The following is a 98455-nucleotide window of genomic DNA, read 5'->3' on the forward strand; positions in this document are numbered from 1 at the left end:
AACCGGCTCCAACGCTGCGCAAGATGAAAGCTTCGCGTTTCCGCCGGTTGCTCACACCGCGCCACTTGGCGTATTCAAAACCCCCGAGGCTCCAATCGCAGCTGGATGAAAGTTCAGTGGCAGGTCATGAGTCATAGACGTCGGGCGTGTTGTTTGAGATCATCGCCATCATGTTCGAGCGGCAGATTTTCTCCAGCGCTACAAAACGCTTCTCGGGGTCAAATGGCAGAGTATCGTAGTCATCGTCAGAGATAAGATCGTAGTCCATGCTGTGCTGCGCGCTCCCGCCACACCGACTCAATTGTTGGGTACGACTTTACACCAGCGTGCAGTTGCAGAACAGCGAGGCCCCTACTTGCACCGTCTCCTCCCAAGTGGTACACACCGTGTCCACGGGTGGCACTCAATTATTTGTTTTCAAATGGTTTTTTTGGTCGCGTGGCGTATCCTGTCGGGTGCGCCATTCTTCTTAGGGTCCATTCTGGACACATAGTTACGGTTTATTCCTGAGACATAGGTGACAACCTCGTGCCGAACGGGTTGTCGATGGTTTGCAAGGTTCTCTGTTCCAAGTCGATATATCCGAGATCATAGTGCATGAAGCTGACCAGCCAAATGCCGTCATAGACTTCCTTGATCCCGAGTTTCTGTCCTGCCATGACGGTGGAGATATTGATCTTCTTGCGATGCATGCAGATGCGTCCGCAATTGGTGACCAGCACCTCGCGATCGTGGAACGGGTAATCGATCTCGGGCAGGCCCGTATAGAGACGGTTTGACGGCCGATAAATCTCTGCCGGACGCCGCATTTCCAGCGCCTCATGTGGGCGTTCCTCATTGAATTCGCGGATGAAGTCATCGAAACGTGCCTGCTGCTGAAGGAAGGCTCTGCCGGGCGGGCGGGTGGCCTCCTTCTTCAGTGTGTTACCCATGTCTCCGGTATTGAACTGTCACCCTTCTCTCGGGAAGGACAGACATCTCCCGGCCGGATCTGCAGATCATGCTCCGCCGCGCCGCTCTTCTGTTGCGCAACTCGGGATCGATCGCGATCGGGCGATATCGAGAACCGCTATTCAAACACTTTTTTAGATGCGGGCTGTTTTTTGATGCCGGCCGCGGCGATTAACCAGAACAGTCCACCGGCGGCAATTCCGAATACAGCTATTTCTGTGAGCAATTCGATTGCTTCCAGCAATCCCCACCACGTCATCATCCCGTTTTGGTAGGTCATGTGATCATTCGTGTAAGCCTCGTCCGGGCCGAAAAATATAGCTAGGCAAAACCACGGGAAGGTCGCAATGGAGGCACCGACCATCGCACAATTTGCAAGGGATGCCCGTATTCGTCCCTTGAAATAGAGTATCAATGGTATTCCCAATACAACAGTTGGCGGATACGCACCGAAGAACGCGACCACTGCAGTTGTTTGGACAACGCGCTCCATCATATCCGGCAGGCCCTGATAGGCGGGGCTGTAAACCGCATATGCCAAGGATGCCACCAAAGGCACCACAATTAGTGCAACTGCAATTCTCCACCAGGGTGGAGATGCGAATGTTGTTACCGCCATGTACACCTTGCCTAAACAGCCTACGCGACAGAATTGCACGCGGAGGTGCGTAATGACAACGGTCCGGCTCCCACCTCTTCCTCGGATTAACGACGTGTACGCTTTTGACGACAGGCAGTAGGTTAGCATATTCTGTAGGTGCCTTCGCCACTCTGATATGCTAATCGGCTCAGAAGGACCACAGGCGGCCGAGAAACCATGACCATGCACGATAGGCCCGCCCTCCTCGATGACGCCGCCGATCGCATCGCCGAGATTTCCCGGGCAGATCAGATTATGCTCGCCCTGTTGGTGCGGAATGCCGGGTCGCTCGTCATCGACGACGATATGGAAGAAGCCCTTCGCAATGTCTCGAGTGAGCTGGTGCTGACTCGGGAGGACGCCATCAGGTATATCGTCCGGGAGTGGATGGAGAAGAACACCTATCTGCCGGTGCATGACCTGGACAAAGACGGCGATGTGAAAGGGAATGCATGAATGCAGACCGGGTGATCCATCGATCAACGGGGACCGACGTCCAGTTCCGGGAACTTGTGATAGATGCAGTCATTCATCCTGAAAAATGCCATTCCTGCACCCATGTCAAAACGCGCAAGTTCCCATTCGAACGTGTCACGACCCTCGAAACCGTAGATTAGTGCCATCGCGGCCAACTTATCGAATGGCCCAGGAGGAAACGCGGTGCCGTATACTATCGCCTCCTTTTCAGCGAACCTTCCTTTGATGACTTTCTTGATCTCCAAATCCGCTCTAACCAGCTGGCCCGGGAAATCTTTGTCAGCCGCTATCAAACCAGAAGGGCCGATAGATAGTGATTTGACCCGAGCCTCCACCACGACCTCCGCCTTCGCAAGCAGTTCCTTTTGGCCGGGGCATGGCGCCATTGCAGCAGCCTGCCGCAGACCATTAACTGACAGAACCAAAACTGCTGCGCAAAACAATCGCGCGGGCGCGTTAAGCAACGCTTTCAGCATACTATTCCTCACACCGGTGTAGGCGTCTTCGATCAGACGAGGATAAACGCAAATCCTCATTTTACCGTATACACCGCTGCGTTATCTTGCTCTTCGCGTAGCCCCTTAAACGACGCATGGCGCAGCTTGCCGTCATGCGTCCAGGCCCGATATTCGGTCTCAGCGACAAGCTTCGGATCGACGAAGACTGCGTTCCGCTTCCTTCCGGTATCGACCGCGGGCTTGCCGATGGTCAGCTTGTCCATCTGCGTCCGGAGCTCATTCGCGGAACGTTCGTTAAAGCCGGTTCCCACTCCCCCGACATAGACGGGCCCGTTCCTTTGCGCGCTGCGAGCAGAAGCCGGCCGATGCCCCCGAATGCCGCGCTGGACTTCTCATACCCAAAGATCACGAAGCCACCGCACGCTGACGGCGGTCGACGGCGACACGGTCAAACGCGACGGGCAGAATATGCGACTGCTGAGGGAAGGTGTTCCGTTCGTCTCGGGCATCGATACGCCGGAGATCGGATCGCACGCGAAGTGCATCAAGGAACGGAAGCTGGCGCTGATCGCCAAAGGCAGGCTGAAAGAGCTTTGGCTGAAAAGGCATTGCGGGTGATGTTCAGCGGCGCGGTGGACAAGATACAAACGCACCGGCCGCTGCCCCTCCCGCGCTAGCCTTTCGGGTTTTGCGGACGGTATTCTTCCTGTGGTCTGGGAAACGGCGCTTCGGGGACCTGTGGCGGTGCTTGGCCGCTCATCTCCTTCACCGCCAAGTCCCAAATCTCGATGTCTTTCCCGTTGGGACAACCTTGGCGTTCCCAAATGGCATAGGCGCGACGGCGCAGTTGCTCTTCATTACTAAGTTGCACGTTTGATTACTCCACGGATCGGGGCTACTGGCCGAGGAGCCAGTTCCTATAAATGCGGCGGGCGTCGGCTGGTTAGGCGCCGATGAACATGTGAACTACGATCGCTATCGACACCGCCATTCCCACCAATACGGCTATCTTGATCACCCAGGATTTGAGAGGGTATTCGGAGACGGAGCGAATGAAGTGTGCCGGATAAAAGCGACGACGTAAGTAGACGACATGACGTCCTCCTGTTGTCAGGCGGCAATTAGTCGTTTGCGACGCCTGACTTGCGGCTGCAAGGCCAAAGGCACTGCGCGCTTTATCTTGGAGAATGTCAAACTAACAGGAAAAAAATACTTCAAAGAATCTACGGAACATTATCGGAGAAGCGAGTTTGCTTGCCGATGTAAAGAGGCTTATTCACCCCCTGAAGTCCATTGCTAGAAATTTGCCCAGTTAATACGGGTTTTTTCGGTTGAGGCAAAGCAGCGAGTCGAGTGGCGAGAGTTCAGTTGATCGTCAGCTGATGCCGCAGCCACGCCACAGCGCCATCGCTCGCATAGGCCATGATACCGCCCACTGTGAGACCGGCGAATAACGACCAGCCCTGATATGCCGTAGCCGATGACGATGCCTGGTGTGGCCGGTCACCCTTATGGATAGATATTCGCCGTGCTCTAACGCGGTTACAATCTTCGCTTTGGAAGAAGGGAGTGAACGATGAAAGCGATCACGGTTTCTGGCCTCATTATGCTAGCCTTCGCATCTGGTGCATATGCCGCATCCATGACGGCGGAGCAGTTGAAAAGCGAGTTGGTGGGCCACCCAATTCACTGGAAGTCAAAGACGCAATCGGGCGTCACAACTTACAAACCAGACGGAACGATTGAAGCGACTGTCGACGGGGACAAGGCCACCTACAATGGCACATGGAGCATCAAAGACAACAAGATGTGCGAGAAGTTCGATAAGGAAAAATGTGCAACGATCAAGTCGCTTGGAGGTAAGAAATACTCCAAAGGGGCCGGAACATTTACGGTGGAATAGCGCCTGTTTTGGTTTTCGTCACCAGGCGGCGCGTAAGCCGCCTCGCTTCTCAGTTTGGCCGCCGGCATTCTGAGCGTCCTCGTATTTGCCGCTTTGCTTCTTCGCCTCGGACCTGACCTCGTGATCCTGGCCTGCCGCCACGCGAGCACGATCCTGTGGGCAGCCCCGTCTCCGCAGTCATCCTTCGCAAGTCATGTCCGCACTCGGAGCGCACGCTCCGATCTGTCAGCGATCTGGGTGACGACATAGGCGATTACCATGTAGATCACGACGGCGACGAGAAAGGCTTCGAGGTAGTAGAAGTTCAGCGCGGCGGTCAATTGAGACTGAGCGAAGATATCCACGACCTCGATCGCGAACCCAAGCGACAGCGCTTTCATGATCACCATGAACGAGTTCGCCAGATCCGGGATTGCCGCCACGATCACCTGAGGAAGCATCACCCGCCTGAAGAGCTGGCTCTTCTTGTAGCCGAGCGAATACGCGGCCTCGGCCTGCCCGGTGTCGAACGAGTTCAAGGCGCCCTTGACGACTTCTGCCTGGAATGCCGCGACGCAAGCCGTCAGGGCAACGATCAGCGTCACCCAGTTCGGCATCGAATGACCGTTGTACTCGACACCGACAAGCGAGGTGAGGAATTGAAGCGTCGACGGGAGACCGTAATAGGCGAGGAAGATGACGACGACCATCGGGACGCCCTTGAAGGCGATCTTGTAGGCGACGACGAGCTGGCGGAGTACCGGGATCCGGCGATATTCGACCATCGCGAACAGGCTGCCGATGATCGTCGAGAAGGCGAAGATCACCAGCGCCATCGCAAGGGTCAGTGGAACCGCTCCCAGGATGTCCCAGAGATCGGGAAGAAGAACTTCGATATCGAACATTTTGCGGTCTCCCCTTCGATCAGACGCTCGCCATCAGCGGCGCTTTGACGGGCGTGCCGCTTGGCGCGAACGTCGCCGAACGAAGTTCGAAGAAGCGGACGACGAGCCATGCGGCCAGGCACAGAACGGAGTAGAGCACCGCCAGAACCAGATAGGTTTCGAACTGGTACTGATTGTAGTCCCGCTCCATGACGAGGTGGGCGGTCGCCATCACGTCTGCCGCGCCGATGTACATGACGAGGGCAACGTTGTGGATGAGGTAGATGATGGAGTTGCCGTAGCCGGGCAGCGCGATGTGAACCGCCTGCGGCGCAACGACGCGCGCCAGCTTCTGGCGGAACGTATATCCCAGGCTGTCGGCGGCGTCGTGCTGACCGCGCTCGACGGCGAGATATGCCGGCCGCATGACTTCGGACAAGTAACCGCCGTGGTAAAGGCTGAGGCCAAGCATGGCGGCGATCGTCGGAGAGACGAAATCCTCGATGCCGAATACGCCGACGAGCACCGGAAGTCCGTAGAAGGCGACGAACAACTGGAGCACGACGGGGACGCTCCGCGCGTAGGACACGTATAGATCGGCCAGCTGGCTGATCACCGGGATCCTGCGCACCCGGAACGTCGTCGCAATCAACGCCAGCACGAAGCCGGCGACCATGGCCGTGAACGTGATCGCGAGCGTCAGCGGCAACGCCGAGAGCAGCTCGGGGATCAGTATGGATAGGTCCACTTGGGAACACTCCTTCTTTCAGTCCTGGGCATGGTCGCCGGCATCGAAGCCGGCGTCACTTCATGTAGGTGGTGATGTCTTCGCCGAACCACTTCTGTGACAGCTTGGCGAGCGTGCCGTCGGCCTTGAGCTCCTTCAGGGCCTTGTCGATGCCATCGGCGAGCGCCTTGTTCTCCTCTGAACGATGGATGAGGACGAAAGTGTTGTTGATCGCGACCGGCTCGCTCGCCTGGACGTTCAGCTTCTGCTGGTCGATCACCGTCTGCTCGCCGAGATTGGATGGCAGGACCAGTGCGTCGTACTTGCCGTTCTCGACTTCCTTCAGGCGGTCCGGATACGGGATGCCTGCGCTGGAAGCCGTGATTTCGATCTTGGAGTCGGGATTCTGCTCCTGCCACGCGGTGGCGAACTTGTAGATGCCGCCGCCTGCCGTGACCGGGACGATCTTCTTGCCGACGAGGTCCTTCATCTCCTTGATGCCGCTGTCCTTGCGGCTGTAGATCTTGATCAGGCTGGCGCCGATTGGAGCTTCCGGAATGAGGAACTGCTTTTCGCGTGCGGGCGCTCGGTAATAGCCGCCGGTCGCGATGTCGTACTTGCCGGTCGCAAGACCCGTCTCCTGCGCGATGTCGGCAGCACCTTCCATCACGAACTTGTACTGAGGCAGCTTGGCGTCGATTGCCTTCAGGACATCCGGCTCGTAGCCCTGCGGCTCCACGCCGATGGCGCCCCAAGAGAGCGGTTTCGATTCCGCCGCGGTGGCGATCTTGATCGTCCGGACGGCGTCCTCGGCGAAGGATGCGCCTGCGCTCGCGAGTGCAATGGAAACGCCGGCAAGGGCGGCGGCGAAGCTGCGGCGGGAAAGTGAACTCGAAGACGTCATTTCTGGTATCCTTTCTCTATTGGATTGCACGTTCAGAATTGAGGAACTGGGCAAGTCGTGGGTTGGAAGGCGTGTCGAAAATCTCGGCCGGACTGCCGTCGGCTGCGACGACGCCGCGATCCATGAAGACGATGCGGTTCGAGATGTTCTTCGCGAACTGCATCTCGTGGGTGACGAGCAGCGAGGTGATCCCCGATGACGTGACGTCCTTGATCACCTTCAGAACCTCGTTCACGAGCTCGGGATCGAGCGACGACGTCGGCTCGTCGAAGAGCATCACGTCCGGCTTGACCGCCAGCGCACGCGCGATGCCCGTTCTCTGGAGCTGGCCGCCGGAGAGCTGGGACGGATAGTTGTCAAGCTTGTCTGAAAGGCCCACCTTTTCGAGTTCCTGCAGGGCGATGCTGCGGGCCTCGTCCTTCGACTTGCCCTGCACGACGACGAGCGGATCCATGACGTTCTGGATCACCGTCATGTTCTTGAAGACGTTGAACTGCTGGAACACCATCGCGGTGCGCAGGCGGATTGCCTGGACTGCAGCCTTGTCCGGGCGCGCGAAATCCATCCTGATATCGTCGAAGGCGATCGTTCCGGATGCCGGCTTCACCAGATGGTTGATGCACTTCAACAGCGTCGTCTTTCCTGTCCCGCTCGGGCCGATGATGGACACCACGTCGCCTCGCTTCACCGAGAGGTCGACGCCGTTCAGGATCCGGGTGCTTCCGTACGACAGCTTCAGGTTCTTGATCTCAAGCATTTTCGGGTCTCAGGTCCTTTCGGTGGAAAGTGCAGGCAGCGCTTCGGTCTCGGGGTCGGCCCACTCGTCGCCGAGAAGTTCGGGCGTGTCGAAGGCCTGGAGGTTTGCGAAGTGCGTCTCGCGGTCTTCGACGAAGAGCGATCTGACAATGCCGCGCGCCAGGCGGTCTGCCCCTTCGCTGATTGCCGGGATATCGCCCGTGAGCTTGCCGTGACTGAGCGTCGCCGGGAAATTGAAGCAATGAATCTTCGAGAGCGTCGGGCACGAGCCCGGCGCCCTTTCGAGGAACTCGAACGCGTTGCCGAGATCCGGCGATCCCTCGAGTTCACCGTTCGCCATTCCGGGGGGCGTCGGGAAGCGGTCGCGCCAGAGACGGATGTGCGGTTCGAAGGCGGCGAGTTCCGGCCGATTGGCAAGATCGATCCTGAAACCCGTACCGAAGATCAGGAAGTCGACCGGATAGCTGCGGCGCGGTGTGGCCACGACGACATGGTCGCCGTCCTGCCGCAGGATGTTGATCGGGCTCTCCAGATGAAGGTGAGCGTGCTCGAACGAGCTGACGCGCAGGACGCTCGGCCGCGGTGGCGGGGTCTGCTGGCCCATCGCATAGTTCAGGAAGCGCCATTTCCATTCGTCGGGCAGCCCAGCAAAGCCATGGACGACGCCCTGGCTGCCGATGCCGGTGAACTTGTTGATCCGAGGCAATTCCTTGCGGCGGACGAACAGGTCAAGCCTTGCGACGCCTGCTTCGAGAGCGGTTGCCGCATTGTCCATCGCCGACGCGCCCGCACCGATCACTCCGACTCGCTTGCCGCGCAACGCCGAAAAGTCGATCTCGTCGGAGGTGTGCGCCCAGAACCTGCGGTCAATGCTGCTCGCAATATCAGGAACGAAAGGACCGCCGAGACCATCGCGTCCGGTTGCCAACACCACATGGCGGGCGACGATAGTTTCCTTGGAGCCACCCTGCGTACACACCAGATCGAGCATACCGTCTTCTCGCGGGAGCAGCGCGTCGACGGAGATGCCGTTGCGAACGGGAAGCTCGAGTACCTTCCGATACCAGACGAGGTACTCCATCCAGGTCTGGCGGGGCGCGCGGTCGAGCGCCGCCCATTCCTCGCGGCCGAAGCGCGCCTCATAATAGGCCCGGAAGGTGAGTGCCGGAAGACCCATGGCCGGGCCTGTGAGCTGCTTTGGAGAACGAAGGGTGCGCATCCGGGCGAAAGTGACCCATGGTCCTTCCCGTCCCGCAGGGGCCTTGTCGAGCACGATATGGTTGGAGACCCCGAGGCGCTTGAGCATCCCGGAGGCGACAAGACCCGCCATGCCGCCACCGATAATGACGACGTCCACGACAGGCTGGCCATCGACAACACGTAGCGGAACCCACGATTTGGCGGGCAGCTCCAGCCACGCAAGATCCTGACGCAGGCGGACTTCGAGGGCGTCGAGACCATCCGGGAAGGTGGAAAGGCCGCTCATGCGGACGCCCCCTCGGAAATGACGACTTGCCCGTAGACGCTGTCTGCCAGCGCGTCCGTCCCATTTGCCTCGAGAAGGCGGCAGCCCGGAATAGCCAAGGCCTCCGTGCGTGCCGCCTCGATTACGGCCGAGACTGTCGGCGTAAGGGGCAGCGCGGCAGCAGAGATGGCGCCAAACAGGAAGGGAATTGCCTGGTCGACGCTGCGCATCACAATGCCATCCAATGGAACACCATAGACAGTGGCGGGTTCGACGATGGCGACGCCCAACCCGGCGCGGACCAGCGAGAGAGCCGTTAGCGAAGCATTCACATCGATGATCCACTGAGGAGCAACGCCTTCCCGCTCCAGAGCCTCGTTGATCCGATGGCGGAGACGATATGGATTGGCGAGCGTGATGATGCGTCGGCCGGCGAGCTCGGTCAGGCGCACAACTTCGCTTGCCGCCAGAGGATCGTCAGCGGCAATAGCGACAACGCAGGGCGCTTCCGCGATCCAATGAATTTCGAGGCCGGGATGTTCGAGTGGAAGGCTCGATATTCCGAGATCCGCCGAACGGGCGACCACCGCCTGCACCACATTCTCCGCCGCGAGCGCCTGGATGTGGAGATGACGGGGAATGAGATCCCCCGGGATGGCCGCCAATGCCTGCGGCAGTATCCCTGCAGCAAGGGACGGCGTCGCGGCAACTGTCAGCGTCGCCGGCTCTTCACGACCGATCGCCTCCGCCCGCTCGCGAATATGGAGGAGGCTGGCGAGGTGACGTTCGACCTCGGCATGGAAGCGCAGACCGCGCGAGGTCGGCTGGATGCGTCCGCTGCTTCGATGAAGAAGCGCGTAACCCAGTTCTGCCTCCAGGTCCTGTATCAGCCGGGTGACCGCGGGTTGCGACCGTCCGAGCAGGCGGGCCGCTCCGGTTACGCTCCCTGCGGACATCACCGCCGCGAAGGCTTCAAGCTGTCGAATGTCGATCGAATTGCTATGCATATATGACATCAACCATTGTCCTTCATGTTATTAAAGCATGAGTTTTCTATAAAATCACTGGAGAATAGATAATTATTTCGCATGAATTCGGCGACCCCATGCTAATTTAACATAGATTACCACGAGACCTACCTGGTGCTCTCCAGCGAAATGCAAAGGAGCTTCTCTTGACACTCATCGAAACTCTTGCCGCCGTGAAGCCGGGCTCGGCGCTCGCCGAAGCCATGGAGAAGCGTGCGGAGATCCTGCGCCTGAGCGAGGCCGCGCACGACGCTGTGCTCCTTCCCCGTGATCCGGGCGGCCTGTCGCATGGCCTGCGAGCAGCTCTCGCCGCGCGCATGGCGCGACACAACGGCAACGAAGCGCTGGCTGGCCACTACGACGGACTGGTGCTACGCGCCGCGGAAAATGCGACGGCATTGCTCGCTCAACCCGGCACGAACGTGGACGACGAGCGTACCGCAGAGATCGTTCGTCACGCCGATCGACTGACGGTGTCCCCGCGCGAGTCTACCCGTGGCCATATCGAAGCATTGCGAAGCGTCGGTGCCACCGATGCCGACATCGTCCGGCTCTCGGAGCTTGCGGCCTTCGTGAACTATCAGGTGCGTGTCATCGCAGGTTTGGCACTGATCGGAGCAAGACAATGAGCGAAGTCGTCCACAGCTTCACCACCACCGTTCCGCGCTGGCAGCCTTACGTCGTTCCGGTCGACCTTGAGACCGCGACCGAGGAACAGCGCGAAGCGATGCAGGTCACGCCGTCCAACAAGGGCATATCGACATACGTCCTGACGCTCGCACACGACCCGGAATCGCTTGCGGTCCGCTCTCCCCTGTTCAACCTGATCATGTACGGGAAGGACGGGCTTTCATTGGGCGAACGCGAACTGGGCGCCACAGCGGCATCGGTCGTCAACCGCTGCGTCTACTGTGCTGCCGTTCATGCGTCCCGGTTTATCAACTATACAAAGAGGACTGACGTCATCGACGCGATCTTCGCCGATGGGCTCGACGCGGAACTCGACGAGCACCTGCAGGCGATCTTTGACTTCTCCGCACATCTGTCAACGACGCCTCCGCAAGCAACCCGGGCGGATGCCCGGGATCTGGCCGACGTCGGTCTTTCCGAGCTTGAATCCCTGGATCTTGTTCTGTCTTCCGCAATCTTCGGCTGGGCCAACCGCCTGATGCATACGCTCGGCGAACCCGTCAAGGACTGAAGCCCGACGGGCAAGGCTTCGCATACCGTGCAGTCGTCATCGACCACATCTTCAACTCACGGAGCTGCCGCATCCGCTCGTTAGCAATTTGTTGACCATAAGCTGGCCTTACTGAGCGCGATGGATGCGGAGGTACCGCCCGTCGTCGAGTGTTTGTGTGGGCGGGATTGTTCGTGTTGAAGTATTCACTGCAAGGTCTGTCGGCCGGAGCCTTGGGCGGAATTGCCACTCTCCTCTCACGTGCGGAACGCTTCGCAGCGCAGACCATTCTGCCGGCTCTGTTTGCGCTGCCGGCACTTGTCGGTTCTGCATCATTTGCCTCGGCGGAAGATCGGGCGCTCAAGCTGTTCTTTACCCATACGGGCGAGAAGGCGACGATTACCTACAAGCGGGATGGAAAGTTCGATCCAAAGGGCCTTGCCCAGATCAATCGGTTTCTGCGCGACTGGCGACGGAACGAGCCGACCCGGATGGATCCCCGGCTGCTCGACCTAGTCTGGGAGGTGTACAAGAAGAGCGGCGGCAAGGACTATATCCACATCGTCTCCGCCTATCGCTCCCCAACGACCAACAACATGCTCCGCAACCGCTCGCGCAGCACGGGTGTCGCCAAGAAGAGCCAGCATATGCTGGGCAAGGCGATGGATTTCTACGTGCCCGGCGTGAAGCTTTCGACGCTGCGTGCGCTTGCCATGCAGATGCAGGTCGGCGGCGTCGGATATTACCCGACCTCGGGATCGCCCTTCGTGCATCTCGACGTCGGCAATGTCAGGGCCTGGCCACGCATGTCCCGGCAGGAACTCGCGCGAATATTCCCGAATGGGCAGACGATGCATCTACCGGCCGATGGCAGGCCGCTGCCGGGATACAATCAGGCGGTTGCGAACTACAAGAAACGCGGCGGCCCCACCTCGATCCAGATTGCCAGCACCGCTGGAGAAGACGAAGACGCGGGAGCGCCGACCGCGCCTGGCGGCGATACCACAGACGGCAAACTCGTGACGGCGCTTCTGCCGACGCCGAAAAGCCGAGCGTTGAATGCGCTCGCGCTGCAGACCGGCGCGGCCGGGCGGGATGACAAAGGCTCCGCTGGGGATGTTTCATCCTTGCCGATTCCGATACCGGCGATGCGCCCGCCCGCCTTTGCGCACGACGCCGGCGCGGACGACAAACTGGAGACTGCATCGATCGGCCCGATTGCCGCCCTTCCGGAGAGACAGACGCCAGCATTGCCGGCCCACGCCCGCTTCCATCCCCTCGTTGTTGCACGGGAGACCTCCAGGCAGGGCGCTGATATGATCGCCTCTCTGCCGATGACCGCCTCCTGGGAAGAGGCAGATTTCCTCGGATCGACCTCCGAAGCGGCGCTGATGAAATGGGCGCTGCATTCTCCCGGCGAGGCGATGGGATTGAGCGCGCCTCGTCTTTCCCCCCGCACGGTTCATCGTGAGGCTGGTGTCAGGGCATCCGATGAGGATGTCATCCCGGTCGCCGCCAGAGGCCCGTTCGAGGCCAGCCGGTTTGCGTCTCCCCCGGAGGGTTGACCTCGATCATCAAGGCTTGATTCCGACGGCAATCGCGGCCGAGATCCGCAATGCAATCCTCTGCTTCCTTTTCAGTCATAGCGTGTCTGGTGGCGGATAGATGGCGCGCTGGACGACGTCATCTTCGTCACCGTCCACCCCGCCAGGGAGCGAGGTGAAATCAATGACAAGTGATAAGGGGCCGAATACCGGACGGGAGCCGAGGCCGAAGCGTGCGAAGGTGCGAAAACCGGTTCAGCGATGACTATCCCGAGGTTTCCAGCCGGCTATCGCCGCGCAGAAGGCTCAGCCAGGCTCGCGACACTTTCTCCGCGCCTGTGCCCCCGATATGGCAATCGTCGTAGCGGTCATCCCCATCGAGTAATGCGTCAGAATTTACGCCTTCTCGGATACCGTGGCCGCTTTTTGACAGGGCCAGTTGCGCCCGTACGATCGCATTGTCTGGAATATGCTCCTTGAAGCCGCCGTTGCTCGGTTCGAGGCATTTCGATGCGATCGAAATGTAAACCGGTGCTTCGACGCCGTGCTGACGCAATGTGTCAACCATCGACATGAAATGATCCCGATAGGCCTCCGCGGTGGTGCCGATAACGAGGTCCTTCTCTCCCTGGACCCAGAGGACGCCCGTTATCCGATAACCGGAATCCTGAAGCTGTTTCATTGTATCGACCAGCACAGGATTGAGGTCACCGCCGGTCGCCCAGCGCGCGACCTCAGATCCGGAATATGCGAGAGGCGCGAGGATGACGCTGTCATACTGTCCCGATGCAATCAAATAATTGCCAAGCAGCGTCCAGTACTCTCCCTTGGTATCGGTCGATCCAAGAAGTGGCGACGCCGCGATGAAGCACCGTTTGTCAAAGGCGTTGACAACGCGAGCGCCATAATTTGACCGGTGCCGTTGTCCTCCGTCGTTGGCCGCGTTCGATTGGCCAAGAATGAGTAAGACAGCCGTTCGAGCAGTTTGAGTCGGGCAGGTCACAGGCGATTTCGATTCATCCCCGATGAGTCGTTCCTTGTCGTCGAAACTATATCGGCTTGGGGCCGCTGCCTTCTCGCCGCCAACCATTTTTCTCAGCGCGGAAAGTTGTGGCCAAGGAAAGATCTCATGTCTCGCGCTCATGCCGCCGAGAAAGTACATGGCAATCAAGACGGCCCCGCCGACTGCTAGCGTTTTACGCATGGCGTCACCTTTAATCATCACCCGATGACATGGCCTATTGGACCAATCGAGGCTGCTGCAGCCACGAAGGTTCCTTTACACCAGCCACATCGGCTTGCTCGGGCATGATCTTTAGAAAGAGTTCGTCGTGAAGATCGAGCCCTGTCGCTGGTCTCAACTATAGACCGGACCGGTGATTACAATCATCCGGTTGGGTGAGAGATCGTGCCTGCTCGTAATCCCGTTGCTCGTCCACGGAAGGATATCCCAGATTCGGCCGGCGAGGACGACGTGGGAGCGGAGCACGGGCTCCTCCTTTTCGCTGACCGGATCATTTGGATCGACGGGCGCAGGATCTCTGTGTTAGGGAGCCCAAAAGCGCCGCTCTTGCGCGCGACAACGTTACGCTCTCGATATCGAAGGCAGGCGCATTGAAGGCTTATAGACCAGAGATCGATGGCTTGAGGGCCATCTCGGTGATAGCCGTTATTCTCTATCACGCCGAGTTCACGGTTGCCGGCCACACGCTGCTTCAGGGCGGATACATTGGCGTCGACGTATTTTTTGTGATCAGCGGCTTTCTGATTTCCCAAATCTTGTTGACGGAAATCGAAGCAACGGGGCGTATTGATTTCCTTAGATTCTACGCCCGGCGCGCGCGAAGAATTCTGCCTGCGTTGTTCACAGTCATTTTCGCGACAATACCCGTAGCCTATTATCTTTTATTGCCAGCTGAACTCATAGACTACGCGAACTCCCTAGGGTCTTCGCTGCTCTTTGGATCGAATATCTATTTCTATTTCACCGCGGCTCAGTATGGGGAGCCGAATGCCCTTCTCAAGCCTTTTCTGCACACTTGGTCGTTGAGCGTCGAAGAGCAATTTTATATCGGGTTTCCGCTCCTATTGCTGATCGTGCGCCGGTACTTGAAATCCAAGTTTTTGCCATGCGTGCTGCTCGTGGCATCCCTCAGCTTTATCTGGTGTGTGATAACCGTACGGCATGATCAGCAACAGGCCTTCTACTCGCCGCTCACCCGGGCCTGGGAACTGCTGGCCGGAACATTTCTCGCCTATTACGAGGTGCGGCGTGGACGGCCTCGCCCCCAGCCGTTCCTTGCGGCGGCCGGGCTTGTCCTCGTTCTTGGTTCACTGATCCTGTTTAAAAAGAACACGGTTCATCCTGGCCTGCTCACTATGATCCCTGTCATTGGGACCTGCCTGGTGCTCGCATTCGCCAGCCGTGAGAACGCAATCGGGCGCCTGTTGGCTTCGCGGCCTGCGGCGCTCACCGGATTGGTATCCTACTCTTTATATTTGTGGCACTATCCGGTCTTCGCCTTCTGGCGGTCGACAAGCCTGAATTTCGACAACAGCGACAAGTTTCTCGCCATCGCTGCGACGGTCCTGGTCGCCGTCGCCAGCTTTGTCGTCATCGAAAAGCCCCTTCGCCACACCAGGAGAAGCCGCGCTCTCTGGATCACCCTCAGCTCATCCGTTGTCACCATCACGGCTGCTGTCCTTTCAGCAATCACTATGGCCGGTTTTCCTCACAGATTGGATGAAGTCTATCCACCTCTCGCGCAGGCGAACGAGGCGCAGCTCGAAAGCACTTTTCTAGGCTTGAACGACAACATTCAAGCTGGGAAACCGATTATCTTCATCATTGGGGATTCGCACGCCAGAAACTGGTCAATCGCGCTCAAAAATTACATCGATACCGACCGATATCAAGTCGTGGCGCTCAGCTACTTGAACTGCATGGTGGAGATCAAGAACGATAGTGTGAAGGCCCCCTCTCGCGCCAGCATTTACGATAAATACTGCATTCCCTTTGAAAAATATATCAACGACAAATCATTGCTCAGCCGAACGAAAGCGATCTTCCTCACGAGCCTTCGGCCTTTTGAGTACTCCGTCAACCCCTTCCGGTTCGAACTTCTTTCCTGGATGAAAAGCCACTCGGATGACGCGCGCATTTTCGTTTTCGGGAATTATTTCCAGCTCGACGAATTGCACTCGTGCCTAGGGCTGATGTTTCAGAGAAAATCCGATGCCTCCATATGCCTGCGGGAAGCGGCCTATCCGCCGGCCAACCAGCCTTTAGCGCAACTGCCATTTTTCCCATCCGATCTTGCGTTCACCTACGTCGATATCGTCAAGCTTCACTGCGATTACGACAAGGAGAAATGCCTCACGAGCAGCAGGGGTGTTCCGTTCATCACAGACTGGAACCATATGACAGCAGAATTTCTGACGACCTTGATCGGTGACATTCTGGAAAAGCGAACCGCCGATCTACGGAGCGACGGTCTCCTCGATTTCCTGGTACCGCCGCACGCCACGCAAGCCGAACGAACGGCAAGTTCTCAGCCGAACGCTGGTCCCACGCCTTCCGCTTCTCCATCAAATTAAGCGGCCAGACGCCGGGGACGGTGAACCTGGGGTTCAGGTCCGGACTTTCGTCATCACGCATCGCAAAAGTTCCAGCGCAACCATATTATCGAACGGCTTGATCCACCTGCGCCACCGCTGCCAGAGCATTTCCGTTTTCTCCGCCTGGCAGCGTACGGGGCAACATCATCTCGTTGCCGCTGGAGCCGCGTTAGCACCATGTTAGCGCGCACCATCTACTGTGGTGACAACAAGGGAAACCCGGCTATCCATTGCAACCGGGACAAGTCGAGTAGCACGAGCCCTGAGACGCCGACGGCTGACGGAGGATACATGAAACTGGTTCTAGGCAGCTCGATAGTGTCGTGTGCCATCCTGCTATCCAGCGTATCGGGATTCGCCGCCTCCGGCGGATGGCAGTCGGATGGCCAAGGCACGAGATACTGGCACATCACTCCACGGCCCGGACAATGCAACGTAAGCCAGGCAAAAAACCTGGCGCTCCGGGCCGGCATCTATCGCAGCGAGATTGTACAGCAGGATGACAATGTCATCGTGCTCAGAGGTCTGGATCAATCGGGCGACCGGCGGGTGATCGGCTTCGGCAACATCAGGGGATGCCCTGAGTTGGATGGCTATGAGGATGCGCATCCCTGAGGGCATGGTCAGCGCGTCCAGCGCCACCTTCAGACGCCTCATTCAGAACTGCTGCGTATGGATTTCGGCCATGGCGCGCCTGAGGTCGTCGATCGGGTTGCCGATCGACGTCTGCGTCCCTTCAAGCTCCTTTGGCATCTTCCAGCCGGGATCAATTCCCTGCATGTTGGGCAACTCGTGCGCAATGCCCTTATGGCAGTCGATGCAGGTCGCCTTCCCGGGGATCAGATATTGCGTGTGGATCGCCGCGGCTCTCGGCGTCTGTTTCTGCAGGTCCATTGCGACTGCCGAATGGCAATTGCGGCATTCGAGGCTGTCATTGGCCTTCATCCGGGCCCACTCGTTCTGCGCCAGGCCGAGACGGTGCTCAAGAAACTCCGGCCGGGTGTCGATGGTGCCGAAGATTTTGCCCCACACTTCCTTCGAAGCCTGCATCTTGCGAGCAATCTTGTCCGTCCAGTCATGAGGAACATGGCAATCCGGACAACTGGCGCGCACGCCCGAGCGGTTGGAAAAATGGATTGTCCGGGTCAGCTCCTCATACGGATTGTCGCGCATCTCGTGGCACGACACGCAGAAATTCTCGGTGTTCGTCAGTTCCAGGGCGGTGTTGAATGCACCCCAGAACATGACGCCGCCAATAAAGCCGCCGAGCGTCAGCACGCCCAATCCGATCGTCGCGGCTGGCGTCGTCAATACTGACCATGCCCACAAAATGATGCGCTTCGCCCTAGCGATCATCGTCGTCACTCGCTTCCCGCGGGCTTGAAACCAAGTTCGCTCATATCTTTGAACGTGCTTGGCACCAGTGGTTTGATATCAGCCTGTGGAACGTGGCAAGCCGTGCAGAAATAGCGCCGGGGCGCGACGTCCGCGATCATCTGGCCGTCCCGCGTCATGTAGTGGGTCACGCTGATCATCGGAGCGCCGGAGTCCTGAGTGAACTCCCGCTTGTGACAGGAGAGGCAGCGGTTCGCGTTGACCGAAAGCTCATAGCCTTCGATCGAATGCGGGATGACAGGGGGCTGGTCGGGATAGGCGCGCATCTGGCGGCGGTCATCGACCACCCATCTCGGGAGGACGGCGGCGGGCTCGGACTGCATTGCATCAGACGGCCCCTGAAGCTGGGGGACATTCTGGGTGACGACCTGGGCGATTGATGCCGTCGTGACGAACACCAGCAAACCCGCTGCAATGGCTGTCCATTCGGGTCGTCTCAACCGACGACGGGGAGAATCTTGACCGCGCATTTCTTGAAATCCGTCTGTTTCGAGATGGGATCGGTGGCGTCGAGCGTGACCTTGTTGATCAATTGGCTGGCGTCGAACCACGGGACGAAGATGACGCCGGATGGCATCCGGTTCCTGCCGCGGGTGTCGATCCGGGTGCGGATTTCACCACGCCGCGAGACGATACGGACCTCGGCCCCCTGGTTGATGCCGCGTTTTCGCGCGTCGTCGGCATTCATGAAACAGCGCGCGCCGGGAAACGCCTTGTAGAGCTCGGGAACCCGCATCGTCATCGAACCTGAATGCCAATGTTCGAGCACCCGTCCCGTCACCAGCCAGACATCGAACTCGTCGTCGGGCGATTCTGCGGGAGGCTCGTAGGGCGCCGCCAGGATGACGGCCTTGCCGTCCGCCTGGCCGTAGAAATTCAACCCCTCGCCGGGTTTCACATAGGGATCGTATCCTTCGCGGTATCGCCATCTGGTTTCCTGCCCGTTGACGACGGGCCAGCGCAGTCCTCGAACCTCGTGATAGACGTCGTAGGGCGCCAGATCGTGGCCATGTCCCCGCCCGAATGAAGCGTACTCTTCGAAAAGCCCCTTTTGGACATAGAAGCCGAAGGCCTTTGCCTCGTTATTGTCGTAGTCGGCGCTGATTTCCTCGACAGGGTACCGGTCAACCTCGCCGTTGCGAAACAACACGTCGAAAAGCGTCTTGCCGCGATAGGCCGGATTGGTGTCCAGCAGCTCCGCCGGCCAAACCTCATCGGTGGTGAAGCGCTTCGAGAACTCCATCATCTGCCAGAGATCGGAGCGAGCCTCGCCGGAAGCCTGCACAAGCTGGTGCCACACATGCGTCCGGCGTTCGGCGTTGCCGTAAGCGCCTTCCTTTTCCACCCACATGGCGGCGGGCAAAATGAGGTCGGCACTCATCGCGGTAATCGTCGGATAGGCGTCCGAGACGACGATGAAGTTTTCAGGGTTGCGATAGCCGTTGTAAGTCTCGTTGCTGGTATTCGGCGCGGCCTGGACGTTGTTGTTGACCTGCACCCAGTAGAAATTCAGCTTGCCATCCTTCAGCATCCGGTCCTGCTGTACGGCGTGGTAACCCGGTTTCTCGGGAATGAGGCCGTGAGGGACCCGCCAGATCTCCTCAGCGTGTTTGCGATGCTCGGGATTGGTTACGACCATGTCGGCAGGCAGGCGATGGGCGAAAGTTCCGACCTCACGCGCCGTACCGCAAGCGGAAGGCTGACCGGTCAGCGAGAACGGACTATTGCCCGGCTCGGAGATCTTGCCCGTCAAAAGATGGAGGTTATAAACCATCTGGTTGGCCCAGACGCCTCTGACGTGCTGGTTGAAACCCATGGTCCAGAGCGACATGACTTTCCGGGTGGGATCGGCATAAAGCTCGGCCAACTGCTCGAGAAACTCCGGATCGACGCCGGTCATCGCAGCCGTCTTCTTCAGCGTGTAGTCCGAGACGAAGTCCTTGAAAGCCTCGAAATTCATCGGCTCGGTCTTGCCCGGATCGGCCGAGTTTGCGGCCTTGACCTCGATCGGATCATCGGGGCGCAGGCCGTAGCCGATATCGGTCGCGGCGCGGGCAAATTTGGTATGCTTCTGGACGAATGCCTCGTTGACCCGCCCGGTTTGAATGATGTGGTTGGCAATGTAGTTCAGGATCACCAGGTCCGTGCCGGGCTTGAAGACGATGGGTATGTCGGCCAGATCCATGCTGCGATGGGTGAAGGTGGACAACACCGCGACCCGGACATGCGGTTGGCCGAGGCGACGATCGGCGACACGCGTCCACAAGATCGGATGCATCTCCGCCATGTTGGAACCCCAAAGCACGAAGGCGTCGGCATTCTCGAAATCGTCGTAGCATCCCATCGGCTCGTCCATGCCGAAGGTTCGCATGAAGGCGACGGCGGCAGACGCCATGCAATGGCGGGCGTTTGGATCGAGATTGTTCGACCGGAAGCCGGCGCGCATCAGTTTCGTCGCGGCGTATCCCTCGAAGATCGTCCACTGGCCGGAGCCGAACATGCCGATGGCGGTCGGCCCCTTTTCCTTCAGTACGCGTTTGCACTGCGCGGCCATCACGTCGAAGGCCTCATCCCAGCTCACCGGCTCGAACTCGCCTTCCTTGGCGTAGACGCCGTTCTGCTTGCGAAGCAGCGGCGTCTTCAACCGGTCCTGGCCGTACATGATCTTCGAAAGAAAGTAGCCCTTGATGCAGTTCAGGCCCCGGTTCACTTCTGCCTGCATGTCGCCGTGGGTGGCGACGACCTGGCCCTGCTTGACCCCAACCATGACGCCACAGCCGGTCCCACAAAACCTGCAGGGCGCTTTCGACCACTTTATCTCAAGCGCGTCGATGCCTCCAGGCACCTGCTGCGCGGCGGCGGGAAGCGCAATGCCCGCGGTCGCCGCGGCTATCGCTGCTGCGTGCGCCTTCAGGATGTCACGACGGGTCAGTTCACCGGTCATCTACGCCCCCTCCGTTTCGACATGTTCGAAAACCATATTCGCGGAGATGACCCCATCGAACAGCGATATGCGCGACAGGCATTCGCCCATCATGCCTGTGCTTGTCCCTTCGATGACGATGACAATCTTGCCGCCGCCATCGCCGTGGACTTCAACGTTTTTCATCATCGCAAGCTGGCTGAGAACGCTAAGCGTCGCGGTAGGCAGCGTCGCGACGACCGCGCTCGATATGTGATAGAGCGATGGAGTTTCAGGCATTGCGACCCTCCAGTTCATTTGTGCGGGTCGCGATTGCGCCGACCGGACAGACCGCAAGGCAGGCGTCGCATCCGGTGCAGAGTTTTTCGTCGATTTCGGGAAAGAACGGCCCGCCGATCCGCGGCCGGAATCGAATTGCGTTGTCGGGACAGTTTTCGTCGCACGACCGGCAGGCGACGCCCAGCTTGGACAGGCAGGCTTCCGTCACCATGGCCGTATGAGGCACTGATGTTGACGCGTCCGCTTCGGATGCCGGGTCGGGACAGCCAAGGAACAGTTGTCGGCGCGAAAGCGCTTTTGTCTGCATGGAGCGCCTCAATGACCTGGAGGCCCGGGAGGTCCAAAGACGATCTGCCACATCCAGACGGCGAACCCGTAGCTACCGACGACGCCGACGGCGATCACCGGCCAGATGCCGAAGGCAAGTGCGAAGAACGTCACAAGCTCGATCTTCCTTCTGTTCGGAGGCTGCGCGCCCGCAGAGCCGCCTTGGACCGGCTGCAACATCTCACTTCCTCTCCGCATGTCATCGCCGGCATTTTGATGCTGGCACTGCCGTGCTGAGAGTTGCATACACCGTGCCTTTGGGCACGTATGTTACGGTAACCAACGGAGCGGGTTGCCAATATGTGGCAAGTCGGGAACTGGGGCTTCGATGGACAGAGAACGCGAGCATGACGACCTGACCGCCGGGATTGACCGACCGATCGTTATTATTCTCCCCAAAGGTGGGTATATCGGCGTCTTCACGGGAGACCCATGAGGCTCATGCAGAGGGATCCATATCTCAGCAAGTTTGGACCACCCGCACCCTTCGGTGCGCCGCGGACTCCTTGTCCAGCCCAACCCTACTCGCTCTGCCGCAGATTCCGTATCCGATCAAACAGCACCGCCAGCACGATCGCCCCGCCAATAAACGTCCCCTGCCAGAACGCATTGATGCCGAGCAGGCCGAGGCTGTTGCGGATCACTTCGATCAGGGCCGCGCCAACCAGGGCGCCGAAGGCGGTGCCGATGCCGCCGGCGAGGTTGGCGCCGCCGATGACGGCGGCGGCGATGACCTGCAGTTCCATGCCGGCGCCGATATTGGTGGTGACGGCGCCGAGCCAGCCGGTCTGGACGATGCCGGCAATGCCGGCCGACAGCGCCGAGATCATGTAGACGGCGACCTTGATGCGGCGGACGGGAACGCCGGTCAGCGTGGCGGCATGTTCATTGCCGCCGATCGCGAAAATATAGCGGCCGAAGCGCGTCCAGCGCAGCACGAAACCAGTGATGAGCGCCAGGATGACCATATAGAGAACCGGGTTGGCGATCCCGAAAAACCAGGCGCCGCCGCCGAGCGCCAGCAGCTTGTCATGGTCGGGGCCGAACTGAAAGACGACGGTGTTGTTCGAGGCGACCATTGCTAAGCTCCGCGCAATCGACAGCATGCCGAGCGTCACCACGAAGGGCGGGAAATTGAGATAGGCGATCAGCACACCGTTGAAGGCGCCGATCACCAGCGCCGTAACGATCGCGGCCGTTATGCCGACCTCGATGGAATAACCGGCGTTCATGGTGACCGCCAGCACCATGCTGCAGAGACAGAGCACCGAGCCCACCGACAGATCGATGCCGCCGGTGATGATCACCAGCGTCATGCCGAGCGCGATGATCGCGACGAAGGTGACGTTGCGGGTGATGTTGTAGAGGTTCTTCGTCGTCGCAAAGGAATCGGTGGCGAAGGACAGGAAGAGGCAGGCGAGAAGCACGGCGATCAGCACCCAGAATGTCTGGCCGCCGACAAACTCCGCAAGCCGGCTGCGCTGCTTCTGTGCAATCGTCTGGTCCAATGTTACTGCCATTTCGACCTCTCACTCCAGATGGGGCATTCCCGTCAGCGGTATTTCTCCCGCGGGATAAGCGGCGCGGCTCAAACCTGTTCGATGGCGCCGGTGATCAGACCCGTGACTTCTTCAGGCGAACTTGCCTCGATTGCCTTGTCGGCGACTTTCCGGCCGCGGCGCATGACGATCACCCGGTCGGCCACGGTGAAAACATCGGGCATGCGGTGGCTGATCAGCACGACTGCAATGCCGCGGTCGCGCAGCTCGCGGATCAGATTGAGGACTTCGGCGACTTGGCGGACCGAGATGGCCGCGGTCGGCTCGTCCATCAGCACGATCTTTGCCTCCGACAGCATGGTGCGCCCGATCGCCACCGCCTGCCGCTGGCCGCCCGACATCTGCTTGACGAGATCGCGCGGGCGGGTTTCCGATTTCAACTCCCTGAAGATCTCGCCGGCGCGCCGATACATCGTCCCGTAATCGAGGATGCGAAACGGACCGACGCCGCGGCGCAGCTCGCGCCCGAGGAAGACGTTTGCCGCCGCCGTCAGATTGTTGCAGAGCGCCAGATCCTGGTGCACGATCTCGATGCCGTGCTGGCGCGCCTCGATCGGGCGATGCATGACGATCTCCCGGCCCTCGAGACGCATGATGCCCTCGCTCGGCCGAAAGTTGCCGGCGATCATCTTGACCAGCGTGCTCTTGCCGGCGCCGTTATCGCCCATCAGGCCGACGACCTGGCCGCCTTCGAGCGCGAACGACACGTCGTTGACCGCCTGGATGGCGCCGAAATGTTTTGAAATATTGGTGAGCTCGAGAACCGCGACCAGCCGACTACCCTCCCCTTAACTGCAGGCCTGCCTTCGCCGCCGGTTGCCGATACCCGGTTGCCAGTCAGACGCCTACGATCTCGCTCAGCCGATCTCCTCCCGGAAAAGCGATTGCGCTCATTAATGCAAAAGCGCCAGGAATCGTCAATCAATAGTCCGCTAAAACGTCCCCTCATCACAAAAATCTATTTTGTACGATAAATACAGATTGACGCCGGAAACGCATAGATATTAGCTGTTACTGGGGGAGAGAAGTATGCTGATCCTTGTCACCGGGGCTACGGGCAAGGTCGGGCGGCGCTTTATTACTGGGCTGCTTGACGAGCCACAATTTTCCAACGCACGCATTCGCGCGCTTTGCCATAATCGTGTGCTTGGTGAAACCGGCCGGGTCAGTGTGATCAAGGGCTCGATCGCCGATAGCGATGTCGTTGCAGCGGCGATGGACGGCGTCACCCATGTCGTGCATCTCGCCACCTGCAAGGAAATCCCCGCCGATGTGATGGATATCACCGTCAAGGGCCTGTTCTGGCTGCTCGAGGCGTTCCGCGCCAGCCCCACGGCAAAGCAGTTCATCCTCATCGGCGGCGATGCCGGCATCGGGCATTTCTTCTATCGCCATGACGGGCCGGTGACCGAAAAGACGCCGCATCGCGCCTATCCCGGCTGTTACGCGCTGTCCAAGGTGCTGGAAGAGGTAATGCTCGAGCAATTCGCCATCCAATACGGCATCAACACCTGCTGTCTGCGCGCGCCGTGGATCATGGAGAAGGACGATTTCAAGTTCACGCTGTCCTTCGGCGAGGATGTCTTCGGCGGGCCGGACTGGAAGACGCTGGTGCCGGCAGCCGATGCCGAGCGTTATTTCCGCGATGGCACGGTGCCGCTGCTGCGCGACGCCGATGGCCGGCCGCTGAAACGCAATTTCGTCCATGTCGACGATCTCGTCTCGGCGATCCTCGCGGCAATCGACAATCCGCGCGCCAAGGGGCAGCTTTTCAACATCTCGATGGATCGGCCCGTCGATTATGGCGAGGTTGCCGCTTATCTCGCCCGCACGCGCGGGCTCGGCTCGGTCAATATCGAAAGCCAGTTTCACTCGAACTGGATGGACAATAGCAAGGCCAGATATCTGCTGGACTGGAACCCCGTCTACGATCTGGAAAAGCTTATCAATTCGGCTTGGGAATACCAGCGATCGAAGGAGGAGCCTCGGGTCGTCTGGTATCCAGGTTGATGACGCGGCGGGTGCAGAAGCGTCCGTCTTTTTCAATGGGAGGAAGCTATGAGGAAGGCATTATTGCTTACAGCTGCAGTCCTGGCGCTGACGGCCGGACAGGCCCTGGCCGCCAAGAAGCAGCTGGTTATCGTCGTCAAAGGCCTCGACAACCCGTTCTTCGAGGCGATCAACCAGGGTTGCCAGAAGTGGAACAAGGAAAACGCATCCGCCGAATATGAATGCTTCTACACCGGCCCGGCATCGACCTCCGATGAAGCCGGCGAAGCGCAGATCGTCCAGGATATGCTTGGCAAAGCCGATACCGCCGCCATCGCCATCTCGCCGTCGAACGCCAAGCTGATCGCCCAGACGCTGAAGACGGCCAATCCGAGCGTTCCCGTGATGACGCTCGATGCCGATCTTTCGGCAGATGACGCCGCTCTCCGCAAGACCTATCTCGGCACCGACAACTATCTGATGGGCGCCAAGATCGGCGAATACATCAAGAAGGCCAAGCCGAAGGGCGGCAAGATCTGCACGATCGAAGGCAATCCCGGCGCCGACAACATCCTGCGCCGCGCCCAGGGCATGCGCGATACGCTGAGCGGAAAGAAGGGTCTCGCGGCCTTGAAGGGCGAAGGCGGCTGGACGGAAGTTGCCGGCTGCCCGGTCTTCACCAATGACGATGGCGCCAAGGGCGTTCAGGCGATGACCGACATTCTCGCCGCCAATACCGACCTCGATGCCTTCGGCATCATGGGCGGCTGGCCGCTGTTTGGCGCACCGCAGCCCTACCGCGACCTGTTCAAGCCGCTGGCCGACAAGATCGGCAAGAACGAATTCGTCATCGGCGCCGCCGACACGATCGGCGACGAGGTGGCGATCGCCAAGGAAGGCCTGGTCACCGCGCTCGTCGGCCAGCGGCCGTTCGAAATGGGCTACAAGGCGCCAACCGTGATGATGAACATGATATCCGGTAAGAAGGTCGAGGATCCGGTGTTTACCGGCCTTGACGAATGCACCAAGGACACCGTCGACACTTGCATTCAAAAGTGATCTTGGCATTCCAAAATTGATGCGGCTCGGAGCGCCCACGTCCGTGGGCGCTCCGATGTTTATGCAGCGCTCAGCTGCGCACCGATCCAATCCGAGAATGCCTGCATGGCCGCCGTGACCGGCCGCGATTGCAGGCGCGTCAGCCAATAGCTGCCGAGCGATATGGCGGTGGCGAAGGGCTGGACGATCGCGCCTGAGGAGAGGTGCCTTGTGAACATCGATGGCGGCGCGAGCGCGACTCCGAGCCCCTGAAGGGCCGCCTCCATCATGCCGACGGAGGAATCGAAGACGATGCCGGCATGGACCTGCGCTGTGGGGGGAACGCCGGCGGCCTGAAACCAGGTGCTCCATTCATCCGTCCGGTAACTGCGCAGCAGCACCGCCCCGGCAAGATCCTCAGGCGATTGCAGATGTTCCGCCAGTTTGGGGATGCAGAGAGGCGAGAGCGGCGCTTCGAACAGGCGTTGCGCCTGCGTTCCGTGCCATGAACCGCTGCCGAAGCGGATGGCGAAATCCAGCCCTTCGGCGGCCGGATCGACGCGGTTATTGTTGGTGGACATGCGGAGATCGATAAAGGGATGCCGGCGCTGGAAATCCGAGAGCCTCGGCAGCAGCCAGCCGACCGCAAATGTCCCGACAACGCCGAGAAACAGCAATTCGCGCACCTGCCCGGCTTCGATCCTGTCCAGCGTCGTCGCCATCTGGTCGAAGGAGGCCGTCACCGTCGGCAGCAGCGCCTCGCCTTCCGCAGTGATTTTCAAGCCGCGGGGAAGACGCTGGAACAGCGCCACGCCCAATCGGGTCTCGAGCCCTTTGACCTGCTGGCTGACGGCCGCCTGGGTGACGCAGAGCTCGATCGCGGCGCGGGTGAAGCTCAGATGCCGTGCAGAGGCTTCAAAGGCGCGCAGGCCGTTCAAGGGGAGGAATTGCCGAACCATTTGAGCCCTTTGTTTTGATGCATGTCGTTCTCCCGGAACCGCCGCCCACTTCCGGGCGACATGCATTAGATTTTCTTGTGGCTGCTGCGAGATATCATCATTTGTGATTGCAAAATAGCGCGAGTAAACGTCGTCCCCATGCGCTTTTGCGCTTGTTTTGGTTGCCCTGCCGATGTGGAGGATGACGGTTATGAAAAGCATTGGGATAAGAATTTTATCGGCCGTCTTGCTCTCGGCCTGCGCTGCCACAAGTGCTTTTGCCGCCGACGAGACCAAGTTGAAGGCGATCACGGATGCCGCGATCACGCCGATCATGGAAAAATACGCCATCCCCGGCGTTGCCGTCGCCATCACTGCCGACGGCCGGGACCACATCTTCACCTATGGCGTCGAATCCAAGGACAGCGGCAGGCCGGTGGCGCCGACGACGCTGTTCGAACTCGGATCGATCAGCAAGACCTTCACGGTGACGCTGGCATCCTACGCCGAAGCAAACGGACAACTCTCGCTGTCGGACAAGGTCGGCAAATTTCTGCCGGCGATGAAGGGAAAGCCGTTCGGCGATATCGCCCTGATGAATCTGGCCACCCACACGGCGGGCGGATTTCCCTTGCAGCTTCCCGATGAGATCAAAACCGAAAAACAGCTGCTCGGATATTTCAAAGCCTGGCAGCCCTCCTATGCGGCCGGGACTGAGAGAAGTTATGCCAATCCCAGCATCGGCATGCTCGGCTATATCGTGGCAAAAGCCATGCACGGCAATTTTACGGCCTTGATGGAGGGCAAGCTGTTTGCCGGGCTCGGATTGAAAAGCACTTATATCGATGTGCCGAAAGCGCGGCTGGCCGACTATGCTCAAGGCTATAAGCGCAGCGGCGAGCCGGCCCGGATGACGCCGGCCGTTCTCTCATCCGAAGCCTATGCCGTCAAATCCACCGCAGGCGACATGATCCGCTTTGTCGACGCCAATATGGGCCTGATCAAGCTGGACGAAAAACTGCAGCAGGCTATCACCAACACCCACATCGGATATTTCAAAGCAGGGGTGATGACCCAGGATCTCATCTGGGAGCAATATGCCTATCCTATAAGTTTGAACGACGTGTTGGAGGGCAATTCGCCCGCGATGCTGAAGACCATGCCGGTTTCGGAACTGCGGCCAGCGATGCAACCGCGCGACGATGTGTGGATCAACAAGACTGGCTCGACCAATGGCTTCGGCGCCTATCTCGCCTTCATCCCCAGACAGCGGCTCGGCATCGTCATCCTGGCCAATAAGAACTACCCCAACGAGGATCGTGTCGCTGCAGCCTATCAGATATTGACCGCGCTCTCGGCCGACTGATCGGAAAACAGGCCTGGCCGGGCGTGAGTGCACGCCGGACCGGGGGGCGTCAACGGCAAACGGCATCACTTGAATTCTGCTTCGTGCTTCCGAAAATCGGGTCAGACTTTAGCCCGATGCCGGACTGGCGCCCTCGTGATACAAACCGGTGCGATCGACGGACGCGCCGCGCCCGCAGTCGTTCCGATGCCGAATCCGGCGACACTACTTTAAGTAAGACATATGAATAATTAAGATTAATAAGGGAGTATTTTCTAGAATACTTCTAATGAATTGCCACGCCTTAAAGGTGATGCTAATAAACAAACCACATTCTCAAAGTCACAAGGCGCAATCCAATGAAAAGCGTATTGATTTCTGGCGGAGCTGGATTTATCGGATCGCATTTGTGCGACCGGCTTTTACTTAGATCCGACGTCCAGAAGCTGGTTGTTGTTGACAATCTCTGGACCGGACTTTTCGACAATATCGCCCACATCAGGGATCCCCGCTTTCACTTCGTGAAGTCGGACGTCGAGACGCTGCAGACGTCGGAGAAGTTCGATGAAATCTACCATCTCGCCTCCCCGGCATCACCGCCATGGTATATGAAGGAACCGAAAAGGACGATTTCCGCCAATCTTCTCGGGGCATTCCGGCTGCTGGAGCTCTTGAAGAAGGGTGGGCGTTTCGGTTTCACCTCGACCTCCGAAGTCTATGGCGACCCGCTGGTGTCGCCGCAGCCGGAGACCTACAAGGGCCAGGTGGATTGCACCGGACCGCGCTCGTCCTACGACGAGAGCAAGAGGTGCACGGAATCGCTGCTGTTCGAAATGCAGCGCACCGAGGGGCTCGACCTCAAGGTCGTCCGTCCCTTCAACATTTACGGCCCCCGCACACGGCCCGATGACGGCCGCGCCGTCTCCAACTTCATCACCCAGGCGCTGGCGGGACGGCCGATCACCGTGTTCGGCGACGGCAAGCAGTCGCGCAGCTGGGGTTATGTCGATGACGTCGTCGACGGTTTCGCACGCTATTTCTGGATAAATGAAACCGACTATAAGGGACCTCTGAACGTCGGCAACGATCGCGAGATTTCGGTGCTCGAGGTCGCGCAATATGTGTCCAAGCTGGTCGGCGGCGTGCCGATCGTCTTCGAGCCGTCACCGCCGCAGGACCCGACCAACAGACGGCCGGACCTGACCAACGCCAATTACGTCATGCCCGAGTGGTCGTGCAAGGTCAGCTACGAACAGGGCGTCACCCTGACGCTCGACTGGTTCAGGGACCAAATGAAGGCGCATGCTGCAGAGTAAACCATCTCAGCTTTCGAGACTCGTGTCCTGAGTGCAGGTGGCGTATTCACGGTGCGATTGAGAGAGTGACGATGCGAGAACCAATTCCGTCCGATCTGAAGGATATAGGTTTTCCCGTACCGATTCATTATCTCGATCTCGCCACCTCTCACCTCGATGCCGTTTCGCCCCTGATCTCTGATGGGATGGTCTTCCCGTAGGATAATCCTATATCGAAAGGCCCGAGACGGGCGCCGCCCTGGCCGAGGGTGTCGTGCGACCTGAGGCCATCGAGCATGCGCGTCATGTCGCGCAAACCGCTGTGCGCAACCGCGACGCCAGCATTTTGATTTGCACCAAGGACCGCCGGAGGAACTATGCCGTTGCCTGGCCTCGATGCCCAAACAGTCGCTCAGCCCGTCGAGATCATCGTGGTTGGATAATGGCTCTGCAGGCGAGGCAACGCGCCGCGTGGTAGAGGAACCGGGTGCAACCTATGGTGCTTCTCCGCGGCTGCAGCAGCGTCGGCCGCTACGATTTCCTCGTATTGTCATAGAGTGCTGAACGCAGTTTCGCCTGCATCCACTGGACGTGCTGTTCGATCATATGCGCGTGGAAACTGGGGTTATTAAGAGTATTCAATGTGAAGTCGGACAAACGCGGGGGGACGTTGATCGGCTGCCCCTGCCATTCGGCAAGCGCCACAGGAAGATATCTATGTATTGCCTGGCGGTTCAACCACGGACGGAAATGCCGTGCGTCCCACGGTTCGGCGCCGATCCGGTGACACATGTCGCCGATGTGTACGGTCCCATTCACGATACGAGCAGCGAGGGGTCGGCGTTCCGCCAGCATAGCTTCGGCTGCGTCAAGGCCTTGGTCCAGATTGATCTCGAGCACGTCGATTTCATCAGTGGAAGCTGTCGGAAGCCGCCAATCCTTACCCAACACTTCCGCGGCGCCGCGAAGATAATGATATCCATTGAGCTGTCGCTCTACCTTCTCATAGAGCCTGCGAAGGCCAGCCTTTTCCAACATTTGGAGGACGCGAGGGCCAGCCTTGACGAGGGGGTCAAGGACAGAACCGGCGCGGGTAGCGATGGCCCTTTGCAGACGCCTCTTCCGCCCCTTTCTTCCGGCAAACCGATGGATCGCAAGCAGCCGCTGTATGTCGGGGTGCTTACGAGCCATCAAGGCATCGGAGCGTCCCTCTTGATGCCTGCGCACCATCTTTCCGGTGAGTGTCGTCGTTTGATGTTCGAGATGATAGCCCAATGCGTCAGGAGCAAAACGAATTGGAACTCCTCTTTTGATCAGACGCAGACCAAATTCGAAGTCTTCTCGTGCACGGGCGAATTGAGGATCGAGCCCGCCCATTGCGTGAAATAGGTCTGCATCCAGCGAAAGGTTTCCTGTCAGCACATCGGTAAAGGCGAACTGATGTCCAGGGCGGGACACACGCTCGAAGTGCCTCGTCCACCACGCGCGCGCGCTGAGGCGGAAGCGATCCTTTGCGATGTGCGGAAGTGGCGGGTAGGGCCCCATCACTACGCCCCCAGGGTGGCGCTGATGTTCAACGACGTGCGCCCGAACGAAGTTTTCCCCGGGCTCAATATCGTCATCAAGGAAGATCAATAAACGGCCGCTCGCGACCTGCGACCCAGCATTGCGGGCGAGTGCCGGACCGACGCCCGGCAACGTCAGGGTACGAAGCGGAACGCGGGTACCAAGCGACGAGAGCATTGTCGACGTGTCGTCCTCACACCCGTCCGCCACAACCAGGACTTCGAACGCTGGGGTCCCATCTCGCTGAGCGTCAAGCTTGCTTAAAAGCGATCTCAGCATGGCAGCACGATTATGCGTTGGTATGATAACGCTGATGTCAACCACGCTTATGCCCTGCCTCCCCTGCTCGCGCCCGCGCCCTCAGATAACGAACCGGGCCGCTCACAGCACCTCTGACCTGCGTTAAGGCGTCGTTGTAAGGCAGGCTGAATTGGTGTCTCCGTCGAGGTTGAAACAACCGCCGAAGAAGCCTGAGATACGAACGAACCATGCGAGGGAGCGCACGCGGGTTTCCCTCGAACAGGAGGGCCTTCGTCAGGATGGCGAACGATGCAACCTCGTAGCCATACATCTGCTGCTGCAGTTCCTTGCTTGAGCGACGATGGCGGTGCCAGTTCAGAGCCTCGGGATCGTAGATGATCCGATATCCGGCTTCGAGCACACGCCGGAACATGTCTGTGTCACCACCAGCCAGACTGAGCGTTCCAGCGTCAAGAGCCTCGTCGAACCACCCCACCGCATCAACGATCGTTCGGCGCAACGCCATGTTGACACCGGCACCCGCATGCCATCCCATGAATGGGTCCAGGTTATGGGCATCATAGACCTGACGCCTGAAACCACGGCAAAAACCGCCAAAATGCTGAAAGGCGATCTGCGAGTCCGTTTCCAGCTCTGCCGCCATGGTAAGGCCGGTTACGGCCAGCACTAGGGGGTCCTCGAAATTGCGAAGCAAGGTTCTAAGCCATAGCGGGTCGGGGACCGCATCGTCGTCGATGAAGGCGACGACGTCTGCTTCTGTGTTGCGAAGGGCAGTATTGCGCGCGACGTCAAGACCAGGACGCGGTTCGCGCAGATATCTCACAGTGTCGAAGCGCCCGACTAAATCGCGCGTGGCCTCGTTCGATGGGGCATTGTCGACGACGAGAATATCGGCCTTATCGGGCATAGCCAAAAGCCCGGTGAGGCAGCGCTCCAGATCTTCGGTACGATCGCGCGTGCAAATCACCACGGAAGCTTTCGGCAGCTGACGTGGAGTCGGCGACGGGTCAGGGAGGGCCAGCCGATGCCTCAGCCAAGCCTCGAACACCGACGAACTGGCCGCAGACAGAATCCGGTCTTTAATTGGCGTCTTGCCGCCATCGGTGTCGAAGGCGATCACAGCTTGGCCGCACGGACGACCGGCGACCCGGATCAGCACAAGTGCACCCTGATAGTCATCGGTCGGTTCAAAATCTGGCGGAAGGTCAAGAATGTCGATGTCTCGAACCGCAAGGCGCATCAGGAGTTCCGATCCAAGCTGCGCTGACCCAATGAGCCGTGGTCCGGCGAGGTCGCGGTGGGGCGCGACTGCACCTGCTCCCACTGTGTCGGAGGATTCAGCATACCCTTTCTTGGGCCGGGGCCGGTCACGGCGAGAGGATAGACTTCGGCATGATAATCGTAAACCTGCTGCCAGTCTGCCGAAAAAAGGCCTACAGTAACGCGATAGTCGCCGGGCGCCAGGTCGATACGATTGAGTGATGTTTCGATGCGCACCGTGTCCGTGTCTACGACAGGGGCGAATTCGGCCAACTTGCTGTCGGTCTCGAAGCAGCACGTATCGTCCGCCGCGTAGATGCCGATGACGATAACGGCGTTGCGATCTCTGGTGGCGCCAACATAGGTCAGTGAAATCGACAGCCGGTCGCCCGCAACGATGGTACTTGTCGGCGTGCTTTGCTCGTTCAGCAACACTACGGCTGTGATCTGGAGTTCGCCATTGCCGAACCGGCTGACCTGCGGCACAAGTTCGACGGGCAGTTTTGTAACGGCGAACGGTTCGTGCGGAACGCTGGCGACCTTCGCCTCGACAGCCGAGGTATAAAGCGGGAGCATTTCGTCGATTGGTCCGTAGCCCACGACGCGTCCGCCTCTCAGGAACAGCACGTGATCGCAGATTTCTCTTACCTGCGAGACGTCGTGTGACACGAAAAAGATAGTGGCGCCGTCCTTCAGTATCTCCTTCACTCTTGCAATGCACTTCTGCTGGAAGGCTTGGTCGCCTACGGCGAGGGCCTCATCGATAAGCAAGATGTCCGGGCGCACATGAACTGCCACGGCGAATGCCAGGCGCATACGCATCCCGGTGCTATAACTGCGAACCGGATTCTCAACGGCCGCCTCCAGCTCGGCGAAGGCTACAATCTCGTCAAACCGCTCGGCAACCTCGGTCCGCCGCATTCCCGCGATAACACCCAGCAGGAAGATGTTCTCGCGCCCCGTCAAATCGTCGGTCAGGCCCGCCCCGATGTCGAGCAAGGCGCCAATTCGACCCATCACCTTGATCTGCCCTTCGTCCGGACGACCAACACCGCCGATCAGACGCAGCAAAGTGGACTTCCCGGCCCCGTTTAGCCCGACCACGCCGACAGCTTGCCCTGGCGCAACCGCGAAGCTGATGTGGCGCAGGCCCCAAAAGCTTGTCGACTGTACCACGGACCGTCCGGACAAAAGGTAACCCTTCAAGGTGGTAGAGCGTGCACCCCCTTGCGCACGGTAGCGCTTGCCGACATCGTGGACGGTGATGGCGCCTTGTCTCATAGGTCGTCCACTAGGCGTGCGCTGCCACGCTCGACCAGCCAAATGCCAGCAAATAGCATCGGCAAAGAAATCAGCGCAGTCTTCCAATAGATATCAACGGGAGGCCACGCGTGTTCGACGAAAATGGCGCGGTACCCCTCGAGAATCCAGGCCATCGGGTTCCAGGTGTGAATTAAGGCCATCGGCTCACTCGCCTTGAGTGGGCTGTAGAACACGGGTGTCAGGTAGAAACCCAGCATCAAAACTACGCCTACCAAATGTTGAGTATCCCGGAAGTGGACATGCGCAACCGCAACAAGATAGGACAGGCCCATCGTGAACAGCGCCTGCGCAAGGAAGACGAGTGGAAGTGCGACGACGCTCAAAGTCGGGCCCCCGGTCTCGATAAACGAGATGATGAAGAGGAGTGGCAGAGCGAGCAGAAGGTGAACTGCCTGTGTGATGACTGCGACAACAGGAAGTATCCCGATCGGAAAGCCCGGCCGGCGCACCAGTTCGCTGCTGCCGGTTATGGAAGTCGTCGCTGCGGGCACCGCAGTGCTGAGCCAACCCCAGGCCAACACGCCGGAAAAGACGAAAGTGGTGTAATGGGGAATATCTAGGGGCAGGACCTTACGAAAGATCAGCGAAAAAACCAACAGCTGGCTCAATGGCCGCATCAAGGACCAGCCGAGGCCAATTGCGGACCGTTGATATCTCATCTTCAGATCGCGTGCCAGAAGTTCTAACAGCAAATCGTTCCATTGCAGACAGACGTGGATCAAGGGCTTCCACTGATCACGACGCCAGCATTGGTCCCGTCGCTTCGCGCGATCAAGCGCATCATCCTTGAGATGTTCAGGCATTTCGGCTCACTTCTGCCACCGGTTAAATACACCTTGCCTCAAAGTAGTAAAGATCATCATACTCGCGAACTGACCCGGTACACTAGCGTGATCGTTATCGTAGGAAGCAACAATTATGCCGATGGTTTCCATCATTACACCGGCGCATGGAGCGGAAACAACGATTTCTTCGACTTTGGAAAGCCTGATAGCGCAAAGTCATGCCGACTGGGAATGCTTCATCATTGATGATGGTTCAACCGATCGGACCGCTGAGATCGCGGACCGTTTCGCGGCTCGGGATACGCGCTTCCGTGTGCTGCGGCAGGAGCAGCGCGGCGTTTCAGCTGCTCGCAATGCGGGACTGGCACAGGCGAAAGGCGACTGGGTCGTCTTTCTCGACTCAGACGACGCGCTGGCACCCTTCCATCTCGAAACCATGCTGAATCACACTCGAACTTTGCCGCAGGCCGACATTCTGCATTGCGGTTGGCGCCGTCTGAAAAATGGTGCTCCCTGGTGGCAGTCTCACCCGGCAGTGAAAATGGACAATCCGTTTGCCGAAGCAGCGCGCTATTGCCCCTTCGCGATCCACGCCGCCTTGCTTCGCCGGTCCCGGCTTGCAGAACTCGGCGGCTTCGATCCGGAGATGGCAATGTGCGAGGACTGGGACCTGTGGCAGCGCCTCGCTCGAGTTGGCGCCGAATTTGCGCCGGTCGAAGGCCTGATGGCCGACGTTAGCGTAGAGGCCGGTTCGCTGTCGTCAAACAGGGTTAAGCATCTCGATTTTGGTCTTAAGGTGATCCGGCGCGGCCACCATTCCGATCCGCGCATCGCCTATCCGGTGCCGGCGCTCGCCCAGGGAATAACAAAAGCTGCGTTGGGAACGGCGTGCTGGTATCTCGCGATCTGGCTTGTCGGCGCCTCAATAGGTCAGGGCGACAATCCTGGCGAACTGCTTGAGCGGGTGGCGGAGCCTATCCCACCTGACGCTGACGCCTACGCGCTCAGTGCAATAATAATGGACGGGATTGTGGTCGGCGCCTTCCCCGACGAGCCGATTTGGCCCGGACTTTGGTCGAAGATCCAGGGCAAGCTTCCGGACCTAGAGGCTTGGTTTAATCGGCATGGTCCCCAAGAAGCTTTTGGTTCCCTGTTGATTCGTTCACTGGAGCGAAAGGTCGCGGACCAGCTGCCGACCGACGTGCCCAGCACGATCGGAACAACAAAAATAGAGCCAATTGATTTGGATCGACCTATCGTTGACCTTATCTTGCCCGGCATTGAGCGGTTGCGCTGTTGCATCTGGCGAGGTTCGACGCTGCTGGGGCAACTGGAGTTTGTTGTCTTCGGAGCAATCGAAGCGGATGCTATCCGAAGTCGACTTAGGACGGTATTCGGCCCGGAGTTCGACGATCTGAAGCACCCAACAGCGGTTTTGTTGGCAGAAGATGGCTTCGTCAATCTTCCTGATCAGGATGACGGGCGCGCCGCCTCCGCCAGCATGGCAGCGCCAAGCTACAGCGGAGTAGCTCAACAGGTGCTGAAGCTCATGGCGAAAATATCAAATTGGGCCGAAGCCAAGACAGTAACGGGTTGGTGGAGCAAGAAGGAGCCGACACCAACACGTGTCGACTCGATATCAGGCATGGCGCATACCGGGCGCGCTGAATTCGATCGAATCGTTGAAGAGGAAACCCAGCGGGCGGTTGCAGCCTCAACGCAGATGTCCAAGGAGACGCCGTCGAAAAAAACCGGCCCAGCGGGCGATGAGGTGCCGAGATACGATACGGAGGCGTACTGGGAGGAGCTGTTTTCCCAGGTCGACCCTTGGGACTACCGAAACAACTATGAGACCGTGAAATATCTTCAAACACTCTCGTTGTTGGACGATCGGCGCTTTTCAAACGGCCTTGAGCTGGCCTGCGCGGAAGGAACCTTTACACGGATGTTGGCCTCCCGCGTCGACAACCTGCTGGCGACCGACATTTCGGCGTCGGCAGTCGCTCGAGCGGCCTCGCTTCAGGACCATGATTCCGCGGTAACCTATCGGCAGTTGGATCTTTTGAGCGACGAGCTAGAAGGGCCTTACGATCTCATTGTCTGCAGTGAAGTTCTGTACTATTTCGAGAACAGAGAAAAACTCCAGCAGATAGTCGATAAGATTGCGGGCAGTCTTCGCATTGGTGGTTGGTTCGTTACTGCCCACGCCAACCTCCTGATTGATATGCCGCATGAGACAGGATTTGGGTGGCCGCATGAATTCGGTGCGGTCGGCATAGGTGAGATGTTTGACCGGCATCCGGATTTAACTCTCTCGGTCGAAGCCAAGAGTCCGCTCTATAGAATCCAAAGGTTCGAGAAGGTGGAGCACGGGGGTTTCCTTGAGCCGACACGCGTGGAAGTAAACACGGCGCAGCCTTTGCCTCTTCAGGTCGCTAGCCAAGTACGCTGGAGAGGGGGGCAAGTTGTGGAAGCGGCCGCCGACTGGAACGATGTCCCGATCTTGATGTATCATCAGATTTCGGACGACGGTGTGGAACAGCTTGCTCGATACCGCCAATCTCCGGAGGCCTTCGAAACTCAACTGGCCTTCCTGCGCGACGCCGGATGGCGCGGGATGACTTTGGACCGGCTGCTTGCTTGTTTCGATGAAGGTGCCAAACCGCCAGAAAAGACATTAGTCCTGACCTTCGACGACGCTACGCGCGATTTCATGACGCATGCCCTCCCACTGCTACATCGATACGGCTTCCCATCCTCACTCTTTGTCCCAACCGATAGGGTCGGCGGCTCCGCAATATGGGATTCGGCCTATGGATCGCCGGCTCCACTGCTAACTTGGGAGGAACTTGCGGCAGTCGCGAACAGCGACGTGACGCTGGGCGCCCACGGTGTCCGGCACGTGCGTTTACCTGCCCTGGCACCGGAGAGCCTATTGCGAGAGCTTGCTGGCTCCAAAGCTATGCTTGAAAAACGCCTAGGTCGAGAAGTGCTGGCGGTCGCTTATCCGTACGGCGACTTCGACCCCGCTATCCGGGACATAGCCGAACAATGTGGTTACCGGATCGGGTTAAGCTGCGTCGGCGGCACGGTGCGGGCGGATGCCGATAAGCTCGCATTGAAAAGACAGGAGGTTTTTCGCGGGATCACCCAGTCAGAGTTCGCAAATCTGCTATTTGGCTGAGACAAGAATGGGGGGGTCCACCGTCCAACCCGCATCGTACTTTGTTCCTAGAGCAAAGCGATGATTGGGATTTGGAGAGAAATTAGGTTCCTGCTTCAGCCATGATCGGGCCTTTTTTTTGAGGCTCGTCATTGCCTTTGATCTCGCGTCAACCACAAGCATCTCGGCGGCAATTGGCTTGTTATGTCGCGACATGGTAGCCACAAGTCCGATGAGCGCGCGATATTGGCCTTGTTCAACAGCCCTCTGGGCGAGCCACCGGCCACAGCGGCGTAGGCCGGCCCGGATTGCAAAACCCTTTTCCGGGTGTCTCGTTAGCATTTCATCCGCGACCAGAATCCAGGACCGAAGCATTCGCGTCAGATTGGCTGACATGTTGTCGGGGGTTTGGCGATAGCCGACAAGATGATCCGGCACCACTACAAAATGCGAGAGTTCAGCGGCCAGGCAGTAGAAGAAATAATCTTCACATCCCTGCGCCTCGCGCTGTTGGAGTGAGGAGTCAAATCCTCCGGTCGCCTCGAGGACATTCCGCCGTACGAGTGGCGAGCTTCCATTTCCAATGAAGTTTTTGGCAAGTACTTCGTCGAGCACATCTCCCTCGACGGAAATCTCATTGCTCCGGTAAATGACGTAATTCTTATGGTCGATCATCGCATACCAAGTGTAGACTAGCCCGACTTGTGGGCCGCCTGTCTCCAATGCCACCAATTGTCGCTCAATTTTATCAGGTGACCAAAGGTCATCAGCATCTAGGAATGCCACTAGGTCGGCAGGGGTAGAGCGCCAACCCGCATTTCGAGCAGCAGCGACGCCTGAATTTCTTTGCTTCAATACTCGCACGCGCGGATCAATTTTAACGATTTCTTGCGCAATGGCCAGGGTATCGTCCTTGGAACCGTCGTCCACCACGACGATATCGAGCGCATGATGCGTTTGATTGCGAACGCTGCTGATTGTTTCAGCCAGAGTTCGTTCCGCGTTGTAGGCCGGGATTACAACAGCAACAGTTGCTTCACTTCTTGCCGATTTCTTCAAGCTCTCAACTCCACACGATCGCAAAGAAGTTACACCAAGATGGACGTTTGAGTTTCAATAGATGGAGTAATGGTTATTCGACAAGATATTTCTAGCCAGCAGCTGTTCGTAGTCGACAGATTGCCGGTGCAAAAGCGACGCGCGCCGCCAAAAAGACGGTCACCATCTACCTATGAGGAAGCTGATCTGTATCCATCCCGCCTTGCGCTTCAGCACCGTGGCGGGAAGGAGATTATTGCTCGTCATTGCTCGCCTCCTTCGCCGCGACGCCGGCCGCGGCCATCAGAAGGTTTGCCAGCTTGGCGGCAACGGTACTCCGTTTCGCATCGCTCAGGCCTCGCATCTGCGGTGGATCGAACGGTATGCTCAATTGCTTGATCGGCATTCTCGCCGGCTGCGGCCGCCCGACCGCGCGCAGCTAAGACACAGTCGCCGCCTGGTCCTAAAAATTATAGATGGTTGAAAATGCTCGTCGGAGTGAGCTCTCCATTCGGCGACCCTTGAAGGATACTACGCCGGAGAACCATAGCTAAAGTAATAATTTACATAAATTATAATAACCCCAATAATAATCTTGGACAAGATCGAATTTAACTGCAATCATACCTACGCACTGTGCAAGCGTTTCCTACCGGAGGACCCGTCACCCACCCCGACGGGTCCTCAACTTTGCTTGCGGAAGATTGTCGCAAGCGATTGCTGTTGCCTCTATGTCGGCATCGCAAAATATTGCATCGGACAGTGATGTCGCGCGGAAGAGATACGCTCAATGAGACAACCTCACATTTTCGAATGAGGATGGCAGGTGCGTCGCTCGTCAACCCGCATCAGAAGCTATACTTTCTGTCGGTAACCGAATTATTTACGCATGAACGTAACTTCCTCAATCCGATCATGTAACATGGTCGACATAGGCGCATGATAGAAACTAATAAAATTATTGAGACTATTAATAGATATGCCATGCGATTATTGCATTTTAGAATTTAATTCGCCTTTTGATTGATGCTTAAATACAACCTCTGTCTGAAACTTATTATTTAACCTTTTGATAAAAATTTACTTGATAACTACGATGACCAGTCGCAGTTTGTTTTATCCGTCGGCCTCGGTTTCGGTTTCCCAGAGAGCAGAAAATCGACCGAAACCGTTCCCCCGCAGCCGCCCGACAACCTGCCGGGCATACCGACGGCAGGATCACAATTGACGGCCCTGACGGTCATGGAGATGATGACGCGCCCGAGAGGTGCCGGTGCAGTTTAGGACCGCCGGATGAAGGCAGCGGAGATGTACGATGGTTCAATATATCGCAGAATCAGGCGGTTACACAGCACGACATGGAACAATTGCGCCGCTCAAGCCGGCAACAACCGATCCGTTGATTTCGCAATCCGGTGCAGGGATTCCGGCACAGCTGATTGAGATACCGGTGCCAGGCCGATGCGTCGGCCTCGTGCGGGATCCTTTCGACACGACACGCCCGGCATCCCTAGACCCGTCTCGTTTCAACACGCCGGAAGGTCTGATGGTATGCCAAACCTGTGTCGAAATGGCCGCACCTCGAGAGGGAATTAACCCTTCATAAAGCATTTGCTTGCTCAACTTGTAATTTGTGTCATGGTCACTGTAAGTAGTGAGGGAGCCGACCTGATGAGTGATATGGCATCGCATATTCCGGAATTTGGTTACGATGAACGCGTGATGATCTGCCGGAAGCAGATCGAGAAGGCGGTTTATCAGTTCATTGCAAATACGAGGGTCGAGGGGTGCGATCCGGCGGAAGTCGCGATGGCCATCGCAGACATTGCCGACGATTACATTTTACTGCTGGCCCAGAAGCGCAATCTGACCCATTGAGATCAGGGACCGGCCCTCGATCGGCCGGTCGCGCAGTAGACATGTAAACGCGAATTCGCGCCGCTTCCCTACCCGGAAGCAACGTCAAGAAGATCGTTTGTCGTTCGCTTGAAACTACCCATGTGACGGGAACCGGCAAATCCTAACGCGCCGACCATCAGCGACCTGCAACTAGCCGGGCTTTCTCTTAGCCGCAATTGGTCGATTGCCAACGCGCGGGTTCGGCTTCAATCCGCTATTTCCCCCGCGACGGGATCGAAGGGCTCTGCTTCGATCGACGAGTGCTCACATACGCATAACCGCGAAAATCGATGTTGATTTTCGCGGTTATGCGTGGGTTCGAAGGTGTGAAGTCGCGTGATCGACGCGTTAATGACATCTCACGCTTACTTGCGGGACCGGCGAACTCAATTCGGCCAATTCCTTGGTCAACCCCTCCCCCACCTCCTGCTTCACGGCCTCGAGCGCCAGATCGAGGCAGTTCGTCGCGAGCTGCAGTTTGACATCCTGAGCGACCTGCCGTGCATAGGCGATCATTCGCGCCAGCGCGATGAGTTCGTCGGGACCGTCTTCCGCCGCGCGGTCTGCGTCTCTCTTGGCAGCCAATGTCACGCCCATGTGCATTTCTCCCTTCAATTGAAGGAATGATACGCGCGCTGACGTGATCCAGCCCGTGAAAAAAGCGTGACACAACCCCCGGTGACATTGCCGCCTTCGATTCACGGGGCAGGTCGAGTCCGGAATGAGGTCTCATGCAGTGTCCAAGGCAGATCGGCATTCGAGCGAATGTCGCGGGCGTCCTGCACGGCCTTCAGCAATTCCAGCGCGTCGATACGTTTTTGATCGACGGAATTCGAAGCAAGGGCCGCCAGCAGTTGCGGACGGCCGGGCTCGGCCATGTCAGCACATTGCTCGACGATCGCCCGCCAGGTCCGCTTCTTGAAAAAGATCGCGCTTGCGGCATCTTCGAGCTTTTGGCGCAACCCGGCTGCCAACAGCCCGCGATCCTCCATCGCATCGAGCGTGGCGCTGACATTGACAAGCGGGATCGTCAGTGGCTTGCTGCTCAGTGCGCTCGGCGCGTGGATGAGTGCGACGGCGGCATCGTCGACCAGCCGGCCGGAGCGATAGTCCTCGAAAATGCGGCCGATCCCGATCATCCCAAACGGATGACATTCCGCGGCCCGCAAGGCGCCCATGCTTGCTGCCCCAAGGACGGCCACGCCAAGCGAGAGTGCATGGAGAATTTCCTTGTGCCAAACCGGTGCGGCATATTCGAAGCAGCCGTCGATCAAGCCGATGACATTGGCGCCCTGCTCCACCTGAGCCAGGACATCGCCTTGCATGGCAGGCGACAGGACGCGGATCGCCTCGCCGGCAAGCAACGCCGCATCGGGAAGACTGGGACCTGCGAAAATGATCTTCAAAGCCCTATCGCCTTGGCCAGTGCCCTAGTCCCAAATCGCCGGGCGCGTTCCCCCTCTGGATTTTCGAGTTCAGGGATAACGACTTTGACGACGCTGAAGGGAAGCGTGTCGTCGCTGAGGCGCACTGTGATGACCGAAGCAATCCCTCTGCTGCGCAGCGCGTCAAGCACATGTTGCAGCAGATGCGTCAGATCCTGTTGCTGGCCTGCCGCACCGTCACGATGGAGGGTGGCAGGCGGTGCGGCAACCGCATCGAAGGCTCGCCGCATCAGCGGCGGGAGGGATCTCGAGAAAGTTGCAGGCGAAATATCGTCCCTGGCGCCGCTAATATGGGTCAGCCGGGATTGCACGGCTTCCGTCACCGCGCGAATGGCCGCGCGCACCGGGAACGGATGCGCCCCGGTGCCGCCGGTTACCTCGACAAGGCGAATGTCCCTCTTACGGCGAAGATCCCTGCCACCGCGAAGATCACTCCTGACGTGAAGATGCCTGGGGGCCGGAACAAGCTCCCCGGGGGCCAGCATGGCGGTGAAGCAGGGGATTGCGATGTCGCTGGTAATATCGAACAGCCTGAGCGCCAATCCCGATGCTTCGATTTTGTCGATCAGCCCGTTGAGGGCGCCATCCCCAAAACCGCGGGGATCGACGCAGCGGGCATAAAGATCGGCTTCCCCGCCGACCTGCCACAACACATGGGCGTCGCGCTCGATACGCTCCAGTACGCCATGAAAGATTGCCTCCTCGGCATTGTTTCCCGAAGCCAAGCCATCCGACGACATCCAGTATCGCGCATTACGCGTCCGGTCGAGCACCACCGCTTCGAAGGGAATGTGGATCTCGCCGCCGCTGAGGATATTGACGCCGGCAACCCATTCCGTCTCGTCGTCCGGCCCGAGATCGGGTTTATGGACGGCGGTCAGGCAGCTCAACCTGTCGACCTCGCAGCCCATCGCCTGCAAGCGAGAAGAGGAACCGTGAACGAGCTTGACGAACGGCTCGCCGGCGACCGCCCGTTCGAGGGCTTCCATGACAGTGGATACCTTGGCGTCCAGATCGGTCAGGCCCTTTCCCTGCGCAATCACGATCGACCGCGAATTCGGGGTATATGCGCACCAGACAGGGATTCCGATGTCGTCCAATCCGGTATGTCGTGCAACCCTGGTAATGCCGAATCTGGCCAAAAGAGGTTCGACGCGGGAAAGAGTTTCCCCCGGCGACATGATCCTGTCGGAATAGTGGGCGCGGTGTGTCAGGACACCGCCTCAGCCATCGACGTAGCCGAAGGCACCTGCGCCGACGAACGACGGCGCCTGCCTCGCCAGGTATGCCTATAATGGCCGGCAAAAATACAGGCTGTCGTCAACAGCCCTTTGATCCGGTAGCGAACCAAGTCGCCACTCGTCTCGATCAACCGCAGATCGCCGAATGCCTGCAGATGAAGCACGATCCGTCCTTAGCCGTTTACAACCGGATCATGCAACTCACCGTCGATCTCAGAGAATCCCGCGACCGCCAGACTTTTGGCCAATGCCACCAGTTTTTGCCTGATATTCGGATCCTCGATGGCGATGAATGCCTTGTTGAGCGCCAGCCCCTCCTTCGAGGACAAAAACTTGTTCAATTCGCTAGTCTCGCCTTCGATCGGTCCAGAACCGCCGTTCTCGAAGAAAAAGCCGATGGGCACGCGAAGAATCTCGGATATGCGCTGAAGACGGCTGGCGCCTATTCGGTTCGTGCCTTTTTCGTATTTCTGGATCTGCTGGAAGGTAATGCCCAGAAGTTCGGCCAGACCATGCTGGGTCATCCCGAGCGTCTTTCGCCGGATCCTCACGCGGTTGCCAACATAGACGTCGATCGAATTCGGGGATTTAGCCTTCATGTGAATAAGTCTCCCACCTCATCAGCACGCCCAGCTGTATAATGGAGAGTTTAAGCAAAAATGCAACTAAAAGTAAATATTTGGTAAGGACTTTTTTTCAGCACTGCACACAGTAAAAAAACAACCTGTGGATTATTGCAGCGGATGCCCTGGAGAGGCTGCATAAAGCGCTCTCTCTCGCTCTGCCGCACCCCTCGAAATTGACGAATGCTGTTCGAAATCGGCGCCACTTCGACGCCGTCTCTAAAGAGGCTTTTGAGCGACGAGCGTCATAGGCCGAGCCGATATTCCGCGGGAGGTTGGGATAGTTGATATTGGCCTTGGCAATACCATCGCCGGAAGATCGACGCCGACGACATAATAACCCTTGTCCGCGGGAGCAGCGGCTGCCCGCCAGTACCACATCCCAAAGGCGTCCAATTGCCGACACGAAGCCAAAGATATTTAACGGATAAATGTATACTGCTGGATTTAGACAGCCCGATCGAAACCCTTCTCGCACCGGAGAAGACAAGCTTGCCTGAGAATTCATCGTCCGCAAATGCGAAACTGCCGGTGGGAAAACGGAAGATTCCCGTGGTCTTCTGGTTGCTGCTGACGATTTCCCTCTCGCTGGTCATGGGAACGGTGCTTCTTTCCAACGATATGAAACACTTGAAGACGGTGGGCCATTACTTTGGCTTCGATCTCTTTCCTGCTGACGTTAAGCCGCCTCCCCCCAAACCCCTGCCCCGCCCGACGCCCCCAGCCACCTTCACGTTTCCATTGCATATCATCGAACCGCCGGTGGCACAGACCGCGTCGACTTTTCTGCGGACATGGCGGATATCCGGGCCTGCAATGTGTGCGGCGCTGCGCAATGCCGGCATCGAAACCAGCGATTGGGCGGCGGCAAGCTTCGACGCCGATACGTTCGAATGCATTTTCGAGCATAGCGGCAAGCGGGAGAAGGATCAGCTTCCGAGCTCCATCTTCGTCATCGTTCGCGGCGACGCCACCGGCGCGATCAACAACATGCGGGTGAAAATCATCAATCCCGAGACGGATCAAAATGGTCAGCTCGATCCCAACATTCTGCGAATTTTCGAAACCATGTTGCGGCAACCGCAATGGCTCGATTTTCACGAGACGCTGAACGCGATCAAAAATCTGAGGGACATCAAGGAAGACGGCTTTGGAGCCAGCATCAATTTCAGCCGCGAAGTGCTCAATCCTGGGCGGTATAATTTTACGCTAGCCCTGGATGCCACTTCGGGACCCCAGAAAAGAACGAGAAACTATTTTTCCGAGAGAGCATGGCTTCGATCGCCCGAGCCGACGGTCGGGACCGACCTGCGGCCGGCATCCATTCCTGCCGATGCCAAGGCACCGGCACAAAGTCAGGAACATCCGCATTAGGGTCAGCTGAGATTATGCGCCGACTTCTCACGCCATGTAACTTGCATCGTCGTGATGCCTGGCCAAAATCTCGTAAAGCTCTTTCAAACTGTCCGCACTCGGCCGTTCGGTGCTGTCCCCGCCCGCCAAGCGCCAGACACGCTCGACATTGAGGTCCTGCGTGACTTGCTCAAGGTCTTCGTTCAGCGAGCGAATGGCGGCCTCCGATCGACGCAGCCGCCCCGACAGCCTGACAAGCGCTGCGAACGACAGAAAAATGACGCCGGTGACACCGAGAACGAGCGCCGAGAATTGTCGGGCATCGAGAAGAAATAGATCGTTTCGAATGGTCGTCATAAAAAAAACGGCATTTTGCAATGCCATATGAAAACAGCTTATCAGATAGCTAAACCAATCTTCCATCACCAGCGCCCTCCAGAACAGTTTATATCGTGGCGCCGGCTGAAAAGTCTAGCACACACTGACAATATCCCCTACGGCGAAAGTATATTTAGGGTTGAATTACTCCGTTGAATTGAACGCGAATGCCGCGTTGCCGACGAGCCTGGCCCTCTAAATTTGGCCGCGGACATCAAAAAAGCCAACCGTGAGAGATAAAATGAATAGAAGACGTTTCCTCGCCTCGGTTCCGCTCGCCCTGTTGTATGCCAATGCGGGCCACGTCCTGGCACAGGTGCCTTCAGCGGGAGGGCTGCGCGCCCTTGCCGACGGCAAGGCGTTCCGATTCGGATCGGCAATCGACCTGCAAAATATCAGCGATCCAATTGCTTCCGAGATATACATCAATAACGTCAATTCAATAACGCCGCGAAACGAACTGAAGTGGAATGCGACGGAAAAGAGGCCCGGTGTTTTCAGTTTCAGGAATGCGGACCGGATGGTTGCATTTGCGCAAAAAAACAACATGAGGGTTTATGGCCATACGCTGATCTGGTATCGCGTCCCGGAGTGGGTGTCGGACATCACCGACGCGAAGGCGATTCAGGCGACGATGAACCGTCACATAAAACAGGTTGTCACTCGCTATAAGAACTCAATCGACGCTTGGGATGTGGTGAACGAGCCGTTGGAATATGATGCGCCGGATCTGCGAGATTGTGTTTTCCGACGCCTTCTTGGCGACGACTATATCCGTATGAGCTTCGATATGGCACATGAGGCAAATCCCGGCGCAATGCTGGTGCTGAACGAAACGCATCTGGAGAAAAAATCCGACGTGTTCGAACAGAAGCGCGCGCGTATCCTGAGAATCGTTGAGGATCTCGTCGCCCGGAAATCGCCGATCAATGCGGTGGGGCTGCAGGCGCATTTCCGTCCCGGCCTCGACCGGATCGATCCGGAAGGAATGGGGCGCTTCTGCGCGGCGCTGAAGGACATGGGTGTCGGCGTGTTCATCACCGAGCTTGATGCCTCCTGCCAGTTCCTGAACCGCGACAAAGGCTTTTCGCCGACGTCATACGCGGATATTTTCGGTGATGTGATTACTGTGGCGGCCGAGCGTGGCGACTTGAAAGGCGTGACAGTATGGGGCATGTCGGAAAAATACGGCGAGCGCATTGAGAACGAAGCCGCTCCCGACGCAGCCTGCGCAAAGCGCGTTAATCTTTATGACGACAACAATGCGCCGAGAAGTGCGGTTAATGGCATCAGGCGGGCAATAGAGGCGATGTGATGGGCAAGACAACGGAGACGTCGACAGATTCATGAGAAAAGCCGTTATTTACGTGGAAAAATTTTTGCCTGCCAGCCAGGCATTTGTTCTCAATCAGGCGGTAGCATTTCGTTCTTTCGAAGCTGAAATTCTTGCCGGCACGCGAATTCCGTCCGCCCACACCAAAAAATCCACTATCCCGGTTCATGACATCCGTCGGTCTCCCGTTGCGCGGGCCGGCGAACTGCTTCTGAAAATTCCGCAGATCGGCCTTCCCTTTCTCTTTCCGGCGATCGGCCAGGCCGATCTCGTTCACGCCCATTTCGGCAAGAACGGTTATGTCATCGGCCCCCTGGCGCGCGCCGCCGGCAAGCCGCTGGTCACGACATTCCACGGGTTCGACGCCACCTATGGCGGTGACCCGAAAAAGCCGGGCGGCTTCAATCAGGTGCGCTTTTTTGCCAAGGGCCGGAGCGAGATGGCTGGCTGGAACAGCTGGAATATCGCCGTTTCCGATTTCATCCGCGATCGGCTGCTGGCGCTCGGCTTTCGCGCCGACCGCGTCTATCGCCATCATATCGGCATCGATCTCGATCTGTTCAAAATGGAGCCACGTCCACGAAAAAAAGGGCTGGTGGTTTCCATTGCCCGCTTCGTCGACTATAAGGGCCACCGCTTCATGATCGACGCGCTGGCACGCGTGGCGGCCGCCGGCACTCCGGTCGAATTCGTCATGGTCGGCCAGGGTCCTTTGAAGGAGGAAATCGAAGCACTGGCGCGTCGTTCCTTGCCAAGCGTCACGATCCATGAAAATCTGTCGCAGACTGAGATAAGGGATCTGCTCGCCAGTGCGGAGCTTTATCTCCATGGAAGCGTGACCCTCGATAATGGTCACGCTGAAGCTTTCGGCCTGGCCAATCTCGAGGCCGAAGCCGTGGGAACTCCGGTCGTCGCATTTCGCTCGGGAGGCGTGGGCGAAGCGATCGAAGAGGGGAAAACTGGTTATCTCGTGGAGGAGCGGGATGTCGCAGGAATGGCCGAAGCAGTCGGAAGGCTGCTCAATGACCAGGCCCTGTGGACAGCCTTTAGCGCGCGGGCACCGCTTCTGGTGGCCGAGCGCTTTGACTTACGTCGTCAGACGGGGATGCTCGAGGACTATTACAGTTCCGTGCTAGACGAATTTTCCAGCCGGGGTCGGACTTGATGGTGCAGACAGGAAAAAAGCCGAAGTGGGGACTGAACGTATTTCGGCCGCTGCGGAACGGAATTGTGAAGGCCAAATGGCTCTACTATACGAAGTTCTGGGGAATGGACATCGATCCGACGGCCAGCTTTTCCCTGAGCGTGCGGTTCGACAAGACCAATCCGAAGGGATTGCATATCGGCGCGGAAACCTATGTCGCCTTTGAGGCGGCGATCCTGACCCACGACCTCACGCGCGGGCTCTATCTTCACACGAGAATCGGCAGACGCTGCTTCATCGGCGCCCGCAGCATCATTTTGCCCGGTGTTGAAATCGGCGACGAATGCGTCATCGGCTCGGGCTCGGTGGTGACCAAGAGTGTTCCACCGCGCTCGCTGGTCGCGGGCAATCCGGCAAAGATAATCCGCAGCGATATCGAGATCATTTCGCGTTACGGGCGCATGGCACGCGAAGACGAGACGGTCTCGATCGTCAAGCACTTGCCGACTGGAGAAGCACGATGAAGATGTTTGCCTACCGCGGGAAACACGAGAATTTCGGCGATGAACTCAACCATTGGCTCTGGGAGCGTCTGCTACCCGGCTTCTTCGACGATGACGAAGGCCAGCTCTTTCTCGGCATCGGTTCGATCCTCTACGACAATTTCGATCCGAACATGCAGAAGATTGTCTTCGGCTCGGGTTATGGCGGCTACACCAACCCGCCGAAAGTCGATCGCAACTGGACATTCTATTTCGTCCGCGGAAAGAAGACCGCCGAGATTCTCGGCATCGATTCGAGCTACGCCATCGGCGATTCGGGCATCCTCACGCGGAGCTGCTGGGATGCAAAAAGCATCGAGAAGCGTTATCCCGTCTCGTTCATGCCGCATTATGAAAGCGCCATGTACGGCAGCTGGGATAAGGTTTGCGATCTCGCCGGTATCCATTATATCGATCCGCGCTGGTCGGTGGAAAAAGTTCTGACCGAAATCAGCGCATCACATAAAGTCGTCTCGGAAGCGATGCATGGCTGCATTATATCAGACGCGCTTCGCGTTCCTTGGCGGGCGATTCGCCCGATCGCTCCAGGGAACAGAGCCAAGTGGTACGACTGGGCGAGTGCACTTGATCTGGAGATCGATTTCGACCCGATCGGCCCGTCGAACCTCGTCGAAGCCGGAGCCTCGCTGGTTCGGAAAAATACCTACCTATTGAAGAACGTAACATTCCGTCACCGCCGGATCCGCCAGCTGACCGGAAATTATGTCTTCGGATCGACCGTCAAGACATTGCAGCGAGTGGCAGAGAAGCCGGGCCAGCTCAGCACAGACGAGTCTATTGTAAGAGCACACGAGAGAATGCTGGTCGAGCTGAACCGGCTGAAGCAAGATTTTTCCAAGAAAGCGGCAAGCGCCCTTTAAGGTCGCAATCGCTTTCGTGACGAGGCAATTAAAGCATGATGCTTTCTAACTTCATGAATACCCTCTGCGCCGGCAAGGAGCAGAAGCACCTTCGATGCGCATGCGGCCCGCTCAAATGGTCAATGTCCGCGACCTCGGGAGCCGTTCGCCCATGAGCAGTGTGACCGACCGACTGATCCAGGGCAGCATGTGGCTGAGCCTGTCCCGCGCCATCGTCAACGGGCTTTCGGCACTCAGCACCTTTGTCCTCGCCTGGTATCTCGTACCGGCTGACTTTGGTCTCGTCGCTATTGCAACGACGATTCAAGTCATCTTGAGTTCGGTCACTGAGCTTTCGCTCAATCAGGCGCTCATCCGCCACGAGTCTCCGAGCGAAACCCATTTCAGCGCGGTTTGGACACTGAGCGTGACAAGAAGCGCCATATTGGCGCTGCTCTTTGCCGCCGCGTCTTATCCGATCGCCGAGTTTTATAATGAACCTCGTTTGACGAGCGTGATGCTTGCCTTGAGTTTCAGCCTGCTCCTGAGCGGCCTCGCCAACCCACGCCGCGTCATGCTCCAGCGCGATCTGATCTTCTGGCAGGAGTTCGTGCTGAACGTCTCGCAAAAGCTGGTCGGTTTCGTCGTGACGGTGGCAATTGCCGCCATCTACCAGAGCTATTGGGCTCTCGTCATCGGCACCCTTGCCTATCAGGTGACCAATATCATCGTGTCCTACACCGTCTTGCCGTTCTGGCCGCGCATAACCTTCCGCCATGCCCGCGAATTGTTTTCCTTCTCGGTCTGGCTGACGGCCGGACAGATCGTCAACACGCTGAACTGGCGCATCGAGTATCTGCTGATCGGTAAGATGCTGGGCGCCACACAGCTTGGTCACTATACGGTCGGCAACACTCTTTCGACGCTGCCGACGCGCGAGGCTACCGCGCCGTTGAACCAGACGATTTATCCGGGCTTTTCGAAGGTCCGGAACGACCCGGTCCGGCTTGTCGCAGCCTATCAGCGCGCACAGGCCCTGTTGGCTGCGGTGGCGCTTCCGGCCGGAATCGGCATGGCTGTTGTGGCTGACCCGATGATGCGGCTTGCCTTGGGAGAGAAGTGGGCTCCTGCGATCTTCATCGTGCAGGCACTTGCATCGGTCTTCGCCCTGCAGACCCTTGGCTCGCTCGTCCAGCCGCTGGGCATGGCGAAGGGCCATACCAAGATGCTGTTTATCCGCGACACGCAAATGCTGGTGGTTCGCATTCCCATCATCATCGCCGGTCTCATGATGGCCGGGCTTCCGGGCGTCGTTTATGCGCGCGTGCTGACGGGTCTGATTTCCACCGTTGTCAACATGCTTCTCGTCAAGCGCTTAATCAATCTGCCGTTCTTCCAGCAGCTCGCGGCAAACTTCCGCGCGCTTGCCAGCGTCGCCCTGATGGCCGCCGGCATCTGGGGATTGTCGCATTTCATGAGCGCTCCCGTCGACAAGCTGGCCTTGGCCCTTCACCTGGCCATTCTGGTCATCACGGGCGGTATTCTCTATGTCGGTTCCAGCTTTGTCCTGTGGCTCGCAATGAACAAGCCAAATGGCCCGGAAACCGAAGTTCAGCGTATCTTTGCCAAGTTCCTGTCAAAAGCCAAACGTATTGCCGTTCCCAAGTCGGCTTAAAGCTAAAACGAACATTAACAAGTGAGGCAGAATGACCAGCCTATCCAGATCTGAGCTGATCGCAAAACTCAATGGCATGATCCATGATTGCCTGAAGGACTATGTCTCGCGCGACGAACCGCTCGCGATTCTCGACTTCCCCGACATCCGCAATTGCGGCGACTCGGCGATCTGGCTGGGTGAGATGGCCTATCTCAAGGATCGCTTCGGCAAGCGCCCGGACTATGTTTCCAGGCTGTACGATTTCTCAGCCGAAGAGCTGAAACGGCGAGTTCCCACAGGCCCGATCTTCATTCACGGCGGCGGCAATTTCGGCGATATCTGGGTTGCCCACCAGGATTTCCGCGAAGCGATCATGGAGCGTTTCCCCGATCGGCAGATCATCCAGTTCCCGCAGTCGATCCACTATAGTTCGCCTGAGCGCATCGAGCAGTCCAAACGGGCAATCGGTCGCCACAAGAATTTCGTGCTGCTCGTGCGAGACGAAGAATCGAAGGAATTTTCCGAAAAACACTTCGACTGCACCGTACGGCTATGCCCGGATATGGCCTTTGCCATCGGCCCACTTCCGGACAGGGCCACCCAGATTCCCGTTCTCGCCATGTTGAGAGAGGACGCAGAACGGGTCGGCGGCACCGATCGCAACATTCCTTCCGAAATTCCTGTGGAAGACTGGATCACGGAGTCGAAACGGAAGGTAGATATCGCCAAGAAGCTGGGGGTGGCGTCGGCCTATCTCGCATTGAAGCCAAGCGAAGTTGCATTGCGGAGGCTGGACGCCGCAGCGCACAACCGTTTCGAGCGCGGCATCAGTCAGATCTCGCGTGCTCGCGCAATCGTCACCGATCGTCTGCACGTCCATATTTGCTCGTTGCTGCTCGGCCGCCCACACGCCGTGCTGGACAACAGCTACGGAAAAATTCGCCGCTTCATGAATGCTTTCTCCGGCGGAACGGATCTTTCATACAAGGCAACCTCGCTCGACGACGGGATCGAATGGGCGCGTCACCAGGCGGCGATGGACCATGCCGGTCGAAAAGAAGCCATGAGCTTGCGGGCGTAGGGAGAATTCGATGCCACTCGTCACCTTCATTATACCGGTCCGGCATCAGGACAATGCCCGCGATTGGAGCAGGCTGAAGGCAAATCTCACCCAGACCGTGGCCTCCATTTCCAACCAGACCAATGGGGACTGGCGCGGAATCATCGTGGCGAACGAAGGGGCCGATCTGCCTGATCTGCCGGAAAAATTTTCCGCCTTGCGCGTGACTTTTCCGCCAAACGACCTGCATGAGCTTGGAAAAGGCAGCAAGGAAGACTTCCTCGATGCCTTCCGGGCTGACAAAGGCCGGCGTGTTTTGAGCGGCATGTTGAACGCCGCCGACAGCCGCTTCTTCATGATTGTCGACGATGACGATTTCGTCAGTTCTCGAATCGTGCAACATGCATCCGAAAATCGGGACGCCAACGGGTGGACGATCGACCATGGTTACATCTGGGACGATGGCGGCAATTTCCTGTTCGGCCATGATGACTTCAGCCATCTCTGCGGCACATCCTTGATCGTTCGTGCCGATCTCTACGATCTGCCGAACCGATTTGAGGATGCTTCGCTTGACTGGATCAAGTCGATGCTTGGTAGCCATGTCCGTATCGCGAAAATTCTGGCGCAACGCGGAGCGCCGCTTGCGAAACTTCCCTTTCGCGGGGCGGTCTATCGGGTTGCCCATGGCGGATCGCACAGTCAGGCACCAAGCCTGCTGCGACAGTATTTCCTGAACCGCGGCGTGCTCACCAAACCGCGGCGCTGGTTGCGTAATCTTCGTAAGCTGAGGGTGCTCGGCGAAACTCATAGGCGCGAATTCTTCGGCAAGACGCGGTCGAATCCAGCCTAAAACCCTTTCACCCGAACATCGCACAGGCAGTCAAAATATGAGGCTTTTCTCTTTCGACTTCACCAAGAGGGTTGGTAACTGATGTCGGATCTATTCGTCAGCGTTATCTTTTCATCCTACAATGGCGCCAGCCGCCGGCTGCGCCACACTTTGGATTCCTTGGTGCGCCAGGAGCTTCCTCATGATCGATGGGAACTGATTGCTGTCGACAATAACAGCAATGACGACACGTTTGATCTTTTGAAATCCTATAGCGACAAGCTCCCGATCATCATCCTGCAACAGCACAAGCCCGGAAAGTCCGGCGCGCTGAACTTGGCTTTGGATCGGGTGAAGGGAGATCTTGTCGTCTTTACGGATGACGATATTCGCGCCGAACCGAATTGGCTGAAGGCGATCGTCGACTGCGCCACCGCCCATCCGGGCTATGGCGTCTTCGGGGGCCGAATCGTCCCTGATTGGGAAAAGGAGCCGACGGCCCGCTTTATCGAGTGGATTCCCATGGGATCCACCTTTGCGATCGTGAATGAAACGCAAAGCGGACCGTGCGACCCGACAAAGGTCTGGGGCCCCAATACGATCATTCGACGTGAGCTGCTTGGACCGAGCGTGCGCTACCGGGAAGATATCGGTCCTCTTCCAGGTAAGATATTTGCCATGGGCGAAGATGCGGAGATCATCATTCGTTTGGCGGCAAATGGCGCCAAATCCTATCGATGCGCCGAAGCCGTGGTTCATCACTGGATTCCGGCAGCAAGTGTCACCGAGGACTGGGTGCAAAAACGCGGCGAGCGGCTTGGTTATGGCATGCCGGCGCTCTTTCCCGACGAAGTGCCTGGAGGGGTAAGGCTAAGTGGAGTTCCGCTTCCGACCTGGATCGAAAGCGCGCAATGGGCATTGCGGGCAGCCACGCTTTATCTCTTGCCGCAATCAAAGAAGCGTTTCTGGGCTATCTGGAAATATTACTACATGCGGGGGTATCGTGCTGGAATTCGCCGATATGCGCCTCAGACGCTGGCGCGGTGATCGATTGTCCAGGAGGCGATGATTTGAAACTCTCGGTGCTCATCAATAATTTCAATTATGGTCGCTTCCTGCGCCCATGCATCGATAGCGTTCTGTCGCAGACCTACCCTGACTTCGAAGTGGTGGTGGTCGACGACGGATCGACCGACGATTCCCGTGAGATTCTTGCCTCCTACGGGGAACGGATTCTGACTATATTGAAGGAAAACGGTGGTCAGGCGTCGAGCTTCAATGCAGGCTTTGCGGCGGCAAGCGGCGATATCTTCTTTCTCCTGGATGCCGATGATGCGTTCTTGCCCGGTAAACTCGCACGGATTGCCGAGATCTACGATCGCAACGAGATCGACTGGTGTTTCGACCGGGTGACGACCGAGGAAAATGACCAGCCTCCTGCAGAACTTCAAGTGACGCTGTTCGACAAGCGGCACGCGCTTCGCAATGGCGGCTTCCCTTCGCTTCCGGTTCCGACATCGGGCTTGAGCTTCCGCCGCAGCCTGCTGTCCCAGATATTGCCGATGTCCGTCGCGACCGACGTCGTTCTGAGCGACAATTATATTAAGTTTGCCGCAGCCTATCTCGGCCGCGGCGCCATCGTTGAAACACCGCTGACGTTTCAGCGCATTCATGCCTCAAACCGCTATACGGGCACAAGCAGGGCAAAGACGCTGCGCCCGCGGATCATGATCGCGACAGGGCTGGAACTGGCACGCCGCTACGACGGGCTGCAGGCGCTCGGCAAGAGCCTGGTGGCCGGCGGCATTGCCGAAACGACATCGCTGCTGAAGCTCCGGAGCGAAGCGCGCAACATGGTGGCGGGCGGTCCGTTCGGCGATGATGCCGCGACCGAATTGGCCTTGATGGCGGCGCGCAAGCGTTTGGGAAAGATGCTGCGGAGGGGACAGTCGTGAACCAGCAAGAAACTTTCCCGCATTCAGCAGCCGGTACCGACGTCGGCGCAGCGCCGTTGAAGATCGCCGTCGGCGTGCTGACCTATCGGCGTCTGGACGGGATCGCCAAGCTGCTTGACGTCATGACGCGCCAGATCAGGCACCCCGTCCGCCCCTATCATCTCACCATGGTGATCGTGGATAATGATGCGGCCGGCAGCGCCAAGGCAACGGTGGAGAGCTTCGGCCAGACAGGCGCCTACGACCTGATCTACGTCGTCGAGCAAAACCAGGGCATCCCCTTTGCCCGCAACCGCGCGCTGGATTCGGCACCTCCGGGCACAGACCTCTTCTGCTTTCTCGACGATGACGAATGGCCGGTCGACGGCTGGCTGGACGCTATGCTGGAGACTCGCCAGAAAAGCCGCGCCGATTGCGTCTACGGCCCCGTCCAGCCGGTCTATCCGGAAAACCCACCGGAATATTTCATCAAGGCCAGGGTATTCGAGCGCAAGAAGAACGTGGACGGCCAGCGTATCGGTTATGCGGCTTCGAATAACGTCATGTTCGACTATCCCCTGATCCGCTCGTGGAATCTTCGTTTTGAGGAGAAAATGCGCTTCACCGGCGGCACGGACTATCTTTTCTTCAATCAGGCCATCCGCCGCGGCATGCAGGTTTTCTGGGCTGACAAGGCCCTTGTCTATGACATCGTTCCGGCAAACCGAATGACCTGGAAATGGGTGTTGCAAAGACAGTATCGGCTGGGCAATACCTTCGCAGTCAGCGAGGTTCTGCATGGCAACCTCAAGCGCCGGATTTATCGCGCCGCCTATGGCGCCACGAGAGTCGTGCTTGGACTGGTCATGCTGCCGGCGATCTTGATTTCACCCTACTGGGGCATGCGGGCTCTCACCCATGTTCTGCGCGGCGCCGGCATGGTTAACGGGATTCTCGGACATGCCTATCAGGAATACAAGCCCAATGCCGCCCTCTGATATTGTTTGCGCAAACGCCCTTGGAGAATTTCTGGCCCTTACTATGTTTCAGCCAAAAGCATCATGCGTAACGGCGTCGATGAACTTCATGGATTCAACCAACCGGGCCAAGAATGGTAGACTATCACTGAATTACTCTGACACAACTGCTGTTCGAACCGAACGGTTTTTCGCTCTTGTCGTCGGTCAAATATAGGGGATGCCTGTCTATGACTGAGAAAAAATTGAAGGTTCTCGCTGCCTCCTCGGGAGGCGGCCACTGGGAGCAGATGATGGCCATGCGGAGCGCTTTCGAGGGCTGCGATATCGTCTTTGCAACGACCATCCCAGGGCTGCTTGCCAAATACGACATTCGCGACGGCCTGGTCCTTCCCGATTGCAGCCGCGACTCGATTACCATGTCGATCCGGTGCTTTTTCAGCGCCTTCGCCATCGTTATCAAACACAAGCCCGACGTCGTCATCTCCACAGGTGCGGCGCCCGGCCTTTTTTGCCTGCTTGCCGGCAAACTGACGGGCAAGCGGACGATCTGGATCGATAGTGTCGCCAATGTCGAGAAGCTCTCCCTATCGGGAAAATTGGCTGGCCGTATCGCGTCGCTCTGGCTCACGCAATGGCAACATTTGTCGCGGCCGGATGGCCCCCACTACGCAGGAGCTGTCCTTTGATCCTTGTCACCGTCGGAACGCAGCTGCCGTTTGATCGCCTCGTCAAGGCAGTCGACACCTTCGCGAAAGAACTTTCCAAGCCGGTTCTGGCGCAAATCGGCAAGGGCACCTACACGCCACAGAATATGAAATGGATCAAGAATATCGAGCCCGCGGACTTCGATAGGGTCTTTTTCGATGCAAGCGTTATCGTCTCGCATGCGGGAATTGGCACGGTGCTGACCGCAAAACGTTTTGGAAAACCGATCATTCTCGTTCCCCGGCAGGCGTCGCTTGGCGAGCATCGAAACGATCATCAGCTTGCCACGGTAGGCCAGCTCGCCGGCCGACCGGGCATCTATGTCGCGCATACCGACGAGGATCTCAAAAACTATCTTCTCGACGATCTGGACAGCCCGTCTCACGAGGACCCGTCAGAGGTTGGACGGGCTTCGCTGGTCACCTACCTTAAAGGCTATCTGGCGACAGTCTGACCCCAAGCCCCCCGCGGACCCTAGAGCATGTCTCGCAAAAGTGTGCCGCGGTTTTGCGATAAAGACATGCGTAAAAACAAAGACCTAAAGCGTGACAAGCGAATCTGAAAGATCGCGACACGCTTTATCGGCAAGGCAGGAATCTTCAGTCTTTGCAGTTGCCGCCGGCGATATGTTTGACAAGTTCCGGCACGATGATTTTGGAAGCAATGTCGGGCAGCGGATGGGCACCATCAGGAATCGCTGCGGCCAGATCCCCCGATGTCAGACGCTGCCAGTTGGGCCGGTGGTCGACAAACTCCAGACCTCGTTTCTGGGCCTCCGCCTCATGGGCCGAGATGTAGCTGCCGACAAAGGGGCGGATAAGGCCACGCAGTCCCGAAAACGGATTCATCGCCATGACGATGATCCGCGCGTGCGGCAGGCGCAGCCGAATCTGGTCGAGGATATCGCCGATATCCTTTCGGCTTTGCGCAAGCGACACAAACCGCTGCAATGCCGCATCGTTGGCGTAAAGCTCGATCAGCACGATATCCGGCTGCTCGGCAATAACGCGATCGATCTGGGTGAGAGCCCATAGCGACGTCTCGCCACTCTTTGCGACGCTCTCGACCGTCACCGGCCTTTGCAGGCAGGCTGCAAGCGCCGTCTCGAGAGACGATTGCCACCCCCCGCGGGCCGTCAAAGATGTTCCGAAGGCTACTATTTTCATCGGCGGGGAATTTTCGGCATAACCGCTTTCGGGCGCTGAGAGCATAACCAGACACGCCGAAAGCAGAAGCCATCCATAGACCGATCGTCTCTCAGTTGGCACCGTGCTCCAAAGCCGCAAACGTATCATGGAGAAACCATATCTCGGCGGAGCCCAGAGGTCACGCGTCCTTCCTTGAACCAAGCGGCAGCAGGATTACAAGTTTCTGAAGTCGACCACTCATGCCGGGTTTGACGCGGCTATGGCCTCATGCGGCCTCGCTGATCGGAAATGCCATATGTCAGGACCCTCGCAACGACGCGGTCCAAGCGCCATCACTCCTCACGAAATACGTGCTGCATCTGATCGGTCAGCGGCTTCGTCAGATAGGAGATGACGTTCCTGTCGGCGATCTTGATAAAGACTTCGGCCGGCATGCCGGGATAGAGCTTTATCGACTTCAGCTTCGCGATGCTTGCAGCCTCCGGCTTGACGCGAAGGGGATAATAGCTGATGCCCGTCCGCTCATCCTTGACGATATCAGGTGCAATCGAGGTGATCTCGCCGCGCACATCAGGCGTCGTGCGCTGATCAAAGGCGCTGAAACGCACATCGACGGACTGGCCGACGTGAACCTGGTCGATATCGCGAGTGGCGACTTTCGCCTGAACCGTCAGATCGTCATTTTCGGGAACGACGAGCATCAGCGTCTCACCAGGATTGACGACGCCATTGACCGTGTGAACAGAGAGTTCGTGAACGCGCCCACTGAGCGGCGCGGTAATGTCGAGACGGCGGAGTTGATCGACAGCGGTTCCGCGGCGCTCTTCATTCTCGGCGATCTTCGCCTCAACGTCGGTCAGTTCTTTCGCGATCTCCGAACGACGATCCTCGTCCAGCTGGATTGACTGGCGATCGATCTCGATTGCCTTGCCTTCGGCCTCCGCCTTTGCGGCGATTTCCTGGCCGCTGTTACCCTTGAGTTCGGCGCGGGCGCGCTTGAGCGCATTCAAACGCTGGAGCGTAACCAGCCCCTTCTTGTAGAGCGTATCGACGCCCTCGAGCTCCTGTTCGATCAGGCCTAGGGAATCATTGGTGGCGTCGATCTGAACGACCAAGCCCTTGATCTGCTCGGCCAGCTGATCCTTGCGCGACGCCAACTGGCTCTTCATGCCGATCAGCGCCGATCTGCGGCTATCGAACAACTTCGTCTCGCCGTCGAGCAGATCCCGCGCGGCGGTGCTGGATGTCAGATCACTGATGTTTTCCTCGACATCGAATGACTCGGCGTCGATCCGTTCGGCCTTCAGACGGGCACGGCGCGCATAAAGCTGAGCGAGCGTGCTCTCGACGATCGAAAGCTGTGCTTTTGTCGTCGTGCCATCGAGCTGTATCAACACCTGTCCAGCCGTCACATGGTCATTTTCGGAAACCAGCAGTTTCGAGACGATACCACCGATCAGGTGCTGGACCTTCTTGACATCACCATTGACGACGACCACGCCTTCGCCGATGACGGCGCTCGAAAGTTCCGTCGTTGCTGCCCAACCGCCAATGCCGCAAACGAGAGCTAGCGACAACACGCCGACAATGGCGACATGACGATTGAGGGAACGTTTGGATTCGCTGATAATCTTGTTCAAAATTTTCCCTCCGGCCTATTCGGCCGCATTCATGCCGTCGACCACGACTTTGAGCTGAGCCACACGCTCGGCAATCGGTGTACGCGCTGCTTCAATCGGTGTGCGCGCTGCTTCCGGTCGGCTGACCCGTGCCAGAACTTCCTCCTTGGGACCGAATGCGATCATCCGGCCGTCCTGCATCATCAACACGAAGTCGCACACGGCCAGAACGCCGGATCGATGTGCGATGACAACGACGATGCCGCCGCGTGCGCGCACGCTCATGATCGCGGCACTCAGTGCCCGTTCGCCTTCTTCATCGAGATTGGAGTTCGGTTCGTCGAGCACGACGAGGAAGGGGTCCGCGTAAAGCGCTCTTGCCAGTGCGATACGCTGTCTCTGGCCGGCCGAAAGCGCTGCCCCCCCTTCACCGATTTCGGTTTCGTAACCATTCGGCAGACGAAGAATGAGATCGTGAACACGCGCCGCCCTCGCCGCGGCAACCACGGTCTCAGGCGACATATCCTTCGCGAAACGGCAGATATTCTGCGCGACGGTCCCCGAGAACAGTTCGACGTCCTGCGGCAGATAACCAATGTGCCGGCCAAGCGCGTCACCATCCCACTGGTCGAGTGCTGCGCCATCGAGGCGGATGGATCCCCTGGCGGTCGGCCAGATGCCCATCATCGCCCGCGCCAAAGATGACTTGCCCGAGGCGCTGAAACCGATAACCCCAAGTGCGCTTCCTGCTCTCAGCCCGAAGCTGACATCGGAAATCACCAAGCGTTGGCCAGCCGGCGGCCCGCTTGCCAGTCCCTCGACCGTAACCTGCTTGGAAGGCGCCGCAAGCGCGAGGGGGGCTGGAATTTCCGGAATGGTTTTCAGCAGGTTCGCAAGCCGCCCCCAGCTTTGCTGGGCGGAAACGAACCCGCGCCAATTTCCGATCGCTGCTTCCACAGGAGCCAGCGCGCGAGATGTCAGAATGGAGCCCGCGATGATGATGCCTGAAGAGGCCTGTCCTTGAATGACCAGGATCGCGCCGGTCGCAAGCGTTCCCGATTGCAAGGCGATACGGAAAATCTTCGAAAGGGTCGCATATCCGTTGCCGACATCCGATGCTTGCCGGTTGATGCCCCGGTATTCCCCGTTCTTGCGTTCCCAGATTTCAGCCATGGTGCCCGCCATGCCCATTGCGTGAATGACCTCGGAATTGCGGATCGAGGTCTGCGCAAACGCATTTCGCATATTGGCGGCGTCGGACTGCCGTTTTGAAACCGTACGCGTTCCCTGGTTGGTCAAGAACGTCAAGATGGCCAGAACCAGAGATCCACCAATCGCGATATATCCGATCGCTGGATGAAACAGGAAGCAGATGACGATATAGAAGGGAAGCCAGGGCAGATCGAACATCGCCGTCGGGCCCATGCCGGACAGGAAGGTTCTGATCTGGTCGAAGTCGCGCAACGGCTGAAGCCCGTCCCCGCCAATTTTGACCTTCAACGGCGCCTTGATGAGCGCCCGGAACACACGTCCATTCATCATCTCGTCGAGCGCACCGGCAACACGCACGAGCATTCTGCTTCTGAGAACTTCGAACGCTCCCTGGAAGGCGTAAAGAGTTAACGCAAGTATTGCCAAGGCAGTCAGCGTCGGTATGCTTTTGCTTGGGATGACTCTGTCATACACCTCAAGCATAAAAAATGAACTTGTAAGATAAAGGATATTGATAAGCGCGCTAGCTATGCCAATGAAGATAAGCCCGCCTTTGCACTTCCGTAAAGCTTGGGATGGCTCGCTGACATCGGTTGCCGAACTCTGAAACACGAAATATTCCTCTCATACCGCATGGCACACAACCCCAAAAGGCGAGTGTGCACTGCAGCTACGGGTCCATCAAAACCCGATCAATGACATGACTGCCTTTGGACCCTCGGCACCGGTGCCAAATTCCGCTTGCAAGTCCACAGCCTATTATATGAATCCCACCGAAAAGTGACCAACAAAAAAACCAATTGATAGCGCGTGATTTCAGGGGTTCTACGTTAAAGCTACGCTAAATATACCGGCCTAAGCAAGTGAAAATCGCAAACCGCCCAATTACGGCTCAAGGCGATGACCGTGTCGCGCGCCATAAACACGATGCTTACTGTTGTATTAACTATAAATTTAAACTATAGTTCGCTCTGCTTATGAACGGCTGAAATATTTTTCCAGCGTTCCTTTAGTCCATTCCGATAGCCGGCAGCAATTCATGATCGAACGTTGAAGCCGGAAAACGTCAGTCGGACGATGACAACCGTCCGACGCTCTCTCAGCGTTGGCCTGCCTCAGATCAGCAGGTGCGCGGCTTGGCTGGAATGGAATGCATCGACATTGATGGACACACCGAGCGAGTCCGTGTCGATGTGCGAAGCGCCGTCAGAAATTTTGTACTGGAAGGTTTCGCTGACGTTGCCGCTGAGGCCGGCGAGTTTCGTCACGTCTACTGTATAGGTATAGTCGCCATCGCTCTCGACATGGATGACCCCATATTTCCCGGTCAGCGTCAGGCCATGCTTATCTACTGCGCTGTCACCGAAGCGGCGGAGCAGCACGATTCCGTTAAGAGCATTGTCGTTATCAAGAAGATTGCCGTGATAAGCGCTGCCAGTATCGGTCGAAATCTTCAAGTTGTCATGGACTGCGACAATTTTCGGCGCGGCGACTGCAGGTACGGTCGCGACCGTCGTTTCCGTCGCAGGCGCCGGGGTGCTATGTTGCGGTGGCGCGGCCACTTCCGCAGGGTGATCGACCACCGGTTCAGCAGGCGCCTGCTCGTGGTTCGACGACGCACCACCATCCGTGCTGCCGGCGGCGCTGTCGAGCTCGGCCTGTGCTTGCTCGAACGTCTTGTTCTCACCAACAAAGAACGTGTTTTGCGCGGCGATTGCGGCCGGCATCGTCAGCGTCAATACGTCGCTATCTATAATATTATCATGGAAGGAGCCCGACGCAGGCCGGTCGACCTTAAGTGCCGCGGAGGACAGATCGTCAAAAACGTTGTCATGAACATCGATATTCTCGCGAATATAGACGGGGTTGCCGGCGGCGCTGACCAGAACCCCATAAACCCCGCCATGGATATAATTTCCGCTGATGTCATAGTTTTTCGCATCGCCCTGATCGCCAAGGCCGATGCCATAGGACCAACTGTAGCCGCCATATCCCGAGATGTTGTTATCGTGGATGGCTATATTGGTGCCCGCCTGAGCACTCAAGCCGAAGCCGCCGCCGATGAGCGTGTTGCCCTCGACCAGGGCATCCTGAGCTCGGATCAGCACCAGGACACCTTTGGCGCTGTTGGTTTGCGTCTGCTCCAGATGATTGTCCTTGACGAGAATGTTGCTGCTGTCGTTGAGCTGAATGGCGTCTGCCGCGCTTCCCTGGGCGTTGGTGACGGTGTTGTTGATCAAGGTGACGCCGTTGACCTTCTCCATCCAAATCCCATCGGAATGGACACCGGTCAGCGTGCTGTTCTCGATGGTGATGTTCTGGCTGCTTTGGAAACTGACGGATCCGGGCTTTCCGGCAAGGCCCGTATTCGTCACCTCGACGTTCCGCACGACCCAGTTGGACACGTTCCCTGCATATATCGCGTTCGCCCCAGTGTCGGCGATCTTGATATTCTCGATAACGATATTCGAGGCCTTGGAACCATGGATGCCATCATTGCTGCTGTGAATGACCGGTGCGTCGCCAAGACCGTAGCTGCCAATCGTGATCGGAGCCGTGACGCTTCCGGAGTATTTCAAATCGAATTGTTCATTGAACACGCTTCCGGCAGCAAGCAGCACGCTGTCGCCGGGGTTCAGCCTCAGTGACTCGACGGCGGACAATGTCGCGAAAGCCGAATTCTCCGTGGTTCCGCTATTGTGGTCGGATCCTGTCGCTGAATTCACGTAGTAGACGGTCATGCTCTGATCTCCCGGAGGTAATGGAAATCTTCTAAGCCCGCCTCCCTCTCCGTCAGCTAAAATGAAACACTAAAATTCTTTCTATCTGTCGATATTCTTGATCGCAGGGGGTACTTTCTTCGTCTTCAAGGTAATTTTTCATGGCGCCAAAGTTGTAACGCACAAAAGATATGTATTTTTACTAGAATGTCAGTTCGATAGCAGTCCATTTTGCGTAACCGGCGGATTGCTGTGATCATGCCGCCACAACTGCGAAGGTTCTCCCTCAGCGTATCCTACAATGGAAATGACAGTGATGAACTTAATATGATGTGAGATGGGTATCGAGACTACACGGCAAAATCATCAAAAGAGATTGCTAGCCCAATGTGATTATTTGACAATTTCATCGACATGGAAGTGAATATCTGTATTCCCATTGATTGCCTCAGAATAAAATTCCTTACATTCTGAAGAAATATATGCAGCCGTCCGTTACACTGCGTATTCACTTATTATTAATGCACTAAGCTGCCAGTGTTTCATCCTATTACCCCGATTGTAGGTGTGCCATTATTGCATATAAGGCGCTCTAATGTTCATATCATGTTAATCTCAGCCTTGACTCTCTGTATTAACATATCCTTAATCCTACCCGTCGCTAAGGTTAAAATTGGCCAGCGAAGATCAATTCAAGGAGAGACAACAATGGCTATTCACGCAACCGACGATACTGCAACATTTCTGGAAACCGACGTCATCTCGGGAAACTTGCTGAGCAACGATTCATCTGACAACGGCCACCTATTCCTTCGCGCATTCGACCAGCAGAGCGTTGGCGCCAAGCAGGGCAACAGCCAGGTTACTGAAATCCAGGGCGACTACGGCACCTTCTTCGTCAAACCGGACGGCAGCTACACCTATGTTCTGAGCGCTGCTGCGAAGGTCAACTTCACCAATGGTGAATTGCTCCAGGAAAAGGTCTCGTACAAGATCTCCGACGGCAGCGGTCATACCGATGTCGGCCTGTTCACCCTGAATATTCAGGGCGTCACTCAGGTCAAGCCGATCGCTGTCGACGACCATTACAGCTTCAACGAAGGCAGCCCGATCGGCGGCAATGCGCTCGACAACGACATTCCCGGCGACAATGGACATCTCTTCCTCCGTCAGTTCGCCGGCACGAACGTCAACGGCAACCCGAGCGCAACCACCGACGTCGCCGGCACCTATGGTACGTTCCATGTCAAGGCCGACGGCTCATTCACCTATGATCTGGCAGCAGATATCGCACCGGGCGATCACGTCACAGAAACCATCCAGTATTATAAGATCTCCGACGGCCAAGGTCACACGGATGCCGGTATTTTGACGCTCAATATTACGGGCACGGATTTTGTCTCAGGCGCCACCGTCTGATCAATAGCCAATCAATCGACAACGCCCGCCGCGCGAGCGTCGCGGCGAGCGTTGAACAACGGACGTTGTGACCCCCGGAGCCTTCGGCAGAAAAACGCTGATGATTATTTGCTGCAGCGCTGCCGGAATCGCGCTGTCGCTCGGTCCCCAACGCCTGCCCAGGCTCGGTCGAAGATAGGGCGGAGTTGTGGGCTGATGACTTTAATGGTGACGTTGACCCTGCAACGGTCGCCAAGTTTCAGCATCGTCGTGAGATCGCTATCGAGCGCAGTCTTTGCCGCTGAAAGCGTTGCGTCAGTAAAATCGTTCCAGAAATAAAACCGGGTCAAAATCATCGACTCGTCGTGGGGCGCGAGAGCAACCGAACGCTTCATCATTCCGGCAATCGAAAGCGGCTCTTCCGCAATCACAGACTGGACGGCCGCGAGACGAAGCCAAAAATTGCTGTTCGTCGGCATGCACGAAACCGCATGCTGTAGAAAGTGACGGGCACCCGATGCGGCCGCAGCCCAAGCGTCGTAATCGACATCGATATTCTGCCGATCGAGTTGCGCCAAGACGAGAGTAACGCCAGGAGCCACGATGTCGGATCGGCAATAATGCCCGTCAACCATGGCGACGGTCCGCGCCGCGTATTTGGCGGTGACGTCATTCGCGACCGTGGCGCCACGCTCGATCCTTTCCGCGACGATCGAGATGCTGGCCGTTCTTATCGAAGCGTACAGCTCTCGACCGGCGAACATCGCAAAGGCGACGGCGACGACAACGAAAACAATCCTAGTAACCGAAACGAACTGACCGCGAAGCATCAGCTTTCAGTGTAGTATCGCGAGTACCGCTTATAATAATACTCGCTGGAGCCGAATGTGCGATAAAGCTTCATCTGCGACGGGTCGACCTTGGTCAATATCGCACCGACGCATTTCGCATAGAGCTCCGGCTCGGACAGCAGGGTGGACTGCACGACCTTACGCGATGTTTTCCCCCACTCGATAACGAAAACCACTGCATCGAGCTTGGAGTTGATGGCGCGCGCATCCACAACAGGCGCCAAAGGCGGCAGGTCGACAATAATGTAGTCGAAGCTTTGACGCGCCATTTCGAGAAGTTGATCCATGCCGCGTGAGGCGAGCAGCTCCGAGGAATGCGGGACACGATACCTTGCAACCGTCGGCAGAAATGCAAGCTTCGTTCTGGGATCGAGAAGGATCAGATCCTTGAGAGGACGGCCATCGACGATCGCCTCGAGCAAGCCGGCCTCGGCATGACGGCCGATTGCCCGGGTCGAACCGGGATTGCGCATGTCGCCGTCGATAAGCAGGCAACGGGCGCCCTGCATTGCCAGAAGCTTGGCAAAATTGATGGATGTCGTCGACTTCCCCTCTCCGGGCAGGCTCGACACCACGCCTATGACCTTGCAGCGCTGATCGGCCGCACTGAGGTCGATCGCGATCTTGGCGCTCCGAAGCGTCTCGGCAAACGCTGAGAGCGGGTGCTCCTCGACATAGGTCGTGGTCTTGCTACCCCTGGCGATGCTTCGCGGATTGCTTGGATCGACGAGGGACGGATCATCGACGTTATCGTCAACCAGCGGCATGACGCCAAGCGACTCGACATCGAGTACTTCCTTGATGTCATCGCCGGTACGGAAGAACCGATCCCGGAATTCCCGGAAAGCGCCTATACCGCTTCCGACCGCACATCCGAGGAACATCGCAAAAGCGACGACGAGGGCTCTCTTCGGTGCACTCGGCTTCGTTGGGGTTTCCGCCATCGTGATGATGCGGGCAGCCGTAATCGGGAAGCTCTGCTGCTGAATTGCTTCTTGGTAGCGCGTCAGGAAGCTCTGATAGAGATTCTTGTAGGTATCGCGCGTGCGCTCGAGTTCGCGAACCTGCACCTGCGTTTCGCCGGCCGTCGCAGCAACGCCCGTTGCCTGTGTGACACTGTCACGCAAGGAATTTTCCCGCGACTTCGCGACCTGCAGCTCGCTTTGGTAGCTCTCGGCGATGCGGTTCAACTCATCGAACATGAGTCTCTTATATTCTTCCATCTCCGCACGAAGCCGAACCGCCTGGACGTGATCGGGACCGAGCCGCGCCTCAATTTCGGTTTCGAGCTTGGAAGCCTCCAGATATTTCTTGCGCAGCTCGTTCGAAATGGAGCTGTCGAGCACATCCGTGACGATCGCATCGGTCTGCTTGGCGTCGATGATCGATTTGACGCGCGCATATTTTGCCTCGGCCTTCGCCGTCTCGGCCTGGGCATTGATCAATTGCGTGTTTATCTCGGAAAGCTGCTGCTCGCTGATCAGCGTGCCGGATCCGGCCTCGACAAGCCCATGCTCGCTGCGGAATTTCTGAACCGCAAGGTCGGTGTCCAGCGCCTGCTGCCGGAGTTCCTCGATACGCTCCTGCAGCCATTGGCCGGCGCGGCGTGTCGCCTCATATTTCGAATTGAGTTTATCGACCAGATAGACATCGGCAATGGCCGCTGCGATCTGACGCGCCATATCGGGTGACTGCGAGGTATAACTGACATCGAGAACGTAGGATTTGCCGACACGCTCGACATCGATATTGCCGGCCACGGTTTCCGCAGCGTTCCGCCGCTGCATTTCGGGATCGGGCGCTACTGCCGCGTCATCGGCAAACCATGATCTGAAATTCACCAGGGATTTCAGCGTTGCGACTGAAAACAGCGAATTCCGCTGTGCATTGAACACCGGATCGTCGACCAGTTTCAGCTTGTCGACGACGGCATAGGCGATCGTGTCGGACTTCAACAGCTCGACCTGGCTGAGGACAGTACCTTCGTCATCATCCATTTGGCCGAAAGCCGCCAACTGGTTGATCACCTGGTTGTCGCTGCGGTCGATCAGCACGCTTGTGTCGGCGGTGTAGACCGGCACCGAAGTCAGCACATATACAATGCCGAGAATAGCGAAGGCGAAAGCGCACGCCGCAACCATCCGCCACTGTCGGCGGGCAATCGCGATGAGCTTGTCGAAATCGATGAAGTCAGCTTCGTTTCCCGTATCGCGGGAGGGGTCGATACGTGGCGTAAGTTTATCTGGCGATAGCAATTTCGATCTCCAACTAAGGCGTCAAGCGCCAAGATCTACGGGCAATTCCAGCTATTGTATGACCGGTGTGCTCGGACTGGTCGATCCCGTCGGGTCGGTGGACGACTGCCCTCCCCCATTTACGGTGAGGAATATCCTTGTGGTCGTCGAGGTCGAGGACGAGTTATCTCCGTCACCGGCGTTCGAGACCAGCGAACCGGCAGTCGTCGCGGCGCCGTCGAAGGGCGTGCCATCGTCCGATCCAGGACCTGTCTGCCCAATCGACCCCGTATTGCCGATGCCGGCTGCGGCAGACGCACTTCCACCCGGGCCGAGCGCTGCAGTTCCGCCTTCGGCGAGGACCTTCGCAAAGGCGGCGAGCAACGGCGCAAGGTTGGGATCGGCACTTGCCGCATCGGCAACAGCTTTTTCGATCGCCAGCTTGAACTGCGGGTCCGTCACTTGGCAGCTGTTTGCCGCCCGTCCGAGACCGGAGCCGATCGCCGCCATCTGTGCGGCATTGGCCTTCTTGGCCTGCTCGATCACCGGCGACAGAGCGTCGTTGCTGCTGCCGACCAGTGCGCGAACACGCGATGACAGAACCAACGGATCGGACATGTCCAGCAAAACCGCGGGATTAGCCGTGAAGCCAGTAACATCGACCGAAGTCAGATTTGCCGGCCCCAGGCAAGCAGCCGCAAAGGCGCTCGACGTCATGCCGGCAAACATCGCGACGACAATTCCGCTATACGCAAGCTTACGATAAACACCTGACCTTGCCATAACATAGTCCTTCATCAAATCCGCTATATAGGCCGCCGGCATTGATCACTCGCGATCGATGCCGGCTCGCCTATTTCAATCAATTTCCGAGATCCTCGACCGCGTTGCGGGTATCTTTCGCATCGTCGGCCACGCCGGAAACAGTGGACGATACCGAGTTTACGATGTCAAGGAACTTGACCAGTTCAACAGAGTCCGAATTGGAAATATAGATAATATCCTTGTCTTCCATCTTGAATTGCTGAACGGCAAACAAGGTTGCCGGATCGCGAAGATTCGCGCGGACGATCACCGGAACCGTCTCACCTGCAAATCTCGTCGTGTCCACGTGCATCGCCTGAACCGTCTTCTTTGGAACAAGGCGATAGAGCAGGACCTGAGCCGGATCGGCGCGGTCGTCACGCAGACCGCCCGCCTTGGCGATTGCCTCTCCAAGGGTCAGGTCGGACTCTTCGAAATCGAAGCGGCCGCTGGTGCCTGCGGCGCCGAGCATAAGATAGGTGCGGCGCTCATGGTCGATCGAGATCGTATCATCCGGCGCAACATAGATATTTTCCACCGGATTCTTCAGCAGCGTGCTGTAGGCGACGGTTGCAGTCTTGCCGCGGCGCTGCAGCGTCACATTCGTTTCGATATTGTTGGTCGTCAAACCGCCCGCTGCGGAAATAACGTCGAGAACGCGCTCACCGGCCGGGCTGATCTGGACGCGCTGGGGATTATTGACGTCGCCCAGCACAGCAACCTGGCTGGAGCGACTCGTCGTTGTCGTGATAACCACCTGCGGCTCGATCGCACGGCTCGCCAGACGATCCTCGACGTCCTGTTCCACCGTCTCTTTGAGGCGACCGGCAGCCGGAACCCGACCCGCATAGGGGATTGTGATCGTTCCGTTTCTATCGATGGTCTGCTCAGGCAGAGAGATGTAATTGCCGGGTCGGCTACCAGCATCGGACGGAATGAAGAGACCACCGGACTGAGCTTCGAAGATGGCGACCTGAACGACGTCACCGAAACCGAGTGGAATTTCAGGCGCTCCGCCTCGGCCGCCGCCAAACCCCTTGAACGAAGTCGGCTGAGGAGCGGTAAAATATGTCAGAACGTTCTTGCTGAGATCAATCAGAGCGTAGTCGATGCCGACACGACGCTCCTTCGTTGTCACTTTCACCGCCGCATCTCGATCAACGTCTTTGTGATCGGGACCGGATCTTGGCAACGAGGTGCAGCTTGCCAATATAGTCGTTAGCGCTACAACAATGGCGACGCGTGTACTACCGATACGAGAACAACCCATAGAATAACCTGTGTTGACGCCCCTGAAGCTACTGCCCCGCAATCTGACAAAATACAAGACAATCCCCGATCTATAATCACTGAAAGCCGATTAACATTCTCTAACTGTGGCAAGCTGGCAACGACCAGCACCTCAAGGAAGCGAAAACGGCCCAAGCCCGGCTCTTCTGGCGCCGACAATAATCTAAAGGCTAGACCCGCTATAAAATCTCTTGCGTTTCAGAGTCAACAGCGCGGTACCCGCGCAATTGGCATTTTCGAAAAACCTTCATAAAAAACATCCATTTAAAAGAACAAGCTCATATTGCCGCATCCGCCTGCCCATGGTTGCGCCCAAGGCTTATCGCCACAACCGCACTCAGGAAAGCGGAGAAAAATACGGCGAAACCCGGTATTTGCAGCGAGAAATCGACCGCCGCGTGAAGAGCGACCAAAACCGTCGCCGCCAGGCCGAGAAGAACATAATGCCTGAGGCGCCGCCTTTGAGCGAGCCCTTGCCAGAACACCCTGGCGAGGACAGAGAAGGCAAGGATCGCCGCAATCGGGAACAAGATCCCCAGCCCCAGAAATCCTTCGAGATAGAAATTGTGCGCTCGGTCAAAGATTCCGAAGATTCCGCAGGCCGGATCACGATAGGCAGAAAACACGGTCCGGAAAGTTCCGAGGCCGGTCCCGGTCAACCAATGATCCGAGATGGCGCGCCATATGCCCGGCAGGATGCAGAAACGATCATCATCCTCGAGCCGCCGCTCTTGTGCGCGCAAAATCGCCTGACCCGCAAACACCGTCAGCAGCACGACAACGAAAACGATTGCCGAGAGGAGCTTCAGCATGGAATGCCATCTTGGCGCCGGTCTCAAGTGACGCCTCGAGCCGTTCCAATTGATGACAAGCCACGGAAAATAGATGAGAGCGGCAACAAAGGTCGCAAATATCCCAGCGCGCGAGCGGGTTAACATCAGCGCGGTGAAACACGCGCACAAGAGCAGGACGTAGATCCACGATTTCAAGACAAGAGTGTTTCGGCCTGGCTCGCCGGGCGGGTGGTTTGAATAGGAACGGGCAATGTCTCTGACCAGGGTCAGCATCAGCAGCGTTCCAAGTCCAAGGAAGGTCGCGGCGGTGTTGCGGTTGACGAAGACCGCGGTGAGGCTGTCGAGGTAGGCGTGTTTCTCCACGACAATCAATATGTTGGGAAACAGCGAAAACTGCAGCAGGCCGAAAACAGCAATGCCGCCCGCAGAAAGCCCGAGGAGGGTCAACACTTTCCTCGCGCGCTGATCGGTATCGCATAACAGAAGCCCCGTCAGGAACGTAACGAACGGCAGCGCCACCGAGAGGATCGACGCCAGAGTGTCGGCCGGTTCGACCGAGATTGCCGCGTACTCGACACCTGCCAAGTCACGCGCAGCACTCCAGGCCGGATTTGCCAGCCAGTTGGAAGGCAGTTCGATGGTCTGGATGCACGTCCAGCCTGTCACCACGACGAGCATCAACAGAGCGCTGCTAAAAACCCATCTGCTTTGTCTTGGCTCTTCGACCAGCAGTGCCGAAATGGCACCGAGGGTAAACATGCCGATCGCGGCAAAGGCAAAGGGAAAGGGCGTGACGCTCCCGAACGGAATGAGCGTCAGTATAACGAGACCGATAAAGGCAAAGAGAAGAGCCTCTCGCAAGACCTGCCTGTTGATGAGGTTGGATAACATTCGATCTCTTCGCCAGCGAGCGGCAATGGCAGAATTACAACCAGAGAGGTTAATATACACGTACTAACATAGGTTGCATATCAAGGGCTTGCGTGTTAAAGTGTAACAGAATTTCACATCGTTTAAAATTGTCGCGAAAGACTTAAGCCAATCGAGACAAGCCCCGGCTATGCTCCGTCAAGCAGCAGGAACGGGACAGACGTTCTGCAGTCAATACTTGGCAGATCACTAAATCGCCATGCCATTGACTGAGACAAAAGGCAAGCCTGATCTCAATCGGTTGTCCTGAACGGGGATTTAACAGATGAAGAAAACATTCGTTACACTTCTGGCGCTGGCCTTTACAGCAGGGAATGCCTGTTCGGCATTTGCCGCCGGTCCCGCAGGTTTCGCCCGAGGTTTGAACGGCAATTCGGCGGTCAGCTATATCTCTGAAAAAGGCAAGATCATTCCGCCCTTCGCCCAGGTGTTGTTCTGTGCTCAGAACCCGGCCGAATGCCGAGACAACAATGGTCTTTCGGTCGTCGCGCTCACGGATGAGCAGATGCTGCAGTTGAAGAACGTGAACGGCACCGTCAATCGTACGATGATCGGCCGAAACGATTCCCGCACCGAATTGAACGGCGATGTCTGGAAGGTGAATGTCCGCAGCGGTGACTGCGAAGATTTCGCGCTCACCAAGCGCAGCCGGCTGATCGCGATGGGCTGGTCGTCGCGCGCTTTGCGAATCGCGACCGCATATACACCCTCCGGTGAAGGGCATGCCGTCCTGGTGGTCAGGACCGACAAGGGCGACCTCGTGCTCGACAACAGGCAAAGCAGCATCAAGAACTGGCGGGATACCGATCTGCGCTGGGACAAGATTCAATCGGGAACAGACCCCTATGTCTGGTACCGGCTGTGACAGCGGGCGCAGCAAAATAAACTGAACGCACCTTCTTAGAGATCGAAGTCGAGCCGCTCTGACGAACGGCTCGACTTGTCATATTGCCCACACAAACCTATGTTTTTTGCCATTGACGCGGCCGCCGACAGAAAGCTGCAGCGCCCAGGGTTCGATTTCCGGTGTGGGTATCAAGCGATCTTCGATATTGTCTTTTCGCCCAGATTAAGTATGACGGTCGCCATGCTGCGACGCAGCATGACGTTCTACTCTAATGATTTGAGGGAAATATGCGCATCACGATGATTGGATCAGGCTATGTCGGCCTCGTTTCAGGCGTTTGCTTTGCGGATTTCGGCCACGACGTCATCTGCGTCGACAAGGATCTGAGTAAGATCGAAGCCCTTCGCGACGGCCGCATTCCGATCTTCGAGCCGGGTCTCGAGCAATTGGTCGCCGAAAATACCAGCACTGGCCGCCTGTCGTTTTCGACGGATGTCGGCGAAAGCGTCCGCAGCGCCGATGTCGTGTTTATCGCGGTCGGTACACCATCGCGGCGCGGCGACGGCCACGCGGATCTTTCCTATGTCTACGCCGCTGCGCGCGAGATAGCTGCCTACGTGGAAGGCTTCACCGTTATCGTCACCAAGTCGACGGTGCCGGTCGGCACCGGCGACGAAGTCGAGCGCATCATGCGCGAAACCAACCCTGCGGCGGATGTCGCGGTCGTTTCCAATCCGGAGTTCCTGCGCGAAGGCGCGGCGATCGAAGATTTCAAGCGTCCCGACCGTATCGTCATCGGGCTGAATGACGATCGGGCGCGCGAAACCATGACCGAGGTCTATCGGCCGCTTTACCTCAACCAGGCACCCCTGGTCTTCACCACCCGCCGCACGTCGGAACTGATCAAATATGCGGCCAATGCATTCCTCGCGATGAAGATTACCTTCATCAACGAGATCGCTGATCTGTGCGAGCGGGTCGATGCAAACGTCCAGGACGTTTCGCGCGGCATCGGTCTCGATGGCCGTATCGGCGCCAAGTTCCTGCATGCCGGGCCGGGTTACGGCGGTTCGTGCTTCCCCAAGGATACGCTTGCCCTTGCCAAGACGGCGCAGGATTTCGACGCGCCGGTCCGTCTCATCGAGACGACGATTTCGATCAACGACAACCGCAAACGGGCGATGGGACGCAAGGTCATTTCGGCTGTCGGCGGTGATATTCGCGGCAAGAAGATTGCCATCTTAGGCCTGACCTTCAAGCCGAACACCGACGACATGCGCGACAGCCCGGCGATTGCCGTCATCCAGACCTTGCAGGACGCCGGCGCCCAGGTGGTCGGCTACGATCCTGAGGGCATGGAGAATGCCCGCAAGGTGATCGAGAACATCGAATATGCGAGCGGTCCCTATGAAGCGGCCGCTGGTGCGGATGCGCTCGTCATCGTCACCGAATGGAACCAGTTCCGCGCACTCGATTTCAATCGCCTGAAGCAGTCGATGCGCGCCCCAGTCTTGGTCGACCTGCGCAATATCTACCGCAGCGACGAGGTGCGCAAACACGGCTTTACCTATACGGGCATCGGCACCAATCTCTATCAGGAATCGACAACCGCCTGACAGGCTCTGATGAACCGGTAATTGTCCTGACGCCGCGGAGCAAAATCCCGCGGCGTTTGGTTTTTGGAGTACCGCGCCGAAACCCTGAACGGTCGGGTCACGCCTGCAGATCTAATTGAGGATCCCGACCCGCGTCCCTTTTATCGTCAGCACGGTCAGCCGGCCCGTCGCCGAAACTGCGGTGTCGATACCGATTCGCTGCGGGCCGAATGTCGGGATTCGCGCCGGGGTATGCCCATGGATCACGAGGACGGGAAGCTGCGGTCCTTCATCCAGGAAGGGCTGACGGATCCACATCAGATCGCTGTCCTTCTGCCTCTTGAGGTCGACGCCCGGTTTGATGCCGGCATGGACGAAGACCACCCTTCCCATCCGCAGCATGATCGGCAGCGATTCCAGGAATTCGATATGCCTCTCGGGGATCATGTGGCGAATGACGCGGGCAATCATTTCGCTTCCGGCCGCCGACTGCAGCAGATGCTCGATATCGATACCGTATGAATGCAACGTCTCCGTCCCGGCAAAACCCAGCCATTCAAGAATGCGCGCCGGTTTGCGATAAAGCTTCACCAGCTCCGCGTCGTGATTGCCGCACAGCGCGAAACGCTGAAATCCCGGCGGCGGGGTCTTGCTCAGGAACTCCAGCACCGCACTCGAATCAGGCCCGCGGTCGACATAATCGCCGAGCAAGACGATAAGTTTCGGCCCCGGAATGCGCGCGGCGTCCTCCTCGATGCGGCGATGCGCCTCGACAAGCTCGTTATAACATCCGTGAACATCGCTCATCGCGTAGACCGCAGCGAAGTCGCCTTCGGCAAACGTCAGCCGAGCGCGTCCTTTGCGGTTAGCGGCCAGTATCGGTATCTGTCGTCGCCACGGCCCGAGATAGTTAAACATGTAACCCATTTATCCGATCCGATAGCACACGAGGCTGTCGGATAAGCTCCATTCCTTACCCATCCCTGCACGGGATGAAGCTCAGTGTTCAAAAAGAAGTAGGCCTGATCACCGCCTCTTGGAAAGAGTAACCGGAACCGGTTGCGATATTACGATATAATCCGTCGCTATTTGCTGCGCCGGCTGAGCCGAGCTGGCGCCTCCATCACTGCCGGACCGTCTCCTCCGCACGGGACACCGCACCTTCGCGTCGAATCAATCCTTACATCGCCACCTTTGCAGATCGGCTTTCCGAGGCACTCGTTCCGCCGCTCACGCGACGCGCCTGCTAGAAACGCCAGTTGTAGTCGGTCATTTTAGAAGGCGTCACGGCTATTATTGCGACAGCATTTTGGTATGCGATGGTTAATTCAGCGTTAAATCAAATTACTGGTTCCGTAAGCGGCTGTGTCAATCACCGGCGCTCCAAGCGAGAGAACTTGTGGCAATCGGATTTCCACAGGCAATGCCTCCTGAAAAGCTGCAAAAATCAACTATAACGAGAGCCAACATAAAAAAATGAACGCTTAAGATTATCATGCTTGACGCTGCCGCGGCGCCGCATGATGATGGCGCATTGCAGCGTGAATGACATCCTTCACCAAATCTCAGATCAAAAACTGCGGGGTGCGAAGTGGAAACTGCGGTTGATTCGAAACTTATCGAGGCGATCACCTACGACGAAGACAGCCGGCATCTACGGGTCTATCTGACAAACGGTCAGAGGCGAGAATATGAAGGCGTCCCCAAGGGCGTCGTCGTCGGCTTGACGATGGCGGAATCCCCGGGAAATTTTTATATGACGGCAATCAGAGGCAAATATCCTCCCCGTCCCTAAGGATCTATCATTCCAGCCGAGATGCGGGACCGGCATTTACCGGCCCCGCAAATCAGCACCACCGAGTGGCGGCACATTCCATCAATAGCCACTGAAGAAATCGCGAACTGCATTGATCTCGAGCGGCGCAATCTCATGGCCGCCGGGATGCCATACCGTCCTGACATCAGCCCCGCGATCTTTCAGATGCTCCGACAGCGCCTCGGTCACGGGGACAGGAGCGATCGGATCCCGCTGGCCGGCCGTCACCAGCACCTTTCTCCCCGCAAGCGTTGCCTGGGCTTCAGGCTGAAACGGAATGAGCGGGTGCATCAGAACCACGGCATCGAAGATACCCTTCTCGATCAGCATATTGGCAAGAATGTTTGCGCCGTTCGAAAAACCCAGGCCGAGAATCTGGGAAGCCTGGTGCTCCTCAGCCAATGAACTAACATAGGTGGCCATCTTCTCCGTCGCCCGTGAAAGGTCGGCCATGTCGTAGACCCCCTCCCCGGTGCGCCGGAAGAACCGCGCCGCGCCATGTTCGGAAACGTCGCCGCGCGGCGAGAGAACCGTCGCTTGGGGCAACAGGCGCCGGCCGAGGTCGAAGAACTGGTTCTCGTCGCCACCGGTGCCGTGCAGCACCAGCAGAATGGGTTTATCAGGTGCACCGGCATGCAGCCGGTGCACATATCCAGCTTCGGTCATATCACCTCTCCTTACGCTTCGAGCGGCTGCAGGTGTTGCTCGAGCAGCGCGCGAAGATGAGCGTGCTGCGGCGGCAGCTTTAGAGCTTCGCCGAGGTGGGCCGTATCCTCATCGCGGTCAAAGCCCGGCTCATTGGTCGCGACCTCGAACAGCACGCCGCCCGGCGTGCGGAAATAGATCGCCCAGAAATAATCGCGGTCGATCACCGGGGTCACCTGATAGCCGGTGTCCATCAGCGCCTTGCGCACTTCGAGCTGCTTCTCGCGATTTTCGACGGCGAAGGCGACGTGGTGGACGGAACCGGCGCCGGGAAGCGCGCGGGCGATGTTCGGCATGGTCTCGAGATCGATGAGATGCGCGCCGTTGCCATCAGGCTTGATCAGCCGCTTGACACCGTCCCGTTCCTCGACGACCTCGTAGCCCATGAACTTCAGGAGTTCGGCAGTGGCGCCCTCATCCCGCAGGCGCATGGCGACGGAATGGAAGCCGCGAATGGCGTGGTCTTCGCTGATGCCGGCATGTGTCCAGGCTTGACGGGTATCGTCCCTGACCTCGACGAGCGCAAAACCGTCACCGTCGGGGCCGGAAAAATTCAGGCGCTTCTCGCCGAAGCTTTCCTCGGCCTTCAGCCCGCCGATGTTCAACGTGCTGAAACGATCGCTCCAGAAGCCAAGAGAGCCTTGCGGAACGGAAAACACTGTCGTGCCGACCTCCCCTGTGCCCGGACGGCCCTGCGCCATCTTCGGGAATGGGAAATAGGTCATGACAGTGCCCGGCGCACCTGTCTCATCACCATAATAGAGATGATAGACGTCAGGCGCGTCGAAGTTCACTGTCTTCTTGACGCGGCGCAAGCCAAGCGCATTGGTGAAGAACTGGTTGTTGGTATGGGCGTCCTCCGCCATCGCCGTGACGTGGTGCAGACCCCTGATCTGATCGAGCATGTGAGACCCCTTTCTTGCCCGCAGCTCGCGGGCTTTCGATGAGGCTAAGATGCGCGCTCAGGCTCCCTGCGAACAGACCCGTAGAGCAAAACGCATTGTCTTCTTTTAGTGAACGAAGACTACCGCGCGTTCACAGTTCGGTGTCGTGGGGATCGACCGGCAATTGCCAGTCGATCGGCTCGCGTCCCCGCGATTGCAGGAAGCCATTCGCCTTCGAAAAATGCCCGCAGCCGAAAAACCCGCTATGAGCCGAAAGCGGCGAGGGATGCGGCGCCCTGAGCACGAGATGCCGCGTCGTATCCACGAAGGCGGCCTTGCGCTGGGCATAGGAGCCCCAGAGCATGAAGACGACGGATTCGCATTCGTCGTTGATCTTGCGGATGACGGCGTCGGTGAAGCGCTCCCACCCCTTGCCCTGATGGGCCGCCGCCTGCCCTTCCTCGACGGTCAACACGCTGTTCAGCAGCAGCACGCCCTGTCTTGCCCAATGTTCGAGGAAGCCGTGACGCGCCGGCGCTATGCCGAGATCCGTCTTCATCTCCTTGTAGATATTGACGAGGGAAGGCGGGATGCGCACGCCCGGCCGCACGCTGAAGCACAGCCCGTGGGCTTGCCCCTGCCCATGATAGGGGTCTTGGCCGAGAATGACGACCTTGACGTTGGAGATCGGCGTCAGGTCGAGGGCGCGGAAATATTCGCTGCCGCGGGGGAAAATCCGTTTACCGACCTGCTTTTGCGTCACAAGAAAGGATTTGAGTTGCTGCATATAGGGGCTCGAGAACTCCGCCGCCAAGGCGGCCTTCCAGCTCTCTTCGAGACTGACTGACGAATCGCTCATCCAGCAAACCCTTCGCATACGACGAAACAACGGACACACGGTTCTAACAAAATCGATCTACGCTGCAATGCCTGTCCGCTCGGCAATGGGTCTACGCCTTTGGGATAGGCGAGAGAAGATTGCGAGAGGCTGTGCGAGGCACGGTCGTCCGTGTTTAACTATATGACGTCTTCGGTATTTACGCCGGCAGGTGGCCTGAGTAGAACCTTGATCATAAACCGGGGACATGTCTTCAAATGAAATTCGGCACGAGCGGCCTTCGCGGACTTTCAGTGGATCTCAAGGGACGCGCCTCTGCGCTTTATGCGACGGCGTTCGGCAAATATCTGCTGCAGACCGGCAAGGCGCAGGTCGGCGATGCCATTCTGATCGGCCGCGATTTTCGCGATTCGAGCCCCGATATTTCGGGAAATTGTGCCGGCGCACTCGCCGCTCTCGGCTTCCGGGTATTCGACTGCGGCAATGTACCGACACCCGCCCTTGCCCTCTATGGTCTCAAGAGCAATGCTGCATGTCTGATGGTCACCGGTTCGCATATTCCGGCGGACCGCAACGGCATTAAGTTCTATCGCCCGGACGGCGAGATCGACAAGTCGGACGAGGCTGATATCACCGCATTGGCGGCCGAGATCGAACGAACAGGCGAGGCCGTTGCAGAGGCACCGGCCATAAACGAAGATCATGAGGCGATCTGCCGGCAGCTCTTTTTCCAACGCAATGCCGCGCTGCTGCCGCAAGGCGCGCTATCCGGTCTGAAGATCGGCGTCTACCAGCACAGCACCGTCGCCCGCGACCTTCTGGTTGACGTTCTCGCCCATTACGGCGCCGAGATCACCGCTCTCGGGCGTTCGGAGAGTTTCATTCCCGTCGACACCGAAGCCGTTTCCGAGGAGACGGTCACACTGATGAAGCACTGGGTGTCCGAGCATAAATGCGATGCGATCGTCTCGACCGATGGCGACGGTGACCGCCCGCTGGTCACCGACGAAACCGGCACGCCGTTGCGCGGCGACCTTCTCGGCCTTGTCGCAGCCAATTTTCTTGGCGCCAGCACGGTGGTGACACCGGTAACCTCCAATTCCGGCATTGAGGCGGCGGGTTCTTTCGCCGTCAGGCGCACCCGCGTCGGCTCGCCCTTCGTCATCGCAGGCATGGAAGAGGCCGTGGCGGCCGGCGGGGATCATGTCATGGGCTTTGAAGCCAATGGCGGGCTGCTGACTGCAACCCCTTTCGATATCAACGGCCAAAATGTGCGCGCCTTGCCGACGCGCGACTGTTTTATCCCGATGCTCGCGATCCTGTCGCTCGCCGCCGTTCGCCGGCAGCCGCTCTCGGCCATTGCCGCCTCCTATCACCTGCCCTTTGCCGCCGCCGATCGCCTGGAGAATTTTCCGGTGCAGACGAGCGCGGCGCTGATGGAGCATCTGCGCGCCTCCAATGAAAACCTTGCTGCCTTCCTGCAGCCGGTCGGCGAGGTGGCGACGAAATCCGACATCGACGGACTTCGCGTGACGCTGAAAGACGGCAGGATCATGCATTTCCGCCCCTCCGGCAATGCGCCGGAAATGCGCTGCTACGTCGAAGCCGGGAGCGAAACTGCAGCCCTGGATCTGCTGAAGACAGGGCTCACCCAAATAACGAACTGGGCAGACGCCCGCTAAACATGCCACGAACAAGATTTTTTCAAGGAACCCGCCTATGACGCAGAAAATCGTTCCCGTGATCATGGCCGGCGGCAAAGGCACGCGGCTCTGGCCGCTTTCCCGTGCCACCGCCCCGAAACAGTTCATCCAGTTCGTCGGCAACAAGACGCTGTTTCAGGAGACGCTCGAACGCGTTTCCAACCCGGAGCTCTATGAGGCTCCGATCGTCGTCACCAACGAGGAATTTCGCTTTCTGGTCGCCGAGCAGGCCCGTGCGCTGGCCGTCCCGCTCGCCGCGGTGCTGCTTGAACCAGTCGCCCGCAACACCGCCGCAGCGGTGGCCGCCGCCGCAACACTTGCCGCTGAGCTTTTCGGCAAGGGCACCATCATCCAGATGCTCGCCTCGGATCACGAAATCCTCGCCGACAACAGCTATTTCGATTGCATCCGCATCGCCCGCGATGCCGCAGCCGACGGCAAGCTCGTAACCTTCGGCATCAGCCCTACCGAGCCGGCGACCGGTTACGGCTATATCGAAATCGGCGATGCGCTCGAAAACGGCGCCCACAAGGTCAGCCGTTTTGTGGAAAAACCGACACTGGAAAAGGCCGAGCAGATGCTCGCCGACGGCGGCTTCTACTGGAACTCCGGCATCTTCATGTTCCCGGTTGCGGAACTTATTGCCGAACTGCAGGAATATGCCCCCGATGTGCTGAAGGCGGCAAGCAAGGCCGTTTCCAAGGCAAGCCGCGACCTCGACTTTACCCGTCTTGAGGCCGACCATTTTGCCAAGAGCCCCGATATCTCCATCGACTACGCGATCATGGAAAAAACCTCCAAGGCCGTGGTCGTCCCCTCGCCGTTCAAATGGTCGGACATGGGAAGCTGGGATGCTGTCTGGAAATCCGGCGTCCGCGACGACAACGGCAATGTCGCCGCCGCAAACACCACCGTCGTCAATACCCGCAACTCACTGGTCATGACCCATGGCGTGCATCTTGCCGTCCAGGGCATGGAGGATGTCGCCGTCATTGCCAGCGAGGACGCCGTCTATGTCGGACCACTCAAAGACAGCCAGAATGTCGGGCAATTGGTCAAGATGCTGGCCTCCTCTTCCGCGACGGCGAAATTCACCGAAACCCACCCGACCTCCTACCGGCCGTGGGGCGGCTACACCTCCATCTTCAATGGCGATCGCTTTCAGGTGAAGCGCATCTTTGTCACGCCGGGCAAGAAACTTTCGCTGCAAAAACACCATCATCGCTCCGAACACTGGGTCGTCGTCAAGGGAACCGCCGAGGTGACGGTCGGAGAGACCGTGCGGATGCTGCGCGAGAACGAGAGCGTCTATATTCCGCTTGGCGAAGTCCATCGCCTCGCCAACCCCGGCAAGATCCTTCTCGAACTGATCGAGGTGCAGACGGGCTCCTATCTCGGCGAGGACGACATTATCCGCATCGTCGACGAGTTCGGAAGAACGTAGCGTCGCAGCCAAACCGGTGGCGGCGTCCAAACAATTGGCCGCTTTTCCGGCACGACCGCCATCGCTGTTGAATTCGCTATCGGAATTCTCGTAGAATGGGCATACCGAAGACATGACTGGAGATATCTCCCTGATGCGCATCTTGCCCGCCCTCGCCGGATTTCTTTCAATCATGGTACCGGGAATGGCGTTTGCCGAAACCGCAAAGATGCGAACCGCAAGCGAGGCTGAAATTCGCGAACACCTGCCGGGCACGTCGGAACTGAAAGAAAGCAGCAACGGTTACGAATATCGCAAGGGCAACGCCAATGGCTATAAAATAACAAATGGCCAAGTCTGCGTCCGGTTTCCCAACAAGTCGACCGACTGCGTCAGCGTGAAGACCGACGGAGAGAAATTTCAGATGATCGACAAGAAAGGCGGCAGAACGAAATTTTGACTTTGCCCGGCAGGCTTATCTTGCCGGTGAGGTTTCGCCGCTTTTGTCGAGGACGAATTCGGCGATCAGGCCTGAATGGTTCGAGCCAAGACTGTCATCAAGACGTTTCAGCGATGTCAGATGAAGCGGCGCGCGCGCAAATATGTGATCGATGGCGATCCCGAGCAAGCCGGCGCCGACCGGCCATGTTTCCGGTTCCGGCACGATTGTTTTCAGCTTCTGGTCGCGCAGGAAACCCTGGATGCTCGGGGCGATCACCGAGGAGTTGAAATCACCCGACAGCACCAGAGGACCGTCGATCAATCCAAGCGTTTTGGCGAGATCTTCCAATTCAGCCATCTGGAAATCGTCGAAATAGGGTTTGGTGAGGTGCGCCGAAACCAGATTGATGGTTTCGCCGCCGAAGTCGACGCTCGATATAACCAGCCTGTTTTTCCGGAGACTGCCCATGCTTGCGACCTGTCGGCTGACGAACGGGCGTTTGGACAGCACCAGCGTATCGCACGTATCCTTCCCGCTTTCGCAACCGATGTGATAGGGATAGGCCTTGAACAATTGCTGCAGATGGAACGTCAGCGGCTTGGCTTCGAGCAAATTGACGACATCGGCATTCGAAGCGATCACCATATCGGTGATTGCAGTCGAGTTTTTCCAGTTGTCGATCGCGATATTGAACGACATCAGCCGAAAAAGTGGCGGCCTGTCCGTGCCTCCGTCGTCCTCAGAAAACTCGCGCAGCGTGATGACGCCGTGAAAGATGAGAAGAAGCGAGGCAAACAGAAGGACGAAGCCGTAGATCCGTCTCCTGACAGCCAGAATGATAAGGCTGGCGGCAACAAAGAGGACGCCGAAATGAACCTGAAAGCTGTAGAGGAAGGACAGCAGCCAGAAGTTCGTGACAAAGCGTAGAGACACGATCGCGATCGCAACGGTCAGAAACGCACAGAGAATCCAATAAATTATCTCTCTCATCGATCCTGACCTGCTTGCAGCCGACCGGCCGGCCATAACACGCAGGCCAACATGTTGCAATGCAGCATAACAGCCGATGGCCGCGGCTGACCTCAGATGATATCGACGACCTCTCCGTCATTCGGCGGGGCAGCCGGCGAATACGCCGACGACCGCAGCGAGGGCGGCCGCCGCCTTCTCTTTCAAAGAACTATCGACTCGGCCTCTTCTTATCCTGTAAGGGGTCACGTGATAGGGAATCGGCTTTTTGCCGTCGGCAGTGAGCCGAGAGAAGGTGGGAATGCGCTACTTCATTACCGGGACCGCCGGCTTTATCGGTTTTCATCTGGCCAGGCGTCTGCTGCAGGAAGGGCATGAAGTCACAGGCTTCGACGGCCTTACTCCCTATTACAATGTCAAGCTCAAGGAGATGCGTCATGCGGCACTCTCCCAATATCCGACCTTCACACCCGTCATATCAATGCTCGAGGATCGGCCAGCTCTGGAAGCGGCTGTTCTGGCGGCCAAGCCCGACATCCTGATCCACCTCGCCGCACAGGCCGGCGTGCGCTATAGCCTTGAGAATCCTGAGGCCTATCTTCGTTCGAACGTCGAAGGCTCGTGGAACATCATGGAAATCGCGCGGCGCGTCGAAATTCGTCACCTGATGCTGGCCTCGACATCATCGATCTATGGCGCCAATGCGACCGTCCCCTTTCATGAGACCGATCGCGCCGACGAACCGCTGACCATTTATGCCGCGACGAAGAAATCGATGGAGTTGATGGCGCATAGTTATGCGCATCTGCACAAGATTCCGACCACGGCCTTTCGCTTCTTCACCGTTTATGGCCCGTGGGGTCGGCCCGACATGGCGCTGTTCAAATTCACCAAGAACATGCTCGAAGACCAGCCGATCGAGATCTATGGCGAAGGCAACATGAGCCGTGATTTCACCTATATCGACGATCTCATTGAAGCGATCGCCAGGCTGTCGGCAATCGCCCCTGGCGAGGAAAACCGTCTCGACAACGTGGCTGTCGAAACGCTTTCGCGCCAGGCGCCCTTTCGGGTCGTCAATATTGGCGGCGGCCAGCCGGTCAGCCTGATGGATTTCGTCGAAACGGTCGAGAAAGCGCTCGGCCGTCCTGCCATGCGCAAGATGCTGGCGATGCAGAAGGGTGACGTGCCGCGCACCTTCGCAGCCCCCGATCTGCTCGTCGCGCTGACAGGTTACAAGCCGGATACGACGTTGGAAGTCGGCGTCAAGGCCTTCGTCGAGTGGTATCTCGACGTCCGCGGCGAACTCGACGCCTAACCTATTTGCCGGACTGTTTCCGGTCGGTCCAGAATGTCAGCGGAGAAACGTCACCGCGTGCACGGCATTGACCGCCTTCGAGAACACATAGTCGACGACCACGGTCAGGCTCTGCGAATAGGCCTTGAGCTGGTAGTTCTCACCCTCGACTTCAGCCGGGCTGCGCAGGACGAAAGGAACCGCCGGGCGCACGAAACCGGCCCGTGTCGTCAAAGGAATTTCGGGCGAATGGCCGATGGCGGAGGTGTACATCAGGTCGCGGGCAAGGCTGGCGGGACCGATGGCGAGCGCCGGCCCGGCAGCGCCGGTGATGGTCAGAGTCAAAGCCATGGCGGCGAGAATTTTGTGCATGTCGAAGTCCCCGTTTGCGGATCGGCGGGCTTCGCTTCGCCCGTCTCCAAACGATCGACGCGTCTGTCCACGCTTCGGTCGCTTTCATGAGACCACTCTACACATCAGTATTTGCAGGGCTTTTAAGCAGGTCAGTCAAATTTTACGAAATTTGATTTTCTTTGGAAGGCCTCAGCACTCACCAGGAAAATAGGTTCGCCGACCCGCAGGGCTGGGAAAGCGACGTCGGTGCAATATACCAATGATTTGAACGCTGATCGCAATCTAAAGAACGCGATCCAGCCTCTTGTTGATATGCAGGTTCGGCATCAACCCCGCACTTTGCGCAGCATGATAGGATTCACGCGCCGCATCGAACGAGATCGACCACATGATGGCGCTCAAGAGGAGCGCAATAATATAAATTTGGATACGCATCTCATCGGCGATACTGAAAGAGCAAGGCAGATTTGTGTCAGAAAATGATCGTAGAAATAGTAAAAAACGCCGGCCTTTTTTGTCCCGCAATGAGTGGCGCCAGACACATTAGTGTCGCGAAAATTAGCGATAGCGCATCGCTACCTGTTAGCAGCCAACCCCCAGGCTTGGTTTCTCTTTCCCACCCTGAGAACCCTGAGAGGTCCGTTCGCCACGGGCCTCTTTGCCTTTTCCTGCCGATGTTTCCCGCGGGTAACTGAATCACCTGATGCGCAGAGCTGACATCAATCTCGGCTAAACGCCTGTTCATGCCAGCGATAGATCTCGGGTCGAATTCCTTCTTCAGGAATATATCAATCGATTGACTTATTATCCGTTCGGAGTTATAAAACCATCATGAACCAGGAACGCGACGCCCGAACCCCGCCAGCATCCGCCCGCGCCGAGATCGCGCGTCAGAAGATGCTTTCCGCCGCCCTCGACGTCTTTGGCCGCTACGGCTTCGACGGCGCCTCGACACGTCAGCTGACCGAGGCCGCCGGCGTCAACCTGCAGGCGATCCCCTATTATTTCGGCAGCAAGGAAGGTCTTTACATCGCCACGGCCGAGTATCTGATGGCCCGCATCGATACGCATGTCGGTGACATGAGGGCGCGCATCGGCACATATCTCATGACGCTCGATGCCGCTGGCGAACCGCTCGGAGAAACCGAGGCTCGTCGCTTCCTGACAGACATTCTCCAGACCATGGTGACGCTTTTCGTCGGCAAGGAATCCGAATCCTGGGCGCGCTTCCTGATCCGCGAGCAGATGGAGCCGACCGAAGCCTTCGCAAGGGTTTATCAGGGCATCATGCGGCCGATGATCGAGATGGGCCGGCGGCTGATCGGCGTCATCCTGCGTGAAGATCCCGCCTCGGAACATGTGCGCCTGCGCACCTTCACCCTTCTCGGCAGCATCCTCGTCTTTCGCGTCACCCATGCCGCCGTGCTTGCCCAGATGGAATGGGACGCCGTCGGCCCGGAACAGGTGGAAATCTTGCGCGGCCTCGCCGCTGAACTGGTCGATGTGCTCGGCCCGTCCAAGGCAGGTGCAGCATGAAACGCATCCTCGCCCTCCTTCTCCTCGTTGCGGCGGGTGCCGCCGCCTGGTGGTACGGCCTGCCCGAAAAGCTCGGCTGGCTGCCCGAGGCCCACCGCGAATTTGTCCTTTACGGCAATGTCGATATCCGCCAGGTCTCGCTCGGCTTCCGTGTCAGCGGCCGCCTTTCTGAACTTCACGTCGACGAGGGCGATGTCGTCAAGAGCGGAACGGTTCTGGCCGAACTCGATGCCGCACCCTATGAATTCGCTGTCCGCTCCGGCGAAGCCAACGCCGCAGCTCTTCGGGCAACGCTCGACAAGCTGAAGGCCGGCCCGCGCCCGACAGAGATCGCCCAGGCGCGCGCCGCCTATGATGAAAGCCTGGCGGATCTCGAAAATGCCAACCTCGCCTATGACCGCGCCCGCCAGCTTCGCCCGCAGGGCACGATTTCCGAGGCGAGCCTTGACCAGGCGACCGCCGCAAGGGCCATGGCCGCCGCCCGCTCCGATTCCGCCAGCGAGGCGCTGAAGCTGCTGCAGGAAGGCTCGCGCGTCGAGGATATCGCCGCCGCCGACGCGCAGGTGAAGGCTGCCGAGGCGAGCCTTGCCTCGGCCCGCACCTCGCTTGCAGATACCGAGCTTCGCGCCCCGAACGACGGCGTCATCCTCTCACGTGTGCGGGAAAATGGTGCGATCGTCTCGCCGGCGGATACCGTCTTCGTATTGTCCCTGACCGAGCCCGTCTGGGTGCGCAGCTATGTCGCCGAACCCGATCTCGGCCGCCTCCACCCCGGCATGAAGGTTTCCGTCGCCTCCGATACGGCGCCCGACAAACCCTATGAAGGCACGATCGGCTTTATCTCGCCGGTCGCCGAATTCACCCCGAAATCGGTGGAGACGCCGGAACTCAGGACCGATCTCGTCTATCGCCTGAGGATCGTCATCGACCAGCCCGGCCCGGATCTGCGCCAGGGCATGCCGGTCACCGTGCGGCTTCCGCCGCCTGCGGCGGGTGGACAATGACCGCCGAACCCGGCCGGGACGACAAGCCGCTCGTCCGGATCGACGGCGTCACTAAGCGCTTCGGCGATGCGCCCCCTGCTCTCGACGCCGTCTCCGGCGCGATCGGCGGCGGTGCGATCACCGGCCTCGTCGGTCCCGACGGCGCCGGCAAGACGACACTGATCCGGCTGATGACCGGCCTGATGCTGCCCGATACCGGAACGGTGGAAGTTCTCGGCTTCGACACGAGCAAGAATGCCGCCGGCATCCAGGCGGCCATCGGCTACATGCCCCAGCGTTTCGGCCTCTATGAGGACCTGTCGGTGCAGGAAAACCTCGATCTCTATGCCGATCTGCGCGGCCTGCCGAAGAGCGAACGCGCCGGTGCCTTCGACGAGCTGCTGACCTTCACCGATCTCAAGCGCTTCACCGGCAGGCTTGCCGGCAAACTCTCCGGCGGCATGAAGCAGAAGCTCGGCCTTGCCTGCGCACTTCTCAAAAAACCGCGCCTGCTGTTGCTCGACGAGCCGGGCGTCGGCGTCGACCCGATCTCGCGTCGCGACCTCTGGAAGATGGTCGAGAACCTGACCAAGGAAGGCATCGGCGTGCTCTGGTCGACCGCCTATCTGGATGAGGCTGAGGCCTGCGACCACGTGCTGCTGTTGAACCAGGGAAAGCTGCTGTTTTCGGGAAAACCGGCTGAGATGACCGGCCGCGTCAGCGATCGGGTCTTCCGCGTCTCGGGCATATCGGGGCGCCGCCGGCAAGTGCTTGCCGGGCTTCTGCAGGCAGATGGCGTCATCGACGGCGTGATCCAGGGCGAGGCGATCCGCCTCGTCGCCGCCAAGGATAAGAAACCGGATATCGGATCGGCCGGCGATGGCGCAACGCTCGCCCCTGCCCCGCCCCGCTTCGAGGATGCCTTCGTCGACATGCTTGGCGGCGGTCCCGGCGGCCGCTCCAGGTTGGCGGAAGCGCAGGAGCCGCTGAAGGCTGAAGGCGACCGGCCGGTGATCGAGGCCAGGGGCCTGACCAAGCGTTTCGGCGATTTCACCGCTGCCGACGATATCAGCTTCGATATCCGCCGCGGTGAGATCTTCGGCCTGCTCGGCCCGAACGGCGCCGGCAAGTCCACCACCTTCAAGATGCTCTGCGGCCTGCTGAAGCCGAGCGGCGGCGAAGGCCGGGTCGCCGGTTTCGATCTTCGCCGCGATGCTGCCGAAGCCCGTAACCAGCTTGGTTACATGGCGCAGAAATTCTCGCTCTACGGTGATCTCACCGTCATCCAGAACCTCGAATTCTTCGCGGGCGTCTATGGCCTTCGCGGCCAGCACAAGCGCGAGCGCATCGAACTGATGGTCGGCATCTTCGATTTCGGCCGCCACGCCTGCGAGCCCGCCAAGGACCTGCCGCTCGGGCTGAAGCAGCGCCTGGCGCTTGCCTGCGCCGTCATGCACGAGCCGCGCGCCCTTTTCCTCGACGAGCCGACCTCCGGCGTCGATCCGATCACCCGGCGCGAATTCTGGACGCATATCAACGCGCTTGTGGAAAAAGGCGTCACCGTGCTCGTCACTACTCACTTCATGGACGAGGCGGAATATTGCGACCGCATCTCGCTGATCTATCGCGGCCGCTCGATCGCACTCGGCTCGCCCGATGAGTTGAAGGCCCGCGTCGCAACCAAAGATCTGCCCGACCCGACGATGGAGGACGCCTTCATCGCCTTGGTGCAGCAATCGGAAGCGGAGGATGCCGCATGAGCGCCTCCCCCCGCGAACCCGAACTTGGCCGGCTGCGGCGTCTTTCAGCCCTGGTGCGCAAGGAAAGCTACCAGGCGATCCGCGATCCGAGCAGCATTCTCATTGCCTTCGTGCTGCCGCTGATCCTGCTCTTACTCTTCGGCTACGGCGTTTCGCTCGATACCACCCGCACCCGCATCGGCCTCGTGACCGAGGAGATGACGCCGCTGACACAGGATCTGTCGGCAAGTTTCCAGGCCTCGCGTTATTTCGAAGTCGCCGTCGGCCGCGACCGGCGCCTGTTCGAGGAAGATCTCGTGCTCGGCAAGGTGCGTGGCATCGTCGTCATCCCAGCCGATTTCACCACGGACTATATCGCCGGCAACCGTCCGGATATTCAGGTGATCGTCGATGGCTCTGATCCGAACACGGCCAATTTCGTGCAGAATTATGCCCAGGGCGCCGTCGCCAATTGGGAACGGCAGAGGCAGGCGGATGTCGCCACTTCCAATCCGGCCATCTCGGTCGAACAGCGCTTCTGGTTCAATCCGGAACTGACCAGCCGCAATTTCCTCGTGCCCGGTTCGATCGCCATCGTCATGACCCTGGTCGGCACGCTTCTGACCTCGCTCGTCGTCGCCCGCGAATGGGAGCGAGGCACCATGGAGGCGATGATGGCGACGCCGGTAACGGCGGTTGAATTGCTCATCGGCAAAATCCTGCCCTATTTCGTGCTCGGCCTCACCTCGATGACGCTCTGCGTGCTGTTTGCGGTCTTTCTCTTCGGCGTGCCGTTCCGCGGATCGGTCGCAGCGCTTTACGCCTTGTCGGCCGCTTTCCTGATCCCGGCGCTTGGCCAGGGTCTGTTGATCTCGACGGCAACGAAGAACCAGTTCCTCGCCTCGCAGCTGGCGCTGATCTCCGCCTTCCTGCCGGCCTTCCTGCTGTCGGGCTTCCTGTTCGAGATCAATTCCATGCCTGCCGTCATCCAATGGATCACCTTCATCGTGCCGGCGCGCTACCTGATCCCCAGCCTGCAGACGGTGTTCCTAGCCGGCGACATCTGGCCGATGTTCCTGCAGGCGATCGGCGTGATGCTGACGATCGGCGCCGTCATGTTCGTGCTTGCGGCGCGCAGTACCCGAAAGAGGATCGGCTGATGTGGACAAGGCTCTACGCCCTCATCGTCAAGGAACTGCTTGCCGTCCTGCGCGACCCCAAGGGCCGCGCCATCCTGATCGGCCCGCCGATCGTCCAGCTTCTCGTCTTTTCCTATGCCGCGACGCTCGAAGTGCGCAATGTGGACGTCATGATCCTCAACCGCGACAGCGGCCATTGGGGCCAGGAACTGATCGAACGCATCGATGGCTCGCCAACCTTCCGCCGGATCGAGATGGCGGGAAGCCAGGCGGATATCAGGGTGGCGATCGACAACCAGACGGCGATCGCGGCGATCGAGATCGGCCCGGATTTTTCGCGCAATATCGAGGCGGGAACACCGGCCGACCTGCAGATGGTGCTCGACGGCCGCCGCTCCAACGCCTCGCAGATCGTCGCCGGCTATCTCCAGCAGATCGGCGCGACACTTGCCGCCGAGACGCCAGCCGGCAGACGCGCCGGCACAGGTATCGTCTCGACAGTGCCGCGCAATTGGTTCAACCCGAATCTCACCTACCAATGGTTCATGGTGCCGAACCTGATCGCCAGCATCGCGCTCCTGATCGGCCTGATCGTCACGGCTTTGTCGATCGCCCGCGAGCGCGAGCTCGGCACCTTCGATCAGTTGATGGTCTCGCCGCTGCGCATGCACGAAATCCTGATCGGCAAGCTGATCCCGCCGATGATGATCGGCCTCTTCCACATCACCGTCTATATCCTGGCCGCAGTCTTTCTTTTCGACGTGCCGCTGCGCGGCTCGCTCTTCCTGCTTTACGGCAGCGCGATCTTCTACCTCGGTTCGGTCGCCGGTCTCGGCCTCTTCATCTCGGCGCTGTCGATGACCCAGCAGCAGGCGATCCTTGGCGCCTTCCTGTTCATGGTCCCGGCCATGCTGCTCTCCGGCTTCGCGACGCCGATCGAGAACATGCCGGCATGGCTGCAGCCGGTGACCTTGATCAATCCGCTGCGCTATTTCCTGGTGATCGTCAAAGGTGTTTTCCTGAAGGATATTCCGCTGAGCGAGGTGGTGAACCAGACGATCCCGCTGGCGCTGATCGCCGCCGTCACGCTCAGCGCCGCCGCATGGCTCTTCCGCCGGCGGCTGGAATAATGCATCGCGACAAACGCTTCGGCCGCCTCACAGAATGTGAACGGACCTTCCAAAGCGTGACTCTCTCCTGCCGGAACCTCGGATTGGCGCGGTCGTTACTCAAACGCAACCCCAGCAAAGGAGAAGCAAAATGTACAAGATTCTACTTGTCTCCAGCGCCCTTGCGCTGTCGTCACTTGCAACCAATGCGCTCGCTGATGGCGCCGTGACCGGTGCAGCCGGCGGCGCCATCACCGGCGCGATCGTCGGTGGCCCCGTGGGTGCCGCTATTGGCGGCGTAGCCGGTGGTGTCGCCGGCGCCGTTGTCGATCCGCCGCCGCGCGAGGTAGTCACCTACGTCCAGCAGCAGCCGGCCCCGACCGCCTCCGTGGTCGTCCAGGAACCAATCGTCGTCGGCAAGCCGCTTCCGGCCGATGTCGTCGTCACACCGGTGCCGGACAACCCGAAATACGCCTATACGGTCATCAACAATCAACATGTGATCGTCGAACCCCGCACCCACCGCGTGGTGCAGGTCGTAGAATAAACCACCGAAAAATCAGATCGCCGTGCCGCCTGCTGCGGTTCGGCAACTCCGGCCCCGCTTCGGCGGGGTCTTTTTTCGTGTGTTTGCGCCATCTGCCGATCAGCGCGAACAGGGCAACGAGCCGTCGCGGCGGGGCGAACCCTTGCGGCAGCGCCTCTATCCGGATCCGGTCGCCGTAAAGCCTGCCCTGTTTAAGGGATAGAATATGCATGCTGGAAAGCATGGGCCGATCCTCCATCGATTGATGGGATCAGCATGGCTGAAGCGACGGGGCCGGGTCCTTAATGCTCCGGATAAAAGCTGCTAAAACTTCCAAATGCCTCTCAGCGCGGCCGCATCCCGGCGCGCGCCAGCCCTTCCAGAACCGGCGCAAAACGCTGGGGATTCTTGGCCGGCTGACCCGCCAGAATGCCTTCCAGTGTCACATCAGGTGCAATCGCCTCCAGCGTGCGCAGCAACTGCCGCGCCCGCTCAATATTGCCGAGATGCGCGTGTGCGGCGATCAGCATCCAGTAGGTCGGGTCGAAATGGGCATTGAGCGCCAGCGATCGTGACGCAAACGAAAGCGCTGCCTCGTAATTGCCGCGGAAGATCTTGGCCATCGCGATGCCTGTCAGCGAAAAACGCGCATCCGGATCGCGCGGCCCCAGCCTCACGGCGCGGTGCAGACGCTCGAGCGCCCATCGATATCGCCGCAGTGCAGGGCCGCAATGCCGGAACAGGCGGCAACGCGAAGATCGTTGGGATTGGCAGCGGCGGCGGCCTCCAGCACGGCCATGCCGCCGTCATAATCCTTGCCCGTCTGCAGCAGCGCCATGCCGCAATGGACCATCACCCGGGGATCGCCGGCGGAATGCTGAAGGCCGCGGCGTGCAAGCCTGAGGCATCCGCCTTGTCGTCCCCTCCGAACGGCGGCCAGCCCATGGTCGTACGATGTTCGAGCGCCCAGGCGGCAAGTGACAGGATCAACGCATTTTCCGGCTCCATGGCAAGGGCCTCGCGCAGCAGCGCATAGGCGACGGCGTTGTTTTCGATCGACTCGTCGGTTATCGCCGCAAGCGCGCGCAGATAGAGATCATAAACCGCCGGACTGTTCGGCCGGTCGCGGCGCGATCTCCGGATTTCGGCAATTTCGATTGCCGGTTCGACAATCGAAGCGACGTGTTCGGTAATATGGTCCTGGAAGGCGAAGATGCCGCTGATGCCGTCCTCGAATTGATCGGCCCAAGATTGGTCGCCGTCACGCCATCGACCAATTGCACGTTGATACGCACCTGCCCGCCTTCCCGCCGGATGCTGCCTTCGAGCACGTAGCGGACCCCAATTCCCTGGCCACCTCTCGCACATCGATGCTGCGCCCCTTGTAGACGAAGGCGGAATATCGCGAGACGACCGAAAAGGAGCGGAAGCGGGCAAGGGCCGTGATGATCTCCGTCACCACGCCATCGGCAAAATAATCCTGGTCGGCATCACCACCGAGATTGGCGAAGGGAAGAACCGCGAGAGAAGGCGGCTGCGGCGCCACCGACGCCACCCCGGCATCGTCCTGGCGCGGCAGGCGATAACCGACCCTCGGAACGGTGACGATCCACTCCGTGCCGTCAGGCTTCGGGCCGAGAAGCTTCCTGAGCGTGGCAATCTGAACGGTGAGGTTGCCTTCCTCCACGGCAGGCCCCGGCCAAGCCCGCTCCATCAGATCCGCTTTGGTGACGACGCGACCCTCGACCTCCAGCAGCATGCCGAGCAGCGCTGTCGGTCGTGGTCCTATCGCCACGGACTTGCCTTCCCGCCACAGGCTTCCTGTCACGGGATCGCAAAGGAACGGACCAAAGGAGAGCGTTGAATTGCCCATGAGGAAGCATAACGCGAAAATATCGCAAACTGAAAGCGGCTCGACGCGCGACGAATTTATGATCGTAAGGCTCGATCCGCGGCTTCATGCCCGGTAAGCGACGAGCACGGCTCCTCCAGCAATCATCACGACGCCAAGCCAGTTTGGCAGCGTCAGGCGTTCGCCCAGGAACAGCACGGCAAAGACGGCCACGAAGACGACGGATAGCTTGTCGATCGGCGCGACGCGGGCGGCATCACCGAGCTTCAGAGCGCGGAAATAGCAAATCCAGGATGCGCCGGTGGCAAGACCCGAGAGCCCCAGGAAGAGCCAGCTCCTGCTCGACACCGAAGACGGTTCCTGCCAGTTGCCGGTGACATAGACCATCATCCCCGCCGCCAGCAGGATGACGATGGTGCGAATGAAGGTCGCGAAGTCGGAATTGACGTTCTCGACGCCGACTTTGGCGAAAATCGCCGTGAGCGCTGCGAAGCCGGCGGAAAAAAGCGCCCAAAGCGGCCAGCTTGTGAGGAGGCTTTTCATGCGGCGTTCCTTGTCCCGTTACACCTCGATCTCAAGGACGATCACACCTTCAACTCGCGCCGTTCGCGCTCGGTCACCATCGCAAGGTCGAGCACTTTCTGCAGGTTGGCGGCGTGGCGGAAGTTCGGGTCCGGCTGGACACCAGTTGCCACGGCCTCGGCAAAACGCTCGTAGTTGGTCGCCACCGGTTCAACTTCGATCTGCGTCCAGGTGGCCGTTTCGACCCCTTCGCCGAGGCAGCCATGCAGCTCGGAACCGCCGGGACGGTGGATAACCTCAAGGCTGCCCCTCTCGCCATAAATGCGCAGCTTCAACTCGTTCAGATGCCCCGTCGCCCAGCGGCTGGCATGGACGACGCCGAGCGCGCCGTTGGCGAAATCGACAGACATGGTGAAGCTGTCATTGGCATCGAGCAGATATTCGCCGATCTGGCCGCCCGGCGCCTTGTTGAAGGTCTTCAGCCGCGCAAAGACGTGGTCGATGTCGGTCGCCGCGCCATAGGCGGCAAAATCAAGGATATGGATGCCGACGTCGCCGAGCACGCCGTTCGAGCCGTGGCCAGTGGAAAGCCGCCACAGCCAGGTCGATTCCGTGCGCCAGTCGCCCCAGGCACGCGAGACGAGCCAGCTCTGGAGATAGGAGGCTTCCACGTGCCTGATCGTGCCGAGCTCGCCGGCGAGCACCATCTCGCGGGCGCGCTGCAACGGCGCGACATTGCGGTAGGTCAGGTTCACCATGTTGATGACGCCGGCCTTTTCCGCCGCCTCCGTCATCTCCAGCGCCTTCGCATAGTTCTCCGCCAGCGGCTTTTCGCAGAACACATGCTTGCCCGCGGCGATCAACGCCATCGTCGTCGGGTGATGGATCCGGTCGGGCGTGACGTTCGTCGCCGCGTCGAATTCACCCCAGGCGATCGCCTCCTCCAGTGAAAGAAACCGCTTTTCGATGTTGAACTTGTCGGCGAAGGCCGAAAGCCGCTCGGGATCGGTGTCGACGGCACCGACCACCGTCACGCCGTCGATGAGGGGGAAGCGGGCGAGCTGGTTTTTCGCCATCACCCCCGTGCCAAGAACGAGTAGTCGCATGGATGCTCCTCAGCGGTAACCGGCTTCGCCGGCCTGGTGCAGTCTCGGGCCGCGTTCGACGATCGGCTCCAGTGCCTTTTCTACCGGCACATTTGGTGCGTCGGTAATACCAGTCAACGATCCCTCAGGGTTATAGGCCCACTTGACGCCGTTGATCAGCACCTTCTGGATATTGACGTCGTGATAGGTCGGATAGGTCTCGTGGCCGGGGCGGAAATAGAAGATGTTGCCGGCGCCGCGCCGCCAGGTCAGGCCCGAGCGGAACACTTCGCCACCCTGGAACCAGGAAATGAACACCGTTTCGAGCGGCTCCGGAACCGAAAACTGCTCGCCGTACATTTCTTCGTTCTCGAGCTCGAAATGCTCGCCGATGCCCGCTGCGATCGGATGGCGCTGGTTGATCGTCCATAGACGCTCGCGCTCGCCCGCTTCGCGCCACTTCAGCGCGCAGGGCGTGCCCATCAGCCGCTTGAAGATCTTGGAGAAATGGCCGGAATGCAGCACGATGAGGCCCATACCCTCCCAGACACGCCTGGCCACCCGCTCGACGACGACGTCGGAGACCGCGCCGTGATCCTTATGGCCCCACCAGGTCAACACATCGGTTTCGGCAAGGCGGGCTTCGTTGAGGCCGTGTTCCGGCTCCTGCAGCGTTGCCGTAGTTGCCGAGATACCGGGATCCGTATTCAGCGCGTTGGCGATCGTCGTGTGCATGCCTTCGGGATAGATCCCACGAACGATTTCGTTGGTAGTCTCGTGGATATTCTCTCCCCAGACGACGGTGCGAATGGCCATGATGTGCTCCTGTAGAAACTGGAAGTATCGGTAGGCGGGAAAGACAGGATTCAAAGCGCTTTGGAAAACAGCAGCGCTGGCTGCGCCTCGTCTCCTCCACGTCTAAGCAACACATAGACCTTTGTCAGGAATTTGACAAAGGGGAAAATTTACCGGCAGAAGGCGGAAATTCCACTCGGCAATATGGCAGCAATATCAATGCGAAACGGATTTCGAGAACAGGTTGACGACGACGACGCCCGATATGATCAGCCCGAGCCCGAGGATTGCCGGCAGGTCGAGCCGCTGCTTGAAGAAGACCAGACCGACCGAGGAAATCAGCACGATTCCCAAAGCGCTCCAAATTGCATAAGCAATGCCGACAGGGATGCTTTTCAGCGTCAGCGACAGGCAATAGAAGGCGGCCGCATAACAGGCGACGACAAGCGCCGTCGGCCCGATGCGGGTGAACTGCTGCGACAGCTGCAGCGCAGTCGTGCCGATGACCTCGAGCACGATGGCGGCAAACAACAGCCCGTAGACGGCGGCCTGGCTCATGGCGAATTCCTTTTCGGATTACTTCCCGGTCAGTTCGACAAGGCGATTAATGAGATCCCGCCTCAGAACGCCGTCGATATCATGGCTTTCCAACGTATCTGAGAACCACAACCCGTCGGCGGCAAAACGCACGACCTGGGCGTCGAGGGAGGAGTCGGTGCCGATATATTCCTCGGCCCGCGCCTGCACCCATTGGCGCCATCGAAGGCGCAACCGGGGTTCGGCAAGAAGCGCGATCGTCACCTGCGTCCAACCCCTGGAATCGTCTGGACGATCCTTGATACCGGATACCGCTCTGAGATAGGCGCGGGTGAAGCGTCCCTGCGGCAGCGGATCGCCGCGCATCAGCTCTTCTATATCCGCGTCGAACTTTTCGAGCAGGCTCTCGAACAGTGCATCAAGAAGCGCATTTTTCGTCGGGAAGTGATGCAGCAGCCCACCCTTGCTGACGCTGGAGGCGGCGGACACCGCATCGAGCGTGACCGCGGCCATGCCTGCGCTGGCAGCAAGGCGCGCCGCAACATCCAGCAACTGCTGGCGCACGAGGATAGGCTGCTTTTTGCGATGATGAGCGTTCGACATGCGAGCAAAAGATACCGTCTGGACGGTTTTGTCAAGATGAATTGGCTGAAACTCCTGCCCGCCTGGCAATATGCGCGAATTGCCGCGTCGCTTTGATGACAGTTGCGATCGTTTTCCGCCCGGTGCATGAAGGACCGGGGCAATGGATGGGCATCGGGGATGGTTTCGTGACGGAGAAGGTCACCACTCTATATGAGGCGATCGGCGGCGATCCTGTCGTGCGGGCGCTGACGCAGCGTTTCTACGAACTGATGGACAGGCTGCCGGAGGCAAGCAACGTGCGCGCCGTGCATCCGCCGAGCCTTGCCGGCAGCGAAGAGAAATTCTACGAATATATGAGCGGTTATCTCGGCGGCCCGCCGCTCTATACCGACAAGCGCGGCCATCCGCGTCTGCGCAGCCGCCATTTCGTCGCCAAGATCGGCCCCGTCGAGCGCGACGAGTGGCTGCTCTGCTTCCGCCGTGCCCTCGACCAGACGATATCAAGCCAGGCGCTGCGCGATCTCATCTGGGGGCCGGTGGAAAGACTCGCCTATCACATGCAGAACAAGGCCCCTGACATACAGGAAAAGGAATGACCATGAGCTTGAATGCGCGTCTGGAGCCGGTGCTCTATCTTTTTGCCGGTCTGTTCGGCGTAGCCGGCGTGGCGCTCGCCGCCCTTGCCGCCCATGGCGGCGGCGAAGCCAACCTTGCGGCATCTGCATCCGCCATGTGCCTCGCACACGCCCCTACCCTGCTGGCATTGGCTCTCGGCACCGCCAAGCTCAAAACCGCCTGGCTGGCCGGTTTTCTGATGATCATCGGAACCCTGCTCTTTGCAGGCGATCTCGTCACTCTGCGTTTCACCGGCTCTAGCCTCTTCCCCTATGCCGCCCCGACCGGCGGCTGGGCGATGATGCTTGGCTGGCTGGCCGTTGCCGCCGGCGCCGTTTTCCGGGTACGACCTTGAGGGCTTTGCAAACTGGCTTCGATTCATCGGCCTATCGAAAGGGTTGATGGGAGGTCTCACCTCCCCTCCCTCATTCCTGTGCTTGTCACAGGAATGAGCGACTATCTGGGCTGTCAAGTTGCATGTTCGAATTCTCTTCGCGCATCTCGTGCTTTTGCATTGAGAATGACCAGGAGTTTTCGGGCGAGCGCGATGCGGATGACCATTTTCGGTTTGCCCT

At 58.4% G+C, this 98455-nt stretch carries 94 protein-coding genes and 9 pseudogenes; 46 read left to right on the top strand and 57 right to left on the bottom strand.

Translation table 11 applies throughout. The annotated features are described in order from the left end of the window. Positions 1–124 precede the first annotated feature (124 nt). Positions 125–268, bottom strand: coding sequence for a hypothetical protein (locus tag HJB84_RS27465; RefSeq protein WP_221117484.1), 144 nt, complete (start codon positions 266–268; stop codon positions 125–127). Between the two features lie 232 nt (positions 269–500). Then, positions 501–923: pseudogene (locus tag HJB84_RS27470) on the bottom strand (IS481 family transposase); the annotation flags it as partial. A 53-nt stretch (positions 924–976) separates the two neighbouring features. On the opposite strand from HJB84_RS27470, the pseudogene HJB84_RS33765 reads away from it, so the two are divergent. After that, positions 977–1048 (top strand): annotated as a pseudogene (locus HJB84_RS33765) (CopG family transcriptional regulator); the annotation flags it as partial. A 21-nt stretch (positions 1049–1069) separates the two neighbouring features. On the opposite strand, the gene HJB84_RS27475 reads toward HJB84_RS33765, so the two are convergent. After that, positions 1070–1570, bottom strand: a complete 501-nt coding sequence (locus HJB84_RS27475) for a hypothetical protein (RefSeq protein WP_221117485.1) — start codon at positions 1568–1570, stop codon at positions 1070–1072. A 198-nt stretch (positions 1571–1768) separates the two neighbouring features. Between HJB84_RS27475 and HJB84_RS27480 the strand changes: the two genes are divergently transcribed. Next, positions 1769–2047, top strand: a complete 279-nt coding sequence (locus tag HJB84_RS27480) for a CopG family transcriptional regulator (protein ID WP_221117486.1) — start codon at positions 1769–1771, stop codon at positions 2045–2047. Positions 2048–2070: 23 nt separating this feature from the next. Here the strand turns inward: HJB84_RS27480 and HJB84_RS27485 are convergent, their stop codons facing one another. Next, positions 2071–2544, bottom strand: coding sequence for a hypothetical protein (locus HJB84_RS27485; RefSeq protein WP_221117487.1), 474 nt, complete (start codon positions 2542–2544; stop codon positions 2071–2073). Positions 2545–2600: 56 nt separating this feature from the next. Next, a pseudogene (locus tag HJB84_RS27490) lies at positions 2601–2941 on the bottom strand (ATP-dependent DNA ligase); the annotation flags it as partial. Here HJB84_RS27490 and HJB84_RS27495 point away from each other — a divergent pair. Continuing rightward, entirely contained in the window at positions 2902–3144 is a 243-nt protein-coding gene (locus HJB84_RS27495; RefSeq protein WP_259671198.1) for a hypothetical protein, read from the top strand. The pseudogene HJB84_RS27490 and the gene HJB84_RS27495 overlap by 40 nt on opposite strands. 55 nt (positions 3145–3199) lie before the next feature. Here the strand turns inward: HJB84_RS27495 and HJB84_RS34200 are convergent, their stop codons facing one another. Further along, positions 3200–3397, bottom strand: a complete 198-nt coding sequence (locus HJB84_RS34200) for a DUF2934 domain-containing protein (RefSeq protein ID WP_221117488.1) — start codon at positions 3395–3397, stop codon at positions 3200–3202. Positions 3398–3890: 493 nt separating this feature from the next. Continuing rightward, a pseudogene (locus HJB84_RS27505) lies at positions 3891–4008 on the bottom strand (DUF1515 domain-containing protein); the annotation flags it as partial. A 94-nt stretch (positions 4009–4102) separates the two neighbouring features. On the opposite strand from HJB84_RS27505, the gene HJB84_RS27510 reads away from it, so the two are divergent. Further along, positions 4103–4429, top strand: coding sequence for a hypothetical protein (locus HJB84_RS27510; protein WP_221117489.1), 327 nt, complete (start codon positions 4103–4105; stop codon positions 4427–4429). A gap of 191 nt (positions 4430–4620) precedes the next feature. On the opposite strand, the gene HJB84_RS27515 is transcribed toward HJB84_RS27510, so the two are convergent. The 6 genes from HJB84_RS27515 to HJB84_RS27540 are packed head-to-tail and all read right to left on the bottom strand — an operon-like array spanning position 4621 to position 10160. Further along, positions 4621–5313 carry an amino acid ABC transporter permease gene (locus tag HJB84_RS27515; RefSeq protein ID WP_221117490.1) on the bottom strand — a complete coding sequence of 231 codons (693 nt, stop codon included), beginning with the start codon at positions 5311–5313 and terminating at the stop codon, positions 4621–4623. Between the two features lie 19 nt (positions 5314–5332). Further along, on the bottom strand, positions 5333–6040 hold the full coding sequence (locus HJB84_RS27520; RefSeq protein ID WP_221117491.1) for an amino acid ABC transporter permease: 708 nt from the start codon (positions 6038–6040) through the stop codon (positions 5333–5335). 55 nt (positions 6041–6095) lie between these two features. Further along, entirely contained in the window at positions 6096–6923 is an 828-nt protein-coding gene (locus HJB84_RS27525; RefSeq protein ID WP_221117492.1) for an amino acid ABC transporter substrate-binding protein, read from the bottom strand. Between the two features lie 16 nt (positions 6924–6939). Further along, positions 6940–7680 carry an amino acid ABC transporter ATP-binding protein gene (locus tag HJB84_RS27530; protein ID WP_221117493.1) on the bottom strand — a complete coding sequence of 247 codons (741 nt, stop codon included), beginning with the start codon at positions 7678–7680 and terminating at the stop codon, positions 6940–6942. Between the two features lie 9 nt (positions 7681–7689). Further along, the gene (locus HJB84_RS27535; protein ID WP_221117494.1) at positions 7690–9165 is read right to left on the bottom strand and encodes an NAD(P)-binding domain-containing protein; all 1476 of its coding nucleotides are present in this window, start codon (positions 9163–9165) and stop codon (positions 7690–7692) included. Next, positions 9162–10160 (bottom strand): LysR family transcriptional regulator, encoded by a 999-nt coding sequence (locus tag HJB84_RS27540; RefSeq protein ID WP_221117495.1) that lies wholly within the window; start codon positions 10158–10160, stop codon positions 9162–9164. The genes HJB84_RS27535 and HJB84_RS27540 overlap by 4 nt, the downstream gene beginning before the upstream one ends. A gap of 158 nt (positions 10161–10318) precedes the next feature. Here HJB84_RS27540 and HJB84_RS27545 point away from each other — a divergent pair, with 158 nt between their 5' ends. From HJB84_RS27545 to HJB84_RS27555, 3 genes are all read left to right on the top strand, one after another. Further along, entirely contained in the window at positions 10319–10801 is a 483-nt protein-coding gene (locus tag HJB84_RS27545) for a CMD domain-containing protein (protein ID WP_221117496.1), read from the top strand. Then, positions 10798–11373: a peroxidase-related enzyme gene (locus HJB84_RS27550; protein ID WP_221117497.1), complete on the top strand. Its 576-nt coding sequence runs from the start codon at positions 10798–10800 to the stop codon at positions 11371–11373. Before HJB84_RS27545 ends, HJB84_RS27550 begins: the two co-directional genes overlap by 4 nt. Before the next feature lie 176 nt (positions 11374–11549). Next, positions 11550–12917: a DUF882 domain-containing protein gene (locus tag HJB84_RS27555; protein WP_221117532.1), complete on the top strand. Its 1368-nt coding sequence runs from the start codon at positions 11550–11552 to the stop codon at positions 12915–12917. Positions 12918–13161: 244 nt separating this feature from the next. Here HJB84_RS27555 and HJB84_RS27560 read toward each other — a convergent pair whose 3' ends face one another. Further along, entirely contained in the window at positions 13162–14100 is a 939-nt protein-coding gene (locus HJB84_RS27560; protein ID WP_221117498.1) for a sialate O-acetylesterase, read from the bottom strand. A gap of 410 nt (positions 14101–14510) precedes the next feature. Between HJB84_RS27560 and HJB84_RS27565 the strand changes: the two genes are divergently transcribed. Both HJB84_RS27565 and HJB84_RS27570 read left to right on the top strand, forming a co-directional pair. Then, entirely contained in the window at positions 14511–16493 is a 1983-nt protein-coding gene (locus tag HJB84_RS27565) for an acyltransferase family protein (protein WP_221117499.1), read from the top strand. A 312-nt stretch (positions 16494–16805) separates the two neighbouring features. Beyond that, positions 16806–17129, top strand: coding sequence for a hypothetical protein (locus tag HJB84_RS27570; protein ID WP_221117500.1), 324 nt, complete (start codon positions 16806–16808; stop codon positions 17127–17129). Between the two features lie 42 nt (positions 17130–17171). Here the strand turns inward: HJB84_RS27570 and HJB84_RS27575 are convergent, their stop codons facing one another. The 8 genes and pseudogenes from HJB84_RS27575 to HJB84_RS27610 all read right to left on the bottom strand — a co-directional run bounded on the left by HJB84_RS27575 (position 17172) and on the right by HJB84_RS27610 (position 23946). After that, a complete protein-coding gene (locus HJB84_RS27575; RefSeq protein WP_311044414.1) occupies positions 17172–17867 on the bottom strand; it encodes a NapC/NirT family cytochrome c in 696 nt (231 codons plus the stop codon). An 8-nt stretch (positions 17868–17875) separates the two neighbouring features. Continuing rightward, positions 17876–18379: a nitrate reductase cytochrome c-type subunit gene (locus tag HJB84_RS27580; RefSeq protein WP_221117501.1), complete on the bottom strand. Its 504-nt coding sequence runs from the start codon at positions 18377–18379 to the stop codon at positions 17876–17878. Then, complete coding sequence (gene napA, locus HJB84_RS27585) at positions 18346–20853, bottom strand: periplasmic nitrate reductase subunit alpha (RefSeq protein WP_221117502.1); 2508 nt, start codon at positions 20851–20853, stop codon at positions 18346–18348. The genes HJB84_RS27580 and napA overlap by 34 nt, the downstream gene beginning before the upstream one ends. After that, positions 20854–21111, bottom strand: coding sequence for a chaperone NapD (locus tag HJB84_RS27590; RefSeq protein WP_221117503.1), 258 nt, complete (start codon positions 21109–21111; stop codon positions 20854–20856). Further along, complete coding sequence (locus HJB84_RS27595) at positions 21104–21418, bottom strand: 4Fe-4S dicluster domain-containing protein (protein WP_221117504.1); 315 nt, start codon at positions 21416–21418, stop codon at positions 21104–21106. The genes HJB84_RS27590 and HJB84_RS27595 overlap by 8 nt, the downstream gene beginning before the upstream one ends. Before the next feature lie 8 nt (positions 21419–21426). Beyond that, the gene (gene napE, locus HJB84_RS27600; protein ID WP_207581425.1) at positions 21427–21618 is read right to left on the bottom strand and encodes a periplasmic nitrate reductase, NapE protein; all 192 of its coding nucleotides are present in this window, start codon (positions 21616–21618) and stop codon (positions 21427–21429) included. 341 nt (positions 21619–21959) lie between these two features. After that, positions 21960–22958 (bottom strand): ABC transporter permease, encoded by a 999-nt coding sequence (locus tag HJB84_RS27605; protein WP_221117505.1) that lies wholly within the window; start codon positions 22956–22958, stop codon positions 21960–21962. A gap of 68 nt (positions 22959–23026) precedes the next feature. Next, positions 23027–23946 (bottom strand): annotated as a pseudogene (locus HJB84_RS27610) (ATP-binding cassette domain-containing protein). Between the two features lie 80 nt (positions 23947–24026). On the opposite strand from HJB84_RS27610, the gene HJB84_RS27615 reads away from it, so the two are divergent. Then, the gene (locus HJB84_RS27615) at positions 24027–25007 is read left to right on the top strand and encodes an NAD(P)-dependent oxidoreductase (RefSeq protein WP_221117506.1); all 981 of its coding nucleotides are present in this window, start codon (positions 24027–24029) and stop codon (positions 25005–25007) included. A 48-nt stretch (positions 25008–25055) separates the two neighbouring features. Beyond that, entirely contained in the window at positions 25056–26045 is a 990-nt protein-coding gene (locus HJB84_RS27620; protein WP_221117507.1) for a substrate-binding domain-containing protein, read from the top strand. Positions 26046–26104: 59 nt separating this feature from the next. Here the strand turns inward: HJB84_RS27620 and HJB84_RS27625 are convergent, their stop codons facing one another. Next, positions 26105–26983, bottom strand: coding sequence for a LysR family transcriptional regulator (locus HJB84_RS27625; RefSeq protein WP_207581429.1), 879 nt, complete (start codon positions 26981–26983; stop codon positions 26105–26107). A gap of 190 nt (positions 26984–27173) precedes the next feature. On the opposite strand from HJB84_RS27625, the gene ampC reads away from it, so the two are divergent. From ampC to HJB84_RS33770, 3 genes and pseudogenes are all read left to right on the top strand, one after another. Continuing rightward, positions 27174–28328, top strand: coding sequence for a class C beta-lactamase (gene ampC / locus HJB84_RS27630; protein WP_221117508.1), 1155 nt, complete (start codon positions 27174–27176; stop codon positions 28326–28328). Positions 28329–28666: 338 nt separating this feature from the next. Continuing rightward, on the top strand, positions 28667–29623 hold the full coding sequence (locus HJB84_RS27635) for an NAD-dependent epimerase/dehydratase family protein (protein ID WP_221117509.1): 957 nt from the start codon (positions 28667–28669) through the stop codon (positions 29621–29623). A 71-nt stretch (positions 29624–29694) separates the two neighbouring features. Further along, positions 29695–30118: pseudogene (locus HJB84_RS33770) on the top strand (glycosyl transferase); the annotation flags it as partial. A gap of 15 nt (positions 30119–30133) precedes the next feature. Here HJB84_RS33770 and HJB84_RS27640 read toward each other — a convergent pair. The 4 genes from HJB84_RS27640 to HJB84_RS27655 are packed head-to-tail and all read right to left on the bottom strand — an operon-like array spanning position 30134 to position 34815. After that, the gene (locus HJB84_RS27640; protein ID WP_221117510.1) at positions 30134–31492 is read right to left on the bottom strand and encodes a glycosyltransferase; all 1359 of its coding nucleotides are present in this window, start codon (positions 31490–31492) and stop codon (positions 30134–30136) included. After that, complete coding sequence (locus tag HJB84_RS27645; protein ID WP_221117511.1) at positions 31485–32669, bottom strand: glycosyltransferase family 2 protein; 1185 nt, start codon at positions 32667–32669, stop codon at positions 31485–31487. Before HJB84_RS27645 ends, HJB84_RS27640 begins: the two co-directional genes overlap by 8 nt. Next, positions 32669–33970 (bottom strand): ABC transporter ATP-binding protein, encoded by a 1302-nt coding sequence (locus HJB84_RS27650; RefSeq protein WP_207581435.1) that lies wholly within the window; start codon positions 33968–33970, stop codon positions 32669–32671. The genes HJB84_RS27645 and HJB84_RS27650 overlap by 1 nt, the downstream gene beginning before the upstream one ends. After that, the gene (locus HJB84_RS27655; RefSeq protein ID WP_221117512.1) at positions 33967–34815 is read right to left on the bottom strand and encodes an ABC transporter permease; all 849 of its coding nucleotides are present in this window, start codon (positions 34813–34815) and stop codon (positions 33967–33969) included. The genes HJB84_RS27650 and HJB84_RS27655 overlap by 4 nt, the downstream gene beginning before the upstream one ends. Positions 34816–34930: 115 nt before the next feature. Between HJB84_RS27655 and HJB84_RS27660 the strand changes: the two genes are divergently transcribed. Continuing rightward, on the top strand, positions 34931–37981 hold the full coding sequence (locus HJB84_RS27660; RefSeq protein ID WP_221117513.1) for a trifunctional glycosyltransferase/class I SAM-dependent methyltransferase/polysaccharide deacetylase: 3051 nt from the start codon (positions 34931–34933) through the stop codon (positions 37979–37981). Here HJB84_RS27660 and HJB84_RS27665 read toward each other — a convergent pair. Then, on the bottom strand, positions 37970–39019 hold the full coding sequence (locus HJB84_RS27665; protein ID WP_221117514.1) for a glycosyltransferase family A protein: 1050 nt from the start codon (positions 39017–39019) through the stop codon (positions 37970–37972). The two genes, HJB84_RS27660 and HJB84_RS27665, sit on opposite strands and share 12 nt — an antisense overlap. A gap of 232 nt (positions 39020–39251) precedes the next feature. Then, positions 39252–39404 carry a hypothetical protein gene (locus tag HJB84_RS27670; protein ID WP_221117515.1) on the bottom strand — a complete coding sequence of 51 codons (153 nt, stop codon included), beginning with the start codon at positions 39402–39404 and terminating at the stop codon, positions 39252–39254. 1265 nt (positions 39405–40669) lie between these two features. On the opposite strand from HJB84_RS27670, the gene HJB84_RS27675 reads away from it, so the two are divergent. After that, complete coding sequence (locus HJB84_RS27675) at positions 40670–40876, top strand: hypothetical protein (RefSeq protein WP_007630845.1); 207 nt, start codon at positions 40670–40672, stop codon at positions 40874–40876. Positions 40877–41245: 369 nt separating this feature from the next. Here HJB84_RS27675 and HJB84_RS27680 read toward each other — a convergent pair whose 3' ends face one another. The 5 genes and pseudogenes from HJB84_RS27680 to HJB84_RS33775 form a co-directional block, all read right to left on the bottom strand. After that, positions 41246–41494 (bottom strand): hypothetical protein, encoded by a 249-nt coding sequence (locus HJB84_RS27680; RefSeq protein WP_207581441.1) that lies wholly within the window; start codon positions 41492–41494, stop codon positions 41246–41248. A 101-nt stretch (positions 41495–41595) separates the two neighbouring features. Then, positions 41596–42303 (bottom strand): TfuA-like protein, encoded by a 708-nt coding sequence (locus HJB84_RS27685; RefSeq protein ID WP_207581442.1) that lies wholly within the window; start codon positions 42301–42303, stop codon positions 41596–41598. Next, entirely contained in the window at positions 42300–43523 is a 1224-nt protein-coding gene (locus HJB84_RS27690) for a YcaO-like family protein (RefSeq protein WP_221117516.1), read from the bottom strand. Before HJB84_RS27690 ends, HJB84_RS27685 begins: the two co-directional genes overlap by 4 nt. A gap of 233 nt (positions 43524–43756) precedes the next feature. Then, the gene (locus HJB84_RS27695; RefSeq protein ID WP_221117517.1) at positions 43757–44182 is read right to left on the bottom strand and encodes a helix-turn-helix domain-containing protein; all 426 of its coding nucleotides are present in this window, start codon (positions 44180–44182) and stop codon (positions 43757–43759) included. A gap of 268 nt (positions 44183–44450) precedes the next feature. Then, positions 44451–44592: pseudogene (locus HJB84_RS33775) on the bottom strand (methyltransferase domain-containing protein); the annotation flags it as partial. A gap of 106 nt (positions 44593–44698) precedes the next feature. Between HJB84_RS33775 and HJB84_RS27700 the strand changes: the two are divergent. Beyond that, positions 44699–45580: a DUF6030 family protein gene (locus HJB84_RS27700; RefSeq protein ID WP_221117535.1), complete on the top strand. Its 882-nt coding sequence runs from the start codon at positions 44699–44701 to the stop codon at positions 45578–45580. A 27-nt stretch (positions 45581–45607) separates the two neighbouring features. Here the strand turns inward: HJB84_RS27700 and HJB84_RS27705 are convergent, their stop codons facing one another. Next, positions 45608–45982 carry a hypothetical protein gene (locus HJB84_RS27705; protein ID WP_221117536.1) on the bottom strand — a complete coding sequence of 125 codons (375 nt, stop codon included), beginning with the start codon at positions 45980–45982 and terminating at the stop codon, positions 45608–45610. Between the two features lie 196 nt (positions 45983–46178). On the opposite strand from HJB84_RS27705, the gene HJB84_RS27710 reads away from it, so the two are divergent. The 12 genes from HJB84_RS27710 to HJB84_RS27765 all read left to right on the top strand — a co-directional run bounded on the left by HJB84_RS27710 (position 46179) and on the right by HJB84_RS27765 (position 57438). After that, positions 46179–47252 (top strand): endo-1,4-beta-xylanase, encoded by a 1074-nt coding sequence (locus HJB84_RS27710; protein WP_207581445.1) that lies wholly within the window; start codon positions 46179–46181, stop codon positions 47250–47252. A gap of 31 nt (positions 47253–47283) precedes the next feature. Beyond that, positions 47284–48435, top strand: coding sequence for a glycosyltransferase (locus tag HJB84_RS27715; protein WP_207581446.1), 1152 nt, complete (start codon positions 47284–47286; stop codon positions 48433–48435). Beyond that, a complete protein-coding gene (locus tag HJB84_RS27720) occupies positions 48435–48938 on the top strand; it encodes a DapH/DapD/GlmU-related protein (protein ID WP_007630830.1) in 504 nt (167 codons plus the stop codon). The genes HJB84_RS27715 and HJB84_RS27720 overlap by 1 nt, the downstream gene beginning before the upstream one ends. Further along, positions 48935–49837: an exopolysaccharide glucosyl ketal-pyruvate-transferase gene (gene pssM, locus HJB84_RS27725; protein WP_207581447.1), complete on the top strand. Its 903-nt coding sequence runs from the start codon at positions 48935–48937 to the stop codon at positions 49835–49837. The genes HJB84_RS27720 and pssM overlap by 4 nt, the downstream gene beginning before the upstream one ends. A gap of 151 nt (positions 49838–49988) precedes the next feature. Beyond that, positions 49989–51491: a lipopolysaccharide biosynthesis protein gene (locus tag HJB84_RS27730; RefSeq protein ID WP_207581448.1), complete on the top strand. Its 1503-nt coding sequence runs from the start codon at positions 49989–49991 to the stop codon at positions 51489–51491. A gap of 31 nt (positions 51492–51522) precedes the next feature. Continuing rightward, on the top strand, positions 51523–52554 hold the full coding sequence (locus tag HJB84_RS27735) for a polysaccharide pyruvyl transferase family protein (protein WP_207581449.1): 1032 nt from the start codon (positions 51523–51525) through the stop codon (positions 52552–52554). Between the two features lie 10 nt (positions 52555–52564). Continuing rightward, on the top strand, positions 52565–53386 hold the full coding sequence (locus HJB84_RS27740; protein ID WP_207581450.1) for a galactosyl transferase: 822 nt from the start codon (positions 52565–52567) through the stop codon (positions 53384–53386). A gap of 81 nt (positions 53387–53467) precedes the next feature. Next, the gene (locus HJB84_RS27745; RefSeq protein ID WP_207581451.1) at positions 53468–54412 is read left to right on the top strand and encodes a glycosyltransferase family 2 protein; all 945 of its coding nucleotides are present in this window, start codon (positions 53468–53470) and stop codon (positions 54410–54412) included. Between the two features lie 23 nt (positions 54413–54435). Beyond that, on the top strand, positions 54436–55320 hold the full coding sequence (locus HJB84_RS27750) for a glycosyltransferase family 2 protein (protein ID WP_221117537.1): 885 nt from the start codon (positions 54436–54438) through the stop codon (positions 55318–55320). Beyond that, on the top strand, positions 55317–56297 hold the full coding sequence (locus HJB84_RS27755; protein WP_221117518.1) for a glycosyltransferase family 2 protein: 981 nt from the start codon (positions 55317–55319) through the stop codon (positions 56295–56297). Before HJB84_RS27750 ends, HJB84_RS27755 begins: the two co-directional genes overlap by 4 nt. Positions 56298–56506: 209 nt before the next feature. Beyond that, positions 56507–56965 (top strand): glucuronosyltransferase, encoded by a 459-nt coding sequence (locus HJB84_RS27760; protein WP_207581453.1) that lies wholly within the window; start codon positions 56507–56509, stop codon positions 56963–56965. Further along, positions 56962–57438 carry a glycosyltransferase gene (locus HJB84_RS27765; protein ID WP_207581454.1) on the top strand — a complete coding sequence of 159 codons (477 nt, stop codon included), beginning with the start codon at positions 56962–56964 and terminating at the stop codon, positions 57436–57438. The genes HJB84_RS27760 and HJB84_RS27765 overlap by 4 nt, the downstream gene beginning before the upstream one ends. 145 nt (positions 57439–57583) lie before the next feature. Here the strand turns inward: HJB84_RS27765 and HJB84_RS27770 are convergent, their stop codons facing one another. From HJB84_RS27770 to HJB84_RS27785, 4 genes are all read right to left on the bottom strand, one after another. Further along, positions 57584–58279 carry an SGNH/GDSL hydrolase family protein gene (locus tag HJB84_RS27770; RefSeq protein WP_207581455.1) on the bottom strand — a complete coding sequence of 232 codons (696 nt, stop codon included), beginning with the start codon at positions 58277–58279 and terminating at the stop codon, positions 57584–57586. Positions 58280–58464: 185 nt separating this feature from the next. Further along, positions 58465–59772 carry an HlyD family type I secretion periplasmic adaptor subunit gene (locus tag HJB84_RS27775; protein ID WP_207581456.1) on the bottom strand — a complete coding sequence of 436 codons (1308 nt, stop codon included), beginning with the start codon at positions 59770–59772 and terminating at the stop codon, positions 58465–58467. Positions 59773–59787: 15 nt separating this feature from the next. Next, the gene (locus HJB84_RS27780) at positions 59788–61575 is read right to left on the bottom strand and encodes a type I secretion system permease/ATPase (RefSeq protein WP_221117519.1); all 1788 of its coding nucleotides are present in this window, start codon (positions 61573–61575) and stop codon (positions 59788–59790) included. Between the two features lie 503 nt (positions 61576–62078). Then, positions 62079–63704 carry a right-handed parallel beta-helix repeat-containing protein gene (locus HJB84_RS27785; protein ID WP_221117520.1) on the bottom strand — a complete coding sequence of 542 codons (1626 nt, stop codon included), beginning with the start codon at positions 63702–63704 and terminating at the stop codon, positions 62079–62081. Between the two features lie 687 nt (positions 63705–64391). On the opposite strand from HJB84_RS27785, the gene HJB84_RS27790 reads away from it, so the two are divergent. Next, the gene (locus HJB84_RS27790) at positions 64392–65102 is read left to right on the top strand and encodes an Ig-like domain-containing protein (protein ID WP_207581458.1); all 711 of its coding nucleotides are present in this window, start codon (positions 64392–64394) and stop codon (positions 65100–65102) included. A 104-nt stretch (positions 65103–65206) separates the two neighbouring features. Here HJB84_RS27790 and HJB84_RS27795 read toward each other — a convergent pair whose 3' ends face one another. From HJB84_RS27795 to HJB84_RS27815, 5 genes are all read right to left on the bottom strand, one after another. Continuing rightward, positions 65207–65911 (bottom strand): hypothetical protein, encoded by a 705-nt coding sequence (locus tag HJB84_RS27795; protein WP_221117521.1) that lies wholly within the window; start codon positions 65909–65911, stop codon positions 65207–65209. Continuing rightward, positions 65911–68187 (bottom strand): polysaccharide biosynthesis tyrosine autokinase, encoded by a 2277-nt coding sequence (locus HJB84_RS27800; protein ID WP_221117522.1) that lies wholly within the window; start codon positions 68185–68187, stop codon positions 65911–65913. The genes HJB84_RS27795 and HJB84_RS27800 overlap by 1 nt, the downstream gene beginning before the upstream one ends. A gap of 51 nt (positions 68188–68238) precedes the next feature. Beyond that, complete coding sequence (locus HJB84_RS27805) at positions 68239–68949, bottom strand: sugar transporter (RefSeq protein WP_221117523.1); 711 nt, start codon at positions 68947–68949, stop codon at positions 68239–68241. A gap of 79 nt (positions 68950–69028) precedes the next feature. Next, positions 69029–70240 (bottom strand): polysaccharide biosynthesis/export family protein, encoded by a 1212-nt coding sequence (locus tag HJB84_RS27810; RefSeq protein WP_164014128.1) that lies wholly within the window; start codon positions 70238–70240, stop codon positions 69029–69031. 298 nt (positions 70241–70538) lie between these two features. Next, positions 70539–71945: an O-antigen ligase gene (locus tag HJB84_RS27815; RefSeq protein WP_221117538.1), complete on the bottom strand. Its 1407-nt coding sequence runs from the start codon at positions 71943–71945 to the stop codon at positions 70539–70541. Positions 71946–72249: 304 nt separating this feature from the next. Here HJB84_RS27815 and HJB84_RS27820 point away from each other — a divergent pair, with 304 nt between their 5' ends. After that, entirely contained in the window at positions 72250–72849 is a 600-nt protein-coding gene (locus HJB84_RS27820) for a transglutaminase-like cysteine peptidase (protein ID WP_207581462.1), read from the top strand. Positions 72850–73118: 269 nt separating this feature from the next. Then, positions 73119–74447 carry a UDP-glucose/GDP-mannose dehydrogenase family protein gene (locus tag HJB84_RS27825; RefSeq protein WP_207581463.1) on the top strand — a complete coding sequence of 443 codons (1329 nt, stop codon included), beginning with the start codon at positions 73119–73121 and terminating at the stop codon, positions 74445–74447. Between the two features lie 111 nt (positions 74448–74558). Here HJB84_RS27825 and HJB84_RS27830 read toward each other — a convergent pair whose 3' ends face one another. After that, complete coding sequence (locus tag HJB84_RS27830; RefSeq protein ID WP_207581464.1) at positions 74559–75353, bottom strand: metallophosphoesterase; 795 nt, start codon at positions 75351–75353, stop codon at positions 74559–74561. 664 nt (positions 75354–76017) lie between these two features. Between HJB84_RS27830 and HJB84_RS27835 the strand changes: the two genes are divergently transcribed. Next, positions 76018–76221, top strand: a complete 204-nt coding sequence (locus tag HJB84_RS27835) for a KTSC domain-containing protein (protein ID WP_007630795.1) — start codon at positions 76018–76020, stop codon at positions 76219–76221. 81 nt (positions 76222–76302) lie between these two features. Here HJB84_RS27835 and HJB84_RS27840 read toward each other — a convergent pair whose 3' ends face one another. From HJB84_RS27840 to ung, 3 genes are all read right to left on the bottom strand, one after another. Beyond that, positions 76303–76908 carry an alpha/beta hydrolase gene (locus HJB84_RS27840; RefSeq protein ID WP_207581465.1) on the bottom strand — a complete coding sequence of 202 codons (606 nt, stop codon included), beginning with the start codon at positions 76906–76908 and terminating at the stop codon, positions 76303–76305. 11 nt (positions 76909–76919) lie between these two features. After that, positions 76920–77852, bottom strand: coding sequence for a VOC family protein (locus HJB84_RS27845; protein WP_207581466.1), 933 nt, complete (start codon positions 77850–77852; stop codon positions 76920–76922). A 130-nt stretch (positions 77853–77982) separates the two neighbouring features. Next, on the bottom strand, positions 77983–78690 hold the full coding sequence (gene ung / locus HJB84_RS27850) for a uracil-DNA glycosylase (RefSeq protein ID WP_221117524.1): 708 nt from the start codon (positions 78688–78690) through the stop codon (positions 77983–77985). Between the two features lie 236 nt (positions 78691–78926). On the opposite strand from ung, the gene HJB84_RS27855 reads away from it, so the two are divergent. The 3 genes from HJB84_RS27855 (at position 78927) to HJB84_RS27865 (ending at position 82255) form a co-directional block, all read left to right on the top strand. Continuing rightward, positions 78927–80351: a phosphomannomutase gene (locus HJB84_RS27855; protein WP_207581468.1), complete on the top strand. Its 1425-nt coding sequence runs from the start codon at positions 78927–78929 to the stop codon at positions 80349–80351. Positions 80352–80388: 37 nt separating this feature from the next. After that, complete coding sequence (locus HJB84_RS27860; RefSeq protein ID WP_207581469.1) at positions 80389–81816, top strand: mannose-1-phosphate guanylyltransferase/mannose-6-phosphate isomerase; 1428 nt, start codon at positions 80389–80391, stop codon at positions 81814–81816. Positions 81817–81949: 133 nt separating this feature from the next. After that, a complete protein-coding gene (locus HJB84_RS27865; RefSeq protein WP_164014133.1) occupies positions 81950–82255 on the top strand; it encodes a hypothetical protein in 306 nt (101 codons plus the stop codon). Positions 82256–82270: 15 nt separating this feature from the next. On the opposite strand, the gene HJB84_RS27870 is transcribed toward HJB84_RS27865, so the two are convergent. Further along, on the bottom strand, positions 82271–83227 hold the full coding sequence (locus HJB84_RS27870; RefSeq protein ID WP_207581470.1) for an endonuclease/exonuclease/phosphatase family protein: 957 nt from the start codon (positions 83225–83227) through the stop codon (positions 82271–82273). A gap of 280 nt (positions 83228–83507) precedes the next feature. On the opposite strand from HJB84_RS27870, the gene HJB84_RS27875 reads away from it, so the two are divergent. Then, a complete protein-coding gene (locus tag HJB84_RS27875; protein ID WP_221117525.1) occupies positions 83508–84524 on the top strand; it encodes an NAD-dependent epimerase/dehydratase family protein in 1017 nt (338 codons plus the stop codon). A 36-nt stretch (positions 84525–84560) separates the two neighbouring features. On the opposite strand, the gene HJB84_RS27880 is transcribed toward HJB84_RS27875, so the two are convergent. Beyond that, on the bottom strand, positions 84561–84875 hold the full coding sequence (locus HJB84_RS27880; protein WP_207581472.1) for a hypothetical protein: 315 nt from the start codon (positions 84873–84875) through the stop codon (positions 84561–84563). Positions 84876–85103: 228 nt separating this feature from the next. On the opposite strand from HJB84_RS27880, the gene HJB84_RS27885 reads away from it, so the two are divergent. The 7 genes from HJB84_RS27885 (at position 85104) to HJB84_RS27915 (ending at position 91910) form a co-directional block, all read left to right on the top strand. Then, positions 85104–85340: a hypothetical protein gene (locus HJB84_RS27885; RefSeq protein WP_207581473.1), complete on the top strand. Its 237-nt coding sequence runs from the start codon at positions 85104–85106 to the stop codon at positions 85338–85340. A 348-nt stretch (positions 85341–85688) separates the two neighbouring features. Beyond that, complete coding sequence (locus HJB84_RS27890; protein ID WP_207581474.1) at positions 85689–86393, top strand: CerR family C-terminal domain-containing protein; 705 nt, start codon at positions 85689–85691, stop codon at positions 86391–86393. Continuing rightward, entirely contained in the window at positions 86390–87397 is a 1008-nt protein-coding gene (hlyD, locus tag HJB84_RS27895) for a secretion protein HlyD (RefSeq protein ID WP_221117526.1), read from the top strand. The genes HJB84_RS27890 and hlyD overlap by 4 nt, the downstream gene beginning before the upstream one ends. Further along, a complete protein-coding gene (locus HJB84_RS27900; RefSeq protein ID WP_207581476.1) occupies positions 87394–89136 on the top strand; it encodes an ATP-binding cassette domain-containing protein in 1743 nt (580 codons plus the stop codon). The genes hlyD and HJB84_RS27900 overlap by 4 nt, the downstream gene beginning before the upstream one ends. Then, positions 89133–90275, top strand: coding sequence for an ABC transporter permease (locus tag HJB84_RS27905; RefSeq protein ID WP_207581477.1), 1143 nt, complete (start codon positions 89133–89135; stop codon positions 90273–90275). The genes HJB84_RS27900 and HJB84_RS27905 overlap by 4 nt, the downstream gene beginning before the upstream one ends. Continuing rightward, complete coding sequence (locus tag HJB84_RS27910) at positions 90275–91384, top strand: ABC transporter permease (protein WP_221117527.1); 1110 nt, start codon at positions 90275–90277, stop codon at positions 91382–91384. The genes HJB84_RS27905 and HJB84_RS27910 overlap by 1 nt, the downstream gene beginning before the upstream one ends. 130 nt (positions 91385–91514) lie before the next feature. Continuing rightward, a complete protein-coding gene (locus HJB84_RS27915; protein ID WP_221117528.1) occupies positions 91515–91910 on the top strand; it encodes a DUF1236 domain-containing protein in 396 nt (131 codons plus the stop codon). Positions 91911–92233: 323 nt separating this feature from the next. Here the strand turns inward: HJB84_RS27915 and HJB84_RS27920 are convergent. The 6 genes and pseudogenes from HJB84_RS27920 to HJB84_RS27945 all read right to left on the bottom strand — a co-directional run bounded on the left by HJB84_RS27920 (position 92234) and on the right by HJB84_RS27945 (position 97283). Next, positions 92234–93762 (bottom strand): annotated as a pseudogene (locus tag HJB84_RS27920) (tetratricopeptide repeat protein). Positions 93763–93846: 84 nt separating this feature from the next. Continuing rightward, a complete protein-coding gene (locus HJB84_RS27925; RefSeq protein ID WP_207581480.1) occupies positions 93847–94284 on the bottom strand; it encodes an EamA family transporter in 438 nt (145 codons plus the stop codon). A 41-nt stretch (positions 94285–94325) separates the two neighbouring features. Beyond that, complete coding sequence (locus HJB84_RS27930; protein WP_207581481.1) at positions 94326–95369, bottom strand: Gfo/Idh/MocA family protein; 1044 nt, start codon at positions 95367–95369, stop codon at positions 94326–94328. Positions 95370–95378: 9 nt separating this feature from the next. Next, the gene (locus tag HJB84_RS27935) at positions 95379–96164 is read right to left on the bottom strand and encodes a ThuA domain-containing protein (RefSeq protein ID WP_221117529.1); all 786 of its coding nucleotides are present in this window, start codon (positions 96162–96164) and stop codon (positions 95379–95381) included. A 195-nt stretch (positions 96165–96359) separates the two neighbouring features. Then, the gene (locus HJB84_RS27940; protein ID WP_207581483.1) at positions 96360–96701 is read right to left on the bottom strand and encodes a multidrug efflux SMR transporter; all 342 of its coding nucleotides are present in this window, start codon (positions 96699–96701) and stop codon (positions 96360–96362) included. Positions 96702–96719: 18 nt separating this feature from the next. Continuing rightward, on the bottom strand, positions 96720–97283 hold the full coding sequence (locus HJB84_RS27945) for a TetR/AcrR family transcriptional regulator (protein WP_221117530.1): 564 nt from the start codon (positions 97281–97283) through the stop codon (positions 96720–96722). 167 nt (positions 97284–97450) lie between these two features. On the opposite strand from HJB84_RS27945, the gene HJB84_RS27950 reads away from it, so the two are divergent. Next, positions 97451–97861, top strand: coding sequence for a group II truncated hemoglobin (locus HJB84_RS27950; RefSeq protein ID WP_221117539.1), 411 nt, complete (start codon positions 97451–97453; stop codon positions 97859–97861). A 2-nt stretch (positions 97862–97863) separates the two neighbouring features. After that, a complete protein-coding gene (locus HJB84_RS27955) occupies positions 97864–98235 on the top strand; it encodes a DUF423 domain-containing protein (protein ID WP_207584359.1) in 372 nt (123 codons plus the stop codon). 113 nt (positions 98236–98348) lie between these two features. Here HJB84_RS27955 and HJB84_RS27960 read toward each other — a convergent pair. After that, positions 98349–98455 (bottom strand): annotated as a pseudogene (locus HJB84_RS27960) (IS110 family transposase); the annotation flags it as partial.

Origin of the sequence: Rhizobium sp. NZLR1b (genome assembly GCF_019685155.1) — a bacterium.
In the GTDB taxonomy this organism is placed as follows: domain Bacteria; phylum Pseudomonadota; class Alphaproteobacteria; order Rhizobiales; family Rhizobiaceae; genus Rhizobium.

What these genes read in the sequence shown, in the direction of transcription:
- HJB84_RS27465 (WP_221117484.1), bottom strand. Translation starts at nt 268, where the DNA reads ATGGACTACGATCTTATCTCTGACGATGACTACGATACTCTGCCATTT.
- HJB84_RS27475 (WP_221117485.1), bottom strand. Translation starts at nt 1,570, where the DNA reads ATGGCGGTAACAACATTCGCATCTCCACCCTGGTGGAGAATTGCAGTT.
- HJB84_RS27480 (WP_221117486.1), top strand. Translation starts at nt 1,769, where the DNA reads ATGACCATGCACGATAGGCCCGCCCTCCTCGATGACGCCGCCGATCGC.
- HJB84_RS27485 (WP_221117487.1), bottom strand. Translation starts at nt 2,544, where the DNA reads ATGCTGAAAGCGTTGCTTAACGCGCCCGCGCGATTGTTTTGCGCAGCA.
- HJB84_RS27495 (WP_259671198.1), top strand. Translation starts at nt 2,902, where the DNA reads ATGCCGCGCTGGACTTCTCATACCCAAAGATCACGAAGCCACCGCACG.
- HJB84_RS27510 (WP_221117489.1), top strand. Translation starts at nt 4,103, where the DNA reads ATGAAAGCGATCACGGTTTCTGGCCTCATTATGCTAGCCTTCGCATCT.
- HJB84_RS27515 (WP_221117490.1), bottom strand. Translation starts at nt 5,313, where the DNA reads ATGTTCGATATCGAAGTTCTTCTTCCCGATCTCTGGGACATCCTGGGA.
- HJB84_RS27525 (WP_221117492.1), bottom strand. Translation starts at nt 6,923, where the DNA reads ATGACGTCTTCGAGTTCACTTTCCCGCCGCAGCTTCGCCGCCGCCCTT.
- HJB84_RS27530 (WP_221117493.1), bottom strand. Translation starts at nt 7,680, where the DNA reads ATGCTTGAGATCAAGAACCTGAAGCTGTCGTACGGAAGCACCCGGATC.
- HJB84_RS27535 (WP_221117494.1), bottom strand. Translation starts at nt 9,165, where the DNA reads ATGAGCGGCCTTTCCACCTTCCCGGATGGTCTCGACGCCCTCGAAGTC.
- HJB84_RS27540 (WP_221117495.1), bottom strand. Translation starts at nt 10,160, where the DNA reads ATGTCATATATGCATAGCAATTCGATCGACATTCGACAGCTTGAAGCC.
- HJB84_RS27550 (WP_221117497.1), top strand. Translation starts at nt 10,798, where the DNA reads ATGAGCGAAGTCGTCCACAGCTTCACCACCACCGTTCCGCGCTGGCAG.
- HJB84_RS27560 (WP_221117498.1), bottom strand. Translation starts at nt 14,100, where the DNA reads ATGCGTAAAACGCTAGCAGTCGGCGGGGCCGTCTTGATTGCCATGTAC.
- HJB84_RS27570 (WP_221117500.1), top strand. Translation starts at nt 16,806, where the DNA reads ATGAAACTGGTTCTAGGCAGCTCGATAGTGTCGTGTGCCATCCTGCTA.
- HJB84_RS27580 (WP_221117501.1), bottom strand. Translation starts at nt 18,379, where the DNA reads ATGCGCGGTCAAGATTCTCCCCGTCGTCGGTTGAGACGACCCGAATGG.
- napA (WP_221117502.1), bottom strand. Translation starts at nt 20,853, where the DNA reads ATGACCGGTGAACTGACCCGTCGTGACATCCTGAAGGCGCACGCAGCA.
- HJB84_RS27590 (WP_221117503.1), bottom strand. Translation starts at nt 21,111, where the DNA reads ATGCCTGAAACTCCATCGCTCTATCACATATCGAGCGCGGTCGTCGCG.
- HJB84_RS27595 (WP_221117504.1), bottom strand. Translation starts at nt 21,418, where the DNA reads ATGCAGACAAAAGCGCTTTCGCGCCGACAACTGTTCCTTGGCTGTCCC.
- napE (WP_207581425.1), bottom strand. Translation starts at nt 21,618, where the DNA reads ATGTTGCAGCCGGTCCAAGGCGGCTCTGCGGGCGCGCAGCCTCCGAAC.
- HJB84_RS27605 (WP_221117505.1), bottom strand. Translation starts at nt 22,958, where the DNA reads ATGGCAGTAACATTGGACCAGACGATTGCACAGAAGCAGCGCAGCCGG.
- HJB84_RS27615 (WP_221117506.1), top strand. Translation starts at nt 24,027, where the DNA reads ATGCTGATCCTTGTCACCGGGGCTACGGGCAAGGTCGGGCGGCGCTTT.
- HJB84_RS27620 (WP_221117507.1), top strand. Translation starts at nt 25,056, where the DNA reads ATGAGGAAGGCATTATTGCTTACAGCTGCAGTCCTGGCGCTGACGGCC.
- HJB84_RS27625 (WP_207581429.1), bottom strand. Translation starts at nt 26,983, where the DNA reads ATGGTTCGGCAATTCCTCCCCTTGAACGGCCTGCGCGCCTTTGAAGCC.
- ampC (WP_221117508.1), top strand. Translation starts at nt 27,174, where the DNA reads ATGAAAAGCATTGGGATAAGAATTTTATCGGCCGTCTTGCTCTCGGCC.
- HJB84_RS27635 (WP_221117509.1), top strand. Translation starts at nt 28,667, where the DNA reads ATGAAAAGCGTATTGATTTCTGGCGGAGCTGGATTTATCGGATCGCAT.
- HJB84_RS27645 (WP_221117511.1), bottom strand. Translation starts at nt 32,669, where the DNA reads ATGCGCCTTGCGGTTCGAGACATCGACATTCTTGACCTTCCGCCAGAT.
- HJB84_RS27650 (WP_207581435.1), bottom strand. Translation starts at nt 33,970, where the DNA reads ATGAGACAAGGCGCCATCACCGTCCACGATGTCGGCAAGCGCTACCGT.
- HJB84_RS27655 (WP_221117512.1), bottom strand. Translation starts at nt 34,815, where the DNA reads ATGCCTGAACATCTCAAGGATGATGCGCTTGATCGCGCGAAGCGACGG.
- HJB84_RS27660 (WP_221117513.1), top strand. Translation starts at nt 34,931, where the DNA reads ATGCCGATGGTTTCCATCATTACACCGGCGCATGGAGCGGAAACAACG.
- HJB84_RS27670 (WP_221117515.1), bottom strand. Translation starts at nt 39,404, where the DNA reads ATGCCGATCAAGCAATTGAGCATACCGTTCGATCCACCGCAGATGCGA.
- HJB84_RS27675 (WP_007630845.1), top strand. Translation starts at nt 40,670, where the DNA reads ATGAGTGATATGGCATCGCATATTCCGGAATTTGGTTACGATGAACGC.
- HJB84_RS27680 (WP_207581441.1), bottom strand. Translation starts at nt 41,494, where the DNA reads ATGGGCGTGACATTGGCTGCCAAGAGAGACGCAGACCGCGCGGCGGAA.
- HJB84_RS27690 (WP_221117516.1), bottom strand. Translation starts at nt 43,523, where the DNA reads ATGTCGCCGGGGGAAACTCTTTCCCGCGTCGAACCTCTTTTGGCCAGA.
- HJB84_RS27695 (WP_221117517.1), bottom strand. Translation starts at nt 44,182, where the DNA reads ATGAAGGCTAAATCCCCGAATTCGATCGACGTCTATGTTGGCAACCGC.
- HJB84_RS27705 (WP_221117536.1), bottom strand. Translation starts at nt 45,982, where the DNA reads ATGGAAGATTGGTTTAGCTATCTGATAAGCTGTTTTCATATGGCATTG.
- HJB84_RS27710 (WP_207581445.1), top strand. Translation starts at nt 46,179, where the DNA reads ATGAATAGAAGACGTTTCCTCGCCTCGGTTCCGCTCGCCCTGTTGTAT.
- HJB84_RS27715 (WP_207581446.1), top strand. Translation starts at nt 47,284, where the DNA reads ATGAGAAAAGCCGTTATTTACGTGGAAAAATTTTTGCCTGCCAGCCAG.
- HJB84_RS27720 (WP_007630830.1), top strand. Translation starts at nt 48,435, where the DNA reads ATGGTGCAGACAGGAAAAAAGCCGAAGTGGGGACTGAACGTATTTCGG.
- pssM (WP_207581447.1), top strand. Translation starts at nt 48,935, where the DNA reads ATGAAGATGTTTGCCTACCGCGGGAAACACGAGAATTTCGGCGATGAA.
- HJB84_RS27730 (WP_207581448.1), top strand. Translation starts at nt 49,989, where the DNA reads ATGAGCAGTGTGACCGACCGACTGATCCAGGGCAGCATGTGGCTGAGC.
- HJB84_RS27735 (WP_207581449.1), top strand. Translation starts at nt 51,523, where the DNA reads ATGACCAGCCTATCCAGATCTGAGCTGATCGCAAAACTCAATGGCATG.
- HJB84_RS27740 (WP_207581450.1), top strand. Translation starts at nt 52,565, where the DNA reads ATGCCACTCGTCACCTTCATTATACCGGTCCGGCATCAGGACAATGCC.
- HJB84_RS27745 (WP_207581451.1), top strand. Translation starts at nt 53,468, where the DNA reads ATGTCGGATCTATTCGTCAGCGTTATCTTTTCATCCTACAATGGCGCC.
- HJB84_RS27760 (WP_207581453.1), top strand. Translation starts at nt 56,507, where the DNA reads ATGACTGAGAAAAAATTGAAGGTTCTCGCTGCCTCCTCGGGAGGCGGC.
- HJB84_RS27770 (WP_207581455.1), bottom strand. Translation starts at nt 58,279, where the DNA reads ATGATACGTTTGCGGCTTTGGAGCACGGTGCCAACTGAGAGACGATCG.
- HJB84_RS27785 (WP_221117520.1), bottom strand. Translation starts at nt 63,704, where the DNA reads ATGACCGTCTACTACGTGAATTCAGCGACAGGATCCGACCACAATAGC.
- HJB84_RS27790 (WP_207581458.1), top strand. Translation starts at nt 64,392, where the DNA reads ATGGCTATTCACGCAACCGACGATACTGCAACATTTCTGGAAACCGAC.
- HJB84_RS27795 (WP_221117521.1), bottom strand. Translation starts at nt 65,911, where the DNA reads ATGCTTCGCGGTCAGTTCGTTTCGGTTACTAGGATTGTTTTCGTTGTC.
- HJB84_RS27805 (WP_221117523.1), bottom strand. Translation starts at nt 68,949, where the DNA reads ATGGCAAGGTCAGGTGTTTATCGTAAGCTTGCGTATAGCGGAATTGTC.
- HJB84_RS27810 (WP_164014128.1), bottom strand. Translation starts at nt 70,240, where the DNA reads ATGGGTTGTTCTCGTATCGGTAGTACACGCGTCGCCATTGTTGTAGCG.
- HJB84_RS27815 (WP_221117538.1), bottom strand. Translation starts at nt 71,945, where the DNA reads ATGTTATCCAACCTCATCAACAGGCAGGTCTTGCGAGAGGCTCTTCTC.
- HJB84_RS27820 (WP_207581462.1), top strand. Translation starts at nt 72,250, where the DNA reads ATGAAGAAAACATTCGTTACACTTCTGGCGCTGGCCTTTACAGCAGGG.
- HJB84_RS27825 (WP_207581463.1), top strand. Translation starts at nt 73,119, where the DNA reads ATGCGCATCACGATGATTGGATCAGGCTATGTCGGCCTCGTTTCAGGC.
- HJB84_RS27830 (WP_207581464.1), bottom strand. Translation starts at nt 75,353, where the DNA reads ATGGGTTACATGTTTAACTATCTCGGGCCGTGGCGACGACAGATACCG.
- HJB84_RS27840 (WP_207581465.1), bottom strand. Translation starts at nt 76,908, where the DNA reads ATGACCGAAGCTGGATATGTGCACCGGCTGCATGCCGGTGCACCTGAT.
- HJB84_RS27845 (WP_207581466.1), bottom strand. Translation starts at nt 77,852, where the DNA reads ATGCTCGATCAGATCAGGGGTCTGCACCACGTCACGGCGATGGCGGAG.
- ung (WP_221117524.1), bottom strand. Translation starts at nt 78,690, where the DNA reads ATGAGCGATTCGTCAGTCAGTCTCGAAGAGAGCTGGAAGGCCGCCTTG.
- HJB84_RS27855 (WP_207581468.1), top strand. Translation starts at nt 78,927, where the DNA reads ATGAAATTCGGCACGAGCGGCCTTCGCGGACTTTCAGTGGATCTCAAG.
- HJB84_RS27860 (WP_207581469.1), top strand. Translation starts at nt 80,389, where the DNA reads ATGACGCAGAAAATCGTTCCCGTGATCATGGCCGGCGGCAAAGGCACG.
- HJB84_RS27865 (WP_164014133.1), top strand. Translation starts at nt 81,950, where the DNA reads ATGCGCATCTTGCCCGCCCTCGCCGGATTTCTTTCAATCATGGTACCG.
- HJB84_RS27870 (WP_207581470.1), bottom strand. Translation starts at nt 83,227, where the DNA reads ATGAGAGAGATAATTTATTGGATTCTCTGTGCGTTTCTGACCGTTGCG.
- HJB84_RS27875 (WP_221117525.1), top strand. Translation starts at nt 83,508, where the DNA reads ATGCGCTACTTCATTACCGGGACCGCCGGCTTTATCGGTTTTCATCTG.
- HJB84_RS27880 (WP_207581472.1), bottom strand. Translation starts at nt 84,875, where the DNA reads ATGCACAAAATTCTCGCCGCCATGGCTTTGACTCTGACCATCACCGGC.
- HJB84_RS27890 (WP_207581474.1), top strand. Translation starts at nt 85,689, where the DNA reads ATGAACCAGGAACGCGACGCCCGAACCCCGCCAGCATCCGCCCGCGCC.
- hlyD (WP_221117526.1), top strand. Translation starts at nt 86,390, where the DNA reads ATGAAACGCATCCTCGCCCTCCTTCTCCTCGTTGCGGCGGGTGCCGCC.
- HJB84_RS27900 (WP_207581476.1), top strand. Translation starts at nt 87,394, where the DNA reads ATGACCGCCGAACCCGGCCGGGACGACAAGCCGCTCGTCCGGATCGAC.
- HJB84_RS27905 (WP_207581477.1), top strand. Translation starts at nt 89,133, where the DNA reads ATGAGCGCCTCCCCCCGCGAACCCGAACTTGGCCGGCTGCGGCGTCTT.
- HJB84_RS27910 (WP_221117527.1), top strand. Translation starts at nt 90,275, where the DNA reads ATGTGGACAAGGCTCTACGCCCTCATCGTCAAGGAACTGCTTGCCGTC.
- HJB84_RS27915 (WP_221117528.1), top strand. Translation starts at nt 91,515, where the DNA reads ATGTACAAGATTCTACTTGTCTCCAGCGCCCTTGCGCTGTCGTCACTT.
- HJB84_RS27925 (WP_207581480.1), bottom strand. Translation starts at nt 94,284, where the DNA reads ATGAAAAGCCTCCTCACAAGCTGGCCGCTTTGGGCGCTTTTTTCCGCC.
- HJB84_RS27930 (WP_207581481.1), bottom strand. Translation starts at nt 95,369, where the DNA reads ATGCGACTACTCGTTCTTGGCACGGGGGTGATGGCGAAAAACCAGCTC.
- HJB84_RS27935 (WP_221117529.1), bottom strand. Translation starts at nt 96,164, where the DNA reads ATGGCCATTCGCACCGTCGTCTGGGGAGAGAATATCCACGAGACTACC.
- HJB84_RS27940 (WP_207581483.1), bottom strand. Translation starts at nt 96,701, where the DNA reads ATGAGCCAGGCCGCCGTCTACGGGCTGTTGTTTGCCGCCATCGTGCTC.
- HJB84_RS27945 (WP_221117530.1), bottom strand. Translation starts at nt 97,283, where the DNA reads ATGTCGAACGCTCATCATCGCAAAAAGCAGCCTATCCTCGTGCGCCAG.
- HJB84_RS27955 (WP_207584359.1), top strand. Translation starts at nt 97,864, where the DNA reads ATGAGCTTGAATGCGCGTCTGGAGCCGGTGCTCTATCTTTTTGCCGGT.